Source organism: Rhodoferax sp. (assembly GCF_034520025.1).
In the GTDB taxonomy this organism is placed as follows: domain Bacteria; phylum Pseudomonadota; class Gammaproteobacteria; order Burkholderiales; family Burkholderiaceae_C; genus Allorhodoferax.
Genome location: NZ_JAXHNZ010000002.1, coordinates 170,409 through 285,751 on the forward strand (window position 1 = coordinate 170,409; position 115,343 = coordinate 285,751).

The following is a 115,343-nucleotide window of genomic DNA, read 5'->3' on the forward strand; positions in this document are numbered from 1 at the left end:
TCCGGTTTTGCACATCAAAATAACGCAAGATGGCCGCCACATGGGTTTTGACCGTTTCGTCGGACACATTCAAGCTCGTCCCGATTTCTTTGTTGGAGCGGCCATCCAATAGCTCGCGCAACACCAACTCTTGACGTTGCGTCAGGGGCGGCTTGTTGTTGAGGTCTTCCTGTAGCCCCACCGCTGGAGGTGCGTCCAATTCTCGTGGGGAGTACACATCGCCATTCAGTACCAAGCGGACGGCGTGGAGCAACTCGTCGCTCAACGTGGATTTGGTCACGAAGCCGGAAGCACCGTTTTGCAGTACTTGCCGCATGATTTGAGTATTCGCGGAGCCGGACAGCATGACGATCGGGAGCTCAGGATGGCGCTTTCCGAAGATGTCGAGTGCAGCCAAGCCGGTCATGTCGGGCAAGTGATAGTCCAGCAGAACCAGGTCCAAGTCGGCATGTTCTGCAGACAACTCAAAACCGCGAGCGCAAGTACCCGCTTGGAGCACCACGGCGTCCTCGTCCAGTCCTTTCAGAACCTGATGCAGTCCTTCACGCACCAAGGCGTGGTCGTCGATCACAAGAATTTTCACTTCAGTCTCTTCATCGATGCTTAAATTGCTTCCCTTTAGATATTAGCGCAAGGTAGTCATCTGCCTGTCTCTTGAAGAACAGTTTTGCGCAGTGCATCACCGGTATCCGATATCAACCGCCGTGTATTTTCATCATCAAAGGGACGATCAGTAAAGCGACGATATTGATGATCTTGATCAGCGGGTTAATGGCAGGACCAGCGGTGTCTTTGTAGGGGTCGCCGACAGTGTCACCGGTAACGGCCGCCTTGTGCGTTTCGGAGCCCTTGCCTCCGTGATGCCCGTCTTCGATGTATTTTTTGGCGTTATCCCAGGCGCCTCCGCCGGTGCACATGGAGATGGCCACGAACAAGCCGGTCACGATGGTTCCCATCAGCAAGCCGCCCAAGGCCTCGGGCCCCAAAGCCAAGCCAACCACAATGGGTGCAACCACCGGTAAGAGAGACGGGATCATCATCTCTTTGATAGCGGCGGTGGTGAGCATGTCTACGGCCGTGTAGTATTCGGGTTTGCCGCTACCGTCCATGATGCCCTTGATCTCTTTGAACTGGCGACGAACCTCGACCACCACCGAGCCTGCCGCCCGCCCGACCGCTTCCATGGCCATAGCGCCGAAAAGGTAGGGGATCAGGCCACCAACAAACAGCCCGATGATCACCATGGGATTGCTCAGGTCAAAGCTGATGTGTTTGCCATAGGCATCCAGCTTATGGGTGTAGTCGGCAAACAGCACCAGTGCGGCCAAGCCTGCGGAGCCGATGGCGTACCCCTTGGTGACCGCTTTGGTCGTGTTGCCGACAGCGTCCAGTGGGTCTGTGACGTCGCGTACGCTGGCGGGTAGCTCCGCCATTTCAGCAATACCGCCTGCGTTGTCGGTGATGGGGCCGTAGGCGTCCAATGCCACCACAATGCCGGCCATGCTGAGCATGGAAGTGGCGGCGATGGCAATGCCGTACAACCCTGCCAGCGCATAGGCTGTATAGATCGCGATACACACAAACACCACCGGCCAGGCCGTAGAGCGCATGGATACGCCCAAGCCCGCAATGATGTTGGTGCCGTGGCCGGTTGTCGAGGCCTGTGCAATGTGCTGCACCGGCGCGTATTGTGTGCCGGTGTAGTACTCGGTGATCCAAACCAGCGCTGCGGTCAATACCAAGCCGACAGCACAGGCGCCAAAGAGCTTGCTGGTAGCACCGGTGCCGCCCAAGGCGTTGTCTGCAATCATCGATTGGGTCACAAAATAAAACGCTATCAAAGACAACGTGCCGGCAACCGCCAAGCCCTTGTACAGGGCAGGCATCACGTTTTTCATGTCCGGCGAGGCCTTGACAAAGAAGCAGCCGATGATGGACGCCACAATGGATACTGCCCCCAAAACAAGTGGGTATAAAACAGCGTTTGCGCCCGCACTGCTTGCGAGGAGTGCTCCTAAAACCATAGTGGCGATCAGCGTAACTGCATAGGTCTCAAACAGGTCGGCGGCCATGCCTGCACAGTCACCGACGTTGTCTCCCACATTGTCAGCAATTACGGCGGGGTTGCGCGGGTCGTCTTCCGGGATGCCAGCTTCCACCTTGCCGACGAGGTCGGCGCCGACGTCAGCGCCTTTGGTGAAAATTCCGCCACCAAGGCGCGCAAAAATGGAAATCAGCGACGAGCCGAATGCAAAACCGATCAGCGGATTGAGCTTGGCCGCAGTCACTGCACCATCCGGCACCAAAAACCAATAGAAGCCGGTCACCCCCAGCAGTCCCAGGCCCACCACCAGCATGCCGGTGATGGCGCCACCCCGGAAGGCCACTTCCAAAGCCGGGCCTATGCCACGGGTGGCTGCCTGTGCAGTGCGCACATTGGCCCGCACTGACACATTCATCCCGATAAAGCCACACGCCCCCGAGAGCACGGCACCCAACACAAAGCCGATCGCGGAAAGACTGTCCAGAAAAACACCAATAAGGATCGTCAGCGCGACGCCAACCCATGTGATGGTCTTGTATTGGCGTGCCAGGTAGGCGGCCGCTCCGGTTTGAATGGCGGCTGCAATCTCTTGCATGCGCGCATTCCCCGGGTCTTGGGAAAGAATCCAGCGTCGTGCCCAGACACCGTAAATCACGGCAATCAGGCCAGAACCAAACGCCAGTACCAGTGCAGTGTTGCCTGTCATATCGAGCACTCCTTGATGGCTGAGTCGCAAAGGTGGGAGCAACGCCACGGTTGTCCCCGCTGCGTTGCTTCTTCATTGCGCCTGGACGGCAGGTCAAGGGGCGTTGATTGGCCAACGGGATCAATGTAGCGCGCTTTGAGGCCGATGGGGCGAAAACGAAAGTGCCAAGTCAGTAAAATCCTTGTTAATCCACCCGTTTCCTGTTTCAACTCAAACAAAGAGAGATTGCATGTCCTTAGACAACGTGACCCCCGGTAATAAAGTCCCTGATTCGTTCAACGTGATCATCGAGATTTCGATGAACGGCGACCCGATCAAATACGAAGTGGACAAGGCCTCCGGCTGCATTTTTGTGGATCGTTTCATGAACACCGCAATGCATTACCCCACCAACTACGGCTATGTGCCCAAGACCATCGCCGGTGATGGTGACCCGGTCGATGTGTTGGTGATCACCCCGGTTCCCTTGCCTCCAGGCGTCGTGGTGCCTTGCCGCGCTATTGGCATCCTGAAGATGGAAGACGAAGGCGGCATGGATGGCAAGGTGTTGGCCGTGCCTACCGACAAGATCCTGCCCCTGTACTCCCGCTGGCAATCGCTGGAAGATTTGAACCCGATGCGCCTGAAGGCGATTGAGCACTTCTTTGAGCACTACAAAGACCTGGACCCCGGCAAGTGGGTCAAGGTGCAAGGTTGGGGCGGCAAGGACGAGGCCCACAAAGAAATTCTGGACGGCATTGCCGCATATAACCAGCAATAAGCCTATTCGCCCCCGCGTAACTTACGTGGGGTGCTACCAAAAGAATAGCGCCCCACAGATCGCTCTGTGGGGCGCTATTTTTATGGCGCGGGCCTGCAAACGGGGTGCAGGGTGGTAATTACCAAACGCTTAGCTGCCGCTGTATTCCAGCGAAGAGTGGTGCAGCGTGATGCGCAGTTTGCCTGCGTCGTCTCGTACATAGCCCCAAGTCTTGTCCACGGTTGTGATTTTGCCGTCCTTGCCGGTGAAGCTCACTTTGCCCATGCTGGTTGCGCTGTTGCCAGTGATGAAAATGCCGGCATTGGAGATTTCACACTGGGTCCAGCCTTTGAGGGCAAAGCTGGTGTCTTTGGGGTACGCAGCATCCCCGCCCACAAAATAGGCCAATGCGCCAGCCCGGGTGGTGCGGAAGGTTTGCGGGTTGACTGTCAATGTCGGTTTGAATAGCACAGCGCCCATTTGATAGCCGTAGGCGGAGTCGATCACTTTTTCAGCCAGCGCTTTAGCAGCGGGTTGGCCGCTGGTAGCGTGTGTCTTGCTGATGTCGACCAAGGCCTTGCACCACGCCTGCTGTGCGGCCTGCACTTCGGTGGGACTGATGGTCTGGTTCACGATGGCGATTTGCGCCTAGGCAGTGCCGGCCAACATCAGTGCGCTGATACCTGTCAAAAGCATGGTTTTCATTAAGCAACTCCGGTTATGTTCAGAAAATGGTGCATGTTGCAGCGCCTTACGCTGCCACGGCGTGATTGGAGCCCCCCCACTTGAAACCGGTCTGACGGTCAGATGAGCAATCGCTGACGCTGAGATGAACGCCAGATGAACACCACTTCGCATCCGCGCCTTCGCAGACAGTTCCGGCATGTTCCGGCGCCGTTTGACTCTTGTTCTCTCTCTCTTTGCATCCATCGTGGTGTTTGCCGCGCTCTTGGCGGCGGCTTCGCTCGCAGTGAGCGAGCGGCAAGTGCTGCGCGGCCGTGTGGCTAGTGATATCGCCACGGGGTTTATTCAGTTGTCGGCGCAAAAGCAGCGCCTGCGGACCTGGATCGCCCAAGTGCAGCTGGGTGTCAAGGTGGACGACGGAGCCCGCGCCGAATTGCAATCCGCCATGCAAGGGACATTGCAGCGCTTGAAAGTTCTTTCCGTGCAGGCGATGGAGCTCGACAGCGGCAGCTTTGCGGTCGAGGAGTACCGGCGCCGATCAGCCGCCTTGGCCACGCTGGAAGAAAGCATTGCAGAGCTCGGTCGCACAGCTGCCAAGGCCCAGGCGCAAGTCACTGGCCGTGGGTTGCCATCGGGGCAGCACAGCCTCTTGTTGGCCCGGGTTTTTGACATGGCAGACGATGGGGAGATGCGCATGTTGATTGCCGAAAACATTGCCCGGGAGGGGGCCGCAGTGCAACGTGAGCGTGCAGCGGCTGACACCACCCTGGCGTGGGTGCGCTGGTTGTGGCTGGGCGCTGCTGCGGTGCTCGCGGGGGCTACGCTGATCGCTGCGGTCTACTTTGGCCGTGCATTGCGCTACCCCTTGCTGCAGCTCAATGAGGGGGCGCAAGCCCTCCAGAGTGGAAAGCTTTCCCACCGCATACCCCTAGTGGGGCACGACGAATTTGCCAGCGTGGCTCAAAGTGTGAATGCCCTGGCCGCAGAGCTCGAGCAGCATCGCGAGCGTGAGTCGGTACAACGCCAGCGGCTCGAAGACTTGGTCGCAGCCCGCACGGCTGAATTGGCCGACGCGTTGGCCTCCTTGCGCAAGGTCGATAGCCAGCGGCGCCGCCTTTTTGCCGACATCAGCCACGAGCTGCGCACACCCACCACCGTGATCCGTGGGGAGGCGGAGATTACCTTGCGCGGTATAGATAAGCCTGCCAGCGAATACCGCGAAGCCTTGGGCCGGATCGTCAGCACTGCCCGTCAGCTGGGGGCGGTGATTGACGATTTGCTGGCCATGGCGCGCAGCGATATGGACGGCTTATCCCTGGTGCGCGAAGCCGTGGATATGGATGAGTTGGCGGCCGATGCATTGGCACAAGTGAGCGCAACAGCCACTCGGTTGGGCCTTCGGCTGGGCCCGCCACCGGCTTCAACCGGGCAGCACATGGTGTCTGGCGATTCGCTGCGCCTTCGTCAACTCTTAGGTGTCTTGCTGGATAACGCCACGCGCTACTCACGCCCCTGCGGGCAGGTCACCCTGACGGTGGAGTCTGAAACTGATAGCGCGGGTCACCCAATTGCGGTGCAGGTGGTGGTGTCGGACGACGGGATTGGTATCCCGACAGACGAGTTGGGGCGGGTGTTCGAGCGCCGTTTCCGCGGGACCGCTGCGCGCGAGCATTCGCCGGATGGGAGCGGACTGGGCTTGTCGATTGCCCGGGCTTTGGCCGATGCCCACGGCGGCCAATTGCAGTTGCACAGCAACCAAGCGGGGACCCGGGCGGTGTTGCGTTTGCCACTGGTTTCGCAAGCGTTGATCGGTGGGCCTTTGGCATGAATGTTTTTGTGATTGAAGACGATCCCCGGATCGCAGATTTTTTGAGCCGTGGCCTGCGCGCTGAAGGGCACAGGGTCGAGGTCGCATCGACGGGCCCCGAGGGCTTGGAGCTGGCGCGCCGGGTCGCGCGCGAGCGGAACGCCCACGGCCCTTCTTGTGTATTGGTTTTGGATTTGATGCTGCCAGGCATGAGTGGCCTTGAGATCTGCCAGACCTTGCGGGCAGAGGGTGTGGCACTACCGATCCTGATGTTGTCGGCGCTGGGAGCCGTGGAAGACAGGGTGGCCGGCCTGCGTTTGGGCGCTGATGACTATCTGGCCAAACCCTTCGATTTCGATGAATTGTTGGCCCGCCTGGAGTCCCTGTCCCGGCGGGGGCGGGAAGTGGTGCCGGTGGCAAGCGCTCGGCTGGTAGTGGGGGACTTGGTGTTCGACCGGGAGCGCATGCAAGCTAGCCGGAGCGGGCAGATCCTGGCGCTCACTGCACGCGAACTAGCCCTCTTGGAGCTGATGATGAGTGCACCGGGCCGCCTGTTCAGCCGCGAGCGCATTCTTTCGAATGTGTGGGGGGCCAGTGAGGATCCGCTGACCAATGTGGTGGACGTCTACATTCGCCGCTTGCGCAGCAAAATTGACGACGGCCATGCAGTTCCGATGATTCACACTGTTCGCGGTCTGGGGTACCGTTTGGAATCGCCGGCCGTTAGTCACACGGGGCCACGGCCTATTGGCTGACAGCGTATCTGTCAACCACGCTCCTGACACGGATAGCGCGATTTACACCGCTTCTTTTGCTTTAGGCGCTAGGGCAACGGTCGATATGAATTCGAGCGCGTTGCGTCAAGCTTTCCAAGATTTTGTCCCCGGTGTATCATAAAACAAAATATTTGTTAAAAAACATTTAAATTAAATTTGGAGCTTTATGGATGCGACGCTGACCCACACCCTCACGCAGGGATCCAGCCCGGTTTTATCGGGCGAGTATTTGACTTTGCGTTTGGGCACCGAGGAATATGCGATCGACATCCGGCAGGTGCAAGAGATTCGCTCCTATGAAATGCCGACCAAGATGGTCCATTCCCCGAGCTTCGTGAAGGGCGTGATCAATCTCAGGGGTGTCATCGTGCCCATCGTCGACCTGCGTTTGAAGCTGCAACTCCCGACAGTGACCTATAACGACGCCACGGTGGTGGTGATCTTGAACATCTTGGGCAGCACCATGGGTGCCGTGGTGGACGGTGTGTCTGACGTGGTGAATTTAGAGCAAGAGTCGGTGAAGCCCGCGCCCCAATTTGATGGGGCCATGGAGGCGCCGTTCATTGTCGGACTGGTGACCTTGCAGGAGCGTTTGCTGATCGTGATGAACATAGAGACACTCATGGGCCACAGCGGCCTCGCGATATTGCCAAAAATGGTGTGAGCTGGCGCGCAGTGCGTTAAATTGCGGCTCAGCAAGCTGCTTAAACAAGAACGGAGTAAGCGATGTCCTTTGTGTTTTTGAACTCATTGCGCGGCAAGATTGTGGCCCTGGTAGGGCTCTTGGTGTTTCTGGGCTTGGCGGCACTCTCGATCACCAATGTCCAAACCGCACGCTCCCACGCATTGCGCACACTGGATAGCCAGACCGGAGCACTCGCCAAGGCCCACGCATCAGAGATCGCCGAATGGGTTGCAGGGCGTCACCAGATCGTCAAATCTTTCGGTTTTGCGGTGAATGAGCCGGATCCACTCAAATACTTGGTGCAGGCCAAGGTGGCAGGAGGTGTGGACTCTGCTTACATCGGCTTTCCTGACAAGCGCACGGCATTCTCAGAGCAGCAAAACCTCCCGCCGGACTACGACCCTACCGCCCGCCCTTGGTATCAATTGGCGGCCGCAGCGCAAGGGCCTGCACTGACTCCGCCTTATGTGGATGCAGGATCTAAGAAACTGGTGATTACCTTCTCCGCAGCGGTGCGTGAGGGTGGTGCTATCAAAGGCGTGACGTCGGTCGACGTCTTCATGGATGCCGTGGTTCGCAATGTGGCATCCATCCGCCCAACGCCAGGGACTTATGGATTTATCGCGGACAAGTCCGGAAAAATCATGGTCCATGAAGACACCGCCAAGGTCCTCAAGCCGGTGACTGACATTGCGCCTGACCTGGGCGGTGGTGCTTTGGAGGCCTTGAGCAAAGCGGGATCCGTGCGCGACGTGACAATTGCCGGCGAGCGCCGTCTGGCGTTTGCGACACCGATCGCCGGTACCGACTGGATGCTGGTGATCGCCTTGAATCGCGATGAGGCATTGAGTGGCATTTCGGCGATGGTCTGGTCGTCGATTGTGGGTGGGATCGTAATTGCTGTGATTGCGGTTGTGCTCATCAGTGGCGTGTTGACCCGCATGTTGGGGCGCTTGGTGTTGCTGAAAGATGCCATGCAAGACATTGGCTCCGGTCAAGGAGACCTTACCCGCCGTATTGAGGCGGGCGGTTCGGATGAGCTCGCGGTCATTGCCACGGGCTTCAACCAATTCGTCGAAAAAACGCAGGGTGTTTTGCGACAGGTGCGCTCCAGCGCCGATGCGGTGGCGACTGCCAGCTCGGAAATTGCCCAGGGCAATCATGACCTTAGTGCCCGTACCGAGAGCCAAGCCAGTGCCCTCGAAGAAACCGCAGCCTCGATGGAGGAGCTTGGCTCCACCGTCAAACAAAACGCAGACTCCGCCCGCCAGGCCAACCAACTGGCGATGAACGCCTCTACCGTGGCCATTCAAGGCGGTGAGGTCGTGGGCCAAGTGGTGGAAACCATGAAGGGCATCAACGAGGCCAGCCGCAGAATAGCTGACATCATCAGCGTCATTGACGGCATCGCCTTCCAAACCAACATCTTGGCCCTCAATGCCGCCGTGGAAGCTGCCCGAGCAGGAGAGCAGGGCAGAGGCTTTGCCGTGGTGGCCTCAGAGGTTCGCTCTTTGGCGGGGCGCTCTGCAGAAGCCGCCAAAGAGATCAAAACACTCATCAACGCCAGCGTCGAGCGTGTAGAGCAGGGCAGCACCTTGGTCGACAAGGCTGGTGAAACCATGACCGAAGTGGTCAGCAGCATCCGCCGGGTGACCGACATCATGGGTGAAATCAGCGCGGCCAGTAACGAGCAAAGCGCCGGGGTGAACCAGGTCGGTGAGGCGGTCACCCAGATGGACCAGGCCACGCAGCAAAACGCTGCTTTGGTGGAGCAGATGGCAGCAGCGGCTAGCAGCCTCAAGAGCCAAGCTAACGACTTGGTGCAAGTGGTGGCGGTCTTTAAGCTGGGCAATGAAGGCCACACCGGTGGCTACAGCGGAGCAAGCCATGTGGCAGCGCCAGCCAAACCGGCTGCAGTGCGCAGCAACCCTCCGCAGCAAAATAATTTTGCCGGACCGGAGCGGCGCGCCGTCACACACACTACTCAGAAGGCATCGCCCGCTAAGCCAGCGGCTGCACCAGCGGCCAAGCGGCCTCCTGCCAACGCGCCACCCGTATTGGTAGCGCATGCGCCGACCCCACCCAAAACCAGCAGCAAGGTCACCCCTGCTGGCGGGGATGATGATTGGGAAACTTTTTAAGGCGCCTGCTTGAGGGGGCTGCGGTGCTCGAGGTGCTCTAGGTACTGGGCAATGCCGTCTCCCTCGCGCTCCAAAAAGCGCTGCACGGCATCCGCAAAGGCCGGGTGTTGCAACCAGTGGGCACTGCTGGTCCGGGTGGGGAGCAGGGCGCGGGCCATTTTGTGTTCCCCTTGCGCGCCACCTTCAAACCGCTGGTAGCCGTTGGCAATACACCATGCGAGCGGTTGGTAGTAGCAGGCTTCAAAGTGGAGGCAATCCACTTGCTCCAAGGCCCCCCAATAGCGCCCGTAGGCCACACGGTGTTGGGATTCAAATGTGCCATCAGCCCCCACAGACGCTGCACCAATTGCTATCAAACTGCTAGCAATAGGCCGTCCGTTTCGCTCCGCCACAAACAAGAGCCAATGCTCTGGTAGCTGCCTAGCCATGCGCTGAAAGAAGTCTGGCGTCAGGTAAGGTGGGTTACCGTGTTCCCTGTAAGTATTGGCATAACAGCGGTAGAAAAAAGCCCAATCTTCAGGGCTGATCTCAGCGCCACGGCTGTGCCTGAACTGCACGCCGGCTTCTGCCACCTTGCGGCGTTCTTGTTTGATTTTTTTGCGCTTTTCTTGGTTCAGGCTGGCCAAAAAATCATCAAAGTTGGCATAGCCCTCCGCGCAGTTGTGCCAGTGGAATTGCACGGTGTGCCGCTGCATCCAGTGCGCGGAGTCTGTGGCTTGCAGATCAGCCTCGGAGCCGAACAACATGTGCGCAGACGAAATATGCTGGTCCGCGCACCAGCGCTGCACCGCTTGGGTTAGGGCAGCTCTGGCGTCCGTGTCCTTGGCAAGCAAACGGCTGCCGGGCACCGGCGTGAAAGGCACCGCAATCACTGCTTTGGGGTAGTAGGGCAGGCCATGCTGCTCATAAGCACTGGCCCACGCCCAGTCGAACACGTATTCCCCGTAGGAATGGTCTTTGAGGTAGACCACGCAGGCGCCTGCCAGCTCCGTGCCTTGGTGCAGGGCAAAGAAATGGGGACGCCAGCCGGTGGCAGGTGTTGCGCTGCCACTGTCATGCAAGGCTGCCAAGTAGGCGTGTCGCATAAACGGCGTAGGGTGGTTTTGGCTGAATAGCAAGGCGTCCCATGCGGACGGGTTGACCGCAGAGGGCGCTTCTGACACCCGGATGACATAATCAGCGTTACCCATTTAGCGCTCCGCGCGGCAGCCGCAAAGGGTCTGCAATGCAGGCCCGGCTGTGAACTTCCTTCTGCTGGTTCATGACTCTCAAACTGTGCGTTGCGCAACTCAATTTCATCGTCGGTGACCTGAACGGTAATGTCATAAAAATCGTCGATGCGGCCAACCGGGCTTATGCGGACGGCGCGCGCTTGCTATTGACCCCAGAGCTTTCCATCTGCGGTTACGCCGCAGAGGACCTGTTTCTGCGCCCCGCATTTATGCAGACCTGTGATGATGCCGTGAAATCGGTCGCGCAGCAGCTTGCCGGGTTAAAAGGGATGGCGGTGGTGGTGGGGCATCCAACGGGAGGCGATAGCCGCACACGTTCTGTGGCCGTGCAAAGCCGCTTCAATGCAGCTTCGGTGCTGTGCGAGGGGCAGGTCGTTGCTACCTACGCTAAGCGCGAGTTACCCAATTACCAGGTGTTCGATGAGCGCCGTTACTTCACGCCGGGTCAGGGTGTGTGTGTGTTTGAAGCGGGCGAGGGCAAAGACCGCGTCAAAGTTGGGCTGTTGATTTGCGAGGATGCCTGGTTTGAAGAACCCGCCCGCCTGGCCCAAGAGGCGGGCGCTGAGTTGCTGGCGGTCATCAACGCGTCTCCGTTCCATGTGGGCAAGGGTTACGAGCGCGAGGCCCGCATGGGCGAGCGTTGCCGGGCTACCGGTTTGCCCTTGGTCTACGCTCACCTGGTAGGTGGGCAGGACGAGGTGGTTTTTGAAGGCCACTCCTTTGCCTTGAGTGCAGACGGCTCCATCGCTGGCCGGGCGCCGAGTTTTAAAGAGAATCACTTTCTTGTGGTCTTAGATAGAGCGGGTGGTGCTATTCAATTGATAGCGTCTCTTGAGCCTGAGCGCTCCGCGGAGGCTGACCTGTGGGATGCCTTGGTGTTGGGCGTGCGCGACTACGTTGGCAAAAATGGCTTCCCCGGCGCTTTGCTGGGGCTGTCTGGTGGCATTGACTCGGCCCTGGTTTTGGCGATCGCTGTCGATGCGCTCGGGGCCGACAAGGTGCGCACAGTCATGATGCCTTCTCCGTACACCGCGGACATCAGCTGGATTGATGCCCGGGACATGGCGGCCCGTATGGGCGTGCGGTATGACGAAATTTCCATCGTGCCGGAGTTCGAGGCTTTCAAGGCCTCATTGGCGGCAGAGTTTGCCGGGCGTGCAGAAGACACGACCGAAGAGAACATCCAGGCACGCATCCGTGGGACTTTGCTGATGGCCTTGTCCAACAAATTCGGCAGTATTGTGCTGACGACGGGAAACAAGTCTGAAATGGCAACCGGCTATTGCACCTTGTACGGAGACATGGCGGGTGGTTTTGCGGTCATCAAAGACCTGGCAAAAACCACGGTGTTCAAGCTCGCGTGGTGGCGCAATGCCCATGACCCTTATGGCACCGGTCACGCACCGATTCCAGAGCGCATCATCACCCGCCCTCCCAGTGCCGAGCTGCGGCCTGACCAGAAAGACCAGGACAGTCTCCCACCCTATGAGGTGCTGGATGGCATTCTGGAGCGCTACATGGAAAATGACGAGAGCATCGAGGCGATCATTGCCGCTGGCTACCGCGTGGAAGACGTGGAGCGGGTGACTAGACTCATCAAAATTAATGAATACAAGCGCCGTCAAGCACCCGTGGGAATCCGTGTGACGCACCGCAGCTTCGGCAAAGATTGGCGTTATCCTATCACCAACCGCTTTCGGGCCTGATTTTTTAACTGGACAAGCAGATGAAACAAATTACCGCAGTCGTCAAACCTTTCAAACTAGAAGAGGTCCGTGAAGCTTTGGCTGAATGCGGCGTGACGGGTTTGACAGTGACGGAAGTCAAAGGCTTTGGTCGCCAAAAAGGTCACACCGAGCTGTACCGTGGAGCTGAGTATGTGGTCGACTTCCTGCCCAAGATGAAGGTGGAAGTGGTGGTGAAAACCGAAGATGTGGATCGCTGTGTTGATGCCATCGTGAAAGCCGCGCACACCGGTAAGATCGGCGACGGGAAGATCTTTGTCACGAGTGTAGAACGTGTGGTACGCATTCGTACCGGCGAACAGGACGAGTCCGCCGTCTAAGTTTTCAGCTCAGGTGAGGCGCAAAGCGCGCCCACAGAGCAGCTCCCCATATCGCAGCGCACAGCAACAAGGTCAGCAGCACCGCAGCGCTGCCGATATCCTTGGCCCGTTTGGACAGCGAATGCCATTCGGGGCCGACGCGATCGACAACAGACTCGACCGCCGTATTGAGCAATTCCACGACCATCACTGCCACTACGCTGGCCGCCAAAACGGCGCACTCCACCCAAGTCTGCCCGATGAAAAAAGAGGCTGGCAAAAGTACCAATGCCAAGATGCACTCTTGCCTGAAAGCGGTCTCGTTCCACCCCGCCTGCAATCCGGCCCATGAGTAGCGGGTAGCGTGGAGCACGCGGCTTAAACCCCGGCGCAGCTTCTGAGGATTTACCGCAGGATCAACAGGGGGCAGGGATGGGGCTGGCATAGATGGATGTCTTTGTATTCAGCGGCTCATGGGCGCGGAATGGACCAGGCGAGTGCCCGCCAGCACATCGTGCCAGAACTGGTTTTGGGGGTGAAAGCGACTCAAAATCGCCCAGACAGCGACCCAGCCTGTGCAGATCACCGTGATCTCTGGGCCAGACAGTTGAAATGGATACACCGCTGCCAACGGTGGCAAAAACCAGACCCAGCTCAATACGTAGCGCCCCAGTGCCCGCAGTTGGGTGATTTTTTTGCCATCGACATCCACCACGCGGATATTCCAAGTTTTCATCGCAAGGGTTTGGCCGTGCGCCCAAAACCATACAAAGTAAATACCCAGTACAAGGAACAAAAAGCCCTGGAGGGCATGGCGATTGTCCAGTGCATATCGGGTTTGGCTTAGAGTACCGAAAATGTAACCGGCCAAAAACACTACGCCGAACAACAAGATACCCTCATAAATCCAGCACGCCATGCGTCGCCAGAGTCCTGGGGTTATCGCACCATTGATCATCCCGAGCCCGTTCTGTTGTCAAAGAAGCTGCGATTGTAGGCAGCCCCGAGCTCCTAAGAGCCGCGCCTAGATCAAGCCGTTAATTTGCGCTGCTCGTTTTGGAGGCGGGGGCGAGGGGCAGGAGAGTGTTGCGATCAACGGGCTGCTGAGCAGCCAGTCGTTCACGGTGGGTTTCCGGTGAATTCCGGGTCATGGGTACAGGCGTCAACTTCTGGGGCGGAGGCGCTTTGGCGGCTACCGCTGCACCTGCTGGTTTGGCAGCCCCTTTGCGCGCTAGAGCGTCCTTTTCCTCTTGGCTTAGTGCTTGGTAGGCTTCCCAGTTGGACAGTCGATCCGCTGCAGGTGTTTTCTTTGTTTCCGCAAAATTCAATCGTGCTTGCTGCCGTTCCTTCGGTTTCAGCGCCGCCCAATCCGCCATCCGGCTGTGCAGTATTTCTTTGTCTGACGCGGACATGGCAGAAAAATTTTGCGAAAAAGCAATCCACTTCCTGCGGTGTCCGTCGGCCAAGGTGTCCCAGCTCTGTTTCAGGGGAGCCAGTGCAATTTTTTGTCCTGCACTCAAGGCGGTCCAGTTCAAATTGGTCGAAGCGGGCACGCTTGGCAGCACGGATGCGGTCTGACCGAAGGCCGGAGCGCCGATGCCGAAGCAAGTTACTAACAGACACACAGCGATCAAGCCCGTTGGTCTGAGGTCGAGATTGCTGGAGAAGTACTTCATAAAAAGTCGGGTGCTCTCTGACTTATTTTTCTTGGTTCGTACGTAAAAATTGTGCAAACCCGGGGTCGGTGTAGGCCGCCGGAGGCAAAGGATCTGTGAGTAGTTGAATATCCACATCGGCAATTTCCTGCGCGCTGAACTCGTCCTGCAAGGCGTCGATGACCAACATGCCGGCGATCAAGCCGAGCAAAGGCAACCAAGAGCCCAATTGCATCCATAGATTTTTGAATCCGGATCCCATCTGCATTCCGGCTTGCCCGGCAGATGCTAATGCCGCTTGGCTAGCTGATACTGGTTCGAGAGCAATCTTGCGTTTCGCTACCGCTTGAACACGTGCCGCTTTGAGCCGCTCTTCAATGTCGTGAGGCAGGTCTTGTGCGCCCTCATGGAGGCGCGAAGCAATTGCACGGGCCACGGCTTTCTCAATATCAGCACCTGAACGGTGCACTACAGGTTTTTTCATAGCCGGATTCCCTTTCCTCTTAACGCATTGCCCAAGGCTTGCACCGCTCGGGAACAGTGTGTTTTTACGCTGCCTTGTGAACAGCCCATCGCAGTCGCAGTTTCCGCGACGTCCATATCCTCCCAATAACGCATCAAGAACGCTTCACGTTGACGGGGCGGGAGTCGTAAAACCTCTTCTTCGATAGATCTTAGGGTTTGTGCCCGTTCTGTCTGGGTCTCCGTGCTCTCGGACTGTTCACCGCCTTGGTCGGTGACCAGAGATTCGAGTAGGTTGAAATCTTCGTCTTCAGTTCCTGATTCGAAGTCACTGAGCGTCGAAAACAATGCGCTATAGGTCTTTTGCCGGCGAAACCAATCGAGGGTGCTGTTGGATAAGATACGTTGAAACAGCATAGGCAACTCTTCCACAGGCTTGTGTCCGTAGTGCTCAGCGAGCTTCATCATGCTGTCTTGAACAATGTCCAGGGCGGACTCGTCATTGCGGACATGGTACGCCGCACGTTTGAAAGCCCGTTTTTCAACACTCTTCAAAAAGTCGGAAAGTTCTTTTTCGGTTGCCAATTGACAAGGCCATTGCTGGCAAAAAGGGGTGGCGCACCGCGCACTTGGAGCGTGCATTCGGTTGCTTCAACGCCGCAGATTATTGCACCTCAAGCTTGCCGACTCGTTGCCTTCAGAGGGATGGGGTGCCGGTAATGCCATAATGGGGGTGCAATTAAAAGGCAAACGGGTCCTGGTCCGGCGCAACATTCAATGCGCTCATGGCTTTGATCTTAAGTCCCGACGCGACTCCACAAGTGTTTGCGAAGGGGCACCCAAGGTTTTTCGTCAGAGAAATTCACAAAGGTTCATCATGGAAATTTCTAAAGCCGAAATCGCTTCGGCCGCATCCGCATCCAAATCCGCCGCTGTTCCCGAGTTGAGGGGCGCGGAAGTCCTCGTCAAAGCGCTCCAAGCCGAAAACGTCAAGTACATCTGGGGCTACCCCGGTGGTGCAGTTCTGCACATTTACGACGCTTTCTACAAGCAGGACACGATTCAACACGTTTTGGTACGCCATGAGCAAGCAGCCGTGCACGCCGCTGATGGCTACGCACGCGCTACCGGTGATGTCGGCGTGGCGCTGGTGACATCGGGGCCGGGTCTGACCAATGCAGTGACCGGTATTGCCACCGCATACATGGACAGCATCCCTATGGTGATTATTTCCGGTCAGGTGCCTACGCATGCGATCGGACTGGATGCATTCCAAGAGTGCGACACCGTTGGTATCACGCGCCCCATCGTGAAGCACAACTTCCTGGTAAAAGACGCCAAAGACATGGCGGACGTGATGAAGAAGGCCTTTCACATCGCGCGCAGCGGTCGCCCCGGCCCTGTGGTGGTGGATATCCCGAAGGACGTTTCCTTCAAGAAGGTGCCTTACCACGGCTACCCTGAGAGCGTGGAAATGCGTTCTTACAACCCGGTGCGCAAGGGCCACGGCGGTCAAATCCGTAAGGCCTTGCAACTGTTGTTGGCGGCTAAGCGTCCTTACATCTACACCGGTGGTGGTGTGTTGTTGAGCAACGCTTCCAACGAACTCCGCACTCTGGTGGACATGCTGGGCTACCCTTGCACCAACACCTTGATGGGTCTGGGTGCGTACCCGGCGAGCGACCGGAAGTTTCTCGGCATGCTGGGCATGCACGGTACCGTAGAGGCCAACAACGCCATGCAAAACTGCGATGTGCTGCTGGCTGTCGGTGCACGCTTTGACGACCGCGTGATTGGCAACCCCAAGCACTTTGCCCAGAACGAGCGTAAGATCATCCATATCGATATCGACCCATCCAGCATCTCCAAGCGGGTGAAGGTAGATATCCCGATCGTGGGCGACGTGAAAGACGTGCTGAACGAAATGATCGCGATGATTCGGGAGGGCTCCACCAAGCCTGACGCCAATGCATTGGGCGCTTGGTGGGACACGATTGAAGGCTGGCGCAAGCGCGATTGCATGAAATACAACCCCGGCAATGGGGATGTGATCAAGCCGCAGTTCGTGGTGGAAACGCTTTGGAATATGACCAAAGACGCAGATACCTACATCACCTCTGATGTGGGTCAGCACCAGATGTGGGCTGCGCAGTACTACAAGTTTGACGAGCCACGTCGCTGGATCAACTCCGGTGGACTGGGAACCATGGGCGTGGGCATTCCCTATGCCATGGGCATCAAGCTGGCCAAGCCGCAAAGCGAGGTGTTTTGTATCACCGGCGAAGGGTCGGTGCAGATGAACATCCAGGAGCTTTCCACCTGCCTGCAGTACAACACGCCGATCAAGATCTGCTCTTTGAACAACCGTTTCCTAGGGATGGTGCGTCAGTGGCAAGAGGTGGAGTACGAAGGCCGCTACAGCCACAGCTATATGGACGCATTGCCGAACTTTGTGAAGTTGGCGGAAGCCTACGGTCACGTCGGTATGCTGATTGAGCGCCCGCAAGACGTGGAACCCGCTTTGCGCGAGGCCCGCAAACTCAAGGACCGCACGGTGTTTATGGACTTCCGCACGGACCCCACTGAAAACGTGTTCCCCATGGTCCAGGCCGGCAAGGGCATCACAGAGATGCTGCTCGGGTCGGAGGATCTTTAAGCGGATTTACGTCAAATAGTGCTCTAGCGCACACCCCGTGTGCGCGAGCTGCTATCATTTTTGAAGAATCTATTGTCTGCCAAGCTGTGCGGTTACCGCCGTACGGGGAGGGCAGCGAAAAGAGGAATCGGTACTTATGAAACACATCATTGCAGTTTTGCTAGAGAACGAGCCCGGAGCCTTGTCGCGTGTCGTGGGCTTGTTTTCGGCCCGTGGCTACAACATTGAATCTCTGACCGTGGCCCCCACGGAAGATCCGAGCTTGTCGCGCATGACGATCCAGACCCATGGTTCGGACGACGTGATAGAACAAATCACCAAGCACCTAAACCGCCTGATTGAAGTGGTTAAGGTGGTGGACCTGACTGAAGGGGCCTATATCGAGCGTGAGCTCATGATGGTGAAGGTGCGTGCGGTAGGCAAGGAGCGCGAAGAGATGAAACGCATGGCGGACATCTTCCGTGGCCGCATCATCGATGTGACTGAAAAGAGTTACACCATCGAACTCACAGGTGATCAATCCAAGAATGATGCGTTCCTGGAAGCCATCGAGCGCACCGCCATCCTGGAAACGGTGCGAACCGGGTCCAGCGGCATCGGTCGCGGCGAGCGCATTCTGCGGGTTTGATGAAGGTTTTCCTGTGTGCGCTTCGGCTGGCTCAACACACAGGGATTGTTTGGCGACAGTGTTTACCGTTCGCCCCGAGCTTAGGTAGTTTTTGCAACAGGGCGCTTTTCGCCAATATTTATTTCGGAGAGAAAAATGAGAGTTTTTTACGACAAGGATTGTGACCTGAGCCTGATCAAGGGCAAGACAGTTGCCATCATCGGTTACGGCAGCCAAGGCCATGCACACGCGCAAAACTTGAACGACAGCGGCGTGAAGGTCGTGGTCGGTCTGCGCAAGGGCGGAGCTTCCTGGGACAAAGTCGGCAAAGCCGGCTTGACCGTGATGGAAGTGAACGATGCGGTCAAGGCGGCTGACGTTGTCATGATCTTGTTGCCCGATGAGCAAATCGGCGAGGTGTACACCAACAACGTCGCTCCTAACATCAAGCAAGGCGCTTCTTTGGCCTTTGCCCACGGCTTCAACGTGCACTACAACCAAGTCGTGCCCCGCGCCGATCTGGACGTCTGGATGGTGGCTCCCAAGGCTCCCGGCCACACTGTGCGCAACACCTACACCCAAGGTGGCGGCGTGCCTCACTTGGTCGCTGTGCACCAGGACAAGTCCGGCAAAGCACGTGACCTAGCTCTGAGCTACGCGATGGCCAACGGTGGCGGCAAGGCCGGCATCATTGAGACCAACTTCAAGGAAGAAACTGAAACCGACTTGTTCGGTGAGCAGGCTGTCTTGTGTGGTGGCGCAGTTGAGCTGATCAAGATGGGTTACGAGACCCTGGTGGAAGCCGGCTACGCACCTGAAATGGCGTACTTCGAGTGCTTGCACGAACTGAAGCTGATCGTGGACCTGATCTACGAAGGCGGCATTGCCAACATGAACTACTCCATCTCCAACAATGCGGAGTTCGGTGAATACGTGACAGGCCCTGAAGTCATCAACGAAGAATCCCGCAAGGCCATGCGCAACGCTTTGAAGCGCATCCAGAACGGTGACTACGCCAAGATGTTCATCCAGGAAGGCCGTTTGAACTACCCAAGCATGACCGCACGTCGTCGCAACACTGCTGATCATTCGATCGAAGTGGTGGGTGCGCAATTGCGCGCCATGATGCCTTGGATCGCCAAGAACAAGCTGGTCGACCAGACCCGCAACTAAGCCGCCATGGCTTAACGCAAAAGGCCACCTCGGTGGCCTTTTGCTTTTGGGGTTCTTCTATGGATGGATCGCGCACTGCCTTACACTGCGTGCCGGACTTTGTTCCGGTTGTTTTGGAACGTATTGGGCCTCAAAGGCCCTCCCTGGAGATGGCATGCATGATGGAATAGAAACCCAAGGTTCGACCGGTAATGGCGGCGGTGTTAAAAACCGGCGCAAAGGCATCTATGTGCTGCCGAACCTGTTTACTTTGGCCGCTTTGTTCGGTGGCTTTTACGCCATTGTCATGGCGATGAATGGGCGCTTTGATCTTGCTGCTGCAGGTATTTTTTGCGCGATGGTGCTCGACAGCTTGGACGGCCGTGTTGCCCGGATGACCAATACCCAGAGCGCTTTTGGTGAGCAAATGGATTCGCTCTCCGACATGGTGTCTTTCGGCGCTGCACCTGCGTTGATTTCCTATGAGTGGGCGTTGCGGGGGCTGGGGCGTTGGGGGTGGTTTGCGGCCTTTGTGTATTGCGCTTGCGCGGCACTCCGTTTGGCCCGCTTCAATGTCAACACGACGGTCGTGGACAAGCGTTACTTTCAGGGCCTGCCGTCTCCAGCAGCTGCAGCGTTGGTAGCGGGTTTTATTTGGGTTGCTACAGATCAAGGTATTTCGGGCCCATCGGTGGCTTGGCCGGTATTCGCATTGGCTTTGTATGCGGGCCTGACCATGGTGACCAATGTTCCGTTTTACAGTTTCAAAGATGTGCAAATGAAACGCAGTGTTCCATTTGTCGTGATTGTTTTGATTGCTCTGGGCATTGCGGTGATCAATATCCACCCGCCGATTGTGATGTTCGGCGTATTCGTGGTGTACGGATTTAGCGGGTACGTGGTGTATCTGGTGCGTCGCGCTCGTGGTGTACGAACCAGCGTGATCAGCACCTCGACCGACGAGCCTGAAGAGCGCGGCTTGCATCGATAAACAGAGGGGAATTTCCATGTCTGACAAACTGATTATTTTTGACACCACTTTGCGCGATGGCGAACAGTCGCCTGGCGCCTCCATGACCCGTGACGAAAAGCTCCGTATTGCCCGTCAGCTGGAACGCTTGCGCGCGGGACGTGATCGAGGCTGGATTTGCTGCAAGTTCGAACGGCGATTTTGAGGCAGTGCAGCTGATTGCCAACTCGATCAAGGATTCCACCGTGTGCTCGCTGTCGCGTGCAAACGACCGTGATATTTCCCGAGCTGCCGAGGCGCTCAAGGGCGCCAACAGCGCACGAATCCACACCTTTATTGCGACCTCTGCACTGCACATGGAGAAAAAGCTCCGCATGTCGCCTGAGCAAGTGCTGGAACAGGCCAAACAGTCTGTGCGCTTCGCTCGCAACTTGGTCGCTGATATCGAGTTCAGCCCGGAAGATGGTTACCGCAGCGACCCTGACTTTTTGTGTCGCGTTCTCGAAGCGGTGATTGCTGAGGGGGCCACCACCATCAACGTGCCCGATACGGTCGGTTATGCGGTGCCTGAGCTGTATGGCAACTTTATCAAATCATTGCGCGAACGCATTCCCAACTCCGACAAAGCTATCTGGTCAGTGCACTGCCACAACGACTTGGGTATGGCGGTCGCCAACTCCTTGGCTGGGGTGAAGATTGGAGGAGCTCGTCAGGTGGAATGCACCGTGAATGGCTTGGGTGAGCGGGCCGGAAATTGCAGTCTGGAAGAGATTGTGATGGCCGTGAAGACTCGTAAAGATTATTTCGGACTGGAGCTGGGGATTGATGCAACGCACATCCTCGCAGCAAGCCGCATGGTGAGTCAGACCACTGGCTTTGTGGTGCAGTCCAATAAAGCAGTGGTCGGTGCCAATGCGTTTGCCCATGCCTCTGGAATTCACCAAGACGGCGTTTTGAAGGCCCGTGATACCTATGAAATCATGCGTGCGGAAGATGTGGGCTGGACGGCCAACAAAATCGTGCTGGGCAAGCTCAGCGGCCGCAATGCTTTCAAACAACGTCTGCAGGAGTTGGGGGTCCAACTCGGCAGCGAGACTGAGATCAACGCAGCGTTTTCCCGCTTCAAAGAACTGGCTGATCGTAAAAGCGAAATTTTTGACGAGGACATCCTTGCACTGGTTGGCGACGAGAGTGTGTCGTCGGAGATCGAGCAGTATGGGTTCGTCTCACTGTCACAGCACAGCGAGACAGGTGAGCGGCCCCAGGCCACGATTGTGTTTACCTCTGGTGGCAAAGAGATGAAGGGCGCGTCTGACGGCAATGGACCCGTCGATGCGTCGCTGAAAGCGATCGAGTCTCTGGTGCAAAGCGGGGCTGAGATGGTCTTGTACTCGGTGAACGCGATCAGCGGGTCGACGGAAAGTCAAGGCGAAGTGACAGTACGACTGCAAAACAGCGGTCGTGTGGTCAACGGAGTCGGGTCTGACCCGGACATCGTGGTGGCGTCGGCGAAAGCTTACTTGAGTGCTTTGAATAAGCTGCAAAGCAAGTCAGACCGTGTTGCGGCACAGGGGTGAGCGAGTTAAGTTGAAAATAGTTGAGGTTCAGCGCGCAAGTATTTGATCTATTTGAAGTTTTTTGATTAAACTGGCGGGGAACACTATAAAAAACGTCTGCAAATGAATTGCAGGCGTTTTTTTCAAAGGAACTATGTTGAAACGCATCTTTATTCAACTCAGCGCCGCAGGTCTTATGGCTTCCGTGCTGCTACTTCCTTTCTCAGCACTTGCCACGACGCAGAGCAAGAAAGTTACTGCCAAAACTTCGCAAGTGAAGGCTTCGCAAAGCAAAAAGGCGGCAGTCAAGGCGGTACGCAAACAAAAGGCGGTTCCCGCTACCAAGCGGGTCTCAACCAAAAAGCCTGTAGCCAAAAATATCAAAAAGGCCGTAGTCGCCGTCGCTCCAAAACCTTCTTACGGTCAGCTCGCAGGCTTGCATGGCAAGCAAGACGCTTTGGACTTGAAGTCGAGCGTCGCCTTCGTGGTGGACCAGGATACCAAGGAAGTGCTTTTCAGTAAAAACGAGAACGCAGTACTTCCGATCGCGTCGATCACCAAATTGATGACCGGAGTGCTCATTAGCGAAGCACGACTTCCGATGGAAGAGTCCATTGAAATTACCCAAGCTGATGTGGATACCGAGAAAGGCAGCTCCTCGCGTTTGCGCGTAGGCACTGAATTGTCACGCGGTGAGCTACTTCACCTCGCATTGATGGCGAGTGAAAACCGAGCTGCGCATGCACTGGGCAGGACCTACCCTGGTGGCTTGCAGCATTTTGTCAACTTGATGAACCGCAAAGCCAAGCTATTGGGCATGGCAGATACTCAGTATGTGGAGCCCACAGGCCTGAGCAGCCGCAATCAGTCCAGCGCCAAGGATTTGGCTACTCTGGTGAGTTATGCCTACAGCGACCAGACTTTGCGTGAACTGTCCACCTCAACCGGCTATCAAGTTGAAGTGGGTAACCGTACCTTGCAGTACAACAATACCAATCGCTTGGTGAAAAACCCTGCGTGGGAAATCGGGCTGCAGAAGACCGGCTACATCGCTGAAGCAGGGCAGTGTTTGGTGATGCAAGCAAAAATATCAGGCCGAAAACTCATCATGGTTTTTCTGGACTCTGCGGGTAAGCTGACGCGAATTGCTGACGCGGAACGTGTGCGCAAGTGGGTGGAAACAGGGCACCCAGTCGCTACGAAAGGTTCGCCGCTCGCCCTCAAAGGATTCGATAGTCGTATTGCGACGAACTGATAACAAAAAAGCCTGCTCTTGCAGGCTTTTATCTTTGGGGGGATCTAAACCCCAGTGTCTCCGAGATGTGTCGCGCGGTCTCTTTGAGTTTGGGTAGCCAGTCGTCTTCCAAGCGACCGGAAGGCGCAGAAATGGACAGGCCCGCGATCAGCTTGCCTTGATCGTCGTAAATGCCTGCAGCCATGCAGCGGACGCCAAGTTCGAGTTCTTCATTGTCACTTGCCTGGCCATACTGACGGACCTTGGAGAGCTCGCGCTCCAACACGTCCAAGTCGGTGATGCTGTTTTTGGTGTGGCCTTGCAGTCCTGTTCTGGTGGCATAAGAACGAATGCGCAGCGGATCATCAGCGGCCAAGAACAATTTGCCAACGGAGGTGAGGTGTAGCGGTGCACGTCCGCCAATCGCCCTGACAACCTGCATGCCGCTACGTTCACTGTAGGCACGCTCGACATAGATGATTTCATCGCCCTGGCGCATGCTCAGGTTGACGGGCTGCTGGATTAACTTGTGCAGCTCGCGCATAGGGCCCAGCGCTGCGTCGCGGACGTTCAGGCGAGCCTTCACAAGATTCCCCAGCTCCAACAGGCGCATCCCGAGTCGGTAGCTCCCTGATTGGGGGCGATCGACAAACCGCCCGGACACCAGGTCATTCAAGATCCGGTGCGTTGTAGAGGGATGCAGACCAGCGCGTTCACTGATCTCTTTCAGTGGGATCGCCTCTTCTCTGGAAGCGAGAACGTCAATCAACGTGAACATGCGCTCCAGCACTTGAACTGCGGGGGCGGATTGGGGGTCGTGTTCTTTTTTAGTCATGGTGCTTCGTGGCCGATGTTAACCCGTCAAAGCCCTTACACCTGTGGGTTCAATGGCCCTGTTGCATTCCAGTTGCCATTAACCAGAATTTCATGCGGTTTGAAGTTGGCCTTGTATTGCATCTTCGGACTGCTCGTAATCCAAAAGCCCAAGTAAACATAGGGCAGCCCAAGCTGTTTGGCCTGCTCAAGCTGCCACAGCACATTGAAGGTTCCATAGCTTGCACCTTCATCGGGTGCAAAAAATGTGTACACCGCGGATAGGCCGTTGTCGAGGACATCCAAAATGGACACCATTTTGAGTGCACCCAAACTTTGCTCGCTGTCTGTCGCTTCACGAAACTCAACCAGGCGGGAGTTCACGCGACTCTGCAGCAGAAACTGCACATACTGATCGATGCTGTCCTCATCCATGCCGCCTCCGGCATGTCTGGCGAGTTGGTAGCGCAGATAGAGGTCGTAGTGTTCTCTCGAAAATCCGAGGTTCAGTACGCGGGCCTGCAAGTTGGCGTGCTGTCTTGCCGCTCTCTTTTGGCTCTTGTTGGCGCGGAATTGTTCCACCGGAATGCGTAGCGGGGTACAGGCCTGGCAGCCGTCACAGTAAGGGCGGTAGGTGAACATGCCGCTGCGCCGGAAGCCCTTCTCTACGAGGCTGGAGTAGGTTGCCGTGTCAATGATGTGGCTGGGCGTGGCGACTTGGGAGCGGGCTTGTCGGTCCGAGAGGTAACTGCAGTCGTACGGCGCAGTGGCATAAAACTGCAGTGTTTGGATGGGGAGATCCGTCAGATCGGTCATGGCAGTGTTTCGCAAGCTGACTACAAGTAATTCCAGTATAGGCGGTCAAAGTCCCACTGGATGGGCGGCTTCGGTATGGCAGAGTCGAGGCACTGTTGGAACGCTTTTTTGTCGATCGGCCGTGCGCCCATGAAGGCCAGATGTGAGGTGACCTGCTGGCAATCAATCCATGCGACCTTGTGGTGGCGGGCAATCGCCACTAACGCAGCCAAAGCCAGTTTGGATGCGTCGGTTCGCCTTGCAAACATCGATTCGCCAAACACGGCGTGACCAATGCAGACGCAGTACAAGCCGCCGACCAATTCACCGTCTTGCCAGGTCTCGATGCTGTGTGCATGCCCTGCATGGTGAAAGCGCAGATATGCTGCCCGGATTTCCGGCAGTATCCATGTGCCGTTTTGTCCATCGCGAGGGGTCACGGAGCAGGCTTCAATGACTTTTTCGAAAGAGCTGTCCACCCGTATTTCACAGCCCGGGGTGTCTCGGAAATGTCGGATGGTTTTCTTGAGTGACCTGTGGAGCCGGAACTCATCCACCCACAATGTCATTCGCGGGCTTGTGCTCCACCAAAGTGTGGGCTGGCCTTCGCTGTACCAGGGAAAAATGCCATTCGAGTAGGCGCGGAGCAATGTCGCGGGCTCTAGGTCACCTCCGGCTGCGAGCAAGCCCGGGGCCGGCGAGTCGTCTCCCCAAGCTGCATAGGTACTCGGAAATGATTCGCCGGGTTCCAACCAGGGCAGCAGGGGTGACGATGTGGGCATGGAAGGGAGGTGCAAAAAAACGATGACGAAGCTGGAAACAGCGGTTTTATCGGGTTAGAATACCAGCTGTCGGGGTGTAGCGCAGCCTGGTAGCGCATCTGCTTTGGGAGCAGAGGGTCGCGAGTTCGAATCCCGCCGCCCCGACCACTTTTAAAAAATCAAAGGCTCCGAAGTTTTAACGCTTTGGGGCCTTTGTCCTTTGTGCCCGTAGCTCAGTCGGATAGAGCAACAGCCTTCTAAGCTGTGGGTCGGGGGTTCGATCCCCTCCGGGCACGCCAACAAATTACAACGGCTGTTTCACTGCCCTTCGACCGCGACAACTGGCTGTCGGGGAGGAAATGCTGCTGCGTCCGCCCTTACTCCATCTAAGTGTTCAATCCTAGGGCTCGGCCGTACAAGATCTCAGAGAGTTCAGCGGCTGTGCTGGCCAAACTGATTTGTACTTCTTCACAAGATTTGAGCGCTGGTTCGCAATTTCCATCATCACGGTTCAAACAAGATGCAATGCCCGTCCTCCCATCGGAAATGGATGGAGTGACCGTATTTTGTTTCGTCATGACTGCAGAGGGTCTGGAAAATTCTTTTTGGACAAACCCTCAAGGTAGATGCGGCAAAGACTCACGTCTAATATTCTTGCTTGAAACACCAGCCTTCATTGGTTTCATCGGTGGCAGTGTCCAGTGCGGGCCTCACGAGGTGATCGTGACTGCCACTTTGCTGCCAATTTGGCAGATGGCAATGAGTTTTGGCAGATTTGGCAAAGTCTGATTCGTAGGAGAAATCGAGTGGGAATACTAAGTTGTTGATTTAATTCGGGATTTTTAATCTATGGGATGGTGGCATAGGTTTTGCAGTTTGGCTATCGACTGACACGTCATGAAACCAAGGAAGACCTGATGATTGACCCATCCGATGCCCTCTTGCTAGCGCGCATCCAGTTCGCTTTTACAGTGAGCTTTCATTTTCTATTTCCAGCTATCACTATTGGCTTGGCAAGTTACCTGGCTGTGCTCGAAGGCTTGTGGCTCCGGACTGGCCGCGAAGACTACATGAACTTGTTTCGGTATTGGATCAAGGTCTTTGCGTTGGTATTCGGCATGGGGGTTGTGTCTGGCATCGTAATGTCTTACCAATTCGGGACCAACTGGGCCGTTTTTTCCGATAGGGCGGGGCCGATCATTGGGCCACTGATGGCCTATGAAGTTCTTACCGCCTTTTTTTTGGATGCAGGCTTTTTGGGCGTGATGCTTTTTGGAATGAAGCGAGTGGGTAAAGGTTTGCACTTTGCTGCGACCCTCATGGTGGCTCTAGGCACCTTCATGTCGGCATTTTGGATTTTGTCTGTCAACAGTTGGATGCAGACGCCAGTCGGGTTTGCGGTCAACGCTAATGGCCAGTTCATCTCCGCTGGAAGTTGGCTCGCCATTATTTTTAACCCTAGCTTTCCTTACCGCTTGGCCCATACTTTGTCGGCCGCATACTTGACCACAGCCTTTATGGTTGGCGCCGTCGGTGCATGGCACCTCCTGAAAGACCGTGCTAATCCTCGCGCAAGGTTGATGTTTTCTATGGCAATGTGGATGGCGGCCATCGTTGCCCCGTTGCAAATTGTTCTCGGCGATGCTCACGGCTTGAACACGTTGGAACATCAACCCACAAAAGTGATGGCTATGGAAGGCCATTTCGAAAGCCATCCCGAAGGCGCGCCACTCATCCTGTTTGGAATTCCCAATAGCGAGAAGGGCCGAGTCGATTACGCCGTAGAAATTCCCAAGCTCTCATCGTTGATTCTCAAGCACGACTTGAACGCGCCTATGCAGGGGCTGGACACTGTTCCCAAAGCAGATCAGCCACCCGTAGGTATTGTCTTTTGGTCCTTTCGCGTGATGGTCGGGCTTGGTTTTTTGATGGCGGGCTTAGGCATTCTCAGCTTATGGGCTCGTGCTAAGGGGCGACTGTACGACTGGAAGTGGCTGCACCGCTTTGCGCTGGTCATGGGGCCGTCAGGGCTGATTGCAGTGCTCGCAGGTTGGGTCACTACGGAGGTTGGGCGTCAGCCTTGGACCATCTATGGCGTGCTTCGGACGGCCGACTCGGCCTCACCGTTGGCTGCACCTGCTGTGGCAATGTCACTGCTCGCTTTTATATTGGTCTACTTCGCTGTCTTTGGGGCAGGAGTGTTCTACATCCTAAAGTTGATGTCTAAATCGCCGGGCATCCATGAGCCGCCCCCCTCTCAGGTCCCACAAATGGCGGCCGGTACCTTACCTGTCACAGCGCTACGCACTGGCACCGCCTCGACCAAATAAGGAGTAAGGCATGAACTTTGACTTCCATCAGTTAGACCTCACCATAGTCTGGGGTTTCATTATTGTCTTGGCCGTTTTTATCTATGTAGTCTTGGATGGTTTTGATTTAGGCATTGGAATCCTCTTCAACATCTTCCCGGTCGGTCATGATCGCGACACAGCCATGAACAGCATTGCACCGGTATGGGATGGCAATGAAACTTGGTTGGTAATGGGGGGGGGGTGGATTGCTGGCGGCTTTTCCCTTGGCGTATGGTTTGATTCTGTCGGCCCTCTATGCACCCATCATTGCAATGTTGCTTGCCTTAGTTTTTCGGGGTGTCGCATTTGAGTTTAGGTGGCGCGACCCTGCGCATCGCAAAATTTGGGATTTGGCTTTCAGCGGCGGCTCACTTGTGGCTGCGCTGTCCCAAGGCATCATATTGGGGGCTTTGCTGCAAGGTATTCGCGTAACTGGAAGGGCCTATTCGGGTGGCTGGTGGGACTGGCTCACGCCTTTCTCTCTCCTGACAGGACTGAGTGTGGTTGCTGCCTACGCACTTCTGGGCTCTACTTGGCTGGTGATGAAAGCAGACGGCACACTGCAGCGTATGGCCCGTGTAATGGCGTGGTGGCTTGGTGGTGCTACTCTGGCAGCCATCGTATTGGTTAGCTTTGCTACGCTATTCCTGAGTGCCAACTACTTTGGCAACTGGCTACATTGGCCCAACATTCTTTGGGTTACACCTGTGCCTGTCTTAGTGATAACTACCAGCTTTGCCTTTATTAGAAGTATGAAGGCCAACTGCGAGGTAGCTCCTTTTTTGCTGGTACTGGCTGTCTTCCTGTTGTGCTTCGTAGGTTTGGGTATCAGTGTGTTTCCAAATGTGGTGCCAGGTGCAGTAACCATCTGGGATGCTGCGACTGACCGTAGCAGTCAAATTTTTATGCTCTGGGGCACAGCCTTGGTCTTGCCTTTGATCCTTGGCTACACCGCGTGGTCTTATTGGGTTTTTCGTGGAAAAGTGCAAGCCGATGGATACCACGCATGAAAAACTTACCGTTTCACTGGCCCGACATCACGACCACGAGCTCGGACGAGCAGCTACCTCCGTTAGGGAAACGTCTCCTCTGGATGGCAACTATTTGGACTGTAAGTATCACTCTCCTGTGTGGCGTGGCACTCTTGCTGCGCTGGGTTCTCAAGACATGATCCGAACACTCAAAAAATTTTAAGTGTTTGTAGATAGAGCAGCCCGCTGCGCATCTAGGCCAACCCAACCGCTTTCAAACGGCGGTATAGGGTGCGCTCGCTTAGGCCCAAATGAGCTGCCAGTTCTCGCCGAGTGCCACTAAACGCATTAGCAATGCGGACGAACTCATCGTCAGTCATATTTGCCCGACCCTGTAAAGTGATTGCTTTGAAAGTCACATTGGAATTGGCAGCGCGTTGACTACCGAACTCTATTGGCAGGTGTTCTGCATGAATGATGCCATCGTCAGCAAACAACCGCGAGCGGTCTAGCACGTTCCGCAGCTCGCGAATGTTTCCAGGCCAGTCGTGCGCTTGCAGTAGCGCCATAGCTTCGGGCTCCACTGTAACGCGGCGTTTTCCGCTGCCGCCGCGTTGGATAAATGAGTCTACGAGCATAGGGATGTCGTCGGCCCGCTCACGTAAGGGTGGCAAGTGAATGGGAAATGCGCTGATGCGGTAGTACAAGTCCTGCCGGAATCGTCCGTCGGCCACCATTTCTTGCAGCGGTTTATGGGTAGCTGCAACCAGTCTGAAGTCAGATTGCTGGGTTTCCACACTTCCCACCCGGCGGAACGAACCTGACTCAATGAGCCGTAGGAGCTTAACTTGCATCGGGAGTGGGACATCTCCCATCTCGTCCAAGAAGAGCGTGCCGCCTTCGGCAGTTTCAACCAGCCCTTTCTTACGCGCATTCGCACCCGTGAAGGCGCCCTTTTCGTAGCCAAACAATTCGCTCTCGAACAGGGTCTCAGTGAAACCCGAGCAGTCCACCACCACGAAGGGTCCATGGGCACGATCGCTTGCCTCATGAACAGCGCGAGCAAAAAGCTCCTTTCCGGTACCCGACTCACCGAGAAGCAGTACCGGCAACATTGACGGCGCTACTCGTTGTACTGCGGATAGGGCTAGATTAAACGAGGTGGATCGACCTACCAAGCCCTCTGCGGTGGGGCGAGCCGAGGCGCTCCGGACCGTTGATAGGCGCTCAACGTAGGCCACTATCTGACGACTGGCATCGAGGATCGGTCGCAGTTCTACATCTACATGCTCCGGTCCTCTTGGTGTGTGATGGATGTGCAGAACGCGGTCGGGGCCTTTGAGATCGAACGCTCTTTTCATTGGACAGTGCTCTCCAGCCTGGTCGCATGGCACGTCGTAGTGGTGCGAGATTCGGTAGCACTTATGACCAATATAAGGCTTGTCTACCGCTGCGAACTGTCTCCTGTAGGCAATGTTTGCAGCAAGGATGTTGTATTCGGTATCCAGCACGATCATCGGCTGTGCTTCGTGTTCAAGAAACGAAATCAAAGCCTGCACTTGCGGTGCCATGCCCAGTGTCTCAGCTTCTTGTGGTTTGGTCTCTTTCGCAGACGTGCCTTGTAGTTCCAGCATCAGTATCTCCAAATATTTGGCTATTGTGATCTCTTCGGTTTTCACTGCCAAAGCTGCTGCCACAACTGCCACTATTGCCATTCCATGGCGCTGAATGGCAGAGGTTACCACTCTCTGGATGACCCCATTTCAAAAATCTTGTTTGTTTTCAATGGCTTGCAGATTGGCTTGGAGCTTGAAATCAAGTGGCACGCGCTTTGCGATGTCTGACAGAGTCAAGTTCCAGACCGCTTTTCAACATTCAAGTGTTCAAGTGCGACTCCAGACAAACGGAAGGAAATGCGTATGCAGATAGACGAAGAAACCGCAGACCGCTCGTTGAGGGACTGCACTAGAGCAGTTTTGGCTGGCCAGTACTTTGTTCACTTGCAGCAGCCAACCCAGACCCGTTTTTCCAATTGCTGCCGGTAACTTTCTGAAAGTCAAACGTGAATACATCGCACTCCCTGCTTATTGAAGGCTTTTTCGATCCCGGAACATGGACCGTGAGCTATATCGTTCTAGACCAAGTAACCAAGCAATGCGCGTTGATCGACAGCGTGCTCGACTTTGACCTGAAGTCAGGTCGAACAACGCACGATGGAGCAGACAAACTGACAGCGCGCGTTCGCGAACTGGGCGCAACAGTACAGTGGATCTTGGAAACTCATGTGCACGCCGATCACCTTTCGGCCGCGCCCTATCTCAAGCAACAGCTGGGGGGACAGCTGGGAATTGGTGAGCACATCAAGTCGGTGCAAAACGTTTTTGGCCAACTATTCAACGCGGGTCCTGAATTCGCTCGCAACGGAAGCCAGTTCGATCATCTTTTCATGGATGGCGAGCACTTCTCGATCGGTAGCTTGCATGTTCGAGCAATGCACACGCCCGGTCATACACCAGCATGTATGACGTATGTTGTCGCTGACAGCAAGTCAGCCGATGAGCCCTTAGCAGCATTTGTTGGCGACACACTGTTTATGCCGGATGGGGGTACTGCACGTTGTGATTTTCCGGGTGGAGATGCTCGCGTGCTTTTTCGCTCGATCAACAAAGTACTGAGTCTTCCACCCGATACGCCGCTCTACATGTGTCATGACTATCAGCCCAATGGTAGAGAGCTTCAGTACGTTAGCACCGTTGCGGATGCGCGTGCAAAGAACATCCACGTGCGCAACGGTATAAGCGAAGAGGAGTTTGTGGCCATGCGTCACGCTCGCGACGCCACGCTAGCCATGCCAACCTTAATCCTTCCGGCGGTGCAAGTAAACATGCGTGCCGGAGAACTCCCACAGCCAGAAGACAACGGGTCTCGGTACATCAAGATCCCATTGAACGCAATCTAACCACTTCCTCGCCCAGAGCCTCATTAAGAGGCCGATACTTTTGGAGACAAAAATGGAAATCAAGTCACTCAGCCCTGAGATATCGGTTGCCCCTCAGGTCACCATCGCTGATTTAAATGCTGTTGCAAGAGCAGGGTTTCGCTCTGTGATCTGTAACCGGCCAGACGGTGAGGGTGCGGACCAGCCGGTCTACGCGGAGCTTGAACGCGAAGCGCGAGACCAAGGTTTGCAGATTCGCTACCTGCCGGCAGAATCCGGCAAAGTGACTGATGCACAAGGCGTCGCGTTTGGTGCGCTTATGGCTGAGTTGCCCAAGCCTGTATTGGCCTTCTGTCGCACTGGCATGCGATCTACCACCATGTGGGCACTGTCACAGGCGGCAAACATGCAGCTTCCTCAAATCGTGGAAAAAGCGTCTAAAGCGGGCTTCGATTTAAAGGGAGTCGTGCGGCGCATTGCCAATGGAGGGAAGACTCCCGTTGAAGTGTCCGACGCCATGCACGACGTCGTGATCGTTGGCGGCGGTGCCGCTGGAATTTCGGTGGCATCAAGCCTTCTGGCTCGCAAACCCGATCTCAATATTGCCATCATTGACCCGGCCGATATCCATTACTACCAGCCGGGGTGGACATTAGTAGGGGCTGGTGTGTTTGACGCTGCAGTGACAGCTCGAACGATGGCTGCCGTGCTGCCCAAAGGGGTGCACTGGATCAAGTCGGCAGTTGCTGCGTTTGAACCCGAGCGCAACGCCGTGATCTTGGACGGCTGTCGAGTAGTCAAGTATCAGCAGTTAGTGGTTTGTCCAGGGCTAAAACTTGACTGGCAGGGCATCGAGGGTCTTTCCGAAACGCTAGGGCGCAACGGTGTGACCAGTAACTATCGCTACGATTTAGCCCCCTACACTTGGAGGCTGGTTCAGGAACTGAAGCGAGGCTGCGCTATTTTCAGCCAACCGCCCATGCCCATCAAATGCGCGGGCGCGCCTCAAAAAGCGATGTATCTGTCTGCCGATCATTGGCGTCGGAGTGGCGTCTTAAGCTCCATCGACATACAGTTTTGCAATGCAGGTGCTGTTCTATTTGGCGTGGCGGACTATGTTCCAGCCTTGATGGAATATGTGAGGACTTACGGCATCGGTCTGAATTTCGGTCAAACGCTTGTGTCTGTCGACGGTCCCGCAAAAAAGGCGGTTTTCAGCGCAAACAATCCCGACGGCACCAACGAATTTATCACCCGCGAGTTCGACATGCTGCACGCTGTGCCTCCACAGAGGGCGCCAGACTTCATTCGTATCAGTCCACTTGCAGACGCCGCCGGGTGGGTCGATATTGACCCAGGTACGCTACGCCACAAGGAGTTCGTCAATATCTTTGCGTTGGGTGACGTAGGCAACACAAGCAACGCCAAGACTGCTGCCGCGGCGCGAAAGCAAGCACCAGTGGTCGCACACAACCTGCTGGTCACCCGTGGCGATGTGCAGGGCGAGGTAAAGTATGACGGCTACGGATCTTGTCCACTCACAGTCGAGCGTGGAAAAATCGTTCTGGCCGAGTTCACCTACGGTGGCAAAGTATCGCCTAGTTTCCCTAAATGGCTGATCGACGGTACCAAGCCCTCTGCACTGGCTTGGTATCTCAAAGAACGCGTGTTGCCGCCGCTCTATTGGGACGGGATGCTCAAAGGACGGGAATGGCTGGCACAACCTGAGATGGTGGGTTGATGGCACAAGCTAGAAGTTGGAAGCAACGCCTGCCCTCGGTGCCAGTCTTGGACTGGGGACGGCGCTACGACCAAGAGACTTTTGTTGGTGACTTGGTGGCAGCCTTGATTGTCACGATCATGCTGATCCCACAAAGCTTGGCCTACGCGCTTCTGGCGGGTTTGCCGCCGGAGGTGGGCCTTTACGCCAGTGTGGCGCCTTTGTTGCTTTACGGCGTGTTGGGCAGCAGTCGCGTGCTCGCTGTGGGGCCGGTGGCGGTAGTCTCGCTTATGACGGCTGCTGCGGTGGGAGAGCATGCTGCGGCGGGTACCGCGGCTTATTGGCAGATTGCCATCACGCTTGCCTTTCTATCAGGAATGATGCTGCTAGTGATGGGTGTCCTTCGCCTGGGTTTCCTTGCCAATTTCCTGAGTCACCCGGTAATCTCTGGCTTCATCTCGGCATCAGGGCTCCTCATAGCGGCCAGTCAATTGAAAACCCTGATGGGCGTGAAAGCAGATGGGCACAACGTCGTCGAACTGTTAACCGCGATTGCCCGGCAGGCGGACAGTGCTCACCTGCTGACCCTAGCCGTTGGCCTAATCGTCACTGGTTTTCTGTTTTGGGTGCGCAAAGGTCTTAAGCCCTTACTGACTGCCTGGGGCATGAAGCCAAAAATCGCTGATGTTGTTGCCAAGGCTGGCCCTGTAGCTGCCATCGCTGTCACCACCGCTTTGGCGTGGGCCTTGGATTGGCAGGCGCAAGGTATGAAGATTGTGGGCAATGTTCCGCAAGGACTGCCACCGCTTACAGCTCCCACATGGGATCTGGCACTGTGGCGCGAATTGGCAATGCCGGCACTGCTGATAAGCGTAGTCGGATTCGTGGAATCAGTATCCGTCGGCCAGACATTGGCGGCTAAGCGTCGACAGCGTATTGAGCCAGACGAAGAGCTTGTTGCGCTGGGTGCGAGTAATTTGTCGGCGGCAATAAGCGGTGGCTTCCCCGTGACGGGGGGCTTTGCAAGGTCTGTTGTTAATTTCGACGCCGGTGCCCGAACCCCTGCAGCTGGCGTTTTTACAGCAATCGGCATCACGCTGGCATCGCTGTTGCTAACGCCAGCGTTGTACTACCTGCCACAGGCTACGCTTTCGGCCACCATTATTGTGGCGGTGTTGTCGCTCGTAGACTTTGGCATTTTGAGCCGTACATGGTCCTATTCCAAGCCGGACTTTGCTGCCGTGGTTGCCACCTTGTTTGCAACGCTCACGCTAGGAGTTGAAACCGGCTTGGTCATTGGAGTCGGCGTGTCACTGGCGTTGTATGTGTTTCGCACCAGTCGGCCACACATCGCCGAGGTTGGTTTGCTACCAGGTACAGAGCACTTTCGCAACGTGTTGCGTCATGAGGTGCACACAAGCCCGGAATTGCTCACCTTGCGCGTTGATGAGAGCCTTTACTTCGCCAATGCACGCAGCCTAGAGGACCGTATCAATGATGCGGTGGCTAGTCGCCCCACACTTCGCCATGTGGTGTTGCTATGTTCAGCGATCAATGACATCGATGCGAGCGCACTGGAGAGTTTAGAGGCCATAGACCAACGCCTGAAAACTGCCGGCGTGATGCTGCATTTTTCGGAGTTGAAGGGGCCTGTCATGGACCGCCTGCGTACGACCGAACTGCTACAGCATTTGAGTGGTCAAATCTTCATGAGCCAGTATCAGGCTGTCAAGGCACTGACGCCCGATATTCTCGGGAAGCCCTCGTTTTTATCCCACTGAACCCACTAAAGCACCAAGTCCCAACCTCGGGCCCCAGCGCATTTTCAGTTCGGTCAGGGCAAGTGCTGCCTACGCTTCTGTAGGGTGATTCTCGATCTGCGCAGACTGGATGTGCAAATTATGCGGCTCGGGTGGCGATTCGGCTTCAGGCATGAGTGAAGCGCTGGACAACAGTGCAAAGCGGGGTAGCTTTCGGTTGCGTTAGCAGCTAAATCTCCAAGTCATGCACAGTATCTGCAATTCCCAGCCAGCGCTCGGCCGCTAGCGCCAGGGTGCGGGAGTCGCCTGTGCTGTGAAAGTCGATTCGTCCGCTGTTTGACGGTTCGATAGTGAGCAGTGTGTTGGCCTTTACAAGCAGACGCCGGGTCTGGCGGGCCACTGGGGCACCTCCTTCCAGATAGTGCACCTCATGTCCGGTTCCTGAGCGAAGTGACGCCTCTGCGAAGGGGTAGTGAGTGCAGCCCAATACCAGCGTATCAATGTCACCGGTTTGAATGCCAAAAGTGCCCATGGCCCTCGTAAATGTTGCGCAAGCAGCTCCTGTTTTGATAGCGTCAAACTGCTCAATGGCCAATGCCAGCCCGGGGCAGGGCTGAAGAACAAAGCGCGCTTGATCTTGCAAGCTTGCCAGCAAACGTTGGAACTTCTCGCTCTTCAAGGTGCTCGGCGTTGCCATTACCCCAATGACGCCCGTCTTGCTCTTAGCCACCGCAGGTTTGAGTGCCGGTTCAATACCTATGATGGGTAGTGCAGGGTGTTCTGCCCGCAAGACGTGAATCGCTGCAGCAGTGGCCGTGTTGCAGGCCACTACCAGGGCTTTGATCTGGTGATGGTGTTGCAACCAGCGGCTGATCGTGCCGGAGCGATGGATCAGGTACTCGTCATCCCGCTCACCGTAGGGTGCGTGGCCGCTGTCCGCGACATAGACAAACCTTTCGTTTGGCAATTCAGCCCTAAGCGCCCGTAGGACGCTCAGGCCGCCTAGGCCACTGTCAAACACCCCGATGGGGTGCATGCTTTCGATCGGCAATGGCTTAACGCGAAGTGACAGGAATGGACTTGAATTCGCCAGTAGCGATCTTCTTTTTCCAGTCCTCAGGCCCTGTGATGTGGGCACTGGTGCCACCAGCGTCCACCGCCACAGTGACAGGCATGTCAACGACGTCGAATTCGTAAATCGCTTCCATGCCCATATCTTCAAAACCGACCACTTTGGCGGTCTTGATGGCCTTGGACACCAGGTAGGCCGCACCGCCAACCGCCATCAGGTAGGCACTCTGGTGCTTCTTGATGGCTTCGATGGCGACGGGGCCGCGCTCTGCTTTGCCAATCATGGCAATCAAACCGGTTTGCGCCAGCATCATCTCGGTGAATCCGTCCATACGGGTGGCGGTTGTCGGGCCTGCTGGGCCAACTGCTTCATCGCGAACCGGGTCAACGGGGCCGACGTAATAGATCACCCGGTTGGCAAAGTCCACGGGCAGCTTTTCACCCTTGGCCAGCATGCCTTGGATGCGTTTGTGCGCGGCATCGCGGCCGGTCAGCATCTTGCCGTTTAATAGCAATGTCTGGCCCGGTTTCCAGCTGGCGACTTCTTCCTTGGTCAGGGTATTGAGGTCCACTTTTTTGCTGGTCTCGTAGTCAGGTGTCCAGTTGACGTTGGGCCAGAGGTCCAAGCTTGGCGGATCCAGATAGACGGGGCCGCTGCCGTCCAACACAAAATGGGCGTGGCGGGTGGCGGCGCAGTTCGGGATCATGGCGACCGGCTTGCTGGCCGCGTGCGTCGGATACATCTTGATCTTGACGTCCAGCACGGTGGTCAAACCGCCCAAGCCCTGTGCGCCAATACCCAACGCATTGACCTTCTCCATCAGCTCCAAGCGCATTTTTTCCACATTGTTGAGTTCAGCGCCGGCTGCGGCTTTGGTCTGCAGCTCATACATGTCCAAATCGTCCATCAGGCTTTCTTTTGCCATCAGGACGGCCTTTTCAGCGGTGCCGCCGATGCCGATGCCCAGCATACCGGGCGGGCACCAGCCAGCGCCCATGGTGGGAACGGTCTTCAAGACCCAGTCCACCACCGAGTCGCCGGGGTTCAACATGACCATTTTGCTTTTGTTCTCAGAGCCGCCACCTTTGGCTGCCACGGTCACTTCGACCGTATTGCCGGGCACGATTTCCGTGAAGATCACCGCCGGGGTGTTGTCTTTGGTGTTCTTGCGCAAAAACTCAGGGTCCGCAACCACCGAGGCGCGCAAAGTGTTGTCGGGGTGGTTGTAGCCTTGGCGGACACCTTCGTTGATGGCGTCGTCCAGGCTCCCAGTGAAGCCCTCCCAGCGCACATCCATACCGACTTTGAGGAACACGTTCACGATGCCGGTGTCCTGGCAAATGGGGCGGTGGCCGGTCGCACTCATTTTGCTGTTGGTCAGGATTTGGGCGATCGCGTCTTTGGCAGCCGGGCTCTGCTCGCGCTCGTAGGCGCGGGCCAGGTGGGCGATGTAGTCGGCGGGGTGGTAGTAGCTGATGTACTGCAGCGCGGCAGACACGGATTCGATCAGGTCAGCCTGGCGGATAGAGGTGGTCATGGTCGGACTTTTCAGAGATTGGATGGCAGTGAAGGGCAAACTCGCTGAGTTTATCGAATCACACCTGCACTAGCCTGACGGCGGGCCTTGACCCAAATCAGTCAGTGATTTGTAAGTGCATGGGATAACCATGCGCGCAGTTTTCAAAAAATCCGAGGAGACAAACCTGTGAGCGCATCATCTTCTGCTATCGAGTCCATGTTGGTTGAAAACCGGGTGTTCCCACCCAGTGAAGCCACAGTCAAAGCGGCCCGCATCTCCGGCATGGAGGGCTACAACGCCCTTTGCGCCGAAGCCGAAAAAGATTTCGAAGGTTTCTGGGCCCGCTTGGCCAAGGAAAACGTGGTGTGGAACAAGCCTTTCACCCGCACTTTGGATGAGTCCAACGCACCGTTTTACAAATGGTTTGATGATGGCGAGTTGAATGCGTCCGCCAACTGCCTGGACAAGCACATCGGCACCCCCACTGAAAATAAAGTGGCGGTCATTTTTGAGGCTGATGACGGTACTGTTACCAAAACCACCTACAAAGAGCTGTTGGCTCGGGTCAGCCAGTTTGCCAACGCACTTAAGGCAGACGGCATCCAAAAGGGCGACCGGGTACTGGTGTACATGCCCATGACCCTGGAAGGCGTGATTGCGATGCAGGCCTGCGCCCGTATCGGCGCTACCCATAGTGTGGTGTTTGGTGGCTTCTCGGCCAAGGCTTTGCAAGAGCGCATCATTGACGCAGGTGCGGTTGCGGTGATCACCAGCAACTACCAGATGCGCGGCGGCAAAGAGTTGCCTTTGAAGGCTATCGTGGACGAGGGCATCGCCATGGGTGGCTGCGAGTCCATCAAGAGCGTTTTTGTGTACCAGCGTACCAAAACAGCCTGCAACATGGTGGCAGGGCGCGACAAAACGTTTGATGAAGCCTTGGCCGGCAAAAGCACCGACTGCGCACCGGTACCCGTGGGCGCTGAACATCCCTTGTTCATCCTCTATACCTCGGGTTCAACCGGCAAGCCCAAGGGCGTGCAGCATTCCACGGGTGGCTATTTGCTGTGGGCCAAGCTCACGATGGACTGGACCTTTGACTTGAAGCCTGAGGATGTGTTCTGGTGCACGGCTGATATCGGCTGGATCACGGGCCACACCTATGTGGCATACGGCCCATTGGCTGCTGGCGCTACCCAGATTATTTTTGAGGGTGTGCCCACTTTCCCGAACGCTGGTCGCTTCTGGCAAATGATTGAGCGTCACAAGTGCACCATCTTCTACACGGCGCCAACTGCGATCCGTTCGCTGATCAAAGCCGCTGAGAGCGATGCCTCTGTGCACCCCGACCGCTCGGACTTGTCGAGCCTGCGCATTCTCGGCTCGGTGGGTGAACCCATCAACCCCGAAGCATGGATGTGGTACTACAAAAACGTCGGCCACGAGAAATGCTCCATCGTGGACACTTTCTGGCAAACCGAAACCGGTGGCCACATGATGACCCCGCTGCCCGGCGCCACACCGCTGGTTCCCGGCAGCTGCACGCTGCCCCTGCCTGGAATCATGGCTGCCATTGTGGATGAAGTTGGCAATGACATTGCCAACGGAACCGGCGGCATCCTGGTCGTTAAGCGCCCGTGGCCCTCCATGATCCGCACCATCTGGAATGACCCTGAGCGTTTTAAAAAAGCTTACTTCCCCGAGGAAATGGGTGGCAAGCTGTACCTCGCCGGCGACGGTGCGGTGCGCAGTGCAGACCGTGGCTACTTCCGTATTACGGGCCGCATTGATGACGTGCTCAACGTGTCTGGCCACCGTATGGGAACTATGGAGATCGAGTCCGCGCTCGTGTCCAAGTCCGATCTGGTCGCCGAAGCTGCCGTGGTCGGTCGCCCCAATGATCTGACGGGCGAGGCGATTTGCGCCTTTGTGGTGCTGAAGCGGGCCCGCCCCAGCGGCGACGAAGCCAAAGCGATTGCCAAAGATTTGCGCGACTGGGTTGCCAAGGAAATCGGGCCGATTGCCAAGCCAAAAGATATCCGCTTTGGTGAAAACCTGCCCAAGACCCGTTCCGGCAAGATCATGCGCCGCTTGCTGCGCTCCTTGGCCAAGGGCGAGTCCATCACCCAAGACACCAGCACCCTGGAGAATCCAGCCATTCTGGATCAATTGGGTCAGGCTTACTAAGCCATCCTGGTTTTCCATACGGTAGGCGCCCATGGCGCTTGCCCATAAAAAAGCCGCTAGTTTTTAGCGGCTTTTTTTGTTGCGAGTGAGCCGCTTAATTCAGTGAGAGAACCCAGGCCGCCAGTTTCTTGGCCTCAGCTTCACTGACCTGCGAATTCGCCGGCATGTAAGCGGTACCCCAAGCGCCGCTACCACCTTTCATGATCTTAGTGGCGAGGCGATCTGCGGCTGTCTTGTCTCCCTTGTACTTGGTGGCCACGTCTTTGAACGCCGGCCCCAGCACTTTTTTGTCCATCATGTGGCAGGTCATGCAGTTTTTGGACTTTGCCAAGCCCTGATCCGCCCAAGCGAGGGGGCTGAGCAATACCAAGGAGAGCACCCAACCACGCGATAGAAAATGATTCATCTGAAGCCTCTGTTGTTTCGCTAACATCTCTACAACGGGATTGTAGTAACTCAGGTTGACCCCCCCACTAGAAACGGGGGCAACACATTGGAGCAAATACTATGTATTTTTTGGTTTTGGGTTTGATTCTTCTGGCCATGAAATACCTGCTGATCGAGCCGGTAGCCGCGTGGGCTTGGTGGCAGGTTCTGATGCCCTTTGCACTGGCTATTGCCTGGTGGGCGTGGGCGGACAGCTCCGGCTACACCAAGCGCAAGGCCATGGACAAGGAAAATGCCCGCAAACAGGCCCGCATAGACCGCCAGCGGGAAGCCATGGGGCTGCAGGGATCTAAAAAACGTCGCTGAGGGGCTGGAGGATAATCTCCGGCGCCCCCCATTCTGTTCAACCGAATATCTATTTCACACCATGCCCGCTTACCGTTCCAAGACCTCCACTGCCGGCCGCAACATGGCCGGTGCACGCTCTTTGTGGCGCGCGACCGGCATGAAGGATGCTGACTTCAGCAAGCCCATCATCGCCGTCGTGAATTCGTTCACCCAGTTCGTCCCGGGCCACGTCCACTTGAAAGACTTGGGTCAATTGGTCGCGCGCGAGATCGAGGCAGCGGGCGGTGTTGCCAAAGAGTTCAACACGATTGCTGTGGACGACGGTATCGCCATGGGCCATGACGGCATGTTGTATTCGCTGCCTAGTCGCGACATCATTGCTGACAGCGTGGAGTACATGGTTAACGCGCACTGCGCCGATGCCATGGTGTGCATCTCCAACTGCGACAAGATCACCCCCGGCATGTTGATGGCCGCTATGCGCCTGAACATCCCGGTGGTGTTTGTGTCCGGTGGCCCGATGGAGGCCGGCAAGGTCAAATTGCTCAACCCCACGACCCAGAAAATTGAATTCCGAAAGCTCGACTTGGTCGATGCCATGGTCATGGCCGCGGACGACAAGGTCAGCGATGCGGATGTTGCGGAAGTCGAGCGCTCTGCTTGCCCCACCTGTGGCTCTTGCTCTGGCATGTTCACCGCCAACTCGATGAATTGCCTGACCGAAGCTTTGGGCTTGTCTTTGCCCGGCAACGGCACCGTGCTGGCGACCCACGCCGACCGCGAGCAATTGTTCAAGCGCGCGGGTCATCTGGTGGTGGAGCTTTGCAAGCGTTACTACGAAGAAGAAGACAGCAGCATCCTGCCACGTTCCATGGGCTTCAAGGCCTTCGAGAATGCGATGGCGCTGGACATTGCCATGGGTGGCTCCACCAACACCATCTTGCACGTTCTGGCCATTGCCCAAGAAGCGGAAATCGACTTCACCATGGCCGATATCGATCGCATGTCCAAGATCGTCCCGCAACTGTGCAAAGTAGCCCCGAATACGGACAAATACCACATTGAAGACGTGCACCGCGCAGGCGGCATCATGGGCATTTTGGGTGAATTGGACCGCGCAGGCCGTTTGCACACCGACGTGGCAACAGTCCACAGCAAAACCATGAAGGACGCGCTCGACCAGTGGGATATTGCCCGCAACCCGTCGGACGCGGTTCAGACTTTCTATAAGGCTGGCCCCGGCGGCATTCCTACCCAGGTGGCGTTCAGCCAGGCTGCTCGCTGGCCTAGCCTGGACACGGACCGCGCTACAGGCTGCATCCGCTCTGTGGAGCACGCCTTCAGCAAAGAAGGCGGCCTGGCGGTGCTGGTAGGCAATATTGCGCTCAACGGGTGTGTCGTCAAAACCGCGGGCGTGGATGACAGCTTGTTGATGTTTGAAGGCCCTGCCCACGTGGTGGAGTCGCAAGACGAAGCGGTCGCCAATATTTTGGCCGACAAAGTGGTGGCAGGTGACGTCGTCATCGTGCGTTACGAAGGTCCCAAGGGCGGCCCCGGTATGCAGGAAATGCTTTACCCCACCAGTTACATCAAGTCCAAGGGCTTGGGCAAGGCCTGTGCCTTGTTGACGGATGGTCGCTTCTCGGGCGGTACGTCGGGTCTGTCCATCGGCCACGCTTCGCCTGAAGCGGCTGCGGGTGGTGCCATCGGCTTGGTTCGCAATGGCGACCGCATCCGCATCGACATTCCCAATCGCTCGATCAACGTGCTGGTCTCGGATGAAGAGTTGGCAGCCCGCCGCGTAGAGCAGGACAAGCTGGGTTGGAAGCCTGCCCAACCCCGCCCCCGCAAGGTGACTGCTGCCCTCAAGGCCTACGCCAAGCTGGTCATGTCTGCGGACAAGGGCGCAGTGCGCGACCTCTCTTTGCTCGATTAAGCAGCTCGCACGCCGTGGCAGAGGGCTGCTCCGGCGTGCTTTTTAGGTTTTCATGCTAATTCATCCTCAAATTGACCCGATTGCGCTGCAATTGGGCCCGGTCGCTGTGCATTGGTACGGCCTGACCTACCTCGTCGCTTTCGGGCTGTTCCTGTTTCTCGGTGCACGCAGGCTGCGTCAGCCTACATTTGCGGCGGGGCAGGGTGCTTGGTCGTTCAAGGACATTGAGGACATTTTGTTCCTCGGTGTCATGGGCGTGGTGCTCGGTGGGCGCATTGGCTACTGCCTGTTCTACAAGCCAGGCTACTACGCCAGTCATCCGCTGGAAGTCTTGTACGTTTGGCAAGGCGGCATGAGTTTCCATGGCGGCATGTTGGGGGTGATCGGCGCCATGTTGTGGTTTGCCCACTCGCGCAAAAAGGCGTTCTGGCAAGTTGCAGATCTGGTTGCCCCGTGTGTTCCGACCGGCCTGGCCTCTGGGCGGGTTGGTAACTTCATCAATGGCGAGTTGTGGGGCCGGGTTGCAGACCCCTCTTTGCCTTGGGGCATGCTGTTTCGGGACGGTGGCCCCTTGCCACGTCATCCCTCGCAGGGGTATCAGTTTTTGCTCGAGGGGGTGCTGCTGTTCGTGTTGCTCTGGTGGTATGCCAGCAAGCCGCGCAAGCAAGGGCAGGTGGCGGCGGCGTTTTTGTTGGGCTATGGCGTGTTCCGATTCATCGCCGAGTTCTTCCGCGAGCCGGATGCCCACCTTGGTTTGCTGAGCTTGGGCATGAGCATGGGGCAGTGGCTCTGTGTGCCGATGATTCTGGGTGGCGCAGCCTTGTGGCTTTGGGCAGATCGCCGCAGAGCCTGATTTCACCGTCTGCTCACCGAAGCACCCCACGGGTAACTACCGGGGGTGCTTTTTTGTTTTGCGCCCTATGATTTTCCGTAATTATCGGTAATTATGAAAAATTGCCGGCTTGGCAATGTTCCTCAGGAGTGTGTCTGCCGATGCGTGCTGTTCCCAATTCCTTGCATGACGACGTAGCCGACCGGCTGCGGCATCGCATTTTTGAAGGGGCATTGCCAGCGGGCGCTTATGTGGATGAGGTTGCACTCTGCACCGAATGGTCCATCTCACGCACGCCTTTGCGTGAGGCGCTCAAGGTGCTGACTGCCGAGGGGCTGATCCGGCACGAGCCGCGGCGCGGAAGTTTTGTCAGCGAGGTCACCGAGCGGGATCTGGACGATATTTTTCCGGTCATTGCTTTGCTGGAAGGCCGCTGCGCCTTCGAGGCGGCGCGTAAAGCCACGGTGGCAGATTTGGCGGCCCTCGAGGCACTGCACCTGAATCTGCAGGCGCACGCTGCGGCAGGGCGCATCCCTGACTATTACGCCACCAACTACACGATCCACGAGGCCATCATCACCCTCGCCGACAACCGGTGGCTGGCCCAGTCGATCGCGGATCTTCGAAAAATTCTCAAGCTCGCGCGCTTGCAGCAGTTGCGTGCTCCCGGGCGCTTGGAGCAGAGCCTCAGTGAGCACCTTGCTGTGTTTGCTGCCATCCGCGCAGGTGACGCAGAGGCCGCCGATGCAGCCATGCGCAACCACTTGCTGCGTCAGCGTGAAGCGTTGCGGGAATTGGCCCATTACGGAAAGAGCAGGTTATTGGCATGACACAAGATTCCTGGATCAACCGCAACGTGGTGCGGCTACTGCCACGTGGTTTTAAGCAAAATGTGCCTCAGGCGCCCGTAAATAGTGCGCAAGATGCTCCTGAATTGATAGTGGTGAAGGCGGCATCCGGCGTTTTCAAAGGGCGCCCGCAGGTGCGCAGCACCCGTGAGCGTTTGCAGGGAACGCTGCGCCAAAGCAACGAGGCCTTGTCGCCCCGGGTGCTGCGTCGCATTTTGCAAGAGCTCCAGGCGGTGATTGACGGGCGGGTGAGCGAGGTTGAAGGCGGGCGTCGGGCAGCGGCCCTGATGGCCTGGTATGCCGGCGCTACCCCGCCACGCCGCCTCGATATGTGGTTGCTGATGAGTGAAATGTTTGTGGCGGATCCGGTGAAAGCCCAAGCGGCGCAGGCACAGTTTGCTGCCGCGCTCGGTACCCCCGATGAAGCCGCTGCCGAAGTGCACTACCGCCGGGCCACGGTGTCGCCGCGCCGGCGTTTGCTGCAGCGCTTCAGCGCCGATGCGGCTGGCATCCGCTTTTTGGTGAACCTGCGGGCGGAAATGCAGAGCGCATTGAAGTCTGACAAGCGGCTGCAGGCGCTGGATGTAGAGATGGAGTACATGTTCTCCACCTGGTTCGATGTGGGCTTTTTAGAGCTGCGCCGCATCAGTTGGGACTCTCCTGCCTCGCTTGTCGAGAAACTCATCAAATACGAGGCGGTGCACGACATCAAAAGCTGGGCCGATGTGAAAAACCGCCTCGACTCCGACCGCCGGTGCTACGGTTTCTTTCACCCCCGCCTTCCCGATGAACCGCTGATTTTTGTGGAAGTGGCTTTGGTGGATGCGCTGGCGGACTGCATCACCCCTCTCTTGGACGAGTCTGCGGATGCGGTAGATTTGAATGCCGCGACCACGGCGATTTTTTATTCCATCAGCAACACGCAGGATGGCCTGCGGGGTGTCAGTTTTGGTGACTCGCTCATCAAGCGGGTGGTGGAAACCTTGAAAACCGAGTTTCCGCGCCTCAAGACCTTTGCCACGCTGTCGCCGATTCCTGGCTTCAGGAGTTGGCTACAAAAAAACGCGGCTGCGCAATTGGAGCGGCTTGACGCCTCTGCGCGCGAAGAGCTGGGCCGCGCGGTCGGCTTTGAGCCGGTGACCGCGGCCCATTTTCTGGCGGCCTGCGAGACCCCTTTGGCGCTGAAGCCGACTTCGGCCGTACGGCTGATGCTCATGCGCTGTGCCGCCCAGTACCTCGGCCGCGAAACGCTGCACGACAAGCCCCTGGACCCGGTCGCTCGGTTCCATTTGGGCAATGGTGCACGGGTGGAGCGCCTCAATTGGGCCGGTGACCCTTCGGGCAAGGGCCTGAAGCAGTCCTACGGGCTAATGGTCAATTACCTTTACGACCTGCAGCGGCTCGACAAATACCGGGAAGGCCTGGCCCATGGCCGGATTCCGGTGGCTGGTGCAGTGAGTACCTTGTATTTTTAGTCAGCGACAGTGTGTAACCCCAACAATAAGCAGGAGACAGACATGGCACATGAACAAGACTTTTCCACCCCCGACCAGGCTTGCGGCATCAGTCGCCGCCGTATTTTGGGCGCCGGCTCGGCGCTGGCGGCTGCATGGGCTCTGGCCCCTGCGGGCGCGCTGGCCCAGTCCAAGTGGCCGGCCAAGCCGGTGACGCTGGTGGTGCCGTTTCCGGCAGGTGGCGGCACCGATGCTTTTGCCCGCCCGATGTCGGCCCAGTTCGCCAAGCTCACCGGAACCCAGCTGGTCATTGACAACCGCGGCGGCGCCGGCGGCACTCTGGGGGCAGGTATCGCAGCCAAGGCCGCGCCCGATGGCCATACCCTGTTCATGGGTGCGGTGCACCATGCGATTGCCCCCAGCATGTACCCCAAGCTGGATTACGACATTGAGAAAGACTTCATCCCCTTGGCCTTGGTCGCCAATGTGCCACAAGTGCTGGTGGTGAACCCGAAGAACGTGCAAGGTGACTTCAAGGCATTTCTGGCGCAGGTCAAAGCCAACCCCGGAAAACTCAACTACGGCTCCGCAGGTGGCGGCACCTCGCACCACCTGGCGGGTGAACTGTTCAAACAGCAGACGGGCACTTTCATCACCCACATTCCTTACCGAGGGGCTGGCCCTGCGTTGCAAGACCTGATGGCGGGCAGTGTGGACATCATGTTTGATGGCTTGGGCTCCTCCGCCGCGCACATCAAAGGCGGGCGAATCAAGGCTCTCATGGTGTCCGGCAGCAAGCGCAGCCCGGCGTTCCCCGATGTGCCCTGTGCGGCCGAGTTGGGGCTGCCGAACTACACCGTGACCACCTGGTACGGGTTGTGGGCGCCCAAAGGCACACCCGCTGACATTCAGGCGCGTGTGGTGGAAGAGGTGAACCGCATCGCAATGGCAGACGACATCAAAACCAGCTGGGGCAATAACGGCGCGGAATTCGGCAAACTCACACCGGCGCAATTTGGCAGCTTTGTGAGTGCCGAGGTCAAGCGTTGGGCCACGGTGGTCAAGGCCTCGGGCGCCAAACTCGACTAAGGAGCACCATGGCAGGCGGGATTGCAATCGAGCGGGATGCCTATGGAACACCCGGTGTATGGGCGCTGACCCTTACCCACACCGGCAAATTCAACGCCATGTCCCGCAGCATGTGGGCGGAGTTGAAAACGTTGTTCGAGGCGGTGCAGGCGGACAAGCTGGTGCGCTGCGTGCTGCTGCGTGGCGACCAGGGCCACTTTTGTGCCGGTGGCGATATTGCCGAGTACCCCGGTTTCCGTTTCGATGCCATCCAACTTGAGTACTTCCATGAGCGGGAGGTGTGGGGTGGTTTGCAAGCCATGCTCGATTGCGACGTGCCCATCGTCGCCCTGATCGAGGGCAACTGCATGGGGGCGGGGTTGGAGATCGCCAGCTGTTGCGATTTGCGCCTGGCAGCCGACACCGCCCGCTTCGGTGCCCCGATTGCCCGCTTGGGTTTTCCGATGGCGCCGCGCGAGGCCGCGCTGGTGGGGCGGGTGGCCGGTGCCACCGTCGCCCGTGCCATGCTGCTGGCCGCCGAGGTGTTTGACGCCCCGGCCATGCTCGGGCATGGTTTTCTCACCCGCGTGTGCGCGGCGGCAGAGTTGGGCAATGCGGGCCGGGAGTTGGCCGTGCGCATCGCGGCGCTGGCCCCGCAAGCAGCCCGCTTGAATAAGCAAACGTTTCGTACGCTAAATGAGCCGGTAGCGCTCGCAGAATATGCGCAAGCAGCTCCTGATTTGATAGCAAATGAGTTGCGTGCTTCCTACGCCTATGCCGACTCTGCTGAGCACCGTGAGGGCATCACTGCCTTTCTTGACAAGCGCAAGCCGGTGTTTTGACCGGCTCCTCTTTTCCCTTTGATTTTACGCACCCTATGAGCAACAACAAAATCCTTGCGGCATCTGACGCGAATTTGTTCACCGCATTGCGCGCAGCTTTTCCGGCGGACATGACACGCACCGCGGTGGAGACCGACAGCGGATTGCACTACTCCTGGCGCGACCTCGACGAGGCCACGGCTATGGTGGCCAACCTGTTCGGCTTTCTGGACCTGGCACCCGGCAGCCGGGTTGCTGTGCAGGTGGACAAGTCGGTAGAGGCCTTGGTCTTGTATCTCGCAACGCTGCGCGCCGGGCTGGTGTACCTGCCGCTGAACACCGCCTACCAAAGTGCAGAAATGGAATATTTCTTGGGCGATGCCAAACCCGCGGTGCTAGTGTGTGCCGGCCGCAACTTCGGCTGGCTCAGCAAGATGGCTTTTTTGGCCGGCACCCAGCATGTGTTTTCGCTCAATGACGATCGCACCGGAACGCTTCTGGAGCGCGCCTCGCATTACCCGCGCACCCACACACTGGTGCCGCGGGCTCCGGACGATCTGGCCGCCATCATCTACACCAGTGGCACCACCGGCCGCAGCAAAGGCGCGATGCTGAGCCACGGCAACCTGCTGAGCAATGCGCAGGTGCTGCAGCAGCATTGGGACTGGAGGGCTGGCGACGTGTTGATCCATGCACTCCCGATATTCCATGTCCATGGGTTGTTCGTGGCCATCCACGGCGCACTCATCAACGGCAGCACCATGCTCTGGTGCGCCAAGTTCGAGCCTGCTACCACCTTGCGGCTCATGGCGCGGGCGACTGTGTTCATGGGCGTGCCCACACTATACGTGCGCCTGCTGGCCGAGGCAGGGCTGGACGCCCAGTCCACCCGCCACATGCGCCTGTTTATCTCGGGCTCCGCGCCCATGCTGGTCGACACGCACCGCCAATGGCAGGCGCGCACCGGGCACACGATTCTGGAGCGCTACGGCATGTCAGAGACGGTGATGCTGACCTCCAACCCGTGCAAAGCCGCAGACGGTGAGCGCATGGTCGGCACTGTGGGGCGGCCCTTGCCCGGGGTGCAGCTGCGGGTGCGGGATGAGGCGGGGCAGCCTGTGCCCACCGGAGAGACCGGCGGAATTGAGGTCAAGGGCGCCAACGTGTTTCAGGGCTACTGGCAAATGCCCGAGAAAACGGCGCAGGAGTTCACTGCAGACGGCTTCTTCAAAACCGGTGACGTAGGCTTTGTGGATGCCATGGGCTATGTCACGATCGTCGGGCGCAGCAAAGACTTGATCATCAGTGGGGGCTACAACGTTTACCCGGCCGAGATCGAGGGCTACATCAACAACCTGGACGGCGTAGAGGAAAGCGCGGTTGTGGGCGTGCCGGATGCCGATTTCGGCGAAGTGGGTGTGGCCGTCGTGGTACCACTGAAAGGGCACACCCTGGACGGCCCAGCCATGGTCACCACGCTCAAAGGCATGCTGGCGAATTTCAAGGTGCCCAAGCGCTGTGTGATCGTGGATGCGCTTCCCCGCAACGCGATGGGTAAAGTCCAAAAAAATCTTTTGCGTGAGCAGTACAAAAAATCATAAAATATGAAAAATACGTTTTTAGTAGTTTTTGTGTGATTTTGAGTAAAGCTCTGTAGGCTGGCGTATCATCCGGCCTGCCTTCAGATGAACCCCCAAGGGAGCGCCGGTATGGATGTTTTTCAAACCACTACGCAAGGCGGAATTCCCGACCGCTCCGGTCTGAGTGCCTTGGCCGCCTTTGAGCCCGCATGGGTACTGGCTTTTGGGCCTGAGCCGCTTCTGCGGCAAGCCCACGCCGCTTTGCTCCAAGCGGTGCCGGGTGCTGTGCTGATGGGTTGCAGCACTGCTGGAGAGATTTTCTCGGGCGGTGTGGGCGACGATTGCCTGGCACTTTCAGCCGTGCGCTGGGCAAATGTGCGCACCCTGCAGTCATCTACCGAACTTCGCGACATGGACGACTCGTTGGATGCTGGCGTCCGCTTGGCGGTCGGCCTGCCGCGTGCCGGGCTGCGGGCGGTGGTGGTGCTGGCCCAAGGCGTCAAGATGAATGGCACCGCGCTAATCGAGGGCATGACACGGGTGCTGGGCGACCAAGTGCCACTGGTGGGGGGCATGGCCGGCGACGGCGGCGCGTTTCAGCAAACAGTGGTGATGGACAACCAAGGCGTGAGCGACAACCTGCTGGTCTGTGCCGGCCTTTACGGCGACGGTTTGTCGGTGTCGCATGGGGTCTTTGGTGGCTGGAGTGCCTTTGGTCCCACCAGGCGCGTGACCCGCGCGGACCGCAATGTGCTTTATTCGCTGGATGACGAGCCGGCTCTGAGCACTTACAAACGGTATTTGGGCGAATACGCCAAAGACCTGCCGGCTTCCGGCCTCTTGTTTCCTTTTTCGGCGGTGGCTGCGGACCAGGCGGCGGACGGCTTGTTACGCACCATCTTGAGTGTGGATGAGTCGGCTGGCAGTATCACGTTGGCGGGCGAGGTCGAGGAGGGGAGTTACGTGCGCATGATGCAGGCTGGCACAGACGCGCTGGTTCAAGGGGCAGAGCAGGCGGCGCAAAGCCTGTCTGTGGTCCAAGGCCCCGGGCTCGCGTTGATGGTGAGCTGCGTCGGTCGCAAAGTCGTGATGGGGGGACGGGTCGAGGAAGAGATCGAGGCGGTTGCCTCGGTACTGGGTCATGAGGCCACACTGGCCGGCTTTTATTCGTATGGCGAAATCAGTCCGGCGCACCATGGGGCAGCCTGTTTGTTGCACAACCAAACCATGACGATCACCTATTTTTCGGAAGCGGCATGACTGAGGCCTCCCGTCCCCTGCAACACAAATTGTTGGCGCGCCAAGTCAAGCGCCACCTCGGGTTGGAAGGAGATGCCTGGCCCGCTGTCCAGCAGGAGCTCGAGGCGCTGGCCGGCGCAGATGGCGTGTCCCCCGCAGTTGCAAAAGTTTTGAGTGGCTTAGGCCCGTTGTTGAGCCGGGTGGAAGACGCTTACCGGCAAAACGACCGGGACTTGGCCCTCAAGGCCCTGAGCCTGGAGCTCAGCTCCCAAGATCTGACAGCCAGCAACACCCGCCTGCGCAACGAGCTGGAAAGCCGCACCCGGGCGATGGACTCCTTGCGAGCCACCGCCACCGAGCTGATGCTGCAGTTGGATCCGCATCACCCGCCCCTCAAGGGCGACTCGCTCGAAGATTTGTCGGAGCTGATGGGGACATTGGTGCGCCAAAAGGAGGAGAGTCAAAAAGACCTCCAGTTCGCACTCACCGATCTTGCCAATCAGAAATTTGCACTCGACCAACATGCCATCGTCAGCACTACCAATGCGGCGGGCGACATTTTGTATGCCAACGACCGCTTTTGCCAGATCAGCGGTTACACCCGGGCGGAGCTAATCGGTCAAAACCACCGCATGATCAACTCCGGGACGCAAGATCAGGTGTATTTCACCAATTTGTGGGGTGTCATTTCCGCTGGCCGGGTCTGGAGGGGCGAGATTTGCAATCGCGCCAAGGACGGGCATTTGTACTGGGTCGATGCGACGATTGTTCCGCTCAAAGACGAGTCCGGCACCCCGACCATGTATGTCGCGATCCGCACCGATATTTCGGCGCGCAAACGCATGGAAGTGAATATCAAGGCCGCTGAAGCGCGGCTGCGTCACATCACCAATACTTTGCCCGGTGTCGTGTTCCGTGTGCATGTCAACGACAAGGGCATGCACTACACCTTTGTGAACGACAAGGTGATGGAGGTGCGTGGTTTCAGCGTGCAAGAATTGCTGGCCGACCCCCATGTGGCCACACGGCAGGTCCTGGCCGAGGATTGGCCTGCGGTGCGCGATGGTATTCACCAAGCGGCCCAGGAGCGGCAACCGTGGCAGGGCGAATACCGCATCTGCATGCCCGACAAGTCGATACGCTGGATACGCACAGAAATCAGCCCGGAACCCGATGATGACCCCAACGGCGACCGGGTATTCACCGGCATCTGGCAGGACGTGACGCGCGCCAAAGAGGCCGACGAGCGGCTTAAAGAGGTGACGCGGCAAATCCCCGTGGCGGTGTTTCAGTATTACGTCACCAAGGGTGGATTGTTCCGGATTCCGTTCATCAGCCAGGCGGCGGAGAGCATGACGGGCGTTCGCCCTGAGACCATGGCCGAGGACTCCAACATCTTCTTGCAGTCAGTGCATCCGGATGACCGGGACGAGGTAGCCCAGTCTCTGATTGCGGCGTCCCGTTCCGGGGCCCCGTGGGGCATGGACTTCCGGATGATGAATATCGAGACCCTGGAGATCACTTGGGTGCGCGGGGAGTCGCAGCCCCAGTACAAGCCCAATGGCCATATCGTCTGGAACGGCTTCTTGACCGATATCACCCAGGCCCGTCACATCTCGCTGGAGCTGCAAAAGGCCAAGGATGCTGCCGAGGCTGCCAACCGCGCCAAATCAGACTTTCTGGCCAACATGAGCCACGAAATCCGCACCCCGATGAACGGGGTGATCGGTATGACGGAACTGCTGCTCGATACCACGCTGGATGCCGAGCAACAGGAGTACCTGAATATCGTGAAGTCCTCGTCCGAGGCCTTGCTCCGCGTGATCAACGATATTCTGGATTTCTCCAAAATCGAAGCAGGCAAGATGGACATTGAGGCCATCCCGTTTAACCTCGAGCGCACCATCGCCGACACCCTGAAAGCGGTCGCATTGCGCGCCCACGACAAGGGCTTGGAGGTTGTGTGGGATGTGGCTCCCGATGTCCCCCGTGCCTTGGTCGGGGACCCGGGCCGCTTGCGGCAGGTGCTGGTCAATATTCTTGGGAATGCCATCAAGTTCACAGCCAAAGGCGAGGTCGTGTTGCGGGTGCGTCAGTCGAAAACACCGGAAGGCCAGCCTTTGCTCCATCTGGCGGTGAGCGATACCGGTATCGGCATACCGGCTCACAAGCTGAGCAGCGTGTTCGATGCGTTTTCGCAGGAAGACAGCTCCACCACCCGCAAATACGGCGGTACCGGCCTCGGGCTCACCATCTGCGCCCGCTTGGTGGAGGGTATGGGTGGTGCGATCTGGGTGGAGAGTACGCCGGGCGTAGGCAGCACCTTTCATTTCACCGTGGCGCTGGTCCCCGACTTGGCCGCGCCCCTTGAGCCGACCGCCGCGATACGTTTAGATGGCTTGCACCTGCTGGTAGTTGACGACAACCAGGTCAACCGTGAAGTCTTGTGCGGTTTACTGGCCTCGTTTGGCGCCCGCACTTCCCAAGCCGAATCGGGCAGTGCCGCCCTTGCGTGGTTGCAGGCCCAGGACGCTCCAACTGGCACCGCTGTATGCGACTTGATTCTGCTCGATGCCCAGATGCCGGAAATGGATGGTTTTACGACGGCTGCACGCATCAGAGCGCTGGCGCATTGCCAGGAGCTGCCCATGGTGCTCCTGTCCTCGGCGGGGCTGAAGGGCGATGGTCAGCGTTCGCGCGAAGCGGGTATTGCGGGGTATCTCTCCAAGCCGATTGCCCGTGACGATTTGCTGCAACTGCTGTCCGATGTGTTGAAGCTGCACAAGGTGCGGCCGGAGGTGCTGGTTACCCGCCACTCGATCCGCGACACCCATCCGATGCTGGATATTTTGTTGGTTGAGGACCATGCGATTAACCAAAAACTGGCGGTGACTTTGCTGGAGCGCTGGGGGCACCGGGTCGATGTTGCCGACAACGGCCAGATTGCCTTGCAGATGTTGCCCCAGCGTCATTACGACCTGGTGTTGATGGACATGATGATGCCGGTGATGGACGGCTTGGAGGCCACTCGGCGCATCCGTGCGGGTGAGAGCGGGCGGCGGATTCCCATCATCGCCATGACCGCGAACGCCATGGAGTCTGATCGCAATTTATGCCTTTCGGCGGGTATGGATGACTACGTCTCCAAGCCGATACGCTCTGAAGAGCTCCAGCAAAAGATCACAGAGTTGACGTTTCTGGCCTCTGCGAAGACCGATCCCGCGGCTCTGCGCCCTGAGACTGAGGTGGCCGTGTTGGCGCCACAAGCTACCCGTTTCGACTATGCCACTGCGCTGACGCATGCTGACCAGGAAATGGTGGATATCGTGGCCGATGTGTTTTGCGAGCAGTGGGAGCAAGACAAGGCCCGTCTGGAGGCCGACCTTGCAGCGGGTGATTTCCACGGCATGTTGCACGCGGCCCATGCCCTGAAGGCGACTTTGTCCTTGTTTGAAGCGCAACCGGCCAGTGCGCTGGCCCAGCGTCTGGAGAGCATGGCCGCTTTCAGGGATGCCGCAGCTGTCGCAGCGCTGATTCCCTCCCTGGTGCGCGAAGTTGAGTCTCTGGTGCAAGCGCTGCGCCAACGTGCCGGCAGCTACGGACAGAATATTTAAGGCCATACTGTGACCATGCAGGACGTACTCATCATCGACGACACGGAAATCAACCTGATTCTTTTCAGTGCGTTGATCAAAAAGCTGGACAACTGCCGAAGCCACAACTTCGAGAGCCCCCTGCAGGCACTGGATTGGGCAGCAACCAAGCAGCCCGATTTGGTGATCGTGGATTACATGATGCCGGGCATGGATGGCTTGGAGTTCATCCAGCGCTTCCGGGCGCTGAAGGGCTGCGAGGAGGTGCCTATCCTCATGATTACCGCCAATGATCAAAAACAAGTGCGGTATCGCGCTCTGGACTCCGGAGCCAACGACTTTTTGGCCAAGCCAGTCGACAAGGTGGAGTTTCTGGCGCGCGCCAAGAACATGCTGAGTTTGAGCGCTGCGCGCCGCAAGCTCGCGGATCGCGCGGAGTGGCTGGACTCTGAGGTCAAAAAAGCCACCGCAGTGATTGTGCAGCGCGAGCAAGAGACCGTATTCAGGCTGTGCAAGGCAGCGGAATATCGCGACCCCGAAACGGGGGCTCACATCCTGCGAATGGCGCACTATTCCCGCTTGATTGCGAAACACCTGGGGTTGCCGGAGGCGGATCAGGATTTGATTTTGCAGGCCGCACCGATGCATGACATCGGCAAAGTGGGCATCACCGACAATATCCTACTCAAGCCCGGGCGGCTGACGGGCCCCGAGTTCGAGATCATGAAGCAGCACGCCGAATTCGGGTATGAGTTGCTGCACGGCAGTACCTCCAAGGTCCTGCAGGCGGGCGCTGAAATCGCACGCGGCCACCACGAAAAATTCGACGGGAGCGGTTACCCCCAAGGCAAGAAAGGGGAGGAAATACCACTGTTCAGCCGTATCGTGGCGGTAGCGGACGTTTTTGATGCCTTGACCTCCGAGCGTCCTTACAAAAAAGCGTGGACGCTGGAGCAAGCCGTTGACTTTTTGAATGCCGGGGCTGGAACCCATTTCGATCCGGCATGTGTGCAGGCCTTCTTGAATGCCTTTGATGAGGTCCTCGAGATCCGGGACCGCTACCAGGAAGAGGAAGAGGCCTCTAGTCCGCAGATGTAGCTATATTTTTGATAGCTACTCGCGCAATAATTTAAAGGGCTACAGCCTCTTTTGATCTAGAAATTACTTCAAAACCAGCACTGGCACAGTGGCGTGGGTCAGTACATGTTGGGTCTCGCTTCCCAAGAGCAGTCGCTTGATGCCCTTGCGCCCGTGAGAGGCCATCACCACCAAGTCACAGCCTTGCTTTTTAATGGTGCTGAGAATCGCGTCCGACACCACATCCGAGCGCACCACGACCGCTTTGGTTTTGATGCCGGCATCTTCTGCCGTTTTTTTGACGGCGTTCACCACCTTCTGGGCGGCATCGCCCCAAGTTTTTTCGACCTGTTTCACTTCTTCACCCACCAATGCCATTCCGCCTTCAAAGTAGGACTGGGGGTAGCGCTGCACAACTTTGAGTGCGACCAGCTCCGCGCCGGTGAGTCCGGCCAGTTTGATTGCTGCCGCAATTGCTTTTTGAGAGAGCTTGCTGCCGTCGGTGGTGACCAGAATGCGTTGGTACATAGAGTTGCTCCTTTAGGTTCGTAGGCCTTCAGATTACGCCGCCCATTGCGGTCTGTCTTGATGTGTATCAAGGTTCATGGCGGACAGGGATCGCAGAATTCCGGCCATGCTCTCCACGCCTATTCCTTTGCCTGTCGCATCCCCTTGGGAGGCGGATACCTTGAGCGTGGTGGACCATGCGGCCGAATGGAGTGCCTTCAGCCGGGAGGACCCCGCGGCCCCCGGTCACTGGGAATCCAACCTGGTGATAGAAGGCATGCACTGCGCAGCATGTGCTTTGACGATTGAAGACGCCTTGCTCAAGGTGCCGGGTGTGGAGTCGGCGCGGGTGAGTGCGGCAAACCGCCGCGCACGCGTGCGCTGGACGCAAGACACAGTCTTGCCCTCGCAATGGATGCAGGCCCTTGAGAGTGCGGGCTACCGCGCTGTCCCGGCCAACGATGTATTTGCTGCCGAGCGCCGCAAGGCCGAGTCCCGCAAAGCCTTGTGGCAGTGGCTGGTTGCCGGCCTTTGCATGATGCAAGTGATGATGTATGCGTGGCCGGCCTACCAGGCCCGCCCGGGCGATCTGGCGCTGGAGTACGAGCAGCTGTTGCGCTGGGCCTCTTGGGTTTTGTCTTTGCCGGTGGTGCTGTTTTCGTGCGGGCCCTTCTTTCGCAAGGCCTGGTCTGATGTGCGCCACCTGCGGGTCAGCATGGACCTGCCGGTAGCACTCGGCATGCTGATCACCTTTGCGGCCAGCACCGCGGGAACCTTTGATCCTGCAGGTATGTTTGGTCGGGAGGTGTATTTCGACTCCCTCACGATGTTTGTGTTCTTTCTTCTGACCGGGCGTTGGCTGGAAGCCCGCTTGCGCGACCGTACCGCAGGAGCGCTGGATGCATTGATGAACCGCATGCCTGACAGTGTGTTGCGGCAAACCCCGGACGGCGGGTGGGAGCGGGTGGCGGTGCGTCGTTTGCTGGTGGGTGACCTGATGCAGATCCGGGCCGGCGAGGCCTTTGCCGCGGATGGGGTGATCGTGCAGGGCCGCACCTGTGTGGATGAGTCTTTGCTGACGGGTGAATCCGAGGCGCTGACCCGTAGCGAGGGCCAGTCGGTGATTGCGGGCAGTCACAACCTTGAGGGCACGGTGCAGCTGCGTGTAGTCGCATTGGGCGAGGCCACCCGCTTTGCCCAGATTCTGGCCCTGATGGAGGGCGCCTCGCTCTCCAAGCCGGGTGCCGCATTGCTGGTCGATCGTTGGGCTAGCCCTTTCTTGATCGGCGTGTTGCTGGCGGCTGGGGCTGCAGCTGTGTGGTGGTGGCCGCAGAACCCGGCCCATGCGGTCATGGTGGCGGTGTCGGTGTTGATCGTGACCTGCCCTTGCGCTTTGTCCCTCGCCACCCCGGCGGCCATGCTGGCAGCTGCAGGCAACCTCGCGCGGCAGGGTTTGCTGGTGCGCTGCCTGCCCTCGCTCGAGAGCTTGGCTGAGGTCGATACGGTGGTGTTTGACAAAACTGGCACGCTCACACGCGATGCCATGACATTGAAGGCGGTAAACACCCGCCCCGGCGTGTCGCGCGAAGCCGCATTGGCCTGCGCAGCCGGGCTGGCAGCGCATTCGCTGCATCCACTTTCCCGGGCAATTGGGCAGCTTGCTGCGCAAGAAGGGGTGACTCCGGTGGTGGTGCAGACACCTCAAGAAATAGCCGGGCAGGGCGTGCAAGCCCATGCGCTGCCGCTCGCGGGATCGGCAGAAGGCTCCGCCGACATCTCTGAAGGCCGTATGCGCCTGGGGTCGGCCACTTTCTGCGGTGCCGCAGCGGACGCGCCCGACGCCACTGCCCCAACCGGACCTGTCGTCCACCTGCAGGATGCGCAGGGCTGGTTGGCCAGTTTCTACTGGCAAGAAGAGTTGCGCAGTGATGCCCAGGGTGTCATCGCCGCCTTGCAAGCGCAGGGGGTGGAGGTGCATTTGCTCTCGGGCGACCGCACTGCCGCTGCACGAGCAATGGGGCAACGTCTTGGCATCACACACGTAGCGGGCGGCTGCTCGCCGGCGGACAAGTTGGACTATGTGCACCAGTTGCAAGGCCGCGGCCACGTAGTGGCCATGGTGGGCGATGGGCTGAATGATGGTCCGGTACTGGCGGGGGCGCAGGTGTCTTTTGCATTCGGGCGAGCGGTGTCAATCACGCAGTCCCGCGCCGATTTTGTGGCACTGGGCGATCAGTTGCACAACGTATACACCGCGCTGATGCTGGCCCGCAAAACACTCCGGGTGGTGCGGCAAAACCTGTGGTGGGCACTGGCCTACAACGTGGCATGCATACCGTTGGCGATCGCCGGCTATTTGCCTGCATGGCTGGCCGGTCTAGGCATGGCTGCCAGCTCTTTGCTGGTGGTGCTCAACGCCTTGCGCCTCTCATCCGGCAGCAGCCTGCAGGCCTCGGGCAGCGGTGTGCCGCCCGCGGTCACTTTTTCAATCCGGGGGGCGTGATGGACATCCTGTATTTGTTGGTGCCGCTGTCGGTGGTGCTGGTGTTTTTCATTTTGGCCGGCCTCTGGTGGGCCATAGACCGGGGGCAGTTTGAAGACATCGAGTCCGAGGGGGAGCGCATTTTGCGCGAACCCTGAAAAAGGTTCCCCGCTTTTTCTCCGCCGGTTGATGTGGGTCAACTCGCTCAAGTAAAGCCCGACAGACACTCGCTGTGAAGCAATCCAAGAAGAGGTAAATATGGCATTTCCAAATCAGCAGGCGACGGCGTACAACGATACCGTTGTGCGCCAGTTCGCCGTCATGACGGTGGTCTGGGGAGTGGTCGGCATGTTGGTGGGCGTGATCATTGCCGCCCAACTGGCCTGGCCCGAACTCAACTTCGGTATCCCCTGGCTCAGCTACGGACGGCTGCGCCCCTTGCACACTAACGCAGTGATCTTCGCGTTCGGCGGATGCGGTTTGTTCGCTTCTGCCTACTACGTGGTGCAGCGCACCTGTCATGTGCGCATTTTCAGCGACAAGCTGGCGGCATTCACATTCTGGGGCTGGCAGTTGGTCATCCTGGCGGCTGCACTTTCGTTGCCCATGGGGTACATCTCCGGCAAGGAATACGCCGAACTGGAGTGGCCGATTGACATTCTGATCACGCTGGTCTGGGTGTCGTTTGCAGTCGTGTTCTTCGGCACCGTGGGTACCCGCAAGGTCAAGCACATTTATGTGGCTAACTGGTTCTTTGGCGCCTTCATCATCGCGGTGGCCATCCTCCACCTGGTGAACAGTGCTGCGATCCCTGCAGGCTTGATGAAGAGCTACTCGGCTTACGCCGGCGTACAAGATGCCATGGTGCAATGGTGGTACGGCCACAATGCAGTGGGCTTCTTTTTGACGGCCGGCTTTCTGGGCATGATGTATTACTTCATCCCTAAGCAGGCCGAGCGACCTGTCTACAGCTACCGCCTGTCGATCGTCCACTTCTGGGCGCTGATCTTCACTTACATGTGGGCGGGTCCACACCACCTGCACTACACCGCACTGCCTGACTGGACGCAGTCGGTAGGCATGGTCTTCTCGCTGATCCTGTTGGCGCCCAGCTGGGGCGGCATGATCAACGGCATCATGACCCTGTCGGGTGCTTGGCACAAATTGCGCGACGATCCGATTCTGCGTTTCCTGATCGTGTCCATGTCCTTCTACGGCATGTCCACCTTCGAGGGCCCGATGATGTCCATCAAGACGGTCAATGCCCTGAGCCACTACACCGATTGGACCGTGGGCCACGTGCACTCCGGCGCCTTGGGTTGGGTGGGACTGGTGACCATGGGTTCGATGTATTACCTGATTCCCCGCCTGTTCGGCCGCAAAGAGATGTACAGCGTCAAAGCGATTGAGCTGCACTTCTGGACAGCTACGATCGGCATCGTGATCTATATCGCGGCGATGTGGATTGCCGGTGTGATGCAAGGCCTGATGTGGCGCGCTATCAACCCTGACGGCACTTTGACCTACACCTTCGTTGAGTCGGTGAAGGCGACCTATCCCTTCTATGTGCTGCGTTTGTTGGGTGGACTGCTGTACCTGGGCGGCATGTTGATCATGCTGTGGAACACCCTGATGACGGTTACTGCCGGACGCGCCAACACCGTGGCGATCCCCGCGGCAGCCCACGCTTAAAAGGAAATTTGTATGGCAAACGAAAAAAGTGCATCCGGTCTGTCGCACGAGAAGATTGAGACCAGCAACTTCCTGATGATCGTGTTGATCCTGCTGGTCTTGCTGACAGGCGGCATGGTGGAGATTGTTCCGCTGTTCTTTCAGAAGTCGACCACGGAGCCTATCAAGGGTATCCAGCCCTACACCGCACTTCAGCTGGCCGGGCGAGATGTGTATATCCGCGAGGGTTGCTACAACTGCCACTCGCAGATGATCCGGCCGTTCCGCGCCGAGACATTGCGCTACGGCCACTACTCGGTGGCTGGCGAGTCGGTATATGACCACCCATTCCAATGGGGCAGCAAGCGCACCGGCCCGGACCTGGCCCGTGTGGGCGGCAAGTACAGCGATGAGTGGCATCGCATCCACTTGGTGAACCCGCGTGATGTGGTGCCGGAGTCCAACATGCCGGCCTATCCCTGGTTGGAGAAAAACCTGGTGGACGCAGAAAGCCTGCCATCGCACCTGCGAGCACTGCGCAAGGTGGGCGTGCCCTACACCGACGAGCAGATCGCCAAGGCGTCTGAAGAGGTCAAGGGCAAGACTGAACTCGAAGCCACGATCGCGTATTTGCAGGTCTTGGGCCTGGCACTGAAATAAGGGGAATCACATGGATATGGATGTCAACACCCTGCGCTCTGTCACCACGGTCATCAGCTTCGTGGTCTTTATCGCGATTGTCCGTTGGGCCTGGTCGAAGAGCCGCGCCCACGACTTTCAGGACGCCGCGAATCTGCCGTTTGAGCAGGACTGAGCTTCGTAAGGAATCAAAATGAGTGACTTCACAAGCAACTTCTGGTCGGTCTATGTGACCGCCGTTACGGTCATCGGCATTGCAGCCTGCCTGTTCCTCTTGTGGTTCAGTGGCAAAGCCAAAGCCATGACCGCCCACGACAACACCACCGGCCACGTGTGGGACGGCGACCTGCGCGAGATGAACAACCCTTTGCCACGCTGGTGGGTCGGGCTGTTTGTCATCACGATTGTGTTTGCTGCGATCTATCTCGCGTTCTACCCGGGCCTCGGTGCATCTGCGGGCAAACTTGGCTGGACTTCTACCGGTCAGCTTCAGGCTGAAATCGCCAAGGGGGAGGCTGATATTGCCCCGATTTACGCGCGCTTTGACGCCATGTCTGCAGAAGACATCGCCAAAGACCCGCAATCCCATGCGATCGGCGAGCGTTTGTTCATGAACAACTGTTCCCAGTGCCATGGTTCGGATGCCCGGGGTTCCAAAGGTTTTCCCAACCTGACCGATGCCGACTGGCTGCATGGCGGTTCGCCTGAAAAAATCATCGAGACGCTGAACCAGGGCCGCATCGGCCAGATGCCGCCCATGGCGGCGGCAGTGGGTTCGGGTGATGACGTCAAAAACCTGGCCAACTACGTGCTGAGTTTGTCGGGCAGTCCGCACGATTCGGTGCGGGCCAACTTGGGCAAGTCCAAGTTCGCAGCTTGCGCGGCCTGCCACGGCTCGAACGGAAAAGGCAACCCCGCGTTGGGTGCGCCCAACTTGACCGATGACATCTGGCTCCATGGCTATGGCGAGAGCGCCATCATCAACATCGTGACCAACGGCAAGGTCAACCAGATGCCCGCACAGGCGCAGAAGCTCTCGCCCGCGCAAATCAAGGTGTTGTCGTCCTATGTATGGGGCTTCTCCAACACCGGTGCTGCCAAGTAACGCTGGCTGAACCCTGAAGGACATTCCTTGATCGCACCTGCCTCCACTGTCGAGAAGAAGATCATCCCGATCGTTGCGTCACCGGACAAGGGGCCTATCGCCCCCCCACCCGGTGCCGACGAGGAGACGATTGCCCTGTACGAAGCGCACAAAAAAATTTACCCGCGCAGCGTATCGGGCTACTTCTCGAAGTGGCGGTGGGCGCTGGTGTTTCTGACCCAGCTGGTGTTTTATGGATTGCCGTGGCTGGAGTGGGGGCAGCGCCAGGCGGTGCTGTTCGATCTCGGGGCACGGCGGTTCTATATCTTCAACCTCGTGTTGTATCCCCAGGACTTTGTGTACCTCACCGGCATTTTGGTGATCTCTGCACTGTCCTTGTTTTTGTTCACGGCGGTGGCCGGGCGCTTGTGGTGTGGCTACGCCTGCCCGCAAACGGTATACACCGAAATCTTTCTGTGGCTGGAGAAGCTGGCCGAGGGGGACCGATCTGCCCGCATGCGGCGTGACGCGGGCCCGTGGAATGTCGACAAGGTCTGGCGTAAAACCGCTAAGCAGCTCATGTGGATTGCCGTGGGCTTGTGGACCGGCTTTACCTTTGTGGGCTACTTCACCCCTATCCAGAGTCTGGCCGGTGCGGTCATGGCCATGACCATGGGACCGTGGGAGACCTTCTGGGTGCTGTTTTACGGCTTTGCCACCTATGGCAATGCCGGCTACATGCGTGAGCAGGTCTGCAAATACATGTGCCCGTATGCGCGCTTTCAGAGTGCCATGTTTGACAAAGACACCCTGATAGTGACCTATGACGAATTGCGCGGTGAACCCCGTGGTGCGCGCTCTAAGAAAGCCGATCTCTCTACCCTCAAGCTGGGAGCGTGCGTCGACTGCAGCTTGTGTGTGCAGGTCTGCCCGACTGGTATTGATATCCGCAAGGGCTTGCAATACGAGTGCATAGGCTGTGGTGCCTGTGCCGATGTGTGCGATACCGTCATGGACAAGATGGGCTACGCCTGTGGCCTGGTGAAGTACTCGACCCAGAATGCAGTAAACCAGCGCTGGACTAGCGCCGATATCTTGCGCCATGTGCTGCGCCCCCGGGTGCTGGTGTACAGCGGTGTCCTGCTGGCCGTGGTGCTGGCAATGTTGGTCAGCCTTTGGATGCGCGCGCCTTTCAGGGTGGATGTCGAGCGCGACCGCAGCACACTGGCCCGCATCGTGTCGGGCGGCCGGCTGGAGAATGTGTACCGCCTGCAGATCATGAATGCCCGGGAGACCCCTCAAACTTTTGAGGTGAGCGCCGAGGGCTTGCCGGGCCTGACGCTTTCCACCGATTCCAGTATGGAAGTCGGCCCGACCGAATCCCGCTGGATTGCGGTTCGCGTGCAGCTGCCGTACGAGGGGGCAACTCCGGGATCCCACCCTATCCATTTCACGGTGAAATCGGCCCCTGACGCTGCAGTGGTGACCGAGAGGTCCGTATTCATAGTTCCGCGTTAAGAAAGTTACTTTATGTCCAACCCGACAAGCTCATCTACCCCCGCAGCCCCTTGGTGGAAGTTCGGCCATGTGTGGCTGGTGGTGTCCGGCCCATTGATCGTGGTAGTGGCGAGCTTCTTGACTTTTTATGTAGCCGCCCGCGGTATGGACCCGATAGTTGATGAAAACTATTACCAGACGGGGCTGGATATCAACAAAACCCTGGCCACCCAACCAGAAAGCCTGGCACCCGCGATGCAGGCCCGTAACCATGCCGCTACTGGCATCGTGCCAGCCGATGCGCCTGCCCGTTGAGCGGTTTGCAAGGAGCAATGTGATGCCGAGAGCCCCATGGATGGCTGTCGTGTGGCCCGCTTTTCTGGCGGCAGGCGTGCTCGAGATCGTGGTGTTCGCATTCATAGACCCCCACGATCTGCATTGGAACGACGCGGCTTTGCCGCTGTCGCGCCAAGGGATTTACACCGTGGCGTTTTTCGTGTTCTGGGGGGTGGCGCTGGCTTCCAGCGCGCTCACGGCTTTGCTTGCCATGAGCGCTGCAGACATCAACAACTAGCGAGCGTGTTGTCGCTCAGTTGCAGACTTTGGGGTTGACGATGTCTTTGAGGGCATCGGTGTTCAGGATGCGCACGTGCCGTTGCTTGACTTCCACAATCCCGTCGTCCACAAACTTCGAGAAGGTGCGGCTCACCGTTTCGAGTTTCAGGCCCAGGTAGCTACCGATTTCTTCACGCGTCATCCTCAGCACTAGTTCTGACTGCGAGAAGCCGCGGGAGTGCAGGCGTTGCACGAGGTTCAGCAGAAATGCAGCCAAGCGCTCTTCGGCCCGCATGCTGCCCAATAGGAGCATGACGCCGTTTTCGCGCACGATTTCGCGGCTCATGATTTTGTGGACATGGCGCTGCAAGGACGTCACCTCGCGCGACAGCTCTTCAATCCGGTCAAAAGGCATGACGCAGACCTCTGCATCTTCCAGCGCGACGGCGTCGCAGGTGTGGTGGTCGTTCACGATGCCATCGAGTCCGACGATTTCTCCTGCCATTTGAAAGCCGGTGACCTGGTCGCGCCCGTCTTTAGACGCTACGCAGGTCTTGAAGAAGCCGGTGCGGATGGCATAAAGGCTGGTGAACTTTTCACCGTTGCGAAACAGGGTTGCGCCGCGCTTGACTTTGCGGCGGCTTGCGACCACATCGTCGATTTTCTCGAGCTCCGTGGGGCTCAGGCCCAAAGGCATGCACAGTTCGCGCAGGTTGCAGTTGGAGCAGGCGACCTTGATGGTTTGGAAACTCAACGCCCCAGCCCCCACCGGCGTGATAGCGATAGAAGCGTGGGCGTCCTGAGACTTGGCGGTAGGCGTTGCGTGTTCGAGCATGGTGTTCCCCTGATGCACGTCAATTATGGTTCGGGTCATCCTGAAATTCCTTGATGTAAATCAAGGAGCATTGAGGGTGTTTCGTTCACAGTCTGTGCGATAGCTTGGAGTACTCATGAACGCAGCCCTTGGTTCCGCACCTATTTCAGAACAACTGTTGACCCGCTTTGATGTTTCCGGGCCACGTTACACCTCGTATCCGACCGCGGACCGCTTTGTAGAGGCGTTCAGCGCGGACGATTACTCCCAAGCACTATTGCAACGCCGCTCCGGTGCTGCCGCGCTGGCCTTGCCATTGTCTTTGTATGTGCACATTCCGTTTTGCGAATCGCTGTGCTACTACTGCGCCTGCAACAAAATTATTACCAAGCACCATGACAAAGCGGCCACGTATTTGCGCTACCTGACGCGGGAGGTGGAGCTACATACCCGGTTGATGGGTACCGGTCAGTCTGTCAGCCAGTTGCACCTCGGGGGCGGTAGCCCCACTTTTTTGAGTGACACAGAGCTGCGGGAGCTCATGGCGATGCTGCGCCGCAACTTCAGCTTTGTCGCGGGTGGTGAGTATTCCATTGAGGTTGACCCCCGGACGGTAGACGCCGCCCGCCTCGATACCCTGGCCGAACTCGGCTTCAACCGCCTGAGCTTCGGGGTGCAGGATTTTGACCCTGCGGTGCAAAAAGCAGTGCACCGGGTACAACCTGCCGAGCAGGTGTTTGCCTTGGTAGAGGCGGCGCGCGCACGCGGGTTTGAGTCCATCAATGTGGATCTGATTTACGGCTTGCCCCGCCAGAGTCCCGAGTCGTTTGACCGCACATTGGCCCAAGTGAACGCCTTGCGGCCGGACCGTATCGCGCTGTATGCCTACGCCCATTTGCCTGAGCGCTTCAAGCCTCAGCGCCGTATTGCAACTGTGGAGTTGCCGGGCGCGGCTTCCAAGGTCTCCATGTTGGCGCATTCGCTGGCGTCTTTCATGGGGGCGGGCTATGTCTATGTGGGCATGGACCACTTTGCGCTGCCAGACGATTCGTTGGCAGTGGCGAAGCGGCAAGGGCGCTTGCACCGTAACTTTCAGGGCTACAGCACCCAGCCCGACTGCGACTTGATCGCTTTGGGCGTCTCTGCCATCGGCCGCATCGGCGCCACCTACAGCCAGAACGCCAAAACGCTGGAAGAGTATTACGACTACCTGGACCAAGGCCGCTTCCCCATCGTGCGGGGAATGGCGGTCACGCGGGACGATCTGGTTCGTCGTGCGGTGATCATGGCGCTGATGTGCCAGGGGCATTTGCAGTTTGAGTCGATCAATCTTGCCTATTTGCTGGACTTCAAGAGCTACTTTGCCGCCGAGCTCGAAACCTTGCGGGGGCTGGAAGAGCAGGGCTTGGTGTCCTTGGACGACACGGGAATCCAGGTGACCAGCCAGGGCTGGTTTTTTGTGCGCGCTGTGGCCATGGTGTTTGACCGCTATCTCCAGACGGACCGCACCCGCGCCCGCTTCTCAAAAATCATCTGAAGCGTCCGCATGCAATCTTCTCTGGCAGTGACCGCGTTGCTGATGGGCCTGGTGGGTGGGCCTCATTGTGTTGCCATGTGCGGGGCTGCGTGCGCCGGCATCGGGCAGGCCGCTGGACCCCGGCGGACACCGGCCATGCTGAGCTTTCAGGCGGGCAGGGTCATTGGCTATGCCGCACTCGGTGCCCTGGCTGCAGCATCGGTGCAGGGCTTGGGGTGGCTCACGGTGCAGTCTGCAGCGCTCCGGCCAGTGTGGTCTTTGCTTCATGTAGCCGCCACTGTATTGGGCTTGGTGCTTCTGTTTTCAGGGCGTCAGCCCCTGTGGCTGCAGGCAGGGGCGCGGAACGTCTGGGCCAGAGTGCGCAAAGTCGGGGCAGGGGGCGTGTTGGCCGCGCCCCTGGGGCTGGGGGTAGTGTGGTCCCTGTTGCCTTGCGGCTTGCTGTATTCGGCGTTGCTGCTGGCATCTTTGTCGGGTGAGCCCTTGTCCGGTGCCGCAACCATGGCACTTTTCGCCCTGGGCACCTCGCTGACCATGATGGCGGGGCCGTGGTTGTGGCTGCGTTGGGGTTTGTCCCGCATGGGCGATGGAACGTGGGGTATCCGCATGGCCGGCGCGGCCTTGGCAGTAGCCTCAGGGTGGGCTTTGTGGATGGGATTGGTGCACAATAAAGCTCCGTGGTGCGCCACCGGCTAGCCCTGAACAACCCCGTTTTCAGGCGGCCTACTGCTTACGCAGACCTAACGAAAGTCCGCCTGCATGCTAGACCCCTCCCACCCGGATGAGAAGCTTCGGATCGAAGACCTGCGCAGCTTCAATATCCTGGATACTCCTGCTGAGCAGGCCTATGACGATGTGGTCAAGCTGGCCTCCTTCATTTGCGACACGCCGATCGCCCTGATCTCGCTGATCGATGAAGACTGCCAATGGTTCAAGGCGCGTGTGGGCCTGAATGCGATGGAGACGCCGCTTGGCCAGGCCTTTTGTGCCCACGCCATCATGGATCCGGACCGGGTCATGGAGGTGCAGGATACTCAACAGGACGCGCGGTTTATAGACAATCCGTTGGTGACGGGTGACCCCGGCATCCGGTTTTATGCCGGCGCACCGCTGCTCACTCCTTCGGGTGCAGCACTCGGAACGGTGTGTGTGATCGACAGGGTGCCCCGCAAATTGACCGATCGCCAGTCAGAGGCCTTGCAGGCACTCTCCCGCCAGGTGGTGCAATTATTGGCGCTGCGCCGGGTGAATGCCGAGCTGGAGCTCGTGACCAAAGCACAAACCTTGCGCCACCAGCAACTGGAGAACCAGCAGCGTCGTATTGAAGAGCTCAACCACGATCTTCAGGAGCAAACCCTGACGGATCCCTTGACGGCATTGAAGAACCGCCGCGCTTTTGATACCTTGCTGTCTCACGAGTTTGCGCGCTCCCTGCGCTCCAAATCGCCGCTTTGCCTGTTGATGGTGGATGCAGATCATTTCAAAGCCTACAACGATGCCTTTGGCCATGTGGCGGGCGATCAGGCCTTGATGTTCATCGCACTGGCGATCAAAAGCCAGGCTCGCGCCTATGACCATGTGGCCCGCTATGGCGGCGAGGAATATTGCGTCATCCTCCCCGATACCCAGCTGAACGAAGCGCTTGTCGTGGCCGAACGCATCCGGGATTCGATCAAGTCCATCCATGGCTTGCGCCGGCCCATGTCTGCCAGCATTGGTGTGGCGTATTCCGAAGGCATCAGCAGCCCCAAGCGGCTGGTCGAACTGGCGGACCGCGCCATGTACCTGGCCAAGCAGGGCGGCCGTGACCGGGTAGAGATTTTTCTGCCTCCGACCTGAGCCCGCGGCAGGGTGGGCGCGGGGCTGGGATAATCTGGCCATGCCCGCTTTAGAAAACCAGTCCGCCGTGCCGGACTCCCCGTGGCGCCTGTCCGTTGCTCCGATGATGGATTGGACGGACCGCCACTGCCGTTATTTCCACCGACTGCTGAGTCGCCATGCGCTGCTGTACACCGAGATGGTGACCACCGGCGCGCTCATCCATGGGGATGTGCCGCGCCATTTGCGCTTTAACGCCGAAGAACACTCCGTCGCCTTGCAGTTGGGCGGTAGCGAGCCTGCCGATCTGGCGCGAGCTGCCAAGTTGGGCCAGGAGTGGGGCTATGACGAGATCAACATCAACTGCGGCTGCCCGTCCGAACGGGTGCAGCGCGGTGCGTTTGGCGCCTGTCTGATGAATGAAGCGCCGCTGGTAGCGGACTGCGTGAAAGCCATGGTGGATGCGGTGGATGTGCCTGTCACCGTGAAGCACCGTATCGGGATCGACAAGGAAGAGAGCTACGGTTTTGTGCGTGACTTTGTGGGCACCGTGGCCGATGCCGGTTGCAAGGTGTTTATTGCCCACGCGCGCAACGCGTGGCTCAAAGGCCTGAGCCCCAAAGAGAACCGCGAAATCCCACCTCTGCGCTACGAGCTGGTGTACCAGCTCAAAAGAGACTTTCCGCACCTCACCATTGCCATCAACGGTGGCATTACCAAAACAGCCGAAGTGGCGGGCCACCTTGAGCATGTGGACGGCGTGATGCTGGGGCGTGAGGCCTACCACAACCCCTGGTGGTTGGCCGAATGGGACAGCGCGTTTTACGGCGCCCCTAGGCGTGACATCACCCGCGAGTCGGTGGAGGCCCAGATGGTGGATTACATGGAGCGCGAGGCCGCGCAGCACGGCACCCACTGGTACAGCATTGCGCGTCACATGCTCGGCTTGCGCCACGGCCTGCCCGGTGCCCGGCGTTGGCGTCAGGTCTGGACAGACCATCGCCTCAAGCACCTGAGTGCACGCGAGGTGATGGCCTTGGCCCATCAATCAGAGCAAAATCGGGCTCTGGCGCCCGTCTAATATGCGCAAGCTGCTATCAAAAAAGGAGTGATTTTGCATGTCGGACATCTTGCACAATCCGGGGGGTGACGCTGCGGCCGCAGCCTACACGGCCCTGGGACATTCCGTGTTCCGGGCCTCTGGACTCACGCGAGGCCCATGGCACCCGCAGCAGCAACACGCCGGTCCGCCGATCGCGCTGGTCAGCCATGCGCTGGAGGCTGCAGCCCAAGCCCATGGTTTGCACCACCAGGCCAGACTCACCGCCAACTTGCTTCGCCCGGTGCCGATTGCAGACATTGAAGTGCGCGTGCAGGAAGACTATGTGGGCCGCAATGCCGGCCACTTCTCGGCCGTGGCATTGGCCGATGGCAAAGAGCTGATCCGCGCCACCGCACTGTTTCAGCGCGAGGACGACGTGGGCCTGCCCGACAGCCTGCCCGGGCACCCTTTGCCCCAGGCACCAAAGCCACCGGATGCCTCACCGGTGCAGCGCTTTCCGTTTGCGCACCATGAATGGGGCTACCCCGATCTGGTGGAAACGCGCATGGCCCACGGCCGCATGTTCGCCGGCCCCAGTGCGGTGTGGTTCCGCATGAGCCACCCGCTGGTGCAAGGTCAGGTGCCCAGCCCGTACCAGCGCGTGGCGGTGGCGGCGGATTCTGGCAACGGCATCAGTGCGATTCTGGATTTGTCCACCTACGTGTTTGTGAACTCGGACCTCACCATCAACTTGCTGCGCAAGCCGGTGGGCGAGTGGGTGTGCCTGGATGCCCGCACCCATTTGTCCAGCCATGGCGGGGGGCTGGCGGAGTCGGCTCTGTACGACGAGCACGGATTGATCGGGCGGGCTACGCAGAGCTTGTTTGTGAGGCGTCGCTAATTGAGGGGTGTGTTGGTTTGCGGATGGCTGGAGACAAATGATGCAAATGCCTCGGCTGGCATGGGCTTCGCAAAGAAAAAGCCCTGCGCCTCATCACAGCCGAAGCGCCGCAACGACGTGACGATGTCGGGTGTCTCCACCCCTTCTGCGATGGTTTTTAAGCCCATACTTTTGGCCATCTGGATGATGGCATTCACGATGGCGGTGTCTTCGGGGTCGGCTACGAGGTCTCGGACAAAACTCTGGTCGATTTTGAGTTTGTCGATGTCAAATCGTTTCAGGTACGACAGGCTTGAATAGCCGGTACCGAAGTCGTCGATCGCCAACTGCACGCCTAGCCCTTTCAGGCGCTTGAGGGCGGCTAGTACGTGGTCTACATTTTGAATCAACAGTGACTCGGTGAGTTCCAACTCAAGGTTCTGCGGATTCATTCCGGACGCGAGCAAGACCTTGACCAGGGCCTCTTCAAGGTTGCCACGGTTGAATTGCGCCACAGACACGTTGACCGCCATGAGCAGAGCGGGCAGGCCTTGCCGGTGCCATGACATGGCTTGGCGACAAGCTTCAGACATCACCCAGTCACCAATAGGAACAATCAAGCCGCTATCCTCGGCCACCGGTATAAACCGGGCCGGCGAGACCATGCCCAGGTCCGGGTGGTTCCAGCGAATCAGGGCCTCGGCCCCAAAAACTCGGCCCGTGGTCAAGTCAATTTGGGGCTGGTAATGGAGGACCAATTCATTGCGTTCCAATGCGCGACGCAAGCCGTTTCGCAGGTGCAGATGTTCCTTGGCCTCCGCGTTCATGGCTTCGTTGAAGTACCGGTAGGTGTTCCGTCCGGCTTCCTTGGCGCGGTACATGGCCATATCCGCTTTTTTGCGTAAGGTATCGAAGTCTTGGCCGTCATCCGGGTACACCGTCACTCCGATGGAGGCAGAGGTGGCGAGTTCATGTCCATCGGTGTAGAACGGCTCGTCGAGCCGATCCAGTAATTTGGCAATCACCGGGAGTGCGGCGTCTTTGTCTTGCAGTGCGTTCAGCAGCACAACAAACTCATCGCCCCCCTGGCGGCTGATGGTGTCACTCTCGCGCACGCAAGTGCGCAGCCGCTGCGCTACTTCTTGTAGCAGGCTGTCGCCGATGGCGTGCCCCAGCGTGTCGTTGATGCGCTTGAAGTTGTCCAGATCCAGAAACAGTAAGGAAACCTTGGTCTTTGAGCGGTCTGCTTGCGCCATAGCGACCTCCAGGCGGTCTTCCAGAAGTTGCCGGTTGGGCAACCCGGTCAGTGCGTCGTGGTAGGCCATGAAGGCCACCTTGCGTTCGTTGGCTTTTCTTTCGCTGATGTCCGAGGCCATAGTCAGCACGCCATAGGCTTGGCCGGCCTGGTCGTGCAAGGCCACGATGTTCAAGCTCAATTCCAGGGCCTGCCCGCCGGGCAGATTCAGCTGCAGTTCGGTGTTGACTACTTTGCGTCCCTCAAACGCCTGTTCGCGCAGTGATTGCAGCTCGGGGGGCTCCAAGCGCTGAGAAAAAATGGTTGGGTCTTCGAGCGTCTCTTGGCGCAGCAGGTTGAACATTTTTTCTGCAGCTGTGTTCCAGCTCAGAATGCGGCCCGGCTGGTCTTGCGTGTAGATGGCCAGCGTGGAGCTGTCAATCACTACCTGCATGCGCTGGTGCGCATCTTGCAATTCGCGGGTGCGCTCTTCTACCCGTTGTTCCAGTGCCTGATGGGCTCGCAACAAAGCGTCAGCCGATGCCTTCTTTTCGCTGATGTCTTCCGTAATCCAGATCGTGGTCCGGTTCTCGGCGGTGGTGGTCACCGCTTTCGCCAAGTGCCGGCACCAGACTTTGCTCCCATCGTGGCGGGTGTTCAGCCACTCGGCCTCCATAAGTGCGCCTGACGCCAGCGTGGCGCCTGCATGCTCGGCAAACCCTTGGTGGTCGTCATCGGAACTGAAAAATACGCGCGTTTTCTGCCCTAGGAGTGCACCAGGGGGCCAACCAAGGATCGCATCAAAGCGTGGATTCGTTAGCTCTATCAGTCCGTTGCGGGTGAACATGATGCCCACCGAAGCGTTTTCTAGTATCGCGTCCTGCCGGTGGATCAGCTGTTGCAGCGCTGATTCTGCTTTTTTGCGCTCAGTGATGTCTTCAAAAATCCAGATCGTGCCTTCTGCCGAGTTATGGGGGTTCACCGGCTTGATGCGCATGTGGCAATCGATGGGCGTGTCATCTTTGCGCCGCATGGTGAATTCAAGACTCACGGGCTCCCCACGCGTCAGGCGCGGGCCTGCGACTTCGCCCATGCGGGTGCAGTCGGTGTCACTCAGGTAGAACACCCGGCCGGGTTGTCCTTGCAATTCGCCCTCGGCGTAGCCGAATATCTCGTTGAAGCGCGGGTTGCAGTGCAGAACCTTGCGGTCCCGGGTGAATAGAATTCCGACCGACGCATTCTCCAGAATCGCGCGGTATTCCAGCAGAGTTTGTTGATCCAGCGAAAGGGACATCAAGCGATCAGCCATGCCCCATTCTAGAAAGTTCAGTTGGCTGCGGTCAGCCCGTTGGCAAAGTGTTCAGCCATGCGCTGAGCGGTGAGCGCAGGGTCGCGGGCCGCCAGGGCGTCCATGATGGCGCGATGCTCAGCCAGGGATTCTTCAATGCGCCCGGTTTTGAGCAGGGAGTTGTGGCGGTTGAGCTTCATGACCTTGCGCAGGTCGGCCACCATCTGGTCGCGCCAGCGGTTGTTGGCAATTTCCAGCAGGCGCATGTGGAACTTCTCGTTCACCGCGAAAAATTGGTCGGTGGTGGCGGCCCTATCTTTGCCGGGCTTGGCCGCTGCCTCCAGTGCTTTGTGTAATGCCTGCAGTTCCTTGATTTCCGCGTCCGTGGCTTTGGTGGCCACCACGCCGGCCGCGTCGCTCTCCAGCAGGCTGAGCAGGTGGTACACATCGGCCATGTCTTGTTGCGACACCTCTGTCACGTAGGCGCCACGGCGCACCTTCATGGTCACCAGCCCCTCGGCGGCCAACACTTTCAGGGCCTCGCGCAGGGGGGTGCGGCTGATGCCGAACTCTTCAGCGATCTTCAGCTCGTCAATCCAGCTGCCGGGCTCCAATTCGCGCTTGAAGATGCGCTGGCGCAGCAGCTCCGCCACTTCCTCATACAGAGGGCGAGGGGCCAGCGATACAGCGGGGCGGGCATCAGACATCAAGGCGGACATGCGGTAGGGCTCAAAAAGTGGGTGGATTGTAAGCTGCAACCAATATTTTGAATCAATAATTATGAATAATGTAAACTTGCCGCGCTGATCCTGCCAGCGGTAACCCATAGATTGCGACCCCGCCATGACCGACAAGACGCCTGAATTTCAATCCGCCACACTGGAAGCCTGGGCCAAGGCTGCAGCCAAATCCGCCCCCGGCGGCAATGTGGACGCGCTGAACTGGATCACGCCCGACGGTATCGCAGTCAAGCCGCTGTACACCGCAGCAGACACAGCTGATTTGAAGCACGCCGACACGCTGCCGGGCTTCGAGCCATATCTGCGCGGCCCGCAGGCGACCATGTACGCGGTGCGCCCCTGGACGATCCGCCAATACGCAGGTTTTTCGACGGCCGAGGAGAGCAATGCCTTCTACAGAAAGGCATTGGCGGCCGGCGGGCAGGGCGTGTCAGTCGCGTTTGACCTGGCCACCCACCGTGGCTACGACTCCGACCACCCACGCGTTACCGGCGACGTGGGCAAGGCCGGTGTGGCTATTGACTCGGTCGAGGACATGAAGATCCTGTTCGACCAAATTCCGCTGGACAGGGTCTCGGTCTCCATGACCATGAACGGCGCTGTGCTGCCCGTGTTGGCGGGCTACGTAGTGGCTGCGGAAGAACAGGGCGTGAGCCAGGACAAGTTGTCCGGAACGATTCAGAACGACATTCTGAAAGAGTTCATGGTGCGCAACACCTACATCTACCCGCCGGCGCCCAGCATGCGCATCATTGGCGACATCATTGGCTACACGGCCAAGAACATGCCCAAGTTCAACTCGATCTCTATCTCGGGTTACCACATGCAAGAGGCGGGTGCCAACCAGGCGCTGGAGTTGGCCTTCACGCTGGCCGACGGCAAGGAGTATGTGAAAACGGCGATTGCCTCAGGTCTGGACGTGGACGACTTTGCCGGGCGCCTGAGCTTCTTCTGGGCGATTGGCATGAACTTCTATCTGGAGGTCGCCAAGATGCGCGCCGCGCGGCTGCTGTGGTGCCGCATCATGAAGGGCTTTGACGCCAAAAACCCGAAGAGCCTGATGCTGCGCACCCACTGCCAGACCAGCGGCTGGAGCCTGACTGAGCAAGACCCGTACAACAACGTGGTGCGCACCACCATCGAGGCGATGGCTGCCGTGTTTGGCGGCACGCAGAGCCTGCACACCAACAGCTTTGACGAAGCCATTGCGCTGCCCACAGAGTTCAGCGCGCGCATTGCCCGCAACACCCAGCTCATCATCCAGGAAGAGACCCACATCACCAATGTGATCGACCCCTGGGCCGGCAGCTACATGATGGAGAAGCTGACGCAGGACATGGCCGACGCCGCGTGGAAGATCATTGAAGAAGTGGAAGTCATGGGCGGCATGACCAAGGCTGTGGACAGCGGCTGGGCCAAGCTGAAGATTGAAGCCGCTGCTGCCGAGAAGCAAGCGCGCATCGACAGCGGCCAGGACGTGATCGTGGGCGTGAACAAGTACAAGCTCAAGAACGAAGACGTCATCGAGGCCCGAGACATCGACAACGTGGCCGTGCGCGAAAGCCAGATCGCCCGCCTCAAAGATATCAAGGAAAAACGCGACTCCGCGCTCGTGGAATATGCGCTGGCTGCTATCACTTCTGCAGCAGAGTCCGGTACCGGAAACCTGCTGGACTTGTCCATCAAAGCCATCCGCCTGCGCGCGACGGTGGGTGAAGTGAGCGATGCGCTGGAGAAAGCCTTTGGCCGCCATCGCGCCGACACCAACAAGGTCAGTGGCGTGTACGCCGCTGCCTACGACAGCGCCCAAGGAGACACCATGGAGTACTGGAACGCCCTGAAGGCCGACATTGCTGGCTTCGCCGAAAAACAAGGCCGCCGCCCGCGAGTGATGATCAGCAAGCTGGGCCAAGATGGCCATGACCGCGGCGCCAAGGTGGTGGCGACCGCGTTTGCCGACTTGGGTTTCGACGTGGACATGGGCCCGCTGTTCCAGACGCCCGAAGAGTGCGCCCGCCAGGCAATTGAAAACGACGTGCACGCGGTCGGCGTATCCACCTTGGCGGCAGGCCACAAGACCCTGGTGCCCGCCATCATTGCCGAGCTGAAGAAGCAAGGCGCCGACGACATTATTGTCTTCGTGGGCGGTGTGATTCCGCGCCAGGACTACGACTTTTTATACGCCGCAGGCGTCAAAGGCATTTACGGTCCGGGTACACCCATTCCGGTGAGCGCACGTGACGTGCTGAGCCAGATCGAAAAGGCCCTCGGGTGAGTCCTGAAGCCGTGCGAGCCGGCCTGCTCGGGGGCGAGTCTCTCCTGCAGCGCCGTGCCATCGCCAAAGCCATCACCCTGCTGGAGTCCACCCGTGTGGACCATCGCGCGCAGGGCGACGCGCTGCTCACCGCGCTCTTGCCGCACACCGGCAAGTCCTTCCGGCTGGGCATCAGCGGTGTACCGGGTGTGGGCAAGAGCACCTTCATTGAAGCGCTGGGCTTGTACCTGATTGGCCAAGGCCACCGCGTGGCGGTGTTGACGATTGACCCTTCCTCATCCGTGTCCGGTGGCTCTATCCTAGGTGACAAAACGCGCATGGAACATTTGTCCATGCACGAGAAAGCCTTCATCCGACCCAGCCCGTCCAGCGGCACGCTGGGTGGTGTGGCCGAGAAAACGCGCGAGGCCATGCTGGTCTGCGAGGCAGCGGGTTACGACATTGTGATTGTCGAAACCGTGGGCGTGGGCCAGTCTGAGACAGCGGTGCAGGGCATGACTGACATGTTTGTGCTGATGCAACTGCCTAATGCGGGCGACGACTTGCAGGCCATCAAAAAAGGCGTGATGGAGCTGGCTGATCTGGTGGTCATCAACAAGGCAGATATCGACGCCGATGCCGCCACCCGTGCGCAAGCACAAATCACCTCCAGCCTGCGCTTGCTGGGCATTCATGGTAACCCGCATGACCCGCACAGCGATAAGCACTGGGCTCCCAAGGTCATCAGCCTTAGTGCGCTGCTGGGCAAGGGCGTGGATACCTTTTGGGCTGCAGTCACTGAATTCCAGACCCTGCAAACCGCCAATGACCTGTTCAGCCAGCGCCGCCAGAACCAGTCGCTGGCGTGGATGTGGGAGCGCATTGACGCGGGTTTGAAGCAAGCCTTCAAACAAAACCCTGCGGTGCGTGAGCAACTGCCCCAGCTCACCGCAGCGGTGCAGGCCGGTGAGCTTGCCGCCAGCACTGCAGCACGAAATCTGCTCTCGGCGCTCGAATTTATTGCGCAAGCAGCTCCTAAATAGATAGCAACTGATTCCCCATTTTCTGACCTGAAGGACGACAACATGCAAGACATCCTCGAACAACTGGAAGCCAAGCGCGAGCTGGCCCGCATGGGCGGCGGACAAAAGCGCATCGATGCACAGCACAAAAAAGGCAAGCTCACCGCGCGCGAGCGCCTGGAAGTGCTGCTGGACGAAGGCACGTTTGAAGAGTGGGACATGTTTGTCGAACACCGCTGCGTGGACTTCGGCATGGCCGACCAGAAAATTCCCGGCGATGGGGTGGTCACCGGCTACGGCATGATCAACGGCCGCCTGGTGTTCGTGTTCAGCCAGGACTTCACCGTGTTTGGCGGCGCGCTGTCAGAGGCCCATGCCGAGAAGATCTGCAAGGTCATGGACCAGGCCATGAAAGTGGGTGCTCCGGTAATTGGCCTCAACGACTCGGGCGGTGCCCGTATTCAGGAAGGCGTGGCGTCTTTGGGCGGTTATGCCGATGTGTTCCAGCGCAACGTGATGGCCAGTGGCGTGATTCCGCAGATCAGCATGATCATGGGCCCATCGGCCGGTGGTGCGGTGTACTCGCCGGCCATGACCGATTTCATCTTCATGGTCAAAGACAGCTCCTACATGTTCGTGACCGGCCCCGAAGTGGTGAAGACCGTGACGCACGAAGAAGTGACCGCCGAAGAGCTGGGCGGCGCACTCACCCACACCACCAAGAGCGGCGTGGCCGACCTCGCGTTTGAGAACGATGTGGAAGCACTGCTGATGCTGCGCCGCCTCTACAACTACCTGCCCTTGAGCAACCGCGAGAAGGCCCCGGTGCGCAAGAGCGGCGACCCTATCGATCGCAAGGACTTGAGCCTGGACACTCTGGTGCCCGACAACCCGAACAAGCCTTACGACATGAAGGAGCTGATCGTCAAAACCGTGGACGACGGCGACTTCTTCGAGATCCAGCCCGAATACGCCAAGAACATCATCATCGGCTTCGCCCGCATGGATGGCCAGACCATCGGCATCGTGGCCAACCAGCCACTCGTCTTGGCAGGCTGCCTAGACATCAAGAGCTCCATCAAGGCCGCGCGCTTTGTGCGCTTCTGCGATGCGTTCAATATCCCTGTGGTGACCTTTGTGGACGTGCCCGGCTTCATGCCAGGTACCAGCCAAGAGTACGGCGGCATCATCAAGCACGGTGCCAAGTTGCTCTACGCGTATGCCGAGTGCACTGTGTCCAAGATCACTGTCATCACCCGTAAAGCCTACGGCGGCGCGTATGACGTGATGGCCTCCAAGCACCTGCGCGGCGACGTAAACCTGGCTTGGCCCAATGCCGAGATTGCGGTGATGGGAGCCAAGGGTGCGGTGGAAATCATCTTCCGCGAAGACAAGGGTGATCCTGCGAAATTGGCGGCCAAAGAGGCCGAATACAAAGCCCGCTTTGCCAACCCCTTTGTGGCCGGCGCACGCGGCTTTATCGACGACGTGATCCTGCCAAACGAAACCCGCAAACGCATCTGCCGTTCGCTGGTCATGCTCAAGGACAAGAAGCTGGAAAACCCGTGGCGCAAGCACGGGAACATTCCACTCTGATCGCCGAAGAACAAGAAAAGGACAAGCACCATGTTCACCAAAATCCTGATCGCCAACCGTGGCGAAATCGCCTGCCGCGTCATTGCTACCGCCAAGAAAATGGGCATCAAGACGGTTGCCGTCTACTCCGATGCCGACAAGGAAGCCCGCCACGTGGCGCTGGCCGATGAAGCCGTCAATATCGGCCCCGCGCCCAGCCGCGATAGCTATTTGCAGGCGGAGAAAATCATTGCAGCCTGCAAGCAAACCGGTGCGCAAGCCGTGCACCCCGGCTATGGCTTTCTGAGCGAGAACGAAGCTTTTGCCAAGCGTTGTGAAGACGAGGGCATTGCCTTCATCGGCCCCAAGGCGCACTCCATTGCCGCCATGGGCGACAAGATCGCATCCAAGAAGCTCGCCAACGAGGCCAAGGTCAACACCATCCCCGGCTACAACGACGCTATTCAAGGCCCGGAGCAGGCGGTGGAAATTGCCAAAGGCATCGGCTACCCCGTGATGATCAAGGCGTCTGCGGGCGGCGGCGGCAAGGGCTTGCGCGTGGCCTTCAACGACAAGGAAGCGTTCGAGGGCTTTAGTAGCTGCCAGAACGAAGCCCGCAACAGCTTTGGCGACGATCGCATCTTCATCGAGAAGTTTGTGCAGGAGCCGCGCCATATCGAGATTCAGGTGTTGGGTGATAGCCATGGCAACGTGATCTATCTGAACGAGCGCGAATGCTCCATTCAGCGCCGCCACCAGAAGGTGATTGAAGAGGCGCCAAGTCCCTTCATCAGCGACGCCACGCGCAAAGCCATGGGCGAGCAGGCGGTGCAACTGGCCAAGGCCGTGAAGTACCAGAGCGCCGGAACAGTGGAGTTTGTGGTCGGCAAGGACCAGGACTTCTACTTCCTGGAGATGAACACCCGCCTGCAGGTGGAGCACCCGGTCACCGAATGCATCACCGGCCTGGATTTGGTGGAGCTGATGATCCGCGTCGCTGCTGGCGAGAAGCTGCCGCTTACGCAAGCCGACTTGAAGCGCGATGGCTGGGCCATTGAGTGCCGCATCAACGCCGAAGACCCGTTCCGCAACTTCCTGCCCAGCACCGGGCGTTTGGTGCGCTTTGCGCCGCCGGACCAAACCATGTGGCAGGGCGACACCGAGCACTTGCAAGGCGTGCGCGTGGACACCGGCGTGCAGGATGGCGGCGAAATACCGATGTTCTATGACTCGATGATTGCCAAGCTCATCGTGCACGGCAAGGACCGCAACGACGCGATTGCCAAGATGCGCGAGGCCCTCAACGGCTTTGTCATTCGTGGCGTGTCGAGCAACATTCCGTTCCAGGCCGCGCTGCTGGCCCACCCCAAGTTTGTGAGCGGCGATTTCAACACCGGCTTCATCGCCGAGAACTACGGCAAGGGCTTCTTTGCCGAAGACGTGCCGCATGATGACGCAGCCTTCCTCACCGCGCTGGCCGCCTTTGTGCGCCGCAAGTCGCGCGAGCGTGCGGCTGGCATGTCCGGCCAGTTGCCGGGCTATGCGGTGGACGCAGGCAAAGACTATGTGGTGGTCACGCTGGATGCCGCGGGCAACAACAGCTACACCGCGGTGCATGTGGACGAGTTTGAGGGTGAAACCGGCTCTGCCCAAGTACGGGTGGGCGCGAGCAGCTATGTAATTCGTAGCAAATCCCGCTTGAACGACATTGCCATCACCGGCACCGTAAACGGCAAAGCCTTCACCGCCCAAGTGGAGCGCGGCACGCCCAAGAACCCGCTGGCCCTGCGCGTGCAGCACAACGGCACTCGCATCGATGCGCTGGTCATGTCCCCGCGCATGGCCGAGCTGCACAAGCTGATGCCGCACAAGGCACCGCCTGACATGAGCCGCTATGTGCTCTCGCCCATGCCCGGCTTGCTGGTCGATGTGGCGGTAGTGCCCGGCCAGAAGGTGCAGGCCGGTGAGCGTGTGGCCGTGATCGAAGCCATGAAGATGGAAAACGTGCTGTTTGCTGCGGCCGATGGTGTGGTCGGCAAAGTGCTGGCTTTCAAAGGCGAGAGCCTGAGCGTGGACCAAGCCATTGTGGAGTTCGTATGACAGAAGCTGCAGCGAAACGCCCCTTCAAGGTCCTGGGCATCCAGCAGATCGCCATCGGCGGCCCTGACAAAAAGCGCCTGCAAACCCTGTGGGTGGACATGCTGGGGCTGGAAGTCACGGGTACTTTCCAAAGCGAGAAGGAGAACGTGGACGAGGACATCTGCGCTATGGGCTCCGGCCCGTACAAGGTGGAAGTCGACCTCATGCAGCCCCTAGACCCCGACAAGAAGCCTGCGGTGCACACCACGCCTTTGAACCATGTGGGCTTGTGGATCGACGACCTGCCGGTCGCGGTGGAGTGGCTCACTGCCAAGGGCGTGCGCTTTGCACCTGGTGGCATCCGCAGGGGCGCGGCGGGGTACGACATCACCTTTTTGCACCCCAAAAGCAATGACGAATTCCCGATTGCCGGGGAAGGCGTGTTGATCGAATTGGTGCAGGCACCCGCCGAAGTGATTGCGGCACTAAGCTGACCCGCGCTCTTGGCGTGGCAGTCTGAGGGGAAACACGGGGGGCAATGCCCCCCATTTTTCTGTCATTTATTGCTGGAAAAGCGATAAAGTCAAAGCAGTTGAAGAATTTCCAAGGAACGCCCGCTATGAGCTTTGTGAAGTTTCTGTACCCCGGCATGTGGGGCATGCGCAAGATGCGTTTCGGGGCCAAGCTGGCCATCGTGTTTCTTGTGGCGTTGCTGCCTATGGTTGCCATGGTGTGGCAACTCTTGTGCCAAACGCTGGAGGACACGGCCGTCATCCGCTCAGAGGTGGATGGGGTTCTGGTGTTCGAACAGGCGACCGACGTCATTCGCTTGATCCAAGCCCACCGGGGGCAGACGAACATGGTGCTCTTGGGTAACGCAGCTGCCCAAGGCCCTCGTGAGCAAACTCGAAGCAAATTGTCCGAGTCGCGGGCCGCGCTCGAAAAAGTGCTGGATGAAAAACTCGCACTCGAAGTCCCCTCTGAGTGGAAGGACCTGCGGGTCCGCTTGGATGGGCTAATCGCCAGCATCGAAGGCAAAGACGCACCGCAGGCCTTCAGCGTTCACACGGCCTTGGTGGAGGATATGACACGGTTTGTCTACGGAGTTGCCGATAAGTCGGGCTTGCTTTACGACCCAGTGCCCGTAACCTATTTACTGATGGATATGTCGGTATCTCGTTTGATTCCACTGCGCGAGCAGATTGGGCGCTTGCGGGGTGCGGGCGCGGGCTTTCTAAGTCAGCCCACGGTGACTGACACAGCCATTGCCCGGGTTACCGTCTTGGCGGATGGCCTCGCCGCCTGGATGCGGGACGTCAAATACTCCCAAAAAATTCTGGCTGGAGTCGGCTTTAAGGAGCCCAAAGGGGAAGAGGTCGAGGCCGCGGTGAATGCGTTTGTAGCCCTCACCAAAGATCGCTTCAAACCCGGCGCGCCCAGCGGGGACTCCGAGGCGTATTTCACCGCCGGTACCCAAGCGATCGATGCTATCGGCGCCTACCACAAGGCTGTAAATACCGAAATGGTGGAGCAACTCAAGGGGCGCGAGGCAGACTTGAACACTTCGCTCTATCTGCTGGTCGTGGGCAGTGCGCTCGCTCTTGTGGTGCTCATCTACCTGATGCTGTCCTTCAATTTGAGTTTTCTCTCCGATTTGCGCCAAGTTTTGCTATTCATGCAAGAAACGGCCAGTGGCAACTTGCGCCATCGGGTGCGTATCCGGGGCAATGACGAGCTCTCAGACATGTCTCATTCGATGGATGTGATGGTGAACAACATCTCGGTGATGGTGGCCAGTGTGCGGAGCAATTCGGCGTTGGTTGCCAACTCGGGCGAAGTGCTGGTCATGGGTAACCGCAACCTGTCTGACCGCACCGAGCAACAAGCCGCGAATCTGGAGGAGACTTCTGCCAGCGTTCAAGAACTGGCATCCACCGTCCAGGACAATGCCAACTCTGCGCAAGAGTCGGACAGGGTCGCCCAAGGTGTACGCCAAACGGCTGAGCAAGGCGCTGCGGGCATGAGCCAAGCCATCGCCTCGATTGAGGCGATTGAAGCCAGCACCCGCCGGATGGATGAAATCGTCGGCGTGATTGACGGCCTGGCCTTCCAGACCAACATCCTCGCGTTGAATGCGGCGGTAGAGGCCGCGCGCGCCGGGGAGTCGGGGCGTGGCTTCGCGGTGGTGGCAACCGAGGTGCGCTCCTTAGCGCAACGGTCTGCAGCTTCTGCCAAAGAGATCCGGCAGCTCATTTCCACTTCGTCACAGCAAGTGGCCGCCGGGGTGCAACAGATCCGGGCAGCTGGCAGCAATATCTCCGCGATCGCAGAAGGCGTGCGTAGTGTGGCAAGCCACATGTCGCTGATTTCAGCGTCCAGTTCAGAGCAGAGCGCGAGCTTGACGGAAATCACCACGGCCATCCGTCAACTCGATGAGATCACCCAGCAAAACGCATCGATGGTCGAACAGGCGGTGAGCCAGGCGACCGCGTTGCAAGACCGTGCCAGTGTGCTGGCTGATGCGGTGGCGGTTTTCAAACTCCAACAAGGTTCTGCTGATGAGGCGCGTCAGCTGGTCGAACGGGCGCTCGAGGTGCGTCGCAGCTACAGTGCGCGAGACTCTTTTGTTCAGGAGGTGACTGCCCAACACACGGGCTTGTTTGACCGGGATATGTATGTGTTTGTGCTGGACCGCAGCGGCCAGTATCTGGCATTTGCCGGTAACCAAGCCAAGGTAGGTACCCGGGTCCAAGACGTTGCAGGGATCGACGGTAACGCGCTGATCGCTGCGATCGTGGACCAAGCTGACCACGCACCAGGGTGGGTGGAGTATGAGATTGCCAACCCGTTAACAGGTTTGGTGCAAACCAAGATGTCGTATGTGGTGAGGGTGGACGATATGTACGTCGGCTGCGGCGTCTACAAAAGCCTGATGGCCAGCGTTTGACACCCCTCCGGTCACTGGGCTGCAGGGCGACTTGTGTGTTCAGTCTGCCTTGTCAGCCCGCCGAGCCCGGGCTTTGGCGAGCGCAGCTTGAATGACTGCACGTTTTTGGTCCAACACCGCTTCATCGGTGTGTTGCGAATGGGTGGCCATATCTGCCAATTTCATGCGCGCTTTGGCTTCTAACGCTCGGGCGTGCTCTTCAGCCTCGCGGGCCTGCCGCACTTGGCGGCTTTCGTAGCGCTGGCGCGCCTTCAAGGCGTCTTCCACGCTCCAAGCATCCCACCCGGTGCGATCGCCTGAGACGGTTTCCACCACCATGCAATCGACAGGGCACACCGGCAGGCACAGGTTGCAACCGGTGCAATGTGCCTCGATCACCGTGTGCATGCGCTTGTTGCTGCCGATGATGGCATCGGTGGGGCAGGCCTTGATACACAGGGTGCAGCCGATGCACCAGTCTTCATCAATGAAGACGACAGTGCGCGGCCCTTCCTGCCCGAACTCCGGATTCAGGGGAATGACCGGACTACCTGTGATGGCCGCCAGGCGCGCAATACCCTTTGCTCCTCCAGGAGGACACTGATTGATGGGCGCTTCGTTACGCGCCATTGCGCCGGCATAGGCGGCGCAATCGGGATACCCGCAGCGGGTGCACTGGGTTTGCGGCAGCGCGTCCAGCAGCGGCGCAGCCACTGAGGCTGTACTCACTTGGTAGTGCTGACCCGCTTGCGTGCTACCTTTTTAGTAGCTGCTGGCGCAGTCTTTACGGGCGCTGGAGTCGTTTTTGGCTCTAAGGTGGCAGCGGGCGCAGCTACGACAGCAGTCGCTGCGGCAACCGTCTCTGTAGAAGCCGGTGCACTCGCTTGGCTGTCGTGGCTCTTGATGAAAGCCTTGACTTGCGGGTACACCATCTCACGCCAGCGGCGGCCGGAGAAGATGCCATAGTGCCCGGCACCAATGGCCTCGTAGTGCTTTTGCAGCGATTTGGGCACGCCACTGCAAATGTCGTGTACAGCACGGGTCTGGCCGGAGCCGGAGATATCGTCTAGCTCGCCTTCCACCGACAACAGGGCGGTGGTGGTGATGTCTTCAGGCTTGACGCGCTCGATCTTGCCGTCTTCGCCCCGCACATCCCAGGTGCCGCTGACCAGCGCAAAGTCCTGGAACACCACGCGGATGGTTTCGAGGTAGTAGTCGGCGTCCATGTCCAGCACCGCGTTGTACTCGTCGTAAAACTTACGGTGGGCTTCGGCCGAGGCGTCGTCGCCTTTGATCAGGTCCTTGAAGTAGTCGTAATGGCTCTTGGCATGGTGGTCGGGGTTCATGGCCACAAAGCCGGTGTGCTGCAAGAAACCGGGGTACACGCGACGCCCAGAGCCGGGGAAGTTGCTGGGTACGCGGTAAATCACGTTATTTTCGAACCAGCTATGGCTCTTGTTCATGGCCAAGTTGTTCACCGCAGTGGGGGACTTGCGGGCATCAATCGGGCCGCCCATCATGGTCATGGTCAGGGGCGTAGTCTCACCGCGACTCGCCATCAGCGACACCGCAGCCAGCACCGGCACGGTGGGCTGGCAGACGCTCATCACGTGGCAGTTGCCGTATTTGCCCTGTACGTGGCGAATGAACTCCTGAACGTAGTTGACGTAGTCGTCCAAGTGGAATTCGCCCTCTGACAAGGGCACCAGACGGGCATTTTTCCAGTCGGTGATGTAGACCTTGTGGTCTTTCAACATGGTCTTGACGGTGTCACGCAGCAGGGTGGAGTAGTGGCCCGACAGGGGGGCCACGATCAGCACCACCGGCTGGCCCTTGATCTTTTCCAGGGTTGCGGTGTCGTCGGTAAAGCGCTTGAAACGGCGCAATTCGCAGAAGGGTTTGCTGAGTTCTACCCGCTCATGAATGGCGATGTCCACGCCATCGACGCCGATGGTGCGCAGGCCGAATTCGGGCTTTTCGTAGTCCTTGCCCAAGCGGTGCATCAGGTCGTAGCTGGCAGACAGGCGCTGGGCGAAGGGGTTTTGTCCGGCGACGGACAGCGGGTTGCTATACAACTTGGCCGCCGCCAGTGCCAGGTCGGAAAACGGCTCCATCAAGGAACGTTGGGTTTCGTAGAGCTGGTAAAGCATAAGAAGCTCGCTTTCAGGAAAATGTTGCAGTGCAATATAACAGGAGTGCGCCAATTAGCGGTTACTTGCCTTGAGAATCCCCCGGACCGCATTGCGGCTGTGAGCCCCAAAGTTGGCAAGCAACTCCGCAACAAGTCCGTCCAACTTGAGTTTTGCCTCGGTGGGAGCGCTTGCCAACTCCTTGACCAATGTCACTCGCTCTTCGTTGGCTCCAAAGTCGTAATTGGGGTCGGAAACGAAGCCGGGAGGCATGCTCTCAACCAGAGTTTGGGCAATTCGGTTCCCGTAAGAGGCAGCCTGTGCAGACACCACGTTGCGAAGGTACAAGTCGTGCCACTCGGGGTAGCTGGCGTCTTTGTCAATTTGACGCAGGGCCTGATCAATCGGGGTGTCTTGCTTGGCCAGCGCGGAGTTCAGCAGTACTTCGGACTGGTACTTCTCGAGCGCCAAGTGCCGGTTCGATAGCAGGGTCACCATGTCGTTTTTCATGCCGGCGAGCCCTGTCATGGCCATGGCGTTGATGGCGAGCAGCTTCAGCGTCGAGTCGCCGGGTGACAGGCTCGCGTGGTAGGGCTGGGTTAGGTCCTGGATGTAGTGCAGTGCCAAGCCGGTAAAGCGCCAACCCCAATAAGGGTGGCCGGTGCGGAAGGCCAGAGAGGCGAGGGTGGAGTACTGGTAGACCCGTAACTGGGGAAAGGTCCGCTTGATGAAGGGTGCTGCGGTGTACAGCACCTTGTTCTCATGCATGAAACCCATGTGGAACGGCGCTTGGCTGCCATACACCAGCAAGGGGTTGCCAAAGGGAAGTGTGCCGAAGCCATACATCTTGCCCCACTCAGAAGGGCTATCCTCAAACAGGTTGATGTCCAGCCCGTAGTCCGGCTCGTCAGCGGCACTGGCTGCAACCGCAAGAGGCGCTACCGCGTCACCCACCTTGAGGGGTTGGAATTTTTGGGTGGCATTGCCCAACATGGGCAAGGTGGTGACAGTCTCCGAGGCCAAGCGCGGTGCGGGCGAGGCATTGAGCTTCGGGTCGGGTTGAATGAAAAGTGCAAACCGGCTGTTAGGGGCGATTCGCAAGGCATGGGTAAATGCCAAGCGGCGCGCTTCGTCACTGCGGTTTGGATTGGCAACAAAAGCCAGTTTGGGCGGGCGGGGTGGATAACTTTGAAGGTTCGCCGCCGCCCAAGCCTCATGGCTTGCCAGCAAGGCCTCGATGGTCTTTTCTTCGGCCTTGAGGAAGCTTTCCAGGGCCTCAACGGTCACAGGCGCAGCGTTGGCGACTTCGGGCATCGCCTCCAGTGCCCGGTAGGCTGCGAGGGTGTGGTTGCCCCATGCACCTGCGGTGGTGGAAATCAGTCCAAGCAGGGCTCCCAACGCATAGGCTATTTTTTTCATGCAATTGTCTCCATTGACGCCCGTGGAATATGCGCAAGCAGCTATCAAAAAGATAGCTGCTTCGGCGGGGCATCCGCCCCGCATAGGGTCTTAGACGACCTTGGCGATCGCTTGGCAGACGTAATCGATGTTCTTGCTGTTCAGGGCAGCCACGCACATGCGGCCGGTGTCGGTGCCGTAAACGCCGAACTCAGAACGCAGACGCACCATCTGGTCTTTGGAGAGGCCGGAGTAACTGAACATGCCGATCTGGGTGGTGATGAAAGACATGTCTTTGGCCACGCCAGCAGCCTTGAGGCCGTCCACCAGTTTCTGGCGCATGGCCTTGATGCGCACGCGCATTTCGCCGAGTTCCTGTTCCCACTGGGCACGCAGCTCGGGGTTGTTCAGCACGGCTGCCACGATGGCACCACCATGGGTGGGCGGGTTGGAGTAGTTGGTCCGGATCGCGATCTTGAGCTGGCTCAGGACGCGGTCGGTTTCTTCCTTGCTGTTGCCGACCACGCTCAAGGCGCCCACGCGCTCACCGTAGAGGCTGAAGCTCTTGGAGAAGCTGGTGGACACAAAAACGTTCAGCTCAGCGGCCACAAACTTGGCGATCACGGCGCCGTCTTCGGCAATACCGTACCCGAAGCCTTGGTAAGCCATGTCGAGGAAGGCGGTCAGCTTGCGGGCCTTGACCACAGCGATCACCTGGTCCCACTGGGCGGCGGTGATGTCATAACCGGTGGGGTTATGGCAGCAGGCGTGCAGCAGCACGATGGTGCCTTCTGCGGCGCCGTTCAATTTGGCCAGCATGCCGTCAAAGTTGATGCCACCCAAACCGCCGTTGGCGCTCTGGTCGAAGTAGGGGTAGGTGTCCACGTTGAAACCGGCGTTGGTGAACAGCGCGCGGTGGTTTTCCCAGCTGGGGTCCGAGATCAGCACCGTGGCGTTGGGGCTGATTTTCTTCAGGAAGTCCGCGCCGATTTTCAGGCCGCCGGTGCCTCCAATGGCCTGCACGGTGGCCACGCGGCCGCTCTTGACCACTTCAGAGTCTGCGCCAAATACCAAGGCTTTCACTGCGGCGTCGTAGGCCGCAATACCGTCGATAGGCAGGTAGCCACGGGCGGTGGGCTTGTCCATCATGGTCTTTTCAGCGGCTTGCACGCACTGCAGCAGGGGTAACTTGCCGTTGTCGTCGAAATACACGCCCACACCCAGATTCACTTTGCTGGGGTTGGTGTCAGCGTTGAATTGTTCGTTCAGACCCAGGATAGGGTCACGGGGAGCCATTTCGACGGCAGTAAAAAGAGACATGGATAAGTCCTGAACGGAGGGGGCGATAAACGGGTCTGTGGAGAGCCGCGGAGAAAATGCGTATTTTAAACGGCACCGAGATGGTGCCCGCTCTCATGGTGCAATGGTGCCAAAGCCTTTGGCGAGCCTGCGGGTGGTGTCCGCTGCGGATTCGTTCAAGCAGCCTTGCATGTTGGTGCCGGCCCACAAGGGGCTGAAGTCGTCCAAGCCGGCTGCCTCGGCACGGGCCCTGAGCGGGGCTATGGCTGCCGTGGCCAGCGGAAATGCTGGTGCCTCCGGGTTCATGGGGCCCAGGCTTTGCATGGCGTGGTTCACGATGCCCCGGGCTGGCCTGCCGGTGAAGATGTTGGTGAGCGCGGTGGTGCGCGGTGGTGTCGCTTGGAGTGCTCTGCGGTGCAGCGCGCTGGTCGTGGCTTCGTGACAGGTCAGATAGGCTGTACCCACTTGCACACCCGCAGCGCCCATGGCCATCGCTGCGGCGACATCGGTATCGCTTGCAATGCCACCCGCAGCAAGCACCGGGACGCGCAGCTCTTGGACCAATGGCGGCAGCAAGTCCGCCAAAGGGCGCTGGGTACTGAGGTCTGTATGCAAGAACAACCCCCGGTGCCCACCCGCCTCCAGACCCTGTGCAATCACGATATCGGCACCATGGTTCTGCAACCAGAGACCTTCCTCCACCGTGGTCGCGGACGACATTACCAAGCTGCCCATGGCTTTAACCCGCGCCAGTAACGCATGAGCCGGCAAGCCAAAATGAAAGCTGACCACTGCGGGCCGAAACGACTCCAGCACCTCGGCCATGGCCTCTGAAAAAGGTGCCCGGCCCGGCCCGGGCACCATGTCTTGGGCGGTCAACTGCCATTGCTGGTAATGCGGATGCAGGGTTTCCATCCAACGCGCCTCGGTAACCGGATCCGGTATAGGTGGCGAGTGGCAAAAGAAATTCACATTGAATGCGTGTGAGGTGAGCGCGCGCAGCCCGGCGAGCTCGCGCTCCAGCGACTCGGGCGTATGCATGGCCGCTGGCAAAGAGCCCAGTGCGCCTGCGTTGCAGACGGCAGCCGCCAAGGCAGCACCTTGTGCGCCCGCCATGGGTGCCTGAACAAGGGGTAGCCGTACCCCGGGAAACAAAGTGCTTTGCAAGTCAAACCCCCTACAGTTGCGCAGCTAGTCTACAGTCTTGGGTTTCGTGCTTTTTCTGCTGTCCGGACCTACTCTCATGCCTGCCTCCAAAAATCCCGTGCCCCTCGCCGTCGTGGAAAACGATGATTCGGCGCAAGTGCGCACCGGTACCTTTGTCAGTTTCCCGGGGTCGCCGTTTGAGCTGTACCAGCCCTATCCGCCCGCGGGGGACCAGCCGGAAGCGATTGATCAGCTGGTGAGTGGTGTGGAAGATGGCGAGGTTTTTCAAACCTTGCTGGGCGTGACCGGGTCGGGCAAGACGTTCACCATGGCGAACGTGATCGCCCGTTTGGGCCGTCCTGCGATCGTATTTGCCCCGAATAAGACACTTGCTGCCCAGCTGTACAGCGAGTTCCGCGAGTTCTTTCCGAAGAATGCGGTGGAGTATTTCGTCAGCTACTACGACTACTACCAGCCCGAGGCCTATGTGCCTCAGCGTGACCTTTTTATTGAAAAAGACAGTGCGATCAACGAGCACATTGAACAAATGCGCCTGAGTTGTACCAAGAGCATCATCGAGCGGCGGGATGTGGTGATTGTGGCGACCGTGTCGGCCATTTACGGCATCGGCAAGCCAGAGAGTTACCACCAGATGGTGATGACCCTGCGCACCGGCGATCGTATGGGCCAGCGCGACATAATTGCCCAATTGGTGCGGATGCAGTACCAGCGCAATGACATGGATTTCAGCCGGGGTGCCTTTCGGGTGCGGGGTGACACCATCGATATCTTTCCGGCGGAGCACAGTGAGATGGCGATTCGCGTCGAGCTGTTTGACGACGAGATTGAGAGCCTGCAGTTGTTTGACCCGCTGACGGGGCGCATCCGCCAGAAAATCCCCCGCTTTACCGTCTACCCCAGCAGCCACTATGTCACGCCCCGCGACCAAGTGCTGGCAGCGGTGGAGACTATCAAAACCGAGCTGGCGGGTCGTTTGAAAGAGTTTGTCGGCATGGGGAAGCTGGTCGAGGCGCAGCGCCTGGAGCAACGCACCCGCTTTGACCTGGAAATGCTCAGCGAGGTGGGGCATTGCAAAGGCATTGAAAACTACTCGCGCCATTTGAGTGGGTCTGCCCCGGGCGAGCCACCGTCGACCTTGACCGACTATTTGCCCAAAGACGCGATGATGTTTTTGGACGAGAGCCATGTGTTGATCGGTCAGTTCGGTGGCATGTACAACGGCGACCGGGCGCGTAAAACGACTCTGGTGGAGTACGGATTCCGCTTGCCCAGCGCCCTGGATAACCGGCCGCTCAAGTTTGAAGAGTTCGAGACCAAAATGCGGCAGGTCGTGTTCGTGTCGGCCACGCCCGCGCAATGGGAGAACGAGCATGCCGGGCAGGTGGTGGAGCAGGTGGTACGCCCCACGGGCTTGGTGGATCCTGAGGTCGAGGTGCGTCCGGCGGGTAGCCAGGTGGATGACGTGCTGCAGGAAATCCGGATCCGGGTTGACAAAAACGAGCGCGTGTTAATCACCACCCTGACCAAACGGATGGCGGAGCAGCTTACCGATTACCTGACCGACAACGGCGTAAAGGTGCGCTACTTGCATAGCGATGTGGACACCGTAGAGCGTGTCGAAATTTTGCGGGATCTGCGTTTGGGTACGTTTGACGTGCTGGTCGGGATCAACTTGCTGCGAGAAGGCTTGGATATCCCGGAAGTCTCGCTGGTCGCCATTCTGGATGCCGACAAAGAAGGCTTTTTGCGCTCGGAGCGTTCGCTGATCCAGACCATTGGCCGTGCTGCCCGAAACCTGGAAGGTAAAGCAATTTTGTATGCCGACAAGATCACGGACTCCATGGCGCGTGCCATTGGAGAGACCGAGCGTCGCCGCAAAAAGCAAATCGCTCATAACCTGGAGCGAGGCATTACGCCTAAAGCTATCGTCAAAAAGGTACGCGACCTGATTGATGGCGTCTACAGCGAAAAAGCGGGCAAAGAGGCTGAGCGTCTGGAGCGGGATGCCCATCAACGTGCTCAGGTGGAGGACATGAGCGAGAAGGATGTGTCGCGCGAAATCAAGCGCTTGGAAAAGCTCATGATGGAGCACGCGCGCAATCTCGAGTTCGAAAAAGCAGCACGTGTACGCGATCAATTGACCATCCTGAAAGAGCAGGCTTTTGGCGCGCCAGGGACTGACAACATCGTCAATCTGTAAAGTTGATTATTCCTATCGGGTAAATAGACTGATCAGTCTGCTTACCCGACTGATATGCGGGGTTTAGTGCTACACTCGAGCCCGCCAGTCAACAACCCTGCCACCAAGGAGCAAGCGATGCGTCTCACCACCAAAGGCCGTTTTGCGGTCACCGCGATGATCGATCTGGGCCTGCGTCAAAGCTCAGGGCCTGTGACTCTGGCTGCGATCAGCCAGCGCCAACAAATTTCCCTCTCTTACCTTGAGCAGTTGTTCGGCAAGCTGCGCCGCCACGATTTGGTGGAGTCCACCCGCGGCCCGGGCGGCGGTTACACCTTGGCCCGCAAGGCGTCTGACATTACCGTCGCGGAAATCATCACGTCGGTAGACGAGCCGATCGACGCCACTCAATGCAGCGGCAAAGAAAACTGCTTGGGCGAAGGTGCACGCTGCATGACGCACGACCTTTGGGCCTCATTGAACACCCGTATGGTGGAGTTTTTGGACTCAGTCACCCTGCAAAAGCTGGTGGACGATCAACTCGCCAAGGGTTTGCAAATCGAAGACAAGCCGAGCATCAAGCGCGCAATTTCTGCAATGCCAGTGGTCAAGCCGATCCGGGTGAATGCGCCGAATTCGGTGTTTGCCTTGGGCAATGCCTTCTCGAAATCCTGATTTTTTTACTGCAGCCAGCACCGAGCCAGCTATGGACACAACACCTCATTTTCCGATTTACATGGACTACAGCGCAACCAACCCCTGCGACGAGCGGGTGGTGGATGCCATGGTCCCTTGGCTGCGTAACCATTTTGGCAATCCGGCATCCAGGAGCCACGCCTGGGGCTGGGAGGCCGAAGCTGCTGTCGAGAAGGCCCGCGAGCAAGTCGCATCCTTGATAGGTGCGGATCCTCGTGAAATCGTCTGGACCTCGGGTGCTACCGAGTCCAACAACCTTGCAATCAAGGGTGCCGCACAGTTCTACAAGACTAAAGGCAAGCACATCATCACGGCGAAAACCGAGCACAAGGCGGTGCTGGATACCTGCCGCGAGCTGGAGCGCCAAGGGTTTGAAGTCACCTACCTTGATGTGCAGGACGATGGGTTGGTCAACCTAGATACCTTCAAGGCCGCTATCCGCCCCGATACCATTTTGGCAAGTGTGATGTTCGTGAATAACGAGATCGGCGTGATCCAGGACGTAGTGGCCTTGGGCAACGCGTGCCGCGAAAAAGGTGTGATTTTCCATGTGGATGCAGCGCAGGCTACCGGCCGCGTGGACATTGACATGACCCAGTTGCCCATCGATTTGATGAGCCTGACCTCCCACAAGACTTACGGCCCCAAAGGTATTGGCGCCTTGTTCGTTCGTCGCAAGCCGCGCATCCGTCTGGAAGCCCAAATGCACGGCGGTGGCCACGAGCGCGGTATGCGCAGTGGCACCTTGCCTGCCCACCAGATTGTAGGCATGGGCGAGGCGTACGCGATTGCCAAGGCCGAGATGCATGAAGAAAACAAGCGTATCAAGGCTCTGCATGACCGCATGTTGGCTGGCTTGGAAGGCATTGAGCAAGTCTTTATCAACGGCCACAAAGAAAAGCGCGTTCCCCATAACTTGAACATGAGCTTCAACTATGTGGAAGGCGAGTCCTTGATCATGGGTATCAAGGGCTTGGCAGTCTCCAGTGGTTCAGCTTGTACTTCCGCCTCCTTGGAGCCCAGCTATGTGTTGCGCGCTCTGGGGCGCAGCGATGAATTGGCGCACAGCAGCTTGCGCATGACGATCGGCCGATGGACCACCGAGGCGGACATCGACTACGCGGTCGACACCATCAAGCAAAACGTGGCCAAGCTGCGTGATTTGAGCCCGCTGTGGGACATGTACAAAGAAGGTATCGACCTGTCTACTATCCAGTGGGCGGCGCACTGATCAAAATTACGAGGTAGAGCAAATGGCATATTCAGACAAAGTCGTTGATCACTATGAAAACCCCCGCAACGTAGGCTCCTTTGACAAGGGCGATGACTCGGTGGGTACTGGCATGGTGGGTGCGCCCGCCTGTGGTGACGTGATGAAACTGCAAATCAAGGTGAACGCTGAGACCGGTGTGATCGAAGATGCACGATTCAAAACCTACGGATGCGGCTCAGCGATTGCGTCCAGCTCCCTAGTGACCGAATGGGTAAAAGGTAAAACGCTTGACGAGGCTGCGGCCCTGAAAAACAGCCAGATCGCTGAAGAATTGGCGCTACCACCGGTCAAAATCCATTGCTCGATCCTTGCGGAAGATGCGATCAAAGCAGCCGTGGACGACTACAAGAAAAAGCACCTGAACTGATATGGCCGTCACCCTGACAGAGGCCGCTGCGCGCCACGTGACCCGCTACCTGACCAAACGTGGAAAGGGAGTGGGGGTGCGTTTGGGCGTAAAGACCACAGGCTGCTCCGGCTTGGCGTATCAGTTGGAGTACGTGGATGAGCTGGCACCGGAAGATATCGTGTTTGAAGGCCATGGCGTGAAAGTTTTGGTCGACCCCAAGAGCTTTGCCTACATTGACGGTACCCAGCTGGATTTTGTCCGCGAGGGTTTGAACGAAGGTTTTCGCTTCAATAACCCCAACGAGCGCGACAAGTGCGGGTGTGGTGAGTCCTTCCGAGTGTGAACCTGCAAGATGATGATTTTGCCCTCTTCGGTTTGACGAGGGCGTTCGCGCAGGATCGTGCATCTATCGATGCGCGCTGGAAGGGACTTCAAAGGGAAGTCCATCCGGATAAATTTGCGTCTCATGGCCCCGCAGCCCAGCGGGTGGCGTTGCAATGGTCCGTCAGGATCAACGAGGCTTACCAGCGCTTAAAAGATCCCCTGAAGCGTGCTGCCTATTTGTGTGAGTTGGCCGGCAAGCCGATTCAGGCGCACAGCAACACCGCCATGCCCGCTGCATTTCTTATGCAGCAAATGGGGTGGCGCGAGGCGCTGGATGATGCGAATGGGGCAAGCGCACTGGAGGCTTTATTGGCCGAGGTGCAACAAAGCCGGCAAGAGCTGCTGGGCGCCTGCGAGACTGCGTTGGACCAAACAAAAGACTTTGAAGCCGCGGTGAGTCACGTTCGAGCTTTGATGTTTATCGATAAGTTCGCGCTCGATCTGCATCAGCGTTTAGATCAATTTGAATAGTGTGAGATGTCATGGCGCTTTTGCAAATTTCAGAACCCGGCCAATCCCCCAACCCGCATGAGCGCCGTATAGCTGTCGGTATTGATTTAGGGACCACCCATTCTCTGGTGGCCGCGGTGCGCAGCGGCGTGGCGGAGTGCCTGCCCGACGCGCAGGGCCGGGTGGTGTTGCCCAGTGTGGTGCGCTATCTGGATGCTGATCGCCGGCAGATCGGCTTTGACGCCTTGGCGAATCAAACCACCGACCCGGGAAATACGATTGCATCGGCCAAGCGCCTGATGGGGCGCGGTTTCGCGGATATTGCACACGCCGACAAGCTGCCGTTTGCCTTGTTGAACGAGCCGGGGATGGCCCGGATCCGCACCATTGCCGGGGTGAAGAGCCCGGTGGAAGTCAGTGCAGAGATCCTCGCGACCTTGCGGTTCAGGGCAGAAGACAGTTTCAACGACGACATTTACGGTGCAGTTATTACGGTGCCGGCGTATTTTGATGATGCACAGCGCCAAGCCACCAAAGACGCAGCCCAACTTGCGGGCCTGAATGTCTTGCGCTTGATCAACGAGCCCACGGCGGCCGCCATTGCGTATGGTTTGGACAACGCCTCGGAAGGGGTCTACGCCATTTATGACTTGGGCGGCGGCACCTTCGATATTTCCATTCTTCGTTTATTGCAAGGTGTTTTTGAAGTCTTGGCCGCCGGTGGCGACTCCGCACTGGGGGGCGATGACTACGATCGCGCATTGGCGGAGTGGTTGCTGCACACTGCAGGCCTTTCTGCGCCCACTCCTGAAGACCAAGCGGTGTTGATGGCAGGGGCACGCTCTTGCAAAGAAGCCTTGTCGGCTGAAGAAATCGCCAGCGTGGAAGTGGATCTGTCTGTAGGTGCTATCGACTTGGGCATAAGGCGCGAGGATTTCGAAGCTGCCACCAAAGACCTAACGGCGCGCACCTTGCAAGCCGTACGCAAGGCTTTGCGGGATGCGTCCCTCAGCAAAGAAGATGTTCAGGGTGTGGTGCTGGTCGGCGGCTCTACGCGCATGCCCCAGATCAAGGCTGCTGTGCAGACCTTTTTTGGTCAAGAACCTTTGACCAATTTGAATCCGGACGAGGTAGTGGCGCTGGGTGCCGCCATTCAGGCGAACCAGTTAGCCGGTAACAATCCGGGTGGCGATTTGTTACTTTTGGATGTCATTCCGCTTTCATTAGGTGTGGAAACCATGGGTGGCTTGGTTGAACGTATCGTGCCGCGAAATCAAACCATTCCGACTGCCATGGCGCAGGATTTCACCACCTACAAAGACGGTCAAACCGCGCTGGCCTTGCATGTCGTCCAGGGTGAGCGGGACCTCGTCGCCGATTGCCGCAGCCTAGCCCGGTTTGAGTTGCGCGGCATTCCCCCCATGGCAGCGGGCGCTGCCCGTATCCGGGTAACCTTCACGGTCGATGCCGATGGCTTGTTGAACGTCTCTGCCAAAGAGCAGGTGAGCGGTGTGGAGGCCCGGATTGATGTGAAGCCGTCTTACGGTCTCACTGATGATCAAATTGCCGCCATGCTCAAAGACAGCTTTGCCACTGCAGAAGCCGATATGCGATCCCGCGCCTTGGTAGAAGCCAGGGTGGATGCCGACCGCCTAATCTTGGCAACACGCAGTGCCTTGGATGCGGACGGTGAGCTTCTCAATGCCGCAGAGCTCACTGCCATTGATGCCGCTATTGCCGATGTGACCGCTGCCACGCAGGTCACCGATCCTGCCGTTATTGAAGCCGCGATCAAGGCGCTGGCCGATGTGACCGAGCCCTTTGCCGCCATGCGGATGAACAAAGGTATTTCACAAGCACTGGCCGGCAAAAGCATTGAATCCATTTGAAGTGAACTGACCATGCCCATTATCAAAATCCTGCCGCATCCTGAGTATTGCCCCGAAGGGGTTGAGCTAAAAGCGGCACCCGGCACTTCCATTTGCGAGGCGCTGTTGGAAAACGGTATCCAGATTGAACATGCGTGCGACATGAGCTGTGCTTGTACCACCTGCCACGTGATCGTGCGCGAAGGTTTGCAAAGCTTGAATGCGGCGGAAGAAACCGAGGAAGACCTGTTGGACCGCGCTTGGGGCTTGGAGCCACAGTCCCGATTGAGTTGCCAGGCTTACCTGGCGCAGCAAGACCTGGTGGTACAGATCCCCAAATACACCATCAACCACGCCCGCGAAAACCACTGAGGCAGACCATGCGCCAGATTTTTCTCGACACGGAAACCACGGGTTTCTATGCTAATCACCCGGATCACCCTGACCGTATGGTGGAAATCGGCTGCGTGGAACTCGTCAACCGCAAGCTGACCGGGAACAACCTGCACTTTTACCTGAACCCGGGGCGGGACAGCGACGAAGGTGCGTTGCGGGTCCACGGACTGACAACCCAGTTTTTGAGCGACAAACCCCGCTTTGAGGAAATTGCCCAAGAGCTGGTGGACTATGTAGCGGGCGCCGAAATCATCATCCACAACGCGCCCTTTGACCTGTCCTTTCTGGATATGGAGCTCAAGCGCACGGGCAAGAAGCCGTTCAAGAGTTTTGTCGGCAGTGTCTTGGACACCTTGGTAATGGCCAAGGAAATGTTTCCGGGCAAACGCAACAGCCTGGATGCTTTGTGCGATCGCTTGGAGGTAGACAACTCCGGGCGTACCTTGCACGGGGCGCTGCTGGATGCCGAGTTGCTGGCCGACGTGTACATCAACATGACCCGGGGCCAGGATGCCTTGTTGATGGAGAGTAGCGATACCCAAGAGCCCGGCTTGGTAGTGGAGCAGTTGGACCTGCGCAGCATGCAACTGCCAGTCCTGGAAGCGAATGCCCAAGAAATGGCCGCGCACTATGATGTTTTGGCCCAACTGGACAAATCTAGTGGTGGAAAAACGGTGTGGAAGCAAATGGCCTAAAAAATGGTATATAATCTGAGGCTTCCTTGATACAAGATCACAGTTTCAAGGGCGATTAGCTCAGGGGTAGAGCACTGCATTCACACTGCAGGGGTCGCAAGTTCGAAACTTGCATCGCCCACCAGATAAAAAGCCTTCCAAGTCCGCTTGGAAGGCTTTTTTGTTTGTCTGGGCAGCGTCTGTGACGCGTTGTGGCTAAGCCCCGGTGTTCACCAGGTAGTGCAGTCGCACGATGTCCTCGGCGCTGAGTTGCTGAAACGCCAATCCCACAATCCAATGGTCGAGGCCCGTAGGGCGGCTGTGATGGCATATTTTGGCGAGCAGCTCCAGCTGGATGAGCGTGGACGCCGTCTCGGCCTCCAGCTTCCAGGCAATGGTGTCGCCCACACTGCCCAAAGCCTCCGCGCTCAGAACCATGGCGCCATAAGGACTCAAATCCGCCAGGGTGACAGGGCGGAATGCAGCCTCCGGCGCTGTACGAACCTCCGCAGGCCAGGCGACTTTGGTTCGCATGGACTGGCGCACCCGTGTGGCATCGACTTGGCCAGGGTATGCCAGCAGCGCGTAGGCAAAGGGCGCCTCAAAAGTCTGCAGGACTTTGCTGATGAAAGAGAACTCGTACTGGCCCGTGAAGCCACGCACGATACAAACCTCGCCAGTGGTCAGCCCGGTTTGCACCGCATCCGAGTTGGCGGGTCCGACCATCACGCCCTTGCCCTCGATCGCACCAAAAAACTGGGCCTCTGTTTTGCTGGTGCCCTCTACCAAGCGCCGAGTCTGCAGCGCCATGCCGGAACGCAAGCCCAATTGGCGCAGCGGCAGGCGCAAAACCTCCGGCTTATCGCCGGTGGAAGGGGGCTTGGCTGTCATGTCAGGTGTCATGGTGCAAGCGGGCCGAGTGTGGCGACCCATTGAAGAATGCTTTGCGCCATAGGCGCGGTGGCTGCGGGAGCCCGGATTTCGCCTGCCAGCACATGCTGACCTTTGGCTTCGCTGTAGTCGACTTTTACCAGGTGTTTGTTGGTTGAGCTGAAGCGGTCCAATGCGGCTTGAGAGAGGCGGGGCTCTACCGTTTTGTCGTCGACGCTGTACAGCATCATGACCGGCGCTGAGAAGCGCTCCAGCGTCCTCTCGCGGGTCGCTTTGACCAGTGCCATCATGGGAAACAAGCTGCGGGTAGGGTAGCTGCTGGTCCAGGCTTGGCTCTCAGCATTGCTGGCGGGTGTGTGGGCGCGCTCCTGGCCGAGCAAGGCAAAAGCGGCCTGGTGGCCCCATGGGCCGTTGATCAGATCAGCGCGCTCATCCTTGGGCCCGAAGTTGGGCGAGACAAACACATGTCCCGCCACACTGGTTTTGGGGCCGTTGACTTCAAGCCAGGTCGCCAGCGTTGCACCGGTAGAGCAGCTGATGACCAACACCCGCTCGCCCAACTGACGCCCGATATTCAGCGCTTCTTGGGCGTCTGCCAGCCAGTCTTGCACCTTCGCGTCTCCCATGGCAGGGCCGGGTAGGCCATGGCCTGTCAGACGGGTGTAAAACACATTGGCGCCCAGACCCTGCGCCACTTGCCCGGTGAGGGGGGCGGTCTCCAGCCTGCTGGCAGAGAAGCCGTGCAGGTAGACCACCGCCCACGGTGTTTTTTGCCCCGGGTTCTTTGCCCAAACGATGCCTTTGGCGTTGCCGGACTTGATGCCGGGCACGCTGGCTTCTTGTGAGGCTAGCCAGTCATCCAGAGCGGCCAGGTCCTGGGGTGCTTGGGCGCGCGGTGTCGCCGTCGGCGCGCCGAATTCGTTACGTGGGCCCACCAGATACACCGCCACCAGCACGGAGAGGACAGCCAATGTTCCGGTAATTGCTTTAAACCAGGGCCGCCGAGCAAAAGCAGGAGCCACGGCAGTCGCGGCGGAATGAGCAGATGGATGAGCAGGCTTCAAGAAAAGGTCTCCTTCGCAAGGGGGCGCGCGGCGCTGGAAATGCCCCGTCAGATCCGCGCTTTTGTCGGGGTCAGAACCGCACTGCGGCGCCAAGATAGTACACCGGCTCTTCGTTGGCCGGACTGAAGGAATCACGATGCAATGTGCCCTGTGGCCCCAGCTGATGCGCATTTGTCGAGTGCTTGCCACCCTCGGGATGGGGTCATGGCTGACCGCGTGTGCTTTGGCAGAGCATGCAGGCTGGCGCCTTGTCACAACCCGGAGGTCTGCACTGATGCAAACCGGAGGGCAGCGCCTGGAGGGCGTGGTGAGTTTGCGGCCCGACCGCACGGGCGATATGAGCCCTACCGGCACGGGCAGCATCGCCCGCTGCGCCGGATCGCTCAGGTTTACCAGCGTTACCGGGGGTGCCATGGACATGCGCTGCAGCGATGGTGCGATGTTCGCCATGCAGTTTGTCATGGTCAATGAAGTCAAGGGCTATGCCTCTGGGCTTCATGGCGAGGCCACCGCTGCCTTGACATTTGGTATGGATGCCCCCGAAGCGCAGGCCTATTTGTCGCGCGCCACCCGACCCGCGAGCCCTTGAAACGATGGAGCATGTAGATTGCGTGGTGGTGGGGGCGGGCGTTGTAGGCTTGGCAGTCGCACGGGCTATTGTCCAAACGGGGCGGGATGTGTGGGTGCTTGAGGCCTGCGATGCGATAGGCACCCAGACCAGTTCGCGCAGTAGCGAGGTGATCCACGCCGGCATCTACTACCCCAGTGGCTCGCTCAAGGCACGCCTGTGTGTCCAAGGCAATCAGCAGCTGTACCACTATCTCGAAGAGCGGCAGTTACCTTTCCAGCGGTGTGGCTAGTTGATGGTGGCGACCCGGCCGGAGCAGATGCTGCAGCTCGAGAGCCTGCATCGGCAGGCAGTTGCCAACGGCGTACTCGACCTTGAGTTTTTGAGTGCTGCACAGGTAAGCGCGATGGAGCCTCATCTCCACTGTGCGGGTGCCTTGTGGTCACCCAGCACTGGTATTCTGGATAGCCACGCGCTGATGGTGTCTTTATGGGGTGATCTGCAGGCGGCAGGCGGTGTTGTAGCATTGAATTCGCCCTTGGCTCTCGCGGAATATGCACATGGCGCTATAAATTTAGTAGCAAGTGATGGCACGGAGTTGCAAGCTGCGCTGGTCATCAACGCAGCGGGTTTGCAAGCTTGTGAGGTGGCTCGCCACTGCAAAGGAATGGGGGTCGACACCATCCCACAAGCGCGCTACGCCAAAGGCAACTATTTCACCTTGGCAGGGCGCAGCCCCTTCACCCATCTGGTGTACCCGATGCCGGAGGCAGCGGGCTTGGGTGTGCACCTGACTCTGGACCTCGGCGGGCAAGCTCGCTTTGGGCCGGATGTCCAGTGGGTGGATGATCCTGCGGATTTGGACGTGGAGCCCGGCAGAGGCGAAGCGTTTTACCAGGCGATCCGCAGTTATTGGCCCGCTTTGCCCGATGGCGCCCTCCAGCCCGCTTATGCCGGCATGCGACCCAAGATCTCCGGTCCCGGCGAGCCCGCTGCAGACTTTTTGATCCAGACTGCCCAGGCACACGGCGTGCCCGGCTGGATCAATTTGTTCGGTATCGAATCCCCGGGCTTGACGAGTGCACTGGCAATCGCCGACCATGTGGTCGGGCTGATTCACGCAACCTGAGCCACGGCGCTATTGCGCCGGCTAAGGCTCTTTCCACCCCCAGAAAGGACCCCTCTCATGAAAGTATCACCCACACTGCGCCGCGGCGCGCTAGCTGGTAGCGCGGCTATCGCCCTGGCCTTGAGCGGATGCACCGCAATGCAAGAAGGTGCTGGCACGCCGAGCAAAGAAACCTTGCAAGTGGTGACCGACAAGCTAGAGCTCTTGACGCTCAATGCCGGCCAGCCCACCAAAGTCTTGAAGCGGGTGCAGCTTTCCGGGCTGGCCGCGGGCGACACCCTGGTTGGTATTGATTACCGCATCGCCAAAGGGGTGCTGTTCGCCTTGGCCAAGTCTGGCCGGCTCTACACCGTGGATACCGCGACCGGCGTGCTGAAGCCGGTGGGTGCAGCGCCAGCGGTGGCTTTGCAGGGCGACGCCATCGGCATGGATTTCAACCCGGTGGCCGACCGTGTGCGGGTCATGAGCACCAGTGGCCAGAATGTGCGGCTGCACCCCGACACCGGTGCCCTGGCTGCCACAGACCCGGCACCCTTCTATGCCGCAGGCGACCGGCGTGCCGGTGTGAAGCCAGAGGTGGCCGCTGCGGCCTACACCTACAACAAAAAAGACGACAAGCTCACTACTAACTTTGCGATCGACCGCAACGGTGGGTTCCTGGTCACCATGGGTACCGCAGAAGGCGTGCAGCCCGTGGTGTCGTTCAACACCGGCCAGCTGTACAGCGTAGGGGCCTTGGGCGTGACCGACATGTCGGATGTGAGCATGGATATTGCCGATGTCAGCGGTGCTGCGTTTGCGGCAGTGCGCCTGAAGTCGCACGCCACCACACGCTTGTACAGCGTGAATTTGCAGACAGGCAAGGGCACCTTTATCGGCACTATTGGGGATGGAGCCAGGGTCTTGGGCTTGGCCGTGGAGCCTTGATTTGCTATGAAAAATATAGCTGCCAGCGCACGCGGAATGTGGGCTGGCAGCCTATTTCTTTAAGTTTTTGATGGCCACTGCTGCGTCTTTCACCAGCTGGGGGCCCGAGTAAATCAAGCCGGTGTAGATCTGCACCGCATCCGCACCCGCTTTGATTTTGCTGACCGCATCGGCCGCACTCATGATGCCGCCCACCCCGATGATGGGGAAGTCTTTGCCCAGCGCTGCACGCAGTTGGCCAATGACCGCATTGCTTTTCTCCAGCACCGGTGTGCCTGAGAGGCCGCCTGCCTCGTCGCAGTGTGGCATGCCCTTGACGGCTTCGCGTGACAAGGTGGTATTGGTGCCGATCACACCCCAGGCGTTGTTGACCTTGCCACTGCTGTCGGTGCCATAGCGTTGGAGCGTGGCCGCAATAACGGCGACTTGGTCTGCTTCCAGATCCGGGGCAATCTTCAGGAAGATAGGTTTGCGCTGGCCGTGTTTTTGGGCCAGTTGCTCGCGGCGTTCGGCAATGGCGCCCAGCAGGGCATCCAGCGCCTCGTCGCTTTGCAGGCTGCGCAGGTTCTTGGTGTTGGGGCTGGAGATGTTGACGGTGATGTAGTCGGCATGCGGGTACACACCGTCGAGGCAAACAAGATAGTCGTCGGTGGCCTTTTCGATCGGGGTGGCCGCGTTTTTACCGATGTTCAGGCCCAGCAGCAGCGACGGATTTTTGCTCTGGCGCAGGGCAGAACGCTGCACATTCGCAATGAAGGCATCCAAGCCATGGTTGTTAAAGCCCAGGCGGTTAATGAGCGCGTTGGCCTCGGGCAGGCGGAACATGCGGGGCTTGGGGTTACCCGGCTGGGCCAGCGGGGTGACGGTGCCGACTTCCACAAAGCCAAAGCCCAAGGCACCCAAGCCGTCAATACAGCGGGCGTTTTTGTCGAGACCGGCGGCCATGCCTACGCGGTTGGGAAACCGCAAGCCGGCGATGGTGACAGGGTCGTCCACCCGGCTGTTGCAGTAGGCCAGCTTGAGAGGGTTGCCTTGGCTGGCAGCAAGGCCAGCCATGGTGATGTCGTGGGCGACTTCGGGGTCCAGATTGAACAAAACGCGGCGGGCGAGGGCGTAGGGCACCAGAGACATCGGATAATTCCTGCTTTCAGATTTCAACTCCCCGGATTGTCCCCCATGACCACCTCTCCTACGCCCGCACTGACCCAAGACGAACTCAAAACCCTGGTCGGCCAAGCCGCTCTGCAGTACGTGGTGCCCGGTGAGATCGTGGGTGTGGGCACCGGCTCCACCGTCAACAAGTTCATCGATGCGCTGGCCACCATCAAGGACCAGATCAAGGGCGCCGTCTCCAGCTCCGTGGCCAGCACCGAGCGACTGCAGGCGTTGGGTATCAAGGTGTTTGACAGCAACGAGGTGGACAAACTTTCCGTTTACATCGACGGTGCCGACGAGATCGATGGCGCCGGCAACATGGTCAAGGGCGGCGGCGCCGCACTAACGCGCGAAAAGATCGTGGCCGCCCAAAGTGCCAAGTTCGTGTGCATTGCAGACGAATCCAAGCTAGTGCAAACGCTGGGTAAGTTTCCACTGCCGGTGGAAGTGATCCCCATGGCAACGCAGCGCGTCATCGCCCAGTTTGCTTCCAAAGGCGGCAAGGGCGCCATCCGCCTGAAAGACGGCAAACCCCTAGTGACTGACAACGGCCAGTACATCGTGGATGTGACGGGCCTGCAAATTACCGACCCGCTGGTGTTTGAGGCGGAAGTCAGCCAATGGCCCGGCGTGGTGACGGTGGGTGTGTTTGCTTACCAGCGCGCGCAGGTGTGCTTGCTGGGCACTGCCACTGGCGTCAAAACGTTGTCGTTTGAGTAAAACGCGGACGTTTTAAACCACGGGCGCAGACATCATGCGCTCCACATAGCGCGCGACGGTGTCGATTTCGAGATTCACTGCGCTGCCCTGAACGAGGGTGCCTAGCGCGGTGTTCTGTACGGTGTGAGGAATCAGGTTGATGCTGATCTCGCAGCCGTCTGCCACATCCGCCACGCGGTTGACCGTCAAGCTCACCCCATTGATCGTGATGGAGCCTTTGTAAGCCAGGTACTTGGCCATGGCGCGCGGTGCTAACACCCGTAGCTCCCAGCTCTCACCGACCTGAGCAAAATGGCTGATGCTGCCGATGCCATCCACATGGCCCGACACGATATGGCCGCCCAAGCGGTCGTTGGCACGCAGCGCTTTTTCGAGGTTGATAGTGCCTGTGCCGTCCAAGCCAGCTGTTTTGTCCAGCGACTCGGCGGAAATATCGATGGTGAACTGACACGCCGCCACATCAAAGGTGGTGACGGTCATGCAGGCGCCGTTGAGTGCAATGCTGTCGCCCAATCCCACATCGTCCAAATAGCCAGCTGGGGCTTGGATAGTGAGGCGCTTGCCGTGGGTGGAGGAATCGCCCAGAGCCTGGACGGCGGAAATGCGGCCTACGCCGGTGATGATGCCTGTAAACATAGTTGCATTTTGTCAGGTAAAGGGCAGGGCAGACGTGGCCCCGCCCGCAAAACCCTAGAAGCGGTCGCGGCCCAACACCCGCGCGACTATGCGCAAGTCCGGACCCACCATATCAGTGGACTTGAACTCCAGTTCTACACCCTGACCCAACTCCTTGAGTGGCCCGATATGGAACATTCCAGCACCCTGGCCCAGCAGTTTGGGCGCGAAGTACATCACGAATTCGTCCACCAAACCAGCGCGGACCAGCGAGCCGTTCAGTTTGAAGCCAGCCTCTACATGGAGTTCATTGATCTCGCGACGGCCGAGGTCAAGCATCATGGCCGCTAAGTCGACTTTGCCTGTGAGCGCGCCTTGGGAGTTGCGCTCCGGCATATCCACGATCGTTGCGCCGGCCTGCTCTAAAGCCGCTCTTTTAGAAGCATTTTGGCCGTTGGTGTAGATAAATACTGCGCGACCCGCTATAAAAAAAGGGGCGTCCGGCGGGGTGTCGAGGTGGCTGTCCACCACTACCAGATGTGGCTGGCGCGGGGTGTCCACCAAGCGTACATCCAATCGGGGCCGGTCTGCCAGCACGGTACCTATGCCGGTGAGTATGGCGCACGACCGGGCGCGCCATGCATGGCCGTCCGCCCGCGCATCAGGCCCGGTGATCCATTGGCTGGCGCCATTGTCGAGCGCGGTAGTGCCATCCAACGACGCAGCCACCTTCATGCGTACCCAGGGGGTCTTGCGGATCATGCGGCTGAAAAACCCGATGTTGAGCTCGCGGGATTGAACTGCCAGCGGGTGGTCAGGTGCAAGCACTTCGACCTCAACACCCGCCGCGCGCAGCCTGGCAAAGCCGTTACCCGCCACTAAGGGATTGGGGTCCAGGTTGGTAGCCACCACTTTCTTGACACCCGCCTGTATCAGCGCATCGCAACAGGGGCCAGTGCGGCCATGGTGGGAGCAGGGCTCTAGGGTGACGTAGGCGGTGGCGCCTTCGACGGAGTGGCCTTTTTCAGCCGCGTCGCGCAAGGCCATAACTTCGGCGTGGGGGCCGCCTGCGCGCTGGGTGTGGCCTTGGCCGATCACATGCCCTGAACCATTGGCAATAAGGCAACCAACTCTGGGGTTCGGGTTGGTGAGATAGGTCGCCGATTGGGCTTGTACCAATGCATTGCGCAAACAGCTATCGTTCACTGTGTGTCTGATGCAGTATCCGAAGCCTTGCAATTGGCATCTGTATCGGATTGTGGTTTACACACCCTTGCGCGCCCGGTGTTGGCAATGATCACCCGCCGTGTTTGTGCAAGCTGCTCTGCGCCGGACACATCATTGCGCTGAACATTCAGTGTCAATCCGCCGAATGCATTTGCCTTGGTTTTTGCGTAACCTGAAGCATCAAAAAGGATGTAGGGAGTAGTCCCGGTGGCTGTATTGTTTCCAACAACCGTGAAATACGATGAGACCGCCGGGTGTTGGGTGATTAATGTGTCTGTGCCACTGGTGTAGGTTTGATTACGGTTCTTATCTACAAATACGATCCAGCCTTGCGACCACGAGCCCGCGCTGTCCACGGGCTCCAGCATGGTGCTCTGTCCGCTTTTTATGGCTTCCATGCGCGCGGTATTAATGGCAGTCAGCAGCGTGGAGCTAGCAGCGGTCAGTTCGTTGTTGCGAAGGAACGATTGCACCGAAGGAACCGCCACAGCCGCTAAAGTCGCCGCAATCGTGAGCGTGACCAAGAGTTCGATCAGTGTGAATCCGCGCGAGGGCCGTTTGAAGATTTTCATGGCCAGCAAAGCCGGAAGTTCGAGGTGCTCGCCGTTCCAGTACAAGCTTTTTCGCCATTACTGGTAATGGACAGGTTTCCAACCTCGGGGTCCGCGACTTTCGGAGTCGCGGTTACGCGCACACACTCCTTGATGGTCAGTGTCGCGTTGCAAGTGCCTGCTGAAAGCCAGTAATGGCCGGAGGCTGGAGCATCTCCGGAAAAAGTTTTAAAAGGCACCGAGGCAGGGCTGGTAGTACCACCGGTGTTGGTGAAGTCCTGATAGGTATTTCTTTGGGTGGCAAAGCGCTCTTGTTGTTGGAGCAACGACACCAAGTCTGTCCGGGCCTGCGCACGCCTTCCCTTCAAGACTGCTGAGTTGTACGAAGGGAGCGCGATGGCGGCAAGTATGCCAACGATGGCAACCGTGATCATCACCTCGATCAAGGTGAAGCCTTTGGAGTGTTTTCTGTATGGCATGTGGCTAGTTGTTTTTGAGATCCTGGTAATTGTTGACCTGGCGCCAACTCAATCGTCCTGAAACCGTGGTGACCCCGATTCTGCTCCCTTTGGTGGCCGCGCCTGAGCCGGTGTCTACGCGGTCAGAATATTCAGTCTTGGTCCTTCGCCCGGTGGTCCGGCTCTTGGTGTAAGTGGTTGCACTGGGAATTTGCACGATCAATGACTCACCGAGTAAGCCCACCGTGGAAGTCCTGAAAGTTCCGTTACCGCTGTCCAAGTCAAGGTCATAGGTCCTGCCACTACCGCCCGCCGCTGTACAGCCGCCGGTACTACCCGGTGCAGCAGGTATCAAGGTGTTGAAGGCTAGATTGTTGCCAATGATCTTGGGGTTGCTAACGGCTTTTTCACCAGATGACGGGAAGTCAAAGTAATATCCCGCCCGCGTGGTGGTGTCTGCGTCACTCGATGGGCGCCCCCACTTGAAGGCAGATACCAAAACTTCCCTTTTCTCTGGAGTTGTCCCTATCGCCGGTGTTATGCGAGTTACGCCCTGTACGAGCCTTCCGCGTCCTGAAATAGCTGGGGGTACTACAGGGCCCGAAGTATCTGCGACCCGAGAATTGTTGTCATAGATCGAATAAAAACTCTGCGGTGCAGTGCTGTTTTTGTCGCCCGACTCCATAAATTTACCGGTACCAAAAGATACGACGATGTCGGTTGTGCTCGAAACAACCGCTGCTGCTGACAAGGCTGGTGCCATCGTAATTGGCTGGATGGCCCCAGATGCACTCTTGGCAATGTACAGAGGGTAAGGTGCTATTGAGACCCCTGACCCAGTCTTAAAGTACGAGAGCTTATTGATGTTCCAGTCGGTGCTGCCGAGTAGTGAGAAGTCGAGCTTCCAAAGATTGCCGTGCAGGTCGCCGGCATACAACTGGGTCACTTCACGGTTAGGCCCAATAATTGTTTGAAAATTAACGACACCCGTTGGATTTGTTAGCGAGGTTGTGGCATTGAAAGGCAACGCGATTTTGTAGTAATTGGGTTCACTACCGGTAGCTGTCCAAGCCGTGCCTGCGGGTTTATCCAATGCAAGCAAGAAAATGGTCGGTGCACCGGTGGCGCTGAAAATACCCTCGCCGTCATTCACATAGTTGTTGACCCCACTCGCTACCGCAGCAAACCACCGGTAGACAGGTGTCGTTGCGCTAGGTGCGCTGGTTCGCATTTTGACGAGTTTGGGAGCACCAATAACAAAGCCCATATCGGCGTCATGCTTTTGGTTGAACTCCCACAACACTTTGCTGGCACTGAAGCTTGAAGGGTCAGTCACGTCTAATGCGTAAACGCCACGCCCACCCGCGCCCGTGCCACCGACCAAAACGGTTTTCCAATCACTAGCAACGGCGAGCGTGGTGTTGGCAATCTTGACCTCGCCGACTACGGGTGTCGCGTCCACATAGGCTTGGTGATTGGCGGCGTAGGTAGGCGCGGTGAGGGCGGCTAGCTTGGGGCCCATCCAACTCGGAATGTAGCCAAACAATTCATCGCCAGTGGCGGCGTTGAATGCGTGCAACATGCCATCGTTGGCACCCACATAAACCGCAGCGGTGCGTGCGGCGTTTGCTGTAGCAAAAAGTGAGTAGCTTGCGTCGCCAGCAACGCTGGTCGTGGGGGCACCCGAATACACCACGCCCGAATTCACAATATCACCGAGCAGCTTGCCTGTTCGCTGACGGAAGGTGGTGCCGTCCCGCGCGGGAGATCCACGCAGATAGCTCAGGCGGTCCGAGCCTAGTGTGTCCTCGGCAGATGACGGTGTCAGCTTGCCCAAATGAACCCTCAAATCAGCATCAATATCGTCCCATTTGAAGTCGGTAGCGACTGGGTTGGGGTTGGTGCTTGCGCGACCGACCACGATATTGCGCGCGGTTGCAGGGTTTGCCATAGCCGTAAGCCGAGCAGCTGCAGACCATGTCGCTGTGGCGCCTATGACTAACTCATTAGAGGTGTTGAGGGTGAGTGGGGTTGCAATAACGTCACCCGTCCAGTTTGAAGTGTCGAACGCACCTTGATAGAACGCCGTGCCCGAGCTGGTAAGGTTTTTGTTCTGTAGGGCGGCACCGGCAATGCTCCGCGCTTGGGTAGACGCTCGGGAGAAGATTTCATCAAATGCCGTCAAAATACCCCGCGCGCTACTCTGCAGATAGTATGAATTTGCCTCCCCTGCGGGCCGCACGGTGTCTTGCCACACATTGTTGTTGGTGTTTCCGTCTTTGTCTTTGAACGGGTTACCGTAAGTGTTGTAGGGGCTGCCTTCCGGATTCGACGGGTCTGTTTCAAAGCCACCGTATTTCGCTGCCATGAAAAACTGGTTGGCGAATCGCCGGTAGTTGGTTTGCCCCGTCGTCTCGCCAGAGGTGCCGCCACTCGAACCACCTTCGTTCACGTCAAATGTGAAGGTGCGTACCCGCAAGCCCGGGCGCTGTTTGCTGGGAGCGTTGGTCCAGCCGCTTCCACGGATGTCTTGTGTTCTCGCCCAATAAGCAGTGCCCATGATTTGGGAGGTGCGCAAGCCGGTGGGGACGCTGTTGTTAGCGCCATTGGGGTTGCCGGTCGTCCGAGTCACACCTTGGCCATCGGTGTAGTTCACTACTTCGTTTTTCTCGAATTTTTGAACGATCGTTCGCCAAGCATTGATATTGGGAATGTTGTTGGCTGCATCTGCTGTCGGCAAGCGGTTACCGTCATGGGTATTGACATCCCCAATCACCACAATATTCGCTTTGGTGCACGAGTAGTCTGCCGTCGGAGTGCGTGAGCCGCCATAGGGGTCTGCCCAAGTGGTGTATATGGGGAAACCGTCGTGCATGGCGGCATCCAAGGACGCGATTGCCGCAGAAGATGGCCCCAAGCCTTGCAAGTACCGCAAGGTCTCGTAGTGCAGTTCTCCCACAGGGTCATATCGCTTATAAACTCCGGGTGTTCCAGTGCGTCCAAACTTGTTGAGGTAGTTGATAACGCCAGAGATGTTGTAGGTGGTGTCCCCATCGGGGTTGGCACGCAGCACGCCGGTGGTTTGATCCCACTCGATATTGGGATTACCAGTCGCGGGGGTGTTTTCTTGGCCGGTCTCGTTAAAGGTGCGGTTGCCGACGTATTTCATGGGCGCACGCAATACACCACCGTACCTGCCTGAGCTGTAACTAGCAGTTTGATCTAATGCATAACCAAAGGCGGCCAGTCGCAAGGCATCGCTGTATTTTTGGATCACGCCAGTGGGCTTGTACTTACCGTTGGGGTATTGTTTGCAAAGGTTGTAGTCTCGGACATCCGTCAGAGTGCCTGCCGTGCTAGTGCAGACATTTACGCGGGCGTAAAAAAAGCCATCGCTGTTGAGTCCTGCAGTGCCTGTGGGAGGTGTAGCGTCCCGGTAAAAGCATTTTTTGACCGTTCCAGAAATCGGGTCTCCAAACGTGGCGTTTTTGCAGGCAACCCCCGTGGTGCTGGTGACCGGTGCTACCGCCCATTTGCGAAGGGCACCGTACCAAACTTCTTTGCTGCCGTTAAAGGTGCAAAAGCCGTTTTCGTTTGCACATTCCGTCATGCCCGTTGTCGGGCGATCAATAGCAGGGTAGGTCACCACCGGCCCAAAAGCGGGTGCAGTAACCGCAACGCCGAGCGTGTAGGCCGTGGTGTCAGTGCAGCTACCGGCTCTGGATGTGCCGAAATAGATCCGGTTCAACGTGTTTGCCACCCAGATGTCACTGGTGCCGGCTTGGGTAATCAGCAGATTGGGTACTGCGCCCCAATACCTACCGGAACCGCCCCCATCTCTCGACAATTGTTTCGCCGGAAAGTTGCTGTTGTTCCACATGCAAGTAGGGTTTCCATTTGGAATAAACGCGCGCTGCAGCAAGGTTAGCGAATCAGTATCAATGTAGCGGTCACCACCCGACAGTGCGAGGCGCAACATGTCAATCGCTGAGCTGGAAGCCCAGTTCAAAAAGTTGCCACTGAATGCGTCGGTACACATTCTTGATACAGCTGCTCCCGTGCGATCAAAGCGCTTGTAATCAGAGATTGTTTCCGTGCCGCTGAGCGTTTCGGTTGGGGCATTGTTGTAGGTGTAGCAACTCTCAGCGTCGTAGTAACCTAGGTACTCCGTCGTGTTGGAGTAATTGTTGTCTGTGCCGGAACCAGAGGGGTACTGCGATCCTACCGTTGGGAACTCCACAGACAACGAGAGTGCAATTGCTGGCTTATCGCTTGCGGGTGGTGCATACAGCGGGTCTGCCGCCAAATTCACTGCGGGAATACTTGGTGGTGCAAGTTGGCTATTTGCAAAAAACGCTAACCCAATGCCTCCTAACAGGAGCACAGCACCCGCAACGAGGCTAGCTTTAGTCTTCAGAAGACGTGGAATATGTGAGAGATTCAGTTGCATCAGGGGTCTCCGGTTATTTCCGGTAAATCATTTGGAGTACGGCTTGGGCCTCTAGGCGCGGTCCAAAGCCCATCGCTGTTACCCGGTAAATGTGCGCGGGGGTAGGGTTGCTCAGGTCGCGGTCTGCTGGGTCCCTGATCGGCTCAATGACGTATCGCGGGCTTCGGAAGGGTTGAATCCCACTGCCGGTTTGCAAGGTCCTGAGTGTGTATTGGCCGTACTCGGTTGTCCGGGCGCTGGTAGTGGCCTCGAAGTCGACGGTTAGCCACGCGGGCTTCCCAGAACTTACCATGGCGCATAGCCCAACAGAGTTGGCCGTGGAGCCACACCCGTCTACAAAGTCAGAGATATTTTTCGGGTCGTTAAAAAGTGCACGCCGCGTTGATGTGCCCGGGCCGAAGATATCGTTCTCAGCGTCGACCAACGCTGCTTCAGCGGACTGCCAAGCGACTTGCATATCACGGTCTGAGCGGGCGCTACGTTCACTCAGCATGGAGATTTGTACTCCTGCAATTCCTGCAATAGACACGACGGTGAGAATCATCAACACTACGATCAGCGAGGAGCCCTTCTGCCCGGCTAGCGACCTCTGTGCTGGATTACGGAAGAAATGGGTGCTCACAGGTTTTGCTCGTTTCGAAGGTGGATCGTGAAACTCGTTTGGAGGCGTAAGCGCCTGTCCGCTGGCGCGCTGACAACGGTGCCTGGGTCATTGGTCGCATTTGCAAATGCCGAGCCCATCGTTGCACTGGCCGATGATCTGGCGTTACCAAAAGGGTAGAGGGTTTGTGACGCTGATTCTTGAGTTGCGCCAACGCTGCTGCGCAAGATCAGCCCAATTTTTATGCTCCTCACCATGTCCCAGTTGGCTTTGGTAGCCACATCATTGCCGGAAACAATCAACTGGTCTGCCCGCATGTACCGGTCTGTTACGGAGTCGTTATCGCCATCAATGCCGTAGAGCACTTGGAAGTTTTCAACGCCTTCGACAAGTGGTTGACCAGCGGCGGTGCCGGTTCGACACATGAGGGCCGGTTGGCCGCGGCTCTCTGCTACATACAAGACGCTGAGTAGTCGGTCGTCCCGGTCTATGGGGATGGCTGTGTCGTTGGTTTTCGATCTCCCCATGCAATCGATGATCCCTTTGTCCACCCTGCCAGAGCCCGGATAGGTTTCTGGTGCCTGGTAGCGCAAAACGAGCACATCGCTTCCGTAGCCGACGGCGCTCGCTGCCTTTGCTGTGGATGTGACGAGTATTCCCGAAATACTGGGTGTGCCATTTGTAAAACCTGAGACATTGGCCGGTTCCGTGCTTGAGGCAGGTCTTGTCGTCGCTGCGTATATGACATCCTGATATCCGGTCTGCAGCGCAAGCCTTTGGATGATGTCGGTAGCAAAACGCGCGTTATCTCTGAGTTGCGAGGCGGCGTCTACTGTCGCAAAACCTTGACGGCTCACCACAATGGCGGAGAAGGCAGCGAGTGCGATCACCGAGCTGATGACTAACGCCACCAAAAGCTCGATCAGTGTCAAGCCCTGCTGTTTGTTTGTGAGTGTGTCGCTCGTCACAGACTGTTCCCCGGCGTTAGGGCGAGCACCACGGAGGGCGCTGCCGCGCTTGCACCAGTTGCTCTTTCTATGGCGCTTGCTCCGTTCAGGGCTTTATTGGTGGATGTCTTGGTCCAGCCGATTTTTACGACTTTGGTGGCTCCCGTTCCGGCAGTGCAAGTCCATTGCGGTTGGCCGCCAGCGGTGTAAGGGGCTGTATCGTCACAAACGACGACCCGCGCTCCTGGCAACTCCTCTTCCACCCTTGCAAGCCATTCGGTCATTGATGCATTGGCAATCCTAGTTTGGATTTCGAGTGGAGTTCCAGTGCCACACGGGCTCTCTGTTGCGGCTGTAGTCATGGAATTCCCGACCGTTAAACAATACGAAGGAGTGGGTGCAGTCATCGGTGTGCTGAAATCGCCATGAAAGGGGTTGCTCGCAGTAAGTAAGGCAACGTCTTTGTTGCCTCGAATCATTTCTGCCAGTTCTCTCGCTAGGGCAAGCGCGGATGATTGGATGCGAGCCTCCCTATTTGATTGCAGCGCCGAGGCTTGCAGTCCCACAGCTCCCAATAGTCCGAAGGACAAAACCACGACTGAAATCAGAATCTCAATTAAGGAAAACCCCCCCATCTTTGCCGCATTTGGTTCTCCAAGGCTCGGTGCGTGATGTATGAGTTTCTGCATGTTCAAAGTTTATTTATATGAGCAGCAATAGCAAGTTCCCATGCCACCGCTCATCCTATTGCAGTGGCCGCTTGGCAAGGGTGATGGAGGAAAATTAACGAATACATCTTTCATTGCTATTTCTTGGCACGATGGCGACGTCCCCCCATTTTCAGTAGCACTGGGCTTTGGAGTCCGGGGTTAATTTAACTGGTTTTGTATCAACGTCTTGGCGTAGGCTGACGGAGTCAAACCGCCAAGGGATCTCTTAGGCCTTTCTTCGTTGTATTCCCTGCGCCAAGATTCAACGACCACCCGGGCATGCTGCAAGCTGGTGAACCAGTGCTCGTTCAGGCATTCATCCCGGAATCTGCCATTGAATGATTCGATGTATGCGTTCTGGTTGGGCTTGCCTGGCTCGATCAGGAACAACTGAACACCCCTGGCATGGGCCCAGGTCAGCATGGCGCGACTACAGAACTCTTTGCCGTTATCGGTTCTGATGGCCTTGGGCAGGCCCCGCGTTTTCGCCAACTGCTCCAGGATGCGAACCAGTTGGTTACCGCCCAGTGCACGCTCCGGCATGATGGCCACAGCTTCATGAGTTGCGTCATCGACTACCGTCAGGCTCTTGATGCTGCGTCCTTCTGCTGTGCGGTCAAACACGAAGTCCATCGACCACACTTGGTTGGCCTGTGTGGGTCGCTCCAATGGATGTCGATCCGACAGAGGTATCTTCTTGCGCCTGCGTTTCTTCACCTGCAGGCCAGCCTCGGCATACAGGCGATGCACACGTTTGTGATTGACCAGTTCACCTGCCTGACGCAGCTTCAGATAGATCATTCCGGCGCCGAAAAGTCGATGCCGTTGTGCCAGAGCAATGATCTCCTCCTTGAGCGCACAGTTGCGGTCCTGTGTTGGTTCGTACCGATAAGCACTGGCGCTCATGCCAATGACGCGCAAAGAACGACGCTCGCTCAGCCCATGGCTGACCAAGTGGCGCACCAGTTCACGTCTACCCGGTGCGCTCACCACTTTTTTCGCAAGGCTTACCTCAATACCTCGTTCTCCAGCATCGCCTCTGCCAGCAGCCGCTTGAGCCGCCCGTTCTCCGTTTCCAGCTCTTTTAGCCGCTTGGCGTCTGACACGTTCATGCCGCCAAATTTGCTACGCCAGAGGCAATAGCTGGCCTCCGAGAAACCGTGCCGCCTGCATAGCTCGGCTACTGCCAGGCCCGCTTCGGCTTCGCGCAGGAAGCCAATGATCTGCTCTTCTGTAAATCGCTTTTTCACGTCCAATCTCCTGTCTATGGGATTGGACTTCAAGCTCAACTGCTACTCAAATCCGAGGGGACGTCAGATGTCGCCCTAGTCGTAGCGTTATTCGAAACTTGTGGGCGCAAGCCTCATCCTGCGCTTTCTGAGCGTTAACGGCTGACTTCATCCACCAACGTTTTGAATTCGTCGATGTCTTCAAAGCTGCGGTAGACGCTGGCAAAGCGCACGTAGGCGACCTTGTCCAGTTTTTTGAGTTCGCGCATCACGAGTTCGCCGATGCGGGTGCTCTGGACTTCGCGCAGGCCCAGATTCAAGAGTTTTTCTTCGATACGCTCGATGGCGCTGTCGATCTGTTCGGTGCTCACTGGCCTTTTCCGTAGGGCCAGGTTCATGGAAGCGAGTAGTTTGGCGCGCTCGAATTCAATGCGGCGGCCATCTTTCTTGACGATGGCCGGAAAGTTGACGTCTGGCCGCTCGTAGGTGGTGAACCGTTTGTCGCAGGAGCCGCATTGGCGCCTGCGACGGATGAAGTCCCCGTCTTCAGAAATTCGTGTCTCCACCACTTGGGTTTCGGAATGGCTGCAGAAGGGGCACTTCATCGTAAATACTGACCTTGCTTACTTGTAAACCGGGAAGCGTGAGGTCAGGGCGTGGACCTTGGCGCGAACTGCCGCAATGTTGCCTTCGTCGCGGGGGTTGTCCAGCACATCGGCAATCAGGTGGGCCGTGGCGCGGGCTTCTTCATCTTTGAAGCCGCGTGTGGTCATGGCGGGGGTGCCTACCCGGATACCACTGGTCACCATGGGCTTTTCAGGGTCGTTGGGGATGGCGTTCTTGTTGATCGTCATGTGGGCAGCGCCCAAGACCGCTTCAGCTTCTTTGCCGGTAATGCCCTTGGAGCGCAGGTCCACCAGCATCACATGGCTTTCAGTACCGCCGCTGACGATACGCAGGCCACGTGCAGTCAAGGTTTCT

100 protein-coding genes, 3 tRNA genes and 4 pseudogenes (2 of these 107 cut by a window edge) are annotated in these 115,343 nt (G+C 58.1%); 68 read left to right on the forward strand and 39 right to left on the reverse strand.

Annotation, left to right across the window (positions count from 1 at the left end):
• Both U5L73_RS09130 and U5L73_RS09135 read right to left on the reverse strand, forming a co-directional pair.
• A protein-coding gene (locus tag U5L73_RS09130; protein ID WP_322562079.1) for a response regulator transcription factor crosses the window boundary here: on the reverse strand, window positions 1-583 show its 5' portion. Its footprint begins 56 nt before the window's first position; only the first 583 of its 639 coding nucleotides appear in the window; its start codon is at window positions 581-583; its stop codon lies off the left edge, out of view.
• Window positions 584-695: 112 nt separating this feature from the next.
• Window positions 696-2,750, reverse strand: coding sequence for a sodium-translocating pyrophosphatase (locus U5L73_RS09135; protein WP_322562080.1), 2,055 nt, complete (start codon window positions 2,748-2,750; stop codon window positions 696-698).
• A gap of 229 nt (window positions 2,751-2,979) precedes the next feature.
• Here U5L73_RS09135 and ppa point away from each other — a divergent pair, with 229 nt between their 5' ends.
• A complete protein-coding gene (gene ppa, locus U5L73_RS09140) occupies window positions 2,980-3,510 on the forward strand; it encodes an inorganic diphosphatase (protein ID WP_322562081.1) in 531 nt (176 codons plus the stop codon).
• Between the two features lie 129 nt (window positions 3,511-3,639).
• Here ppa and U5L73_RS09145 read toward each other — a convergent pair whose 3' ends face one another.
• Window positions 3,640-4,122 (reverse strand): hypothetical protein, encoded by a 483-nt coding sequence (locus tag U5L73_RS09145; protein WP_322562082.1) that lies wholly within the window; start codon window positions 4,120-4,122, stop codon window positions 3,640-3,642.
• A 265-nt stretch (window positions 4,123-4,387) separates the two neighbouring features.
• Between U5L73_RS09145 and U5L73_RS09150 the strand changes: the two genes are divergently transcribed.
• The 4 genes from U5L73_RS09150 (at window position 4,388) to U5L73_RS09165 (ending at window position 9,582) form a co-directional block, all read left to right on the forward strand.
• Entirely contained in the window at window positions 4,388-6,001 is a 1,614-nt protein-coding gene (locus tag U5L73_RS09150; protein ID WP_322562083.1) for a HAMP domain-containing sensor histidine kinase, read from the forward strand.
• Complete coding sequence (locus U5L73_RS09155; RefSeq protein WP_322562084.1) at window positions 5,998-6,735, forward strand: response regulator transcription factor; 738 nt, start codon at window positions 5,998-6,000, stop codon at window positions 6,733-6,735. The genes U5L73_RS09150 and U5L73_RS09155 overlap by 4 nt, the downstream gene beginning before the upstream one ends.
• Window positions 6,736-6,922: 187 nt before the next feature.
• Window positions 6,923-7,420: a chemotaxis protein CheW gene (locus U5L73_RS09160; protein WP_322562085.1), complete on the forward strand. Its 498-nt coding sequence runs from the start codon at window positions 6,923-6,925 to the stop codon at window positions 7,418-7,420.
• Between the two features lie 62 nt (window positions 7,421-7,482).
• Complete coding sequence (locus U5L73_RS09165) at window positions 7,483-9,582, forward strand: methyl-accepting chemotaxis protein (protein WP_322562086.1); 2,100 nt, start codon at window positions 7,483-7,485, stop codon at window positions 9,580-9,582.
• Here the strand turns inward: U5L73_RS09165 and U5L73_RS09170 are convergent.
• Window positions 9,579-10,772: a GNAT family N-acetyltransferase gene (locus tag U5L73_RS09170; protein ID WP_322562087.1), complete on the reverse strand. Its 1,194-nt coding sequence runs from the start codon at window positions 10,770-10,772 to the stop codon at window positions 9,579-9,581. The two genes, U5L73_RS09165 and U5L73_RS09170, sit on opposite strands and share 4 nt — an antisense overlap.
• 71 nt (window positions 10,773-10,843) lie before the next feature.
• Here U5L73_RS09170 and U5L73_RS09175 point away from each other — a divergent pair, with 71 nt between their 5' ends.
• Together U5L73_RS09175 and U5L73_RS09180 are read left to right on the forward strand one after the other, a co-directional pair.
• Window positions 10,844-12,520, forward strand: a complete 1,677-nt coding sequence (locus U5L73_RS09175; protein WP_322562088.1) for an NAD+ synthase — start codon at window positions 10,844-10,846, stop codon at window positions 12,518-12,520.
• A gap of 20 nt (window positions 12,521-12,540) precedes the next feature.
• Window positions 12,541-12,879 carry a P-II family nitrogen regulator gene (locus U5L73_RS09180; protein ID WP_296508564.1) on the forward strand — a complete coding sequence of 113 codons (339 nt, stop codon included), beginning with the start codon at window positions 12,541-12,543 and terminating at the stop codon, window positions 12,877-12,879.
• 4 nt (window positions 12,880-12,883) lie between these two features.
• On the opposite strand, the gene U5L73_RS09185 is transcribed toward U5L73_RS09180, so the two are convergent.
• The 5 genes from U5L73_RS09185 to U5L73_RS09205 all read right to left on the reverse strand — a co-directional run bounded on the left by U5L73_RS09185 (window position 12,884) and on the right by U5L73_RS09205 (window position 15,560).
• Window positions 12,884-13,303 carry a diacylglycerol kinase gene (locus tag U5L73_RS09185; protein WP_322562089.1) on the reverse strand — a complete coding sequence of 140 codons (420 nt, stop codon included), beginning with the start codon at window positions 13,301-13,303 and terminating at the stop codon, window positions 12,884-12,886.
• A gap of 18 nt (window positions 13,304-13,321) precedes the next feature.
• Entirely contained in the window at window positions 13,322-13,816 is a 495-nt protein-coding gene (locus tag U5L73_RS09190; RefSeq protein ID WP_322562090.1) for an RDD family protein, read from the reverse strand.
• 79 nt (window positions 13,817-13,895) lie between these two features.
• The gene (locus U5L73_RS09195) at window positions 13,896-14,534 is read right to left on the reverse strand and encodes a DUF3106 domain-containing protein (RefSeq protein WP_322562091.1); all 639 of its coding nucleotides are present in this window, start codon (window positions 14,532-14,534) and stop codon (window positions 13,896-13,898) included.
• A 22-nt stretch (window positions 14,535-14,556) separates the two neighbouring features.
• Window positions 14,557-14,997, reverse strand: coding sequence for a DUF3619 family protein (locus U5L73_RS09200; protein ID WP_322562092.1), 441 nt, complete (start codon window positions 14,995-14,997; stop codon window positions 14,557-14,559).
• Complete coding sequence (locus U5L73_RS09205; protein ID WP_313875861.1) at window positions 14,994-15,560, reverse strand: RNA polymerase sigma factor; 567 nt, start codon at window positions 15,558-15,560, stop codon at window positions 14,994-14,996. Before U5L73_RS09205 ends, U5L73_RS09200 begins: the two co-directional genes overlap by 4 nt.
• 292 nt (window positions 15,561-15,852) lie before the next feature.
• Here U5L73_RS09205 and U5L73_RS09210 point away from each other — a divergent pair, with 292 nt between their 5' ends.
• The 6 genes and pseudogenes from U5L73_RS09210 to U5L73_RS09235 all read left to right on the forward strand — a co-directional run bounded on the left by U5L73_RS09210 (window position 15,853) and on the right by U5L73_RS09235 (window position 23,171).
• Window positions 15,853-17,631, forward strand: a complete 1,779-nt coding sequence (locus tag U5L73_RS09210) for an acetolactate synthase 3 catalytic subunit (RefSeq protein ID WP_322562093.1) — start codon at window positions 15,853-15,855, stop codon at window positions 17,629-17,631.
• 136 nt (window positions 17,632-17,767) lie between these two features.
• Window positions 17,768-18,259, forward strand: coding sequence for an acetolactate synthase small subunit (ilvN, locus tag U5L73_RS09215; protein ID WP_296508555.1), 492 nt, complete (start codon window positions 17,768-17,770; stop codon window positions 18,257-18,259).
• A gap of 135 nt (window positions 18,260-18,394) precedes the next feature.
• A complete protein-coding gene (ilvC, locus tag U5L73_RS09220) occupies window positions 18,395-19,411 on the forward strand; it encodes a ketol-acid reductoisomerase (RefSeq protein WP_322562094.1) in 1,017 nt (338 codons plus the stop codon).
• Between the two features lie 154 nt (window positions 19,412-19,565).
• Window positions 19,566-20,381 (forward strand): CDP-diacylglycerol--serine O-phosphatidyltransferase, encoded by an 816-nt coding sequence (gene pssA, locus U5L73_RS09225; protein WP_313880916.1) that lies wholly within the window; start codon window positions 19,566-19,568, stop codon window positions 20,379-20,381.
• A gap of 16 nt (window positions 20,382-20,397) precedes the next feature.
• A pseudogene (locus tag U5L73_RS09230) lies at window positions 20,398-21,937 on the forward strand (2-isopropylmalate synthase).
• 133 nt (window positions 21,938-22,070) lie between these two features.
• Entirely contained in the window at window positions 22,071-23,171 is a 1,101-nt protein-coding gene (locus U5L73_RS09235) for a serine hydrolase (protein ID WP_322562095.1), read from the forward strand.
• Window positions 23,172-23,199: 28 nt separating this feature from the next.
• Here U5L73_RS09235 and U5L73_RS09240 read toward each other — a convergent pair whose 3' ends face one another.
• Genes U5L73_RS09240 through aat form a run of 3 tightly spaced genes read right to left on the reverse strand, consistent with a single transcriptional unit; the run spans window position 23,200 to window position 25,540 of the window.
• Window positions 23,200-23,985, reverse strand: coding sequence for an IclR family transcriptional regulator (locus tag U5L73_RS09240; protein ID WP_313875866.1), 786 nt, complete (start codon window positions 23,983-23,985; stop codon window positions 23,200-23,202).
• Window positions 23,986-24,020: 35 nt separating this feature from the next.
• A complete protein-coding gene (locus U5L73_RS09245) occupies window positions 24,021-24,779 on the reverse strand; it encodes an arginyltransferase (protein WP_322562096.1) in 759 nt (252 codons plus the stop codon).
• 20 nt (window positions 24,780-24,799) lie between these two features.
• Window positions 24,800-25,540 carry a leucyl/phenylalanyl-tRNA--protein transferase gene (gene aat / locus U5L73_RS09250; RefSeq protein ID WP_322562097.1) on the reverse strand — a complete coding sequence of 247 codons (741 nt, stop codon included), beginning with the start codon at window positions 25,538-25,540 and terminating at the stop codon, window positions 24,800-24,802.
• A gap of 70 nt (window positions 25,541-25,610) precedes the next feature.
• Between aat and U5L73_RS09255 the strand changes: the two genes are divergently transcribed.
• The 6 genes and pseudogenes from U5L73_RS09255 to U5L73_RS17300 all read left to right on the forward strand — a co-directional run bounded on the left by U5L73_RS09255 (window position 25,611) and on the right by U5L73_RS17300 (window position 29,041).
• A tRNA-Pro gene (locus U5L73_RS09255) sits at window positions 25,611-25,687 on the forward strand.
• Between the two features lie 54 nt (window positions 25,688-25,741).
• Window positions 25,742-25,818, forward strand: a tRNA-Arg gene (locus U5L73_RS09260).
• A gap of 142 nt (window positions 25,819-25,960) precedes the next feature.
• Window positions 25,961-26,308, forward strand: a complete 348-nt coding sequence (locus tag U5L73_RS09265; protein ID WP_322562098.1) for a hypothetical protein — start codon at window positions 25,961-25,963, stop codon at window positions 26,306-26,308.
• Between the two features lie 128 nt (window positions 26,309-26,436).
• Window positions 26,437-27,849, forward strand: a complete 1,413-nt coding sequence (locus tag U5L73_RS09270; protein WP_322562099.1) for a cytochrome ubiquinol oxidase subunit I — start codon at window positions 26,437-26,439, stop codon at window positions 27,847-27,849.
• A 10-nt stretch (window positions 27,850-27,859) separates the two neighbouring features.
• Window positions 27,860-28,880 (forward strand): annotated as a pseudogene (cydB, locus tag U5L73_RS09275) (cytochrome d ubiquinol oxidase subunit II).
• Window positions 28,877-29,041, forward strand: coding sequence for a DUF2474 family protein (locus U5L73_RS17300; protein ID WP_416221288.1), 165 nt, complete (start codon window positions 28,877-28,879; stop codon window positions 29,039-29,041). The pseudogene cydB and the gene U5L73_RS17300 overlap by 4 nt, the downstream one beginning before the upstream one ends.
• Before the next feature lie 54 nt (window positions 29,042-29,095).
• Here U5L73_RS17300 and U5L73_RS09280 read toward each other — a convergent pair whose 3' ends face one another.
• Window positions 29,096-30,412 carry a sigma-54 interaction domain-containing protein gene (locus tag U5L73_RS09280; protein ID WP_322563480.1) on the reverse strand — a complete coding sequence of 439 codons (1,317 nt, stop codon included), beginning with the start codon at window positions 30,410-30,412 and terminating at the stop codon, window positions 29,096-29,098.
• 491 nt (window positions 30,413-30,903) lie between these two features.
• Here U5L73_RS09280 and U5L73_RS09285 point away from each other — a divergent pair, with 491 nt between their 5' ends.
• From U5L73_RS09285 to U5L73_RS09295, 3 genes are read left to right on the forward strand one after another with little or no spacing between them, the layout of a single operon-like run.
• Complete coding sequence (locus U5L73_RS09285) at window positions 30,904-31,800, forward strand: MBL fold metallo-hydrolase (protein ID WP_322562100.1); 897 nt, start codon at window positions 30,904-30,906, stop codon at window positions 31,798-31,800.
• 52 nt (window positions 31,801-31,852) lie between these two features.
• Window positions 31,853-33,520 (forward strand): TIGR01244 family sulfur transferase, encoded by a 1,668-nt coding sequence (locus tag U5L73_RS09290; RefSeq protein ID WP_322562101.1) that lies wholly within the window; start codon window positions 31,853-31,855, stop codon window positions 33,518-33,520.
• Window positions 33,520-35,280 (forward strand): SulP family inorganic anion transporter, encoded by a 1,761-nt coding sequence (locus U5L73_RS09295; RefSeq protein ID WP_322562102.1) that lies wholly within the window; start codon window positions 33,520-33,522, stop codon window positions 35,278-35,280. The genes U5L73_RS09290 and U5L73_RS09295 overlap by 1 nt, the downstream gene beginning before the upstream one ends.
• Before the next feature lie 208 nt (window positions 35,281-35,488).
• On the opposite strand, the gene murI is transcribed toward U5L73_RS09295, so the two are convergent.
• Both murI and U5L73_RS09305 read right to left on the reverse strand, forming a co-directional pair.
• Complete coding sequence (murI, locus tag U5L73_RS09300; protein WP_416221289.1) at window positions 35,489-36,310, reverse strand: glutamate racemase; 822 nt, start codon at window positions 36,308-36,310, stop codon at window positions 35,489-35,491.
• Between the two features lie 4 nt (window positions 36,311-36,314).
• Window positions 36,315-37,868, reverse strand: a complete 1,554-nt coding sequence (locus U5L73_RS09305; protein ID WP_322562104.1) for a fumarate hydratase — start codon at window positions 37,866-37,868, stop codon at window positions 36,315-36,317.
• A gap of 168 nt (window positions 37,869-38,036) precedes the next feature.
• Here U5L73_RS09305 and acs point away from each other — a divergent pair, with 168 nt between their 5' ends.
• Window positions 38,037-40,034, forward strand: a complete 1,998-nt coding sequence (gene acs / locus U5L73_RS09310; protein WP_322562105.1) for an acetate--CoA ligase — start codon at window positions 38,037-38,039, stop codon at window positions 40,032-40,034.
• A 94-nt stretch (window positions 40,035-40,128) separates the two neighbouring features.
• Here acs and U5L73_RS09315 read toward each other — a convergent pair whose 3' ends face one another.
• Entirely contained in the window at window positions 40,129-40,440 is a 312-nt protein-coding gene (locus U5L73_RS09315) for a c-type cytochrome (RefSeq protein WP_322562106.1), read from the reverse strand.
• A gap of 101 nt (window positions 40,441-40,541) precedes the next feature.
• On the opposite strand from U5L73_RS09315, the gene U5L73_RS09320 reads away from it, so the two are divergent.
• The 11 genes from U5L73_RS09320 to U5L73_RS09370 all read left to right on the forward strand — a co-directional run bounded on the left by U5L73_RS09320 (window position 40,542) and on the right by U5L73_RS09370 (window position 55,238).
• Window positions 40,542-40,787, forward strand: coding sequence for a TIGR04438 family Trp-rich protein (locus U5L73_RS09320; RefSeq protein WP_322562107.1), 246 nt, complete (start codon window positions 40,542-40,544; stop codon window positions 40,785-40,787).
• A gap of 61 nt (window positions 40,788-40,848) precedes the next feature.
• Window positions 40,849-42,705 carry a dihydroxy-acid dehydratase gene (gene ilvD / locus U5L73_RS09325; protein ID WP_322562108.1) on the forward strand — a complete coding sequence of 619 codons (1,857 nt, stop codon included), beginning with the start codon at window positions 40,849-40,851 and terminating at the stop codon, window positions 42,703-42,705.
• A 52-nt stretch (window positions 42,706-42,757) separates the two neighbouring features.
• Window positions 42,758-43,558: a prolipoprotein diacylglyceryl transferase gene (lgt, locus tag U5L73_RS09330; protein WP_322562109.1), complete on the forward strand. Its 801-nt coding sequence runs from the start codon at window positions 42,758-42,760 to the stop codon at window positions 43,556-43,558.
• 140 nt (window positions 43,559-43,698) lie between these two features.
• Window positions 43,699-44,367: a GntR family transcriptional regulator gene (locus U5L73_RS09335; RefSeq protein ID WP_322562110.1), complete on the forward strand. Its 669-nt coding sequence runs from the start codon at window positions 43,699-43,701 to the stop codon at window positions 44,365-44,367.
• Complete coding sequence (locus tag U5L73_RS09340; RefSeq protein ID WP_322562111.1) at window positions 44,364-45,860, forward strand: malonyl-CoA decarboxylase domain-containing protein; 1,497 nt, start codon at window positions 44,364-44,366, stop codon at window positions 45,858-45,860. Before U5L73_RS09335 ends, U5L73_RS09340 begins: the two co-directional genes overlap by 4 nt.
• A 42-nt stretch (window positions 45,861-45,902) precedes the next feature.
• Window positions 45,903-46,928 carry a tripartite tricarboxylate transporter substrate binding protein gene (locus tag U5L73_RS09345; protein WP_322562112.1) on the forward strand — a complete coding sequence of 342 codons (1,026 nt, stop codon included), beginning with the start codon at window positions 45,903-45,905 and terminating at the stop codon, window positions 46,926-46,928.
• Between the two features lie 8 nt (window positions 46,929-46,936).
• The gene (locus tag U5L73_RS09350) at window positions 46,937-47,749 is read left to right on the forward strand and encodes an enoyl-CoA hydratase/isomerase family protein (RefSeq protein ID WP_322562113.1); all 813 of its coding nucleotides are present in this window, start codon (window positions 46,937-46,939) and stop codon (window positions 47,747-47,749) included.
• A 35-nt stretch (window positions 47,750-47,784) separates the two neighbouring features.
• Window positions 47,785-49,329 (forward strand): malonyl-CoA synthase, encoded by a 1,545-nt coding sequence (locus tag U5L73_RS09355; protein ID WP_322562114.1) that lies wholly within the window; start codon window positions 47,785-47,787, stop codon window positions 49,327-49,329.
• 108 nt (window positions 49,330-49,437) lie between these two features.
• Window positions 49,438-50,568, forward strand: coding sequence for an FIST signal transduction protein (locus U5L73_RS09360; RefSeq protein ID WP_322562115.1), 1,131 nt, complete (start codon window positions 49,438-49,440; stop codon window positions 50,566-50,568).
• Window positions 50,565-54,161, forward strand: a complete 3,597-nt coding sequence (locus U5L73_RS09365; protein WP_322562116.1) for a response regulator — start codon at window positions 50,565-50,567, stop codon at window positions 54,159-54,161. The genes U5L73_RS09360 and U5L73_RS09365 overlap by 4 nt, the downstream gene beginning before the upstream one ends.
• Before the next feature lie 15 nt (window positions 54,162-54,176).
• On the forward strand, window positions 54,177-55,238 hold the full coding sequence (locus tag U5L73_RS09370; RefSeq protein WP_322562117.1) for an HD domain-containing phosphohydrolase: 1,062 nt from the start codon (window positions 54,177-54,179) through the stop codon (window positions 55,236-55,238).
• Between the two features lie 63 nt (window positions 55,239-55,301).
• Here U5L73_RS09370 and U5L73_RS09375 read toward each other — a convergent pair whose 3' ends face one another.
• Window positions 55,302-55,745 (reverse strand): universal stress protein, encoded by a 444-nt coding sequence (locus U5L73_RS09375; RefSeq protein WP_322562118.1) that lies wholly within the window; start codon window positions 55,743-55,745, stop codon window positions 55,302-55,304.
• A 106-nt stretch (window positions 55,746-55,851) separates the two neighbouring features.
• On the opposite strand from U5L73_RS09375, the gene U5L73_RS09380 reads away from it, so the two are divergent.
• The 9 genes from U5L73_RS09380 to U5L73_RS09420 all read left to right on the forward strand — a co-directional run bounded on the left by U5L73_RS09380 (window position 55,852) and on the right by U5L73_RS09420 (window position 63,671).
• A complete protein-coding gene (locus tag U5L73_RS09380; RefSeq protein ID WP_416221290.1) occupies window positions 55,852-58,227 on the forward strand; it encodes a heavy metal translocating P-type ATPase in 2,376 nt (791 codons plus the stop codon).
• The gene (ccoS, locus tag U5L73_RS09385) at window positions 58,227-58,364 is read left to right on the forward strand and encodes a cbb3-type cytochrome oxidase assembly protein CcoS (protein ID WP_087493533.1); all 138 of its coding nucleotides are present in this window, start codon (window positions 58,227-58,229) and stop codon (window positions 58,362-58,364) included. The genes U5L73_RS09380 and ccoS overlap by 1 nt, the downstream gene beginning before the upstream one ends.
• A gap of 100 nt (window positions 58,365-58,464) precedes the next feature.
• Window positions 58,465-59,898: a cytochrome-c oxidase, cbb3-type subunit I gene (gene ccoN / locus U5L73_RS09390; protein WP_322562119.1), complete on the forward strand. Its 1,434-nt coding sequence runs from the start codon at window positions 58,465-58,467 to the stop codon at window positions 59,896-59,898.
• 12 nt (window positions 59,899-59,910) lie between these two features.
• The gene (gene ccoO / locus U5L73_RS09395; RefSeq protein ID WP_322562120.1) at window positions 59,911-60,537 is read left to right on the forward strand and encodes a cytochrome-c oxidase, cbb3-type subunit II; all 627 of its coding nucleotides are present in this window, start codon (window positions 59,911-59,913) and stop codon (window positions 60,535-60,537) included.
• A 10-nt stretch (window positions 60,538-60,547) separates the two neighbouring features.
• Entirely contained in the window at window positions 60,548-60,691 is a 144-nt protein-coding gene (locus tag U5L73_RS09400; protein ID WP_313875888.1) for a cbb3-type cytochrome oxidase subunit 3, read from the forward strand.
• Window positions 60,692-60,709: 18 nt separating this feature from the next.
• On the forward strand, window positions 60,710-61,621 hold the full coding sequence (gene ccoP / locus U5L73_RS09405; protein ID WP_322562121.1) for a cytochrome-c oxidase, cbb3-type subunit III: 912 nt from the start codon (window positions 60,710-60,712) through the stop codon (window positions 61,619-61,621).
• Window positions 61,622-61,651: 30 nt separating this feature from the next.
• Entirely contained in the window at window positions 61,652-63,118 is a 1,467-nt protein-coding gene (ccoG, locus tag U5L73_RS09410) for a cytochrome c oxidase accessory protein CcoG (protein ID WP_416221329.1), read from the forward strand.
• A 12-nt stretch (window positions 63,119-63,130) separates the two neighbouring features.
• A complete protein-coding gene (locus tag U5L73_RS09415; protein WP_322562122.1) occupies window positions 63,131-63,412 on the forward strand; it encodes a FixH family protein in 282 nt (93 codons plus the stop codon).
• A gap of 22 nt (window positions 63,413-63,434) precedes the next feature.
• Entirely contained in the window at window positions 63,435-63,671 is a 237-nt protein-coding gene (locus U5L73_RS09420; RefSeq protein ID WP_322562123.1) for a hypothetical protein, read from the forward strand.
• Window positions 63,672-63,686: 15 nt separating this feature from the next.
• Here the strand turns inward: U5L73_RS09420 and fnr are convergent, their stop codons facing one another.
• Window positions 63,687-64,406 (reverse strand): fumarate/nitrate reduction transcriptional regulator Fnr, encoded by a 720-nt coding sequence (fnr, locus tag U5L73_RS09425; protein ID WP_322563483.1) that lies wholly within the window; start codon window positions 64,404-64,406, stop codon window positions 63,687-63,689.
• A gap of 196 nt (window positions 64,407-64,602) precedes the next feature.
• Here fnr and hemN point away from each other — a divergent pair, with 196 nt between their 5' ends.
• From hemN to U5L73_RS09450, 5 genes are all read left to right on the forward strand, one after another.
• Window positions 64,603-66,003, forward strand: coding sequence for an oxygen-independent coproporphyrinogen III oxidase (gene hemN, locus U5L73_RS09430; protein ID WP_313880891.1), 1,401 nt, complete (start codon window positions 64,603-64,605; stop codon window positions 66,001-66,003).
• A 9-nt stretch (window positions 66,004-66,012) separates the two neighbouring features.
• Window positions 66,013-66,696 carry a sulfite exporter TauE/SafE family protein gene (locus U5L73_RS09435; RefSeq protein WP_322562124.1) on the forward strand — a complete coding sequence of 228 codons (684 nt, stop codon included), beginning with the start codon at window positions 66,013-66,015 and terminating at the stop codon, window positions 66,694-66,696.
• Window positions 66,697-66,759: 63 nt separating this feature from the next.
• On the forward strand, window positions 66,760-67,839 hold the full coding sequence (locus tag U5L73_RS09440) for a sensor domain-containing diguanylate cyclase (protein ID WP_322562125.1): 1,080 nt from the start codon (window positions 66,760-66,762) through the stop codon (window positions 67,837-67,839).
• Between the two features lie 40 nt (window positions 67,840-67,879).
• Window positions 67,880-68,899, forward strand: coding sequence for a tRNA dihydrouridine(20/20a) synthase DusA (dusA, locus tag U5L73_RS09445; protein ID WP_322562126.1), 1,020 nt, complete (start codon window positions 67,880-67,882; stop codon window positions 68,897-68,899).
• A 37-nt stretch (window positions 68,900-68,936) separates the two neighbouring features.
• Window positions 68,937-69,761 carry a thioesterase family protein gene (locus U5L73_RS09450; RefSeq protein ID WP_322562127.1) on the forward strand — a complete coding sequence of 275 codons (825 nt, stop codon included), beginning with the start codon at window positions 68,937-68,939 and terminating at the stop codon, window positions 69,759-69,761.
• Here the strand turns inward: U5L73_RS09450 and U5L73_RS09455 are convergent.
• Together U5L73_RS09455 and U5L73_RS09460 are read right to left on the reverse strand one after the other, a co-directional pair.
• Entirely contained in the window at window positions 69,758-72,283 is a 2,526-nt protein-coding gene (locus U5L73_RS09455) for an EAL and GGDEF domain-containing protein (protein ID WP_322562128.1), read from the reverse strand. The genes U5L73_RS09450 and U5L73_RS09455 overlap by 4 nt on opposite strands.
• 17 nt (window positions 72,284-72,300) lie before the next feature.
• Entirely contained in the window at window positions 72,301-72,981 is a 681-nt protein-coding gene (locus tag U5L73_RS09460; protein WP_322562129.1) for a GntR family transcriptional regulator, read from the reverse strand.
• Window positions 72,982-73,105: 124 nt separating this feature from the next.
• Here U5L73_RS09460 and scpA point away from each other — a divergent pair, with 124 nt between their 5' ends.
• The 6 genes from scpA to U5L73_RS09490 all read left to right on the forward strand — a co-directional run bounded on the left by scpA (window position 73,106) and on the right by U5L73_RS09490 (window position 82,879).
• Window positions 73,106-75,277 carry a methylmalonyl-CoA mutase gene (gene scpA, locus U5L73_RS09465; RefSeq protein ID WP_322562130.1) on the forward strand — a complete coding sequence of 724 codons (2,172 nt, stop codon included), beginning with the start codon at window positions 73,106-73,108 and terminating at the stop codon, window positions 75,275-75,277.
• Window positions 75,274-76,299 carry a methylmalonyl Co-A mutase-associated GTPase MeaB gene (gene meaB, locus U5L73_RS09470; protein ID WP_322562131.1) on the forward strand — a complete coding sequence of 342 codons (1,026 nt, stop codon included), beginning with the start codon at window positions 75,274-75,276 and terminating at the stop codon, window positions 76,297-76,299. The genes scpA and meaB overlap by 4 nt, the downstream gene beginning before the upstream one ends.
• Window positions 76,300-76,341: 42 nt before the next feature.
• Window positions 76,342-77,874 carry an acyl-CoA carboxylase subunit beta gene (locus tag U5L73_RS09475; protein ID WP_322562132.1) on the forward strand — a complete coding sequence of 511 codons (1,533 nt, stop codon included), beginning with the start codon at window positions 76,342-76,344 and terminating at the stop codon, window positions 77,872-77,874.
• A gap of 30 nt (window positions 77,875-77,904) precedes the next feature.
• Window positions 77,905-79,953 carry an acetyl/propionyl/methylcrotonyl-CoA carboxylase subunit alpha gene (locus tag U5L73_RS09480; RefSeq protein WP_322562133.1) on the forward strand — a complete coding sequence of 683 codons (2,049 nt, stop codon included), beginning with the start codon at window positions 77,905-77,907 and terminating at the stop codon, window positions 79,951-79,953.
• Window positions 79,950-80,426, forward strand: a complete 477-nt coding sequence (locus U5L73_RS09485) for a VOC family protein (protein ID WP_322562134.1) — start codon at window positions 79,950-79,952, stop codon at window positions 80,424-80,426. Before U5L73_RS09480 ends, U5L73_RS09485 begins: the two co-directional genes overlap by 4 nt.
• A gap of 125 nt (window positions 80,427-80,551) precedes the next feature.
• Window positions 80,552-82,879 (forward strand): methyl-accepting chemotaxis protein, encoded by a 2,328-nt coding sequence (locus tag U5L73_RS09490; protein ID WP_322562135.1) that lies wholly within the window; start codon window positions 80,552-80,554, stop codon window positions 82,877-82,879.
• Between the two features lie 39 nt (window positions 82,880-82,918).
• On the opposite strand, the gene rsxB is transcribed toward U5L73_RS09490, so the two are convergent.
• The 5 genes from rsxB to U5L73_RS09515 all read right to left on the reverse strand — a co-directional run bounded on the left by rsxB (window position 82,919) and on the right by U5L73_RS09515 (window position 88,851).
• On the reverse strand, window positions 82,919-83,587 hold the full coding sequence (gene rsxB / locus U5L73_RS09495; RefSeq protein WP_322562136.1) for an electron transport complex subunit RsxB: 669 nt from the start codon (window positions 83,585-83,587) through the stop codon (window positions 82,919-82,921).
• On the reverse strand, window positions 83,584-85,008 hold the full coding sequence (locus U5L73_RS09500; RefSeq protein ID WP_322562137.1) for a polyhydroxyalkanoate depolymerase: 1,425 nt from the start codon (window positions 85,006-85,008) through the stop codon (window positions 83,584-83,586). The genes rsxB and U5L73_RS09500 overlap by 4 nt, the downstream gene beginning before the upstream one ends.
• Before the next feature lie 54 nt (window positions 85,009-85,062).
• The gene (locus tag U5L73_RS09505) at window positions 85,063-86,406 is read right to left on the reverse strand and encodes a hypothetical protein (protein WP_322562138.1); all 1,344 of its coding nucleotides are present in this window, start codon (window positions 86,404-86,406) and stop codon (window positions 85,063-85,065) included.
• Window positions 86,407-86,496: 90 nt separating this feature from the next.
• Complete coding sequence (locus U5L73_RS09510; protein WP_322562139.1) at window positions 86,497-87,705, reverse strand: amino acid aminotransferase; 1,209 nt, start codon at window positions 87,703-87,705, stop codon at window positions 86,497-86,499.
• Between the two features lie 93 nt (window positions 87,706-87,798).
• The gene (locus tag U5L73_RS09515) at window positions 87,799-88,851 is read right to left on the reverse strand and encodes a nitronate monooxygenase (RefSeq protein ID WP_322562140.1); all 1,053 of its coding nucleotides are present in this window, start codon (window positions 88,849-88,851) and stop codon (window positions 87,799-87,801) included.
• 76 nt (window positions 88,852-88,927) lie between these two features.
• Here U5L73_RS09515 and uvrB point away from each other — a divergent pair, with 76 nt between their 5' ends.
• From uvrB to U5L73_RS09565, 10 genes are all read left to right on the forward strand, one after another.
• Window positions 88,928-91,051, forward strand: a complete 2,124-nt coding sequence (gene uvrB / locus U5L73_RS09520; protein ID WP_322562141.1) for an excinuclease ABC subunit UvrB — start codon at window positions 88,928-88,930, stop codon at window positions 91,049-91,051.
• Between the two features lie 117 nt (window positions 91,052-91,168).
• Window positions 91,169-91,705 carry a Fe-S cluster assembly transcriptional regulator IscR gene (gene iscR, locus U5L73_RS09525; protein ID WP_313875918.1) on the forward strand — a complete coding sequence of 179 codons (537 nt, stop codon included), beginning with the start codon at window positions 91,169-91,171 and terminating at the stop codon, window positions 91,703-91,705.
• Between the two features lie 31 nt (window positions 91,706-91,736).
• Window positions 91,737-92,957 carry an IscS subfamily cysteine desulfurase gene (locus U5L73_RS09530; RefSeq protein ID WP_322562142.1) on the forward strand — a complete coding sequence of 407 codons (1,221 nt, stop codon included), beginning with the start codon at window positions 91,737-91,739 and terminating at the stop codon, window positions 92,955-92,957.
• Between the two features lie 22 nt (window positions 92,958-92,979).
• Complete coding sequence (iscU, locus tag U5L73_RS09535) at window positions 92,980-93,366, forward strand: Fe-S cluster assembly scaffold IscU (RefSeq protein WP_313875920.1); 387 nt, start codon at window positions 92,980-92,982, stop codon at window positions 93,364-93,366.
• 1 nt (window position 93,367) lies between these two features.
• On the forward strand, window positions 93,368-93,691 hold the full coding sequence (gene iscA, locus U5L73_RS09540) for an iron-sulfur cluster assembly protein IscA (RefSeq protein WP_296508458.1): 324 nt from the start codon (window positions 93,368-93,370) through the stop codon (window positions 93,689-93,691).
• Complete coding sequence (gene hscB / locus U5L73_RS09545; protein WP_322562143.1) at window positions 93,688-94,203, forward strand: Fe-S protein assembly co-chaperone HscB; 516 nt, start codon at window positions 93,688-93,690, stop codon at window positions 94,201-94,203. Before iscA ends, hscB begins: the two co-directional genes overlap by 4 nt.
• 11 nt (window positions 94,204-94,214) lie before the next feature.
• Window positions 94,215-96,071, forward strand: a complete 1,857-nt coding sequence (gene hscA / locus U5L73_RS09550; RefSeq protein ID WP_322562144.1) for a Fe-S protein assembly chaperone HscA — start codon at window positions 94,215-94,217, stop codon at window positions 96,069-96,071.
• A gap of 12 nt (window positions 96,072-96,083) precedes the next feature.
• Complete coding sequence (gene fdx / locus U5L73_RS09555) at window positions 96,084-96,422, forward strand: ISC system 2Fe-2S type ferredoxin (protein WP_313880870.1); 339 nt, start codon at window positions 96,084-96,086, stop codon at window positions 96,420-96,422.
• An 8-nt stretch (window positions 96,423-96,430) separates the two neighbouring features.
• Entirely contained in the window at window positions 96,431-97,141 is a 711-nt protein-coding gene (gene dnaQ, locus U5L73_RS09560) for a DNA polymerase III subunit epsilon (RefSeq protein WP_322562145.1), read from the forward strand.
• Between the two features lie 49 nt (window positions 97,142-97,190).
• Window positions 97,191-97,265, forward strand: a tRNA-Val gene (locus U5L73_RS09565).
• Window positions 97,266-97,336: 71 nt separating this feature from the next.
• On the opposite strand, the gene U5L73_RS09570 is transcribed toward U5L73_RS09565, so the two are convergent.
• Window positions 97,337-98,023, reverse strand: coding sequence for a PilZ domain-containing protein (locus U5L73_RS09570; RefSeq protein WP_322562146.1), 687 nt, complete (start codon window positions 98,021-98,023; stop codon window positions 97,337-97,339).
• On the reverse strand, window positions 98,020-98,982 hold the full coding sequence (locus U5L73_RS09575) for an alpha/beta hydrolase (protein WP_322562147.1): 963 nt from the start codon (window positions 98,980-98,982) through the stop codon (window positions 98,020-98,022). Before U5L73_RS09575 ends, U5L73_RS09570 begins: the two co-directional genes overlap by 4 nt.
• A gap of 367 nt (window positions 98,983-99,349) precedes the next feature.
• Between U5L73_RS09575 and U5L73_RS09580 the strand changes: the two genes are divergently transcribed.
• The 3 genes and pseudogenes from U5L73_RS09580 (at window position 99,350) to U5L73_RS09590 (ending at window position 101,699) form a co-directional block, all read left to right on the forward strand.
• Entirely contained in the window at window positions 99,350-99,664 is a 315-nt protein-coding gene (locus U5L73_RS09580) for a hypothetical protein (protein ID WP_322562148.1), read from the forward strand.
• 4 nt (window positions 99,665-99,668) lie between these two features.
• Window positions 99,669-100,772, forward strand: a pseudogene (locus U5L73_RS09585) (NAD(P)/FAD-dependent oxidoreductase).
• Window positions 100,773-100,829: 57 nt separating this feature from the next.
• Window positions 100,830-101,699: a DUF4394 domain-containing protein gene (locus tag U5L73_RS09590; protein ID WP_322562149.1), complete on the forward strand. Its 870-nt coding sequence runs from the start codon at window positions 100,830-100,832 to the stop codon at window positions 101,697-101,699.
• Window positions 101,700-101,750: 51 nt separating this feature from the next.
• On the opposite strand, the gene U5L73_RS09595 is transcribed toward U5L73_RS09590, so the two are convergent.
• Window positions 101,751-102,830, reverse strand: a complete 1,080-nt coding sequence (locus tag U5L73_RS09595) for a quinone-dependent dihydroorotate dehydrogenase (RefSeq protein WP_322562150.1) — start codon at window positions 102,828-102,830, stop codon at window positions 101,751-101,753.
• Between the two features lie 45 nt (window positions 102,831-102,875).
• Here U5L73_RS09595 and rpiA point away from each other — a divergent pair, with 45 nt between their 5' ends.
• Window positions 102,876-103,574: a ribose-5-phosphate isomerase RpiA gene (gene rpiA, locus U5L73_RS09600; protein WP_322562151.1), complete on the forward strand. Its 699-nt coding sequence runs from the start codon at window positions 102,876-102,878 to the stop codon at window positions 103,572-103,574.
• A 12-nt stretch (window positions 103,575-103,586) separates the two neighbouring features.
• Here the strand turns inward: rpiA and U5L73_RS09605 are convergent, their stop codons facing one another.
• The 11 genes and pseudogenes from U5L73_RS09605 to glyA form a co-directional block, all read right to left on the reverse strand.
• Entirely contained in the window at window positions 103,587-104,210 is a 624-nt protein-coding gene (locus U5L73_RS09605; protein ID WP_322562152.1) for a riboflavin synthase, read from the reverse strand.
• Window positions 104,211-104,264: 54 nt separating this feature from the next.
• Window positions 104,265-105,395 carry a bifunctional diaminohydroxyphosphoribosylaminopyrimidine deaminase/5-amino-6-(5-phosphoribosylamino)uracil reductase RibD gene (gene ribD, locus U5L73_RS09610; RefSeq protein WP_322562153.1) on the reverse strand — a complete coding sequence of 377 codons (1,131 nt, stop codon included), beginning with the start codon at window positions 105,393-105,395 and terminating at the stop codon, window positions 104,265-104,267.
• Window positions 105,392-105,988 (reverse strand): GspH/FimT family pseudopilin, encoded by a 597-nt coding sequence (locus U5L73_RS09615; RefSeq protein ID WP_322562154.1) that lies wholly within the window; start codon window positions 105,986-105,988, stop codon window positions 105,392-105,394. The genes ribD and U5L73_RS09615 overlap by 4 nt, the downstream gene beginning before the upstream one ends.
• Entirely contained in the window at window positions 105,985-106,446 is a 462-nt protein-coding gene (locus U5L73_RS09620; protein ID WP_322562155.1) for a type IV pilin protein, read from the reverse strand. The genes U5L73_RS09615 and U5L73_RS09620 overlap by 4 nt, the downstream gene beginning before the upstream one ends.
• 4 nt (window positions 106,447-106,450) lie before the next feature.
• Window positions 106,451-110,875 (reverse strand): pilus assembly protein, encoded by a 4,425-nt coding sequence (locus U5L73_RS09625; protein ID WP_322562156.1) that lies wholly within the window; start codon window positions 110,873-110,875, stop codon window positions 106,451-106,453.
• A gap of 13 nt (window positions 110,876-110,888) precedes the next feature.
• The gene (locus tag U5L73_RS09630) at window positions 110,889-111,497 is read right to left on the reverse strand and encodes a pilus assembly PilX family protein (protein WP_322562157.1); all 609 of its coding nucleotides are present in this window, start codon (window positions 111,495-111,497) and stop codon (window positions 110,889-110,891) included.
• Window positions 111,494-112,444: a PilW family protein gene (locus tag U5L73_RS09635; protein ID WP_322562158.1), complete on the reverse strand. Its 951-nt coding sequence runs from the start codon at window positions 112,442-112,444 to the stop codon at window positions 111,494-111,496. The genes U5L73_RS09630 and U5L73_RS09635 overlap by 4 nt, the downstream gene beginning before the upstream one ends.
• On the reverse strand, window positions 112,441-113,112 hold the full coding sequence (gene pilV / locus U5L73_RS09640; protein WP_322562159.1) for a type IV pilus modification protein PilV: 672 nt from the start codon (window positions 113,110-113,112) through the stop codon (window positions 112,441-112,443). Before pilV ends, U5L73_RS09635 begins: the two co-directional genes overlap by 4 nt.
• Before the next feature lie 116 nt (window positions 113,113-113,228).
• Window positions 113,229-114,401: pseudogene (locus U5L73_RS09645) on the reverse strand (IS3 family transposase).
• Between the two features lie 116 nt (window positions 114,402-114,517).
• A complete protein-coding gene (gene nrdR, locus U5L73_RS09650) occupies window positions 114,518-114,967 on the reverse strand; it encodes a transcriptional regulator NrdR (protein ID WP_313880854.1) in 450 nt (149 codons plus the stop codon).
• A gap of 18 nt (window positions 114,968-114,985) precedes the next feature.
• Window positions 114,986-115,343, reverse strand: the final stretch of a protein-coding gene (gene glyA, locus U5L73_RS09655; RefSeq protein ID WP_322562160.1) for a serine hydroxymethyltransferase. Its footprint extends 887 nt past the window's final position; the window shows 358 of its 1,245 coding nt (coding positions 888-1,245); its start codon lies off the right edge, out of view — the gene reads right to left on this strand; its stop codon occupies window positions 114,986-114,988.

Bases quoted from the DNA above. Each gene is read 5' to 3' on its own strand.
- U5L73_RS09135 (WP_322562080.1), bottom strand. From the start codon at position 2,750: ATGACAGGCAACACTGCACTGGTACTGGCGTTTGGTTCTGGCCTGATT.
- ppa (WP_322562081.1), top strand. From the start codon at position 2,980: ATGTCCTTAGACAACGTGACCCCCGGTAATAAAGTCCCTGATTCGTTC.
- U5L73_RS09155 (WP_322562084.1), top strand. From the start codon at position 5,998: ATGAATGTTTTTGTGATTGAAGACGATCCCCGGATCGCAGATTTTTTG.
- U5L73_RS09160 (WP_322562085.1), top strand. From the start codon at position 6,923: ATGGATGCGACGCTGACCCACACCCTCACGCAGGGATCCAGCCCGGTT.
- U5L73_RS09165 (WP_322562086.1), top strand. From the start codon at position 7,483: ATGTCCTTTGTGTTTTTGAACTCATTGCGCGGCAAGATTGTGGCCCTG.
- U5L73_RS09170 (WP_322562087.1), bottom strand. From the start codon at position 10,772: ATGGGTAACGCTGATTATGTCATCCGGGTGTCAGAAGCGCCCTCTGCG.
- U5L73_RS09175 (WP_322562088.1), top strand. From the start codon at position 10,844: ATGACTCTCAAACTGTGCGTTGCGCAACTCAATTTCATCGTCGGTGAC.
- U5L73_RS09180 (WP_296508564.1), top strand. From the start codon at position 12,541: ATGAAACAAATTACCGCAGTCGTCAAACCTTTCAAACTAGAAGAGGTC.
- U5L73_RS09185 (WP_322562089.1), bottom strand. From the start codon at position 13,303: ATGCCAGCCCCATCCCTGCCCCCTGTTGATCCTGCGGTAAATCCTCAG.
- U5L73_RS09190 (WP_322562090.1), bottom strand. From the start codon at position 13,816: ATGATCAATGGTGCGATAACCCCAGGACTCTGGCGACGCATGGCGTGC.
- U5L73_RS09195 (WP_322562091.1), bottom strand. From the start codon at position 14,534: ATGAAGTACTTCTCCAGCAATCTCGACCTCAGACCAACGGGCTTGATC.
- U5L73_RS09200 (WP_322562092.1), bottom strand. From the start codon at position 14,997: ATGAAAAAACCTGTAGTGCACCGTTCAGGTGCTGATATTGAGAAAGCC.
- U5L73_RS09210 (WP_322562093.1), top strand. From the start codon at position 15,853: ATGGAAATTTCTAAAGCCGAAATCGCTTCGGCCGCATCCGCATCCAAA.
- ilvN (WP_296508555.1), top strand. From the start codon at position 17,768: ATGAAACACATCATTGCAGTTTTGCTAGAGAACGAGCCCGGAGCCTTG.
- ilvC (WP_322562094.1), top strand. From the start codon at position 18,395: ATGAGAGTTTTTTACGACAAGGATTGTGACCTGAGCCTGATCAAGGGC.
- pssA (WP_313880916.1), top strand. From the start codon at position 19,566: ATGCATGATGGAATAGAAACCCAAGGTTCGACCGGTAATGGCGGCGGT.
- U5L73_RS09235 (WP_322562095.1), top strand. From the start codon at position 22,071: ATGTTGAAACGCATCTTTATTCAACTCAGCGCCGCAGGTCTTATGGCT.
- U5L73_RS09240 (WP_313875866.1), bottom strand. From the start codon at position 23,985: ATGACTAAAAAAGAACACGACCCCCAATCCGCCCCCGCAGTTCAAGTG.
- U5L73_RS09245 (WP_322562096.1), bottom strand. From the start codon at position 24,779: ATGACCGATCTGACGGATCTCCCCATCCAAACACTGCAGTTTTATGCC.
- aat (WP_322562097.1), bottom strand. From the start codon at position 25,540: ATGCCCACATCGTCACCCCTGCTGCCCTGGTTGGAACCCGGCGAATCA.
- U5L73_RS09270 (WP_322562099.1), top strand. From the start codon at position 26,437: ATGATTGACCCATCCGATGCCCTCTTGCTAGCGCGCATCCAGTTCGCT.
- U5L73_RS17300 (WP_416221288.1), top strand. From the start codon at position 28,877: ATGAAAAACTTACCGTTTCACTGGCCCGACATCACGACCACGAGCTCG.
- U5L73_RS09280 (WP_322563480.1), bottom strand. From the start codon at position 30,412: ATGGCACCGCAAGTGCAGGCTTTGATTTCGTTTCTTGAACACGAAGCA.
- U5L73_RS09290 (WP_322562101.1), top strand. From the start codon at position 31,853: ATGGAAATCAAGTCACTCAGCCCTGAGATATCGGTTGCCCCTCAGGTC.
- U5L73_RS09295 (WP_322562102.1), top strand. From the start codon at position 33,520: ATGGCACAAGCTAGAAGTTGGAAGCAACGCCTGCCCTCGGTGCCAGTC.
- U5L73_RS09305 (WP_322562104.1), bottom strand. From the start codon at position 37,868: ATGACCACCTCTATCCGCCAGGCTGACCTGATCGAATCCGTGTCTGCC.
- U5L73_RS09315 (WP_322562106.1), bottom strand. From the start codon at position 40,440: ATGAATCATTTTCTATCGCGTGGTTGGGTGCTCTCCTTGGTATTGCTC.
- U5L73_RS09320 (WP_322562107.1), top strand. From the start codon at position 40,542: ATGTATTTTTTGGTTTTGGGTTTGATTCTTCTGGCCATGAAATACCTG.
- ilvD (WP_322562108.1), top strand. From the start codon at position 40,849: ATGCCCGCTTACCGTTCCAAGACCTCCACTGCCGGCCGCAACATGGCC.
- lgt (WP_322562109.1), top strand. From the start codon at position 42,758: ATGCTAATTCATCCTCAAATTGACCCGATTGCGCTGCAATTGGGCCCG.
- U5L73_RS09335 (WP_322562110.1), top strand. From the start codon at position 43,699: ATGCGTGCTGTTCCCAATTCCTTGCATGACGACGTAGCCGACCGGCTG.
- U5L73_RS09340 (WP_322562111.1), top strand. From the start codon at position 44,364: ATGACACAAGATTCCTGGATCAACCGCAACGTGGTGCGGCTACTGCCA.
- U5L73_RS09345 (WP_322562112.1), top strand. From the start codon at position 45,903: ATGGCACATGAACAAGACTTTTCCACCCCCGACCAGGCTTGCGGCATC.
- U5L73_RS09350 (WP_322562113.1), top strand. From the start codon at position 46,937: ATGGCAGGCGGGATTGCAATCGAGCGGGATGCCTATGGAACACCCGGT.
- U5L73_RS09355 (WP_322562114.1), top strand. From the start codon at position 47,785: ATGAGCAACAACAAAATCCTTGCGGCATCTGACGCGAATTTGTTCACC.
- U5L73_RS09360 (WP_322562115.1), top strand. From the start codon at position 49,438: ATGGATGTTTTTCAAACCACTACGCAAGGCGGAATTCCCGACCGCTCC.
- U5L73_RS09365 (WP_322562116.1), top strand. From the start codon at position 50,565: ATGACTGAGGCCTCCCGTCCCCTGCAACACAAATTGTTGGCGCGCCAA.
- U5L73_RS09370 (WP_322562117.1), top strand. From the start codon at position 54,177: ATGCAGGACGTACTCATCATCGACGACACGGAAATCAACCTGATTCTT.
- U5L73_RS09375 (WP_322562118.1), bottom strand. From the start codon at position 55,745: ATGTACCAACGCATTCTGGTCACCACCGACGGCAGCAAGCTCTCTCAA.
- U5L73_RS09380 (WP_416221290.1), top strand. From the start codon at position 55,852: ATGCTCTCCACGCCTATTCCTTTGCCTGTCGCATCCCCTTGGGAGGCG.
- ccoS (WP_087493533.1), top strand. From the start codon at position 58,227: ATGGACATCCTGTATTTGTTGGTGCCGCTGTCGGTGGTGCTGGTGTTT.
- ccoN (WP_322562119.1), top strand. From the start codon at position 58,465: ATGGCATTTCCAAATCAGCAGGCGACGGCGTACAACGATACCGTTGTG.
- ccoO (WP_322562120.1), top strand. From the start codon at position 59,911: ATGGCAAACGAAAAAAGTGCATCCGGTCTGTCGCACGAGAAGATTGAG.
- U5L73_RS09400 (WP_313875888.1), top strand. From the start codon at position 60,548: ATGGATATGGATGTCAACACCCTGCGCTCTGTCACCACGGTCATCAGC.
- ccoP (WP_322562121.1), top strand. From the start codon at position 60,710: ATGAGTGACTTCACAAGCAACTTCTGGTCGGTCTATGTGACCGCCGTT.
- U5L73_RS09415 (WP_322562122.1), top strand. From the start codon at position 63,131: ATGTCCAACCCGACAAGCTCATCTACCCCCGCAGCCCCTTGGTGGAAG.
- U5L73_RS09420 (WP_322562123.1), top strand. From the start codon at position 63,435: ATGCCGAGAGCCCCATGGATGGCTGTCGTGTGGCCCGCTTTTCTGGCG.
- hemN (WP_313880891.1), top strand. From the start codon at position 64,603: ATGAACGCAGCCCTTGGTTCCGCACCTATTTCAGAACAACTGTTGACC.
- U5L73_RS09435 (WP_322562124.1), top strand. From the start codon at position 66,013: ATGCAATCTTCTCTGGCAGTGACCGCGTTGCTGATGGGCCTGGTGGGT.
- U5L73_RS09440 (WP_322562125.1), top strand. From the start codon at position 66,760: ATGCTAGACCCCTCCCACCCGGATGAGAAGCTTCGGATCGAAGACCTG.
- dusA (WP_322562126.1), top strand. From the start codon at position 67,880: ATGCCCGCTTTAGAAAACCAGTCCGCCGTGCCGGACTCCCCGTGGCGC.
- U5L73_RS09450 (WP_322562127.1), top strand. From the start codon at position 68,937: ATGTCGGACATCTTGCACAATCCGGGGGGTGACGCTGCGGCCGCAGCC.
- U5L73_RS09455 (WP_322562128.1), bottom strand. From the start codon at position 72,283: ATGGCTGATCGCTTGATGTCCCTTTCGCTGGATCAACAAACTCTGCTG.
- U5L73_RS09460 (WP_322562129.1), bottom strand. From the start codon at position 72,981: ATGTCCGCCTTGATGTCTGATGCCCGCCCCGCTGTATCGCTGGCCCCT.
- scpA (WP_322562130.1), top strand. From the start codon at position 73,106: ATGACCGACAAGACGCCTGAATTTCAATCCGCCACACTGGAAGCCTGG.
- U5L73_RS09475 (WP_322562132.1), top strand. From the start codon at position 76,342: ATGCAAGACATCCTCGAACAACTGGAAGCCAAGCGCGAGCTGGCCCGC.
- U5L73_RS09480 (WP_322562133.1), top strand. From the start codon at position 77,905: ATGTTCACCAAAATCCTGATCGCCAACCGTGGCGAAATCGCCTGCCGC.
- U5L73_RS09485 (WP_322562134.1), top strand. From the start codon at position 79,950: ATGACAGAAGCTGCAGCGAAACGCCCCTTCAAGGTCCTGGGCATCCAG.
- U5L73_RS09490 (WP_322562135.1), top strand. From the start codon at position 80,552: ATGAGCTTTGTGAAGTTTCTGTACCCCGGCATGTGGGGCATGCGCAAG.
- U5L73_RS09500 (WP_322562137.1), bottom strand. From the start codon at position 85,008: ATGCTTTACCAGCTCTACGAAACCCAACGTTCCTTGATGGAGCCGTTT.
- U5L73_RS09505 (WP_322562138.1), bottom strand. From the start codon at position 86,406: ATGAAAAAAATAGCCTATGCGTTGGGAGCCCTGCTTGGACTGATTTCC.
- U5L73_RS09510 (WP_322562139.1), bottom strand. From the start codon at position 87,705: ATGTCTCTTTTTACTGCCGTCGAAATGGCTCCCCGTGACCCTATCCTG.
- uvrB (WP_322562141.1), top strand. From the start codon at position 88,928: ATGCCTGCCTCCAAAAATCCCGTGCCCCTCGCCGTCGTGGAAAACGAT.
- iscR (WP_313875918.1), top strand. From the start codon at position 91,169: ATGCGTCTCACCACCAAAGGCCGTTTTGCGGTCACCGCGATGATCGAT.
- U5L73_RS09530 (WP_322562142.1), top strand. From the start codon at position 91,737: ATGGACACAACACCTCATTTTCCGATTTACATGGACTACAGCGCAACC.
- iscU (WP_313875920.1), top strand. From the start codon at position 92,980: ATGGCATATTCAGACAAAGTCGTTGATCACTATGAAAACCCCCGCAAC.
- iscA (WP_296508458.1), top strand. From the start codon at position 93,368: ATGGCCGTCACCCTGACAGAGGCCGCTGCGCGCCACGTGACCCGCTAC.
- hscA (WP_322562144.1), top strand. From the start codon at position 94,215: ATGGCGCTTTTGCAAATTTCAGAACCCGGCCAATCCCCCAACCCGCAT.
- fdx (WP_313880870.1), top strand. From the start codon at position 96,084: ATGCCCATTATCAAAATCCTGCCGCATCCTGAGTATTGCCCCGAAGGG.
- dnaQ (WP_322562145.1), top strand. From the start codon at position 96,431: ATGCGCCAGATTTTTCTCGACACGGAAACCACGGGTTTCTATGCTAAT.
- U5L73_RS09570 (WP_322562146.1), bottom strand. From the start codon at position 98,023: ATGACACCTGACATGACAGCCAAGCCCCCTTCCACCGGCGATAAGCCG.
- U5L73_RS09580 (WP_322562148.1), top strand. From the start codon at position 99,350: ATGCAAACCGGAGGGCAGCGCCTGGAGGGCGTGGTGAGTTTGCGGCCC.
- U5L73_RS09590 (WP_322562149.1), top strand. From the start codon at position 100,830: ATGAAAGTATCACCCACACTGCGCCGCGGCGCGCTAGCTGGTAGCGCG.
- U5L73_RS09595 (WP_322562150.1), bottom strand. From the start codon at position 102,830: ATGTCTCTGGTGCCCTACGCCCTCGCCCGCCGCGTTTTGTTCAATCTG.
- rpiA (WP_322562151.1), top strand. From the start codon at position 102,876: ATGACCACCTCTCCTACGCCCGCACTGACCCAAGACGAACTCAAAACC.
- U5L73_RS09605 (WP_322562152.1), bottom strand. From the start codon at position 104,210: ATGTTTACAGGCATCATCACCGGCGTAGGCCGCATTTCCGCCGTCCAG.
- U5L73_RS09615 (WP_322562154.1), bottom strand. From the start codon at position 105,988: ATGAAAATCTTCAAACGGCCCTCGCGCGGATTCACACTGATCGAACTC.
- U5L73_RS09620 (WP_322562155.1), bottom strand. From the start codon at position 106,446: ATGCCATACAGAAAACACTCCAAAGGCTTCACCTTGATCGAGGTGATG.
- U5L73_RS09625 (WP_322562156.1), bottom strand. From the start codon at position 110,875: ATGCAACTGAATCTCTCACATATTCCACGTCTTCTGAAGACTAAAGCT.
- pilV (WP_322562159.1), bottom strand. From the start codon at position 113,112: ATGCAGAAACTCATACATCACGCACCGAGCCTTGGAGAACCAAATGCG.
- nrdR (WP_313880854.1), bottom strand. From the start codon at position 114,967: ATGAAGTGCCCCTTCTGCAGCCATTCCGAAACCCAAGTGGTGGAGACA.